99 protein-coding genes, 1 pseudogene and 1 riboswitch (1 of these 101 running past the window's edge) are annotated in these 97,136 nt (G+C 70.5%); of the genes and pseudogenes, 46 read left to right on the forward strand and 54 right to left on the reverse strand.

Features of this window, described 5'->3' with window-relative positions:
* Positions 1-1,146: the start of a PD-(D/E)XK nuclease family protein gene (locus WFH25_RS08965; RefSeq protein ID WP_336697452.1), read on the reverse strand. The gene continues 2,010 nt to the left of window position 1, outside the view; the window shows 1,146 of its 3,156 coding nt (coding positions 1-1,146); the start codon lies at positions 1,144-1,146; the stop codon falls past the left edge of the window.
* Positions 1,147-1,230: 84 nt separating this feature from the next.
* Between WFH25_RS08965 and WFH25_RS08970 the strand changes: the two genes are divergently transcribed.
* Positions 1,231-1,455, forward strand: coding sequence for a DUF3107 domain-containing protein (locus tag WFH25_RS08970; protein WP_070419176.1), 225 nt, complete (start codon positions 1,231-1,233; stop codon positions 1,453-1,455).
* A gap of 1 nt (position 1,456) precedes the next feature.
* Entirely contained in the window at positions 1,457-1,753 is a 297-nt protein-coding gene (locus WFH25_RS08975) for a hypothetical protein (RefSeq protein ID WP_070416685.1), read from the forward strand.
* 11 nt (positions 1,754-1,764) lie between these two features.
* Here WFH25_RS08975 and WFH25_RS08980 read toward each other — a convergent pair whose 3' ends face one another.
* Positions 1,765-2,481, reverse strand: a complete 717-nt coding sequence (locus tag WFH25_RS08980) for a ferritin-like fold-containing protein (RefSeq protein WP_070416686.1) — start codon at positions 2,479-2,481, stop codon at positions 1,765-1,767.
* A gap of 82 nt (positions 2,482-2,563) precedes the next feature.
* On the opposite strand from WFH25_RS08980, the gene WFH25_RS08985 reads away from it, so the two are divergent.
* Positions 2,564-4,078 carry a DEAD/DEAH box helicase gene (locus WFH25_RS08985; protein ID WP_071294990.1) on the forward strand — a complete coding sequence of 505 codons (1,515 nt, stop codon included), beginning with the start codon at positions 2,564-2,566 and terminating at the stop codon, positions 4,076-4,078.
* Between the two features lie 239 nt (positions 4,079-4,317).
* On the opposite strand, the gene WFH25_RS08990 is transcribed toward WFH25_RS08985, so the two are convergent.
* Positions 4,318-5,190: a PHP domain-containing protein gene (locus tag WFH25_RS08990; protein WP_083403228.1), complete on the reverse strand. Its 873-nt coding sequence runs from the start codon at positions 5,188-5,190 to the stop codon at positions 4,318-4,320.
* A 70-nt stretch (positions 5,191-5,260) separates the two neighbouring features.
* Between WFH25_RS08990 and WFH25_RS08995 the strand changes: the two genes are divergently transcribed.
* Positions 5,261-6,745, forward strand: coding sequence for an aminopeptidase P family protein (locus WFH25_RS08995; RefSeq protein WP_071302018.1), 1,485 nt, complete (start codon positions 5,261-5,263; stop codon positions 6,743-6,745).
* A 9-nt stretch (positions 6,746-6,754) separates the two neighbouring features.
* Entirely contained in the window at positions 6,755-7,243 is a 489-nt protein-coding gene (locus WFH25_RS09000) for a GNAT family N-acetyltransferase (protein ID WP_092384196.1), read from the forward strand.
* A gap of 294 nt (positions 7,244-7,537) precedes the next feature.
* Here the strand turns inward: WFH25_RS09000 and WFH25_RS09005 are convergent, their stop codons facing one another.
* The gene (locus WFH25_RS09005) at positions 7,538-8,506 is read right to left on the reverse strand and encodes a general stress protein (RefSeq protein WP_229085194.1); all 969 of its coding nucleotides are present in this window, start codon (positions 8,504-8,506) and stop codon (positions 7,538-7,540) included.
* A 104-nt stretch (positions 8,507-8,610) separates the two neighbouring features.
* Between WFH25_RS09005 and WFH25_RS09010 the strand changes: the two genes are divergently transcribed.
* The 5 genes from WFH25_RS09010 (at position 8,611) to WFH25_RS09030 (ending at position 13,945) form a co-directional block, all read left to right on the forward strand.
* The gene (locus WFH25_RS09010; protein WP_070416690.1) at positions 8,611-9,930 is read left to right on the forward strand and encodes a magnesium transporter MgtE N-terminal domain-containing protein; all 1,320 of its coding nucleotides are present in this window, start codon (positions 8,611-8,613) and stop codon (positions 9,928-9,930) included.
* Positions 9,914-10,480 (forward strand): DUF1003 domain-containing protein, encoded by a 567-nt coding sequence (locus WFH25_RS09015; protein WP_374115141.1) that lies wholly within the window; start codon positions 9,914-9,916, stop codon positions 10,478-10,480. Before WFH25_RS09010 ends, WFH25_RS09015 begins: the two co-directional genes overlap by 17 nt.
* Positions 10,473-11,633 carry an Mrp/NBP35 family ATP-binding protein gene (locus WFH25_RS09020; protein WP_336697453.1) on the forward strand — a complete coding sequence of 387 codons (1,161 nt, stop codon included), beginning with the start codon at positions 10,473-10,475 and terminating at the stop codon, positions 11,631-11,633. The genes WFH25_RS09015 and WFH25_RS09020 overlap by 8 nt, the downstream gene beginning before the upstream one ends.
* Before the next feature lie 10 nt (positions 11,634-11,643).
* Entirely contained in the window at positions 11,644-12,492 is an 849-nt protein-coding gene (locus tag WFH25_RS09025; protein WP_336697454.1) for a class I SAM-dependent methyltransferase, read from the forward strand.
* 160 nt (positions 12,493-12,652) lie between these two features.
* The gene (locus WFH25_RS09030; protein ID WP_336697455.1) at positions 12,653-13,945 is read left to right on the forward strand and encodes a carbohydrate-binding protein; all 1,293 of its coding nucleotides are present in this window, start codon (positions 12,653-12,655) and stop codon (positions 13,943-13,945) included.
* Between the two features lie 85 nt (positions 13,946-14,030).
* Here the strand turns inward: WFH25_RS09030 and WFH25_RS09035 are convergent, their stop codons facing one another.
* Positions 14,031-14,399, reverse strand: coding sequence for a Sec-independent protein translocase TatB (locus WFH25_RS09035; RefSeq protein WP_336697456.1), 369 nt, complete (start codon positions 14,397-14,399; stop codon positions 14,031-14,033).
* Positions 14,400-14,463: 64 nt separating this feature from the next.
* On the opposite strand from WFH25_RS09035, the gene WFH25_RS09040 reads away from it, so the two are divergent.
* A complete protein-coding gene (locus tag WFH25_RS09040; protein WP_071294984.1) occupies positions 14,464-15,096 on the forward strand; it encodes an O-methyltransferase in 633 nt (210 codons plus the stop codon).
* On the opposite strand, the gene WFH25_RS09045 is transcribed toward WFH25_RS09040, so the two are convergent.
* A complete protein-coding gene (locus tag WFH25_RS09045) occupies positions 15,093-15,851 on the reverse strand; it encodes an AAA family ATPase (protein WP_336697457.1) in 759 nt (252 codons plus the stop codon). The two genes, WFH25_RS09040 and WFH25_RS09045, sit on opposite strands and share 4 nt — an antisense overlap.
* A 118-nt stretch (positions 15,852-15,969) precedes the next feature.
* Entirely contained in the window at positions 15,970-16,140 is a 171-nt protein-coding gene (locus WFH25_RS09050) for a DUF3117 domain-containing protein (RefSeq protein WP_017887054.1), read from the reverse strand.
* A gap of 127 nt (positions 16,141-16,267) precedes the next feature.
* On the opposite strand from WFH25_RS09050, the gene WFH25_RS09055 reads away from it, so the two are divergent.
* Positions 16,268-17,416: an AI-2E family transporter gene (locus WFH25_RS09055; RefSeq protein WP_336697458.1), complete on the forward strand. Its 1,149-nt coding sequence runs from the start codon at positions 16,268-16,270 to the stop codon at positions 17,414-17,416.
* Here the strand turns inward: WFH25_RS09055 and WFH25_RS09060 are convergent.
* Together WFH25_RS09060 and dapE are read right to left on the reverse strand one after the other, a co-directional pair.
* Positions 17,395-18,639, reverse strand: coding sequence for a hypothetical protein (locus tag WFH25_RS09060; RefSeq protein ID WP_336697459.1), 1,245 nt, complete (start codon positions 18,637-18,639; stop codon positions 17,395-17,397). The genes WFH25_RS09055 and WFH25_RS09060 overlap by 22 nt on opposite strands.
* Positions 18,624-19,706 (reverse strand): succinyl-diaminopimelate desuccinylase, encoded by a 1,083-nt coding sequence (gene dapE / locus WFH25_RS09065; protein WP_261646315.1) that lies wholly within the window; start codon positions 19,704-19,706, stop codon positions 18,624-18,626. The genes WFH25_RS09060 and dapE overlap by 16 nt, the downstream gene beginning before the upstream one ends.
* An 89-nt stretch (positions 19,707-19,795) precedes the next feature.
* Here dapE and dapD point away from each other — a divergent pair, with 89 nt between their 5' ends.
* Together dapD and WFH25_RS09075 are read left to right on the forward strand one after the other, a co-directional pair.
* Positions 19,796-20,764 carry a 2,3,4,5-tetrahydropyridine-2,6-dicarboxylate N-succinyltransferase gene (dapD, locus tag WFH25_RS09070; RefSeq protein WP_336697460.1) on the forward strand — a complete coding sequence of 323 codons (969 nt, stop codon included), beginning with the start codon at positions 19,796-19,798 and terminating at the stop codon, positions 20,762-20,764.
* Positions 20,765-20,775: 11 nt separating this feature from the next.
* Positions 20,776-21,582: an alpha/beta hydrolase gene (locus WFH25_RS09075; protein WP_336697461.1), complete on the forward strand. Its 807-nt coding sequence runs from the start codon at positions 20,776-20,778 to the stop codon at positions 21,580-21,582.
* A 132-nt stretch (positions 21,583-21,714) separates the two neighbouring features.
* On the opposite strand, the gene WFH25_RS09080 is transcribed toward WFH25_RS09075, so the two are convergent.
* The 7 genes from WFH25_RS09080 to typA all read right to left on the reverse strand — a co-directional run bounded on the left by WFH25_RS09080 (position 21,715) and on the right by typA (position 29,786).
* Complete coding sequence (locus tag WFH25_RS09080) at positions 21,715-23,013, reverse strand: citrate synthase (RefSeq protein ID WP_083403225.1); 1,299 nt, start codon at positions 23,011-23,013, stop codon at positions 21,715-21,717.
* Between the two features lie 151 nt (positions 23,014-23,164).
* Complete coding sequence (gene dapC / locus WFH25_RS09085) at positions 23,165-24,283, reverse strand: succinyldiaminopimelate transaminase (protein ID WP_336697462.1); 1,119 nt, start codon at positions 24,281-24,283, stop codon at positions 23,165-23,167.
* Positions 24,284-24,297: 14 nt separating this feature from the next.
* Complete coding sequence (fdxA, locus tag WFH25_RS09090) at positions 24,298-24,615, reverse strand: ferredoxin (protein ID WP_058728223.1); 318 nt, start codon at positions 24,613-24,615, stop codon at positions 24,298-24,300.
* Between the two features lie 82 nt (positions 24,616-24,697).
* Positions 24,698-25,897 carry a PIG-L family deacetylase gene (locus tag WFH25_RS09095; protein WP_336697463.1) on the reverse strand — a complete coding sequence of 400 codons (1,200 nt, stop codon included), beginning with the start codon at positions 25,895-25,897 and terminating at the stop codon, positions 24,698-24,700.
* Between the two features lie 25 nt (positions 25,898-25,922).
* The gene (locus tag WFH25_RS09100; RefSeq protein ID WP_071294977.1) at positions 25,923-26,465 is read right to left on the reverse strand and encodes a hypothetical protein; all 543 of its coding nucleotides are present in this window, start codon (positions 26,463-26,465) and stop codon (positions 25,923-25,925) included.
* 111 nt (positions 26,466-26,576) lie between these two features.
* Positions 26,577-27,770: an amidohydrolase gene (locus WFH25_RS09105; protein ID WP_336697464.1), complete on the reverse strand. Its 1,194-nt coding sequence runs from the start codon at positions 27,768-27,770 to the stop codon at positions 26,577-26,579.
* Between the two features lie 93 nt (positions 27,771-27,863).
* Positions 27,864-29,786: a translational GTPase TypA gene (typA, locus tag WFH25_RS09110; RefSeq protein ID WP_070416707.1), complete on the reverse strand. Its 1,923-nt coding sequence runs from the start codon at positions 29,784-29,786 to the stop codon at positions 27,864-27,866.
* 138 nt (positions 29,787-29,924) lie between these two features.
* Between typA and WFH25_RS09115 the strand changes: the two genes are divergently transcribed.
* From WFH25_RS09115 to WFH25_RS09125, 3 genes are all read left to right on the forward strand, one after another.
* Positions 29,925-30,674: a CPBP family intramembrane glutamic endopeptidase gene (locus tag WFH25_RS09115; protein ID WP_071294976.1), complete on the forward strand. Its 750-nt coding sequence runs from the start codon at positions 29,925-29,927 to the stop codon at positions 30,672-30,674.
* Positions 30,675-30,856: 182 nt separating this feature from the next.
* Positions 30,857-31,336, forward strand: coding sequence for a peroxiredoxin (locus WFH25_RS09120; protein WP_070416709.1), 480 nt, complete (start codon positions 30,857-30,859; stop codon positions 31,334-31,336).
* Positions 31,337-31,596: 260 nt separating this feature from the next.
* Positions 31,597-32,145 carry a hypothetical protein gene (locus WFH25_RS09125; protein ID WP_070416710.1) on the forward strand — a complete coding sequence of 183 codons (549 nt, stop codon included), beginning with the start codon at positions 31,597-31,599 and terminating at the stop codon, positions 32,143-32,145.
* Positions 32,146-32,229: 84 nt separating this feature from the next.
* Here the strand turns inward: WFH25_RS09125 and WFH25_RS09130 are convergent, their stop codons facing one another.
* Positions 32,230-33,942: an ABC transporter family substrate-binding protein gene (locus WFH25_RS09130; RefSeq protein WP_336697465.1), complete on the reverse strand. Its 1,713-nt coding sequence runs from the start codon at positions 33,940-33,942 to the stop codon at positions 32,230-32,232.
* 262 nt (positions 33,943-34,204) lie between these two features.
* On the opposite strand from WFH25_RS09130, the gene WFH25_RS09135 reads away from it, so the two are divergent.
* From WFH25_RS09135 to WFH25_RS09145, 3 genes are read left to right on the forward strand one after another with little or no spacing between them, the layout of a single operon-like run.
* Entirely contained in the window at positions 34,205-35,185 is a 981-nt protein-coding gene (locus WFH25_RS09135; protein ID WP_070416712.1) for an ABC transporter permease, read from the forward strand.
* A 3-nt stretch (positions 35,186-35,188) separates the two neighbouring features.
* On the forward strand, positions 35,189-36,127 hold the full coding sequence (locus WFH25_RS09140; RefSeq protein ID WP_083295025.1) for an ABC transporter permease: 939 nt from the start codon (positions 35,189-35,191) through the stop codon (positions 36,125-36,127).
* Positions 36,120-38,264, forward strand: a complete 2,145-nt coding sequence (locus tag WFH25_RS09145) for a dipeptide ABC transporter ATP-binding protein (RefSeq protein WP_336697466.1) — start codon at positions 36,120-36,122, stop codon at positions 38,262-38,264. Before WFH25_RS09140 ends, WFH25_RS09145 begins: the two co-directional genes overlap by 8 nt.
* 83 nt (positions 38,265-38,347) lie before the next feature.
* Here WFH25_RS09145 and WFH25_RS09150 read toward each other — a convergent pair whose 3' ends face one another.
* The 8 genes from WFH25_RS09150 to gcvT form a co-directional block, all read right to left on the reverse strand.
* Positions 38,348-38,803, reverse strand: a complete 456-nt coding sequence (locus tag WFH25_RS09150) for a PH domain-containing protein (protein ID WP_156794744.1) — start codon at positions 38,801-38,803, stop codon at positions 38,348-38,350.
* Between the two features lie 98 nt (positions 38,804-38,901).
* Complete coding sequence (locus WFH25_RS09155) at positions 38,902-40,644, reverse strand: dipeptide ABC transporter ATP-binding protein (RefSeq protein ID WP_070416715.1); 1,743 nt, start codon at positions 40,642-40,644, stop codon at positions 38,902-38,904.
* Complete coding sequence (locus WFH25_RS09160; protein ID WP_336697467.1) at positions 40,641-41,591, reverse strand: ABC transporter permease; 951 nt, start codon at positions 41,589-41,591, stop codon at positions 40,641-40,643. The genes WFH25_RS09155 and WFH25_RS09160 overlap by 4 nt, the downstream gene beginning before the upstream one ends.
* Entirely contained in the window at positions 41,581-42,510 is a 930-nt protein-coding gene (locus tag WFH25_RS09165; RefSeq protein WP_336697468.1) for an ABC transporter permease, read from the reverse strand. Before WFH25_RS09165 ends, WFH25_RS09160 begins: the two co-directional genes overlap by 11 nt.
* A gap of 231 nt (positions 42,511-42,741) precedes the next feature.
* A complete protein-coding gene (locus WFH25_RS09170; RefSeq protein ID WP_070416718.1) occupies positions 42,742-44,370 on the reverse strand; it encodes a peptide ABC transporter substrate-binding protein in 1,629 nt (542 codons plus the stop codon).
* 314 nt (positions 44,371-44,684) lie between these two features.
* Positions 44,685-47,609, reverse strand: coding sequence for an aminomethyl-transferring glycine dehydrogenase (gene gcvP / locus WFH25_RS09175; RefSeq protein WP_336697469.1), 2,925 nt, complete (start codon positions 47,607-47,609; stop codon positions 44,685-44,687).
* The gene (gene gcvH, locus WFH25_RS09180; RefSeq protein WP_133518288.1) at positions 47,606-47,983 is read right to left on the reverse strand and encodes a glycine cleavage system protein GcvH; all 378 of its coding nucleotides are present in this window, start codon (positions 47,981-47,983) and stop codon (positions 47,606-47,608) included. The genes gcvP and gcvH overlap by 4 nt, the downstream gene beginning before the upstream one ends.
* A 4-nt stretch (positions 47,984-47,987) precedes the next feature.
* Positions 47,988-49,106: a glycine cleavage system aminomethyltransferase GcvT gene (gene gcvT / locus WFH25_RS09185; RefSeq protein ID WP_336697470.1), complete on the reverse strand. Its 1,119-nt coding sequence runs from the start codon at positions 49,104-49,106 to the stop codon at positions 47,988-47,990.
* Between the two features lie 170 nt (positions 49,107-49,276).
* Positions 49,277-49,379, reverse strand: a riboswitch (glycine riboswitch).
* A 93-nt stretch (positions 49,380-49,472) separates the two neighbouring features.
* On the opposite strand from gcvT, the gene WFH25_RS09190 reads away from it, so the two are divergent.
* Genes WFH25_RS09190 through WFH25_RS09205 form a run of 4 tightly spaced genes read left to right on the forward strand, consistent with a single transcriptional unit; the run spans position 49,473 to position 51,367 of the window.
* Entirely contained in the window at positions 49,473-49,847 is a 375-nt protein-coding gene (locus WFH25_RS09190) for a BlaI/MecI/CopY family transcriptional regulator (protein ID WP_070416722.1), read from the forward strand.
* A gap of 10 nt (positions 49,848-49,857) precedes the next feature.
* Positions 49,858-50,598 (forward strand): M56 family metallopeptidase, encoded by a 741-nt coding sequence (locus tag WFH25_RS09195; RefSeq protein ID WP_336697471.1) that lies wholly within the window; start codon positions 49,858-49,860, stop codon positions 50,596-50,598.
* 35 nt (positions 50,599-50,633) lie between these two features.
* The gene (locus WFH25_RS09200) at positions 50,634-51,116 is read left to right on the forward strand and encodes an FBP domain-containing protein (RefSeq protein ID WP_070416724.1); all 483 of its coding nucleotides are present in this window, start codon (positions 50,634-50,636) and stop codon (positions 51,114-51,116) included.
* The gene (locus tag WFH25_RS09205; RefSeq protein ID WP_070416725.1) at positions 51,113-51,367 is read left to right on the forward strand and encodes a hypothetical protein; all 255 of its coding nucleotides are present in this window, start codon (positions 51,113-51,115) and stop codon (positions 51,365-51,367) included. The genes WFH25_RS09200 and WFH25_RS09205 overlap by 4 nt, the downstream gene beginning before the upstream one ends.
* A gap of 19 nt (positions 51,368-51,386) precedes the next feature.
* Here the strand turns inward: WFH25_RS09205 and WFH25_RS09210 are convergent, their stop codons facing one another.
* Positions 51,387-52,274 (reverse strand): LysR substrate-binding domain-containing protein, encoded by an 888-nt coding sequence (locus WFH25_RS09210; protein ID WP_336697472.1) that lies wholly within the window; start codon positions 52,272-52,274, stop codon positions 51,387-51,389.
* A 69-nt stretch (positions 52,275-52,343) separates the two neighbouring features.
* On the opposite strand from WFH25_RS09210, the gene WFH25_RS09215 reads away from it, so the two are divergent.
* From WFH25_RS09215 to WFH25_RS09225, 3 genes are read left to right on the forward strand one after another with little or no spacing between them, the layout of a single operon-like run.
* Positions 52,344-52,841, forward strand: coding sequence for a GNAT family N-acetyltransferase (locus WFH25_RS09215; protein WP_071302033.1), 498 nt, complete (start codon positions 52,344-52,346; stop codon positions 52,839-52,841).
* A gap of 43 nt (positions 52,842-52,884) precedes the next feature.
* Positions 52,885-53,085 carry a hypothetical protein gene (locus tag WFH25_RS09220; RefSeq protein WP_071294532.1) on the forward strand — a complete coding sequence of 67 codons (201 nt, stop codon included), beginning with the start codon at positions 52,885-52,887 and terminating at the stop codon, positions 53,083-53,085.
* 58 nt (positions 53,086-53,143) lie between these two features.
* Entirely contained in the window at positions 53,144-53,929 is a 786-nt protein-coding gene (locus WFH25_RS09225) for a class I SAM-dependent methyltransferase (RefSeq protein ID WP_336697473.1), read from the forward strand.
* Between the two features lie 84 nt (positions 53,930-54,013).
* Here the strand turns inward: WFH25_RS09225 and WFH25_RS09230 are convergent, their stop codons facing one another.
* Positions 54,014-55,201, reverse strand: a complete 1,188-nt coding sequence (locus WFH25_RS09230) for a MalY/PatB family protein (RefSeq protein ID WP_254790694.1) — start codon at positions 55,199-55,201, stop codon at positions 54,014-54,016.
* Positions 55,202-55,383: 182 nt separating this feature from the next.
* The gene (locus tag WFH25_RS09235) at positions 55,384-56,265 is read right to left on the reverse strand and encodes an AraC family transcriptional regulator (protein WP_336697474.1); all 882 of its coding nucleotides are present in this window, start codon (positions 56,263-56,265) and stop codon (positions 55,384-55,386) included.
* Between the two features lie 97 nt (positions 56,266-56,362).
* Between WFH25_RS09235 and WFH25_RS09240 the strand changes: the two genes are divergently transcribed.
* The 3 genes from WFH25_RS09240 (at position 56,363) to WFH25_RS09250 (ending at position 58,369) form a co-directional block, all read left to right on the forward strand.
* The gene (locus WFH25_RS09240; RefSeq protein ID WP_336697475.1) at positions 56,363-57,139 is read left to right on the forward strand and encodes an isocitrate lyase/PEP mutase family protein; all 777 of its coding nucleotides are present in this window, start codon (positions 56,363-56,365) and stop codon (positions 57,137-57,139) included.
* A gap of 83 nt (positions 57,140-57,222) precedes the next feature.
* Complete coding sequence (locus tag WFH25_RS09245; protein ID WP_336697476.1) at positions 57,223-57,849, forward strand: HD domain-containing protein; 627 nt, start codon at positions 57,223-57,225, stop codon at positions 57,847-57,849.
* A 232-nt stretch (positions 57,850-58,081) separates the two neighbouring features.
* A complete protein-coding gene (locus WFH25_RS09250) occupies positions 58,082-58,369 on the forward strand; it encodes a hypothetical protein (RefSeq protein ID WP_071294526.1) in 288 nt (95 codons plus the stop codon).
* A 63-nt stretch (positions 58,370-58,432) separates the two neighbouring features.
* Here the strand turns inward: WFH25_RS09250 and WFH25_RS09255 are convergent, their stop codons facing one another.
* The 3 genes from WFH25_RS09255 to WFH25_RS09265 all read right to left on the reverse strand — a co-directional run bounded on the left by WFH25_RS09255 (position 58,433) and on the right by WFH25_RS09265 (position 60,074).
* On the reverse strand, positions 58,433-58,849 hold the full coding sequence (locus WFH25_RS09255) for a hypothetical protein (protein ID WP_092384254.1): 417 nt from the start codon (positions 58,847-58,849) through the stop codon (positions 58,433-58,435).
* An 80-nt stretch (positions 58,850-58,929) separates the two neighbouring features.
* The gene (locus tag WFH25_RS09260) at positions 58,930-59,427 is read right to left on the reverse strand and encodes a hypothetical protein (protein WP_336697477.1); all 498 of its coding nucleotides are present in this window, start codon (positions 59,425-59,427) and stop codon (positions 58,930-58,932) included.
* A gap of 182 nt (positions 59,428-59,609) precedes the next feature.
* Positions 59,610-60,074 carry a phage tail protein gene (locus tag WFH25_RS09265; protein WP_336697478.1) on the reverse strand — a complete coding sequence of 155 codons (465 nt, stop codon included), beginning with the start codon at positions 60,072-60,074 and terminating at the stop codon, positions 59,610-59,612.
* Positions 60,075-60,157: 83 nt separating this feature from the next.
* Between WFH25_RS09265 and WFH25_RS09270 the strand changes: the two genes are divergently transcribed.
* Positions 60,158-60,676, forward strand: a complete 519-nt coding sequence (locus WFH25_RS09270; protein WP_336697479.1) for a hypothetical protein — start codon at positions 60,158-60,160, stop codon at positions 60,674-60,676.
* Positions 60,677-60,796: 120 nt separating this feature from the next.
* Here WFH25_RS09270 and WFH25_RS09275 read toward each other — a convergent pair whose 3' ends face one another.
* Complete coding sequence (locus WFH25_RS09275; RefSeq protein ID WP_336697480.1) at positions 60,797-61,030, reverse strand: hypothetical protein; 234 nt, start codon at positions 61,028-61,030, stop codon at positions 60,797-60,799.
* A 203-nt stretch (positions 61,031-61,233) separates the two neighbouring features.
* On the opposite strand from WFH25_RS09275, the gene WFH25_RS09280 reads away from it, so the two are divergent.
* Entirely contained in the window at positions 61,234-61,491 is a 258-nt protein-coding gene (locus WFH25_RS09280) for a hypothetical protein (protein ID WP_336697481.1), read from the forward strand.
* An 83-nt stretch (positions 61,492-61,574) separates the two neighbouring features.
* Here WFH25_RS09280 and WFH25_RS09285 read toward each other — a convergent pair whose 3' ends face one another.
* Positions 61,575-62,417, reverse strand: coding sequence for a hypothetical protein (locus tag WFH25_RS09285; protein WP_336697482.1), 843 nt, complete (start codon positions 62,415-62,417; stop codon positions 61,575-61,577).
* Positions 62,418-62,655: 238 nt separating this feature from the next.
* The gene (locus WFH25_RS09290) at positions 62,656-63,498 is read right to left on the reverse strand and encodes a hypothetical protein (protein ID WP_336697483.1); all 843 of its coding nucleotides are present in this window, start codon (positions 63,496-63,498) and stop codon (positions 62,656-62,658) included.
* Positions 63,499-63,568: 70 nt separating this feature from the next.
* On the opposite strand from WFH25_RS09290, the gene WFH25_RS09295 reads away from it, so the two are divergent.
* The 4 genes from WFH25_RS09295 (at position 63,569) to WFH25_RS09310 (ending at position 65,443) form a co-directional block, all read left to right on the forward strand.
* The gene (locus WFH25_RS09295; RefSeq protein ID WP_336697484.1) at positions 63,569-63,859 is read left to right on the forward strand and encodes a hypothetical protein; all 291 of its coding nucleotides are present in this window, start codon (positions 63,569-63,571) and stop codon (positions 63,857-63,859) included.
* The gene (locus tag WFH25_RS09300) at positions 63,859-64,110 is read left to right on the forward strand and encodes a hypothetical protein (RefSeq protein ID WP_336697485.1); all 252 of its coding nucleotides are present in this window, start codon (positions 63,859-63,861) and stop codon (positions 64,108-64,110) included. Before WFH25_RS09295 ends, WFH25_RS09300 begins: the two co-directional genes overlap by 1 nt.
* Before the next feature lie 51 nt (positions 64,111-64,161).
* The gene (locus tag WFH25_RS09305) at positions 64,162-64,851 is read left to right on the forward strand and encodes a hypothetical protein (protein WP_336697486.1); all 690 of its coding nucleotides are present in this window, start codon (positions 64,162-64,164) and stop codon (positions 64,849-64,851) included.
* Positions 64,852-64,936: 85 nt separating this feature from the next.
* On the forward strand, positions 64,937-65,443 hold the full coding sequence (locus tag WFH25_RS09310; RefSeq protein ID WP_336697487.1) for an SHOCT domain-containing protein: 507 nt from the start codon (positions 64,937-64,939) through the stop codon (positions 65,441-65,443).
* A 1,402-nt stretch (positions 65,444-66,845) separates the two neighbouring features.
* Here WFH25_RS09310 and WFH25_RS09315 read toward each other — a convergent pair.
* The 5 genes and pseudogenes from WFH25_RS09315 to WFH25_RS09335 form a co-directional block, all read right to left on the reverse strand.
* Positions 66,846-67,586, reverse strand: a complete 741-nt coding sequence (locus WFH25_RS09315; RefSeq protein ID WP_336697488.1) for a hypothetical protein — start codon at positions 67,584-67,586, stop codon at positions 66,846-66,848.
* A gap of 244 nt (positions 67,587-67,830) precedes the next feature.
* Positions 67,831-68,433 carry a GNAT family N-acetyltransferase gene (locus tag WFH25_RS09320; protein ID WP_083403110.1) on the reverse strand — a complete coding sequence of 201 codons (603 nt, stop codon included), beginning with the start codon at positions 68,431-68,433 and terminating at the stop codon, positions 67,831-67,833.
* A gap of 26 nt (positions 68,434-68,459) precedes the next feature.
* Positions 68,460-69,324: pseudogene (locus WFH25_RS09325) on the reverse strand (IS5 family transposase).
* Between the two features lie 61 nt (positions 69,325-69,385).
* Positions 69,386-70,459 carry a redox-regulated ATPase YchF gene (gene ychF, locus WFH25_RS09330; RefSeq protein ID WP_070416738.1) on the reverse strand — a complete coding sequence of 358 codons (1,074 nt, stop codon included), beginning with the start codon at positions 70,457-70,459 and terminating at the stop codon, positions 69,386-69,388.
* Positions 70,460-70,470: 11 nt separating this feature from the next.
* Complete coding sequence (locus WFH25_RS09335; RefSeq protein WP_336697489.1) at positions 70,471-71,055, reverse strand: hypothetical protein; 585 nt, start codon at positions 71,053-71,055, stop codon at positions 70,471-70,473.
* 89 nt (positions 71,056-71,144) lie between these two features.
* Here WFH25_RS09335 and WFH25_RS09340 point away from each other — a divergent pair, with 89 nt between their 5' ends.
* Both WFH25_RS09340 and WFH25_RS09345 read left to right on the forward strand, forming a co-directional pair.
* Entirely contained in the window at positions 71,145-71,780 is a 636-nt protein-coding gene (locus tag WFH25_RS09340; RefSeq protein WP_083295392.1) for an exonuclease domain-containing protein, read from the forward strand.
* Positions 71,781-71,854: 74 nt separating this feature from the next.
* Positions 71,855-72,613, forward strand: a complete 759-nt coding sequence (locus WFH25_RS09345; RefSeq protein WP_336697490.1) for a GntR family transcriptional regulator — start codon at positions 71,855-71,857, stop codon at positions 72,611-72,613.
* Positions 72,614-72,622: 9 nt separating this feature from the next.
* On the opposite strand, the gene WFH25_RS09350 is transcribed toward WFH25_RS09345, so the two are convergent.
* The 11 genes from WFH25_RS09350 to iolC form a co-directional block, all read right to left on the reverse strand.
* Positions 72,623-73,030, reverse strand: coding sequence for a tautomerase family protein (locus tag WFH25_RS09350; RefSeq protein WP_070416741.1), 408 nt, complete (start codon positions 73,028-73,030; stop codon positions 72,623-72,625).
* A 205-nt stretch (positions 73,031-73,235) separates the two neighbouring features.
* Complete coding sequence (locus WFH25_RS09355; RefSeq protein WP_336697491.1) at positions 73,236-74,453, reverse strand: Gfo/Idh/MocA family protein; 1,218 nt, start codon at positions 74,451-74,453, stop codon at positions 73,236-73,238.
* Positions 74,450-75,562, reverse strand: a complete 1,113-nt coding sequence (locus tag WFH25_RS09360) for a transaldolase family protein (protein ID WP_336697492.1) — start codon at positions 75,560-75,562, stop codon at positions 74,450-74,452. Before WFH25_RS09360 ends, WFH25_RS09355 begins: the two co-directional genes overlap by 4 nt.
* Complete coding sequence (locus tag WFH25_RS09365) at positions 75,559-76,428, reverse strand: sugar phosphate isomerase/epimerase family protein (protein WP_336697493.1); 870 nt, start codon at positions 76,426-76,428, stop codon at positions 75,559-75,561. The genes WFH25_RS09360 and WFH25_RS09365 overlap by 4 nt, the downstream gene beginning before the upstream one ends.
* Before the next feature lie 3 nt (positions 76,429-76,431).
* The gene (locus WFH25_RS09370; RefSeq protein WP_336697494.1) at positions 76,432-77,463 is read right to left on the reverse strand and encodes a Gfo/Idh/MocA family protein; all 1,032 of its coding nucleotides are present in this window, start codon (positions 77,461-77,463) and stop codon (positions 76,432-76,434) included.
* A gap of 20 nt (positions 77,464-77,483) precedes the next feature.
* Positions 77,484-78,410 carry a sugar phosphate isomerase/epimerase family protein gene (locus WFH25_RS09375; RefSeq protein WP_336697495.1) on the reverse strand — a complete coding sequence of 309 codons (927 nt, stop codon included), beginning with the start codon at positions 78,408-78,410 and terminating at the stop codon, positions 77,484-77,486.
* A gap of 38 nt (positions 78,411-78,448) precedes the next feature.
* Positions 78,449-80,329: a 3D-(3,5/4)-trihydroxycyclohexane-1,2-dione acylhydrolase (decyclizing) gene (iolD, locus tag WFH25_RS09380; protein WP_336697503.1), complete on the reverse strand. Its 1,881-nt coding sequence runs from the start codon at positions 80,327-80,329 to the stop codon at positions 78,449-78,451.
* Between the two features lie 17 nt (positions 80,330-80,346).
* A complete protein-coding gene (gene iolB / locus WFH25_RS09385; protein ID WP_336697496.1) occupies positions 80,347-81,249 on the reverse strand; it encodes a 5-deoxy-glucuronate isomerase in 903 nt (300 codons plus the stop codon).
* Positions 81,250-81,255: 6 nt separating this feature from the next.
* Positions 81,256-82,767: a CoA-acylating methylmalonate-semialdehyde dehydrogenase gene (locus WFH25_RS09390; RefSeq protein WP_336697497.1), complete on the reverse strand. Its 1,512-nt coding sequence runs from the start codon at positions 82,765-82,767 to the stop codon at positions 81,256-81,258.
* Positions 82,764-83,753, reverse strand: a complete 990-nt coding sequence (locus WFH25_RS09395) for a class I fructose-bisphosphate aldolase (protein WP_070416749.1) — start codon at positions 83,751-83,753, stop codon at positions 82,764-82,766. Before WFH25_RS09395 ends, WFH25_RS09390 begins: the two co-directional genes overlap by 4 nt.
* Positions 83,746-84,738: a 5-dehydro-2-deoxygluconokinase gene (gene iolC / locus WFH25_RS09400; protein WP_071294514.1), complete on the reverse strand. Its 993-nt coding sequence runs from the start codon at positions 84,736-84,738 to the stop codon at positions 83,746-83,748. Before iolC ends, WFH25_RS09395 begins: the two co-directional genes overlap by 8 nt.
* Positions 84,739-84,872: 134 nt before the next feature.
* Between iolC and rmuC the strand changes: the two genes are divergently transcribed.
* A complete protein-coding gene (rmuC, locus tag WFH25_RS09405; RefSeq protein WP_070416751.1) occupies positions 84,873-86,135 on the forward strand; it encodes a DNA recombination protein RmuC in 1,263 nt (420 codons plus the stop codon).
* A 175-nt stretch (positions 86,136-86,310) separates the two neighbouring features.
* On the opposite strand, the gene glpX is transcribed toward rmuC, so the two are convergent.
* Positions 86,311-87,300: a class II fructose-bisphosphatase gene (gene glpX / locus WFH25_RS09410; RefSeq protein WP_079238384.1), complete on the reverse strand. Its 990-nt coding sequence runs from the start codon at positions 87,298-87,300 to the stop codon at positions 86,311-86,313.
* Positions 87,301-87,460: 160 nt separating this feature from the next.
* On the opposite strand from glpX, the gene fbaA reads away from it, so the two are divergent.
* Entirely contained in the window at positions 87,461-88,489 is a 1,029-nt protein-coding gene (gene fbaA, locus WFH25_RS09415) for a class II fructose-bisphosphate aldolase (protein WP_070416752.1), read from the forward strand.
* A 94-nt stretch (positions 88,490-88,583) separates the two neighbouring features.
* The gene (locus WFH25_RS09420) at positions 88,584-89,843 is read left to right on the forward strand and encodes a M18 family aminopeptidase (protein WP_336697498.1); all 1,260 of its coding nucleotides are present in this window, start codon (positions 88,584-88,586) and stop codon (positions 89,841-89,843) included.
* 23 nt (positions 89,844-89,866) lie between these two features.
* Here WFH25_RS09420 and WFH25_RS09425 read toward each other — a convergent pair whose 3' ends face one another.
* Together WFH25_RS09425 and WFH25_RS09430 are read right to left on the reverse strand one after the other, a co-directional pair.
* Positions 89,867-90,598 carry a DUF6264 family protein gene (locus WFH25_RS09425; protein ID WP_336697499.1) on the reverse strand — a complete coding sequence of 244 codons (732 nt, stop codon included), beginning with the start codon at positions 90,596-90,598 and terminating at the stop codon, positions 89,867-89,869.
* Entirely contained in the window at positions 90,595-91,659 is a 1,065-nt protein-coding gene (locus WFH25_RS09430; protein ID WP_083295030.1) for a 4-hydroxy-3-methylbut-2-enyl diphosphate reductase, read from the reverse strand. Before WFH25_RS09430 ends, WFH25_RS09425 begins: the two co-directional genes overlap by 4 nt.
* A 124-nt stretch (positions 91,660-91,783) precedes the next feature.
* On the opposite strand from WFH25_RS09430, the gene xseA reads away from it, so the two are divergent.
* Positions 91,784-93,019 carry an exodeoxyribonuclease VII large subunit gene (gene xseA, locus WFH25_RS09435; protein WP_070416755.1) on the forward strand — a complete coding sequence of 412 codons (1,236 nt, stop codon included), beginning with the start codon at positions 91,784-91,786 and terminating at the stop codon, positions 93,017-93,019.
* Positions 93,020-93,095: 76 nt separating this feature from the next.
* Here the strand turns inward: xseA and WFH25_RS09440 are convergent, their stop codons facing one another.
* Complete coding sequence (locus WFH25_RS09440) at positions 93,096-93,839, reverse strand: alpha/beta hydrolase (RefSeq protein ID WP_336697500.1); 744 nt, start codon at positions 93,837-93,839, stop codon at positions 93,096-93,098.
* Positions 93,840-93,924: 85 nt separating this feature from the next.
* On the opposite strand from WFH25_RS09440, the gene WFH25_RS09445 reads away from it, so the two are divergent.
* The 4 genes from WFH25_RS09445 to WFH25_RS09460 all read left to right on the forward strand — a co-directional run bounded on the left by WFH25_RS09445 (position 93,925) and on the right by WFH25_RS09460 (position 97,008).
* Positions 93,925-94,170 (forward strand): exodeoxyribonuclease VII small subunit, encoded by a 246-nt coding sequence (locus tag WFH25_RS09445; protein WP_336697501.1) that lies wholly within the window; start codon positions 93,925-93,927, stop codon positions 94,168-94,170.
* Positions 94,167-94,805: a DUF4245 domain-containing protein gene (locus WFH25_RS09450; RefSeq protein ID WP_309778862.1), complete on the forward strand. Its 639-nt coding sequence runs from the start codon at positions 94,167-94,169 to the stop codon at positions 94,803-94,805. The genes WFH25_RS09445 and WFH25_RS09450 overlap by 4 nt, the downstream gene beginning before the upstream one ends.
* A 68-nt stretch (positions 94,806-94,873) precedes the next feature.
* Positions 94,874-95,488 (forward strand): carbonic anhydrase, encoded by a 615-nt coding sequence (locus WFH25_RS09455; protein ID WP_070416758.1) that lies wholly within the window; start codon positions 94,874-94,876, stop codon positions 95,486-95,488.
* A 119-nt stretch (positions 95,489-95,607) separates the two neighbouring features.
* The gene (locus tag WFH25_RS09460) at positions 95,608-97,008 is read left to right on the forward strand and encodes a class II fumarate hydratase (protein WP_071294540.1); all 1,401 of its coding nucleotides are present in this window, start codon (positions 95,608-95,610) and stop codon (positions 97,006-97,008) included.
* Positions 97,009-97,136: the final 128 nt, after the last annotated feature.

The raw sequence follows: 97,136 nt of genomic DNA on the forward strand, positions 1-97,136 counted from the left end.
CCGGTGTTCGCGGAGCCGCCGGGCGATCGCGACGACGAGCGCGGCACGGCTCGCGCCCTCGAGGTGCACGACGGCATCGGGTCGGGCGTCCGCCGTGGTCGCCACGGCGGTGCGCTGCCGTCCGGCCGCGGCGGCACCGATGCGCGCCGTGATGCCGGAGACGAGCGCGCGGACGGGTGCCGCGTGCCGGTGCACCGTGCCGAGGACCAGCTCGTCGACGCGGTCCACACCGAGCCGGGAGGCCAGGCGGCCGAGCACGTCGGGCTCGGCCCCGCGGAACGCCGACGCGGCGATGTCGGGGTCACCGAAGGCGACGATCTGCACGCCGGAGCGGGCGAGCGCCCCGAGCAGCGCGATCTCCCCCTCGACGAGCTCCTGCGTGTCGTCGACCACGACGAGGCGCAGCGCGGCGACGCTCGCCGGGACCTGCCCCCGCAGGACGGCGGCCGTGGCGTAGGCGACGAGTTCGGCGGCGTCGAGGCTGGTGGCCCGGAACGAGGTCACGGCGGCGCGGTACTCGTCGACGAAGTCCCCGACGGCCCGCCACTCCGGACGCCCGGTGTCGTCCCCGAGTTCGCGCATGTCCTCGGGTTCCACGCCCGCGGCGACCGCCCGCATCATGACGTCGCGCAGGGCGGTGCGGAAGCCGGCGCGTTCGCGGACGACGGCGGTGATCGGTGCCGGCCAGTCCGGACCCGTGCCGTCGGTCTCGTGCCCGTCGAGCAGGTCGGCGATGATGCGGTCCTGCTCGCCGCCGGTCAGGAGGGTCGGGGCCTCGAGGCCCTGGACGGCGGCGGCGTGCGCGACGAGCTGGAAGGCCAACGAGTTCACCGTCCGTGCGAGTGCCCCCGGCATCACCCGGTCGACCGAGGCGGCGAGCCGGTCGCGGAGCGCGGTCGCGGCCGTGCGGGCGCTCGTCAGGGCGAGGACGGTGGCGTGACCGTCGGGCGAGATCGCGTCGTCGCGCGTGAGCCGTGCTGCCACCAGCCGCGACAGCGTGGTCGTCTTGCCGGTGCCCGGTGCGCCGATGACCGCGGCGTGCCGGCCGTCCGGCAACGCGAGCACCGCGGCCTGCGACGGGTCGGACGTCAACGCCCGCGCGACGCCCGTGGCCTCGGGTGCGGGCGTGAGCGTCGTCTGGGGCACCCTCGTACGGTAACCGCAGCGACCGACAGTGCGCCTGCGGCGAACGCCCGATGGCCGTCGGGGCCGCTCGGATACGCTGTGCTCGTGGACATCAAGATCGGCATCACCAACAGCCCGCGCGAGATCGCGTTCGAGACCGCCCAGACCGCCGACGAGATCGAGAAGGCCGTCGCGGCCGCGCTCGACGACAAGGCGACGCACCTCTCGCTGCAGGACGACAAGGGCCGTCGGTTCATCGTCCCCGTCGCGTCCCTCGCCTACGTCGAGGTCGGCGCGGAGGAGTCCCGTCGCATCGGTTTCGTCGCCTGACGTGGAGCTGCTCTTCGCGGTCCTCGGCGGGCTGATCCTCGGGGCCGTCGCGCACGTGGTCCTGCCGTGGCGGTCGAGCCGTGGCTCCCTGCTCGGCCCCGCGGTCGGCGGCATCGTCGCCGCGGTGCTGTGGGAGGCCCTGACCTGGGCCGGCTGGCAGTACGACGCGACCTGGATCTGGGTCGTCGCCCTGGTCGGTGCCGGCGTGGTCGCCCTCGTCGCGGAGTGGGTCCTCGGCAAGCGCCGTACGGCTGCCGACGCGGCGTACTACGAGCGCGTCAAGGCCTCCGGCGCCTGACCCGGGGGCCGTCAGGCCGTCAGGCCGAGCGCATCCATGCGCCGCGTGTGCGCGGCGATGAGCTCGGTCCAGACCGGCTCGAGCCGTTCCTGGTCCTCACGCGCGTGCGACGCGAGCGCCGACCGGGCCACGAGCAACGTGTCCCCGACGAGCCGCCGCCCCCACATCGCCAGTCGCGACCCGACCTGCGGGTCCTCGGCGATGCGTTCGGTGAGCTCCTCGACGACGGCGGCTTCCTCACGCGCGTCGAACACGGTCTTCAGGCGCTGCCGGACCTCGGCCGGGAGCGACCGGAGCAGCGAGCCGAACAGGTCGTTGAGGATCCCCGCGGTGACGTAGCCCGTGAGCATCGACTCGTACCAGTCCGCGCCGCTCGTGCGCTCGAGGAACAGGTCGATCGCCTCGCGGTGGGGGGCCATCAGCGCAGCCGGGTCACCGCCGGTCCGTTCGATCTCGGCGACGATGGCGCGGTGCCGCTCGAGCGCAGTCGTCGCGAGCACGCCCGTGACGAGCCGTCCGGACAGGGTCGGCGCACCGGCCCCGGCGCGGCCCATCGTCTCGTAGAGCGAGAGCTCGAGGTACGCCGCCTGGCCCAGGTAGACGTCCAGTTCGGGGCTGACGTCGTCCAGCTGCAGACGTTCCACGGGCGAGGCGTTCCGCGGGTTCCGCGACGCGAGCCACGCGGACGCGAGCTCCGCCGCGCGCTTCCGGTTCCACCACGACACCACGGCTCCAGCATAGGGGCCTGGAGAACCGAGCCCGACCCGCCGGTAGACTGGTCGGGACTTCCACCAGAACTAAGGTGATTCTTTGACTTTCGCAGACCTCTCCATCGAGCAGGACATCGTCGACGCGCTCGCGACGAAGGGCATCCTCGAGCCCTTCCCGATCCAGCAGCAGACGATCCCGCTCGCCCTCACCGGCCAGGACATCATCGGCCAGGCCAAGACGGGTACGGGCAAGACCTTCGGCTTCGGCCTCCCCCTCATCCAGCGCCTCGGAGCCGACCCGGCGCCCGGCGTCAAGGCCCTCGTCGTCGTGCCGACCCGCGAACTCGCGGTCCAGGTGACCGAGGACCTCGAGCTCGCCACCTCGAACCGCCCGACGACCATCGCGGCGATCTACGGCGGCAAGGCGTACGAGGGGCAGATCGAGCAGCTCAAGGCGGGCGCCCAGATCGTCGTCGGCACCCCCGGGCGCCTGATCGACCTGCAGCGCCAGCGCCTGCTCGACCTGTCGCACGTGCAGGAGGTCGTCCTCGACGAGGCCGACCGCATGCTCGACCTCGGGTTCCTGTCGGACATCGAGCGCATCTTCCAGGCCATCCCCGAGGTGCGGCACACGATGCTGTTCTCGGCGACGATGCCCGCGCCGATCGTGGCGCTCGCCCGCCGCTTCATGAGCCGCCCGGTGCACATCCGCGCGACCGACCCCGACGAGGGTCTGATGCAGGCGAACATCAAGCACCTCATCTACCGCGCGCACTCGCTCGACAAGGACGAGGTCATCGCCCGCATCCTGCAGGCCGAGGGGCGCGGCAAGACCGTGATCTTCACCCGCACGAAGCGCGCGGCCGCGAAGCTCGTCGAGGAGCTCAAGGACCGCGGGTTCAACGCCGCAGCGGTGCACGGCGACCTCAACCAGGAGCAGCGCGAGCGTGCCATGGCCGCCTTCAAGGCCGGCAAGCGCGACGTGCTGATCGCCACCGACGTCGCGGCCCGTGGCATCGACGTGGACGACGTCACGCACGTGATCAACCACACCATCCCGGACGACCCGGACACCTACCTGCACCGTGCCGGGCGCACCGGCCGTGCGGGCAAGACCGGCATCGCGGTCACGTTCGTCGACTGGGACGACCTGCACAAGTGGACGCTGATCGACAAGGCGCTCGAGTTCGGCATCCCCGAGCCCGTCGAGACCTACTCGTCGTCGCCGCACCTGTTCGAGGAACTCGACATCCCGGCCGGCACCAAGGGCCGTCTGCCCGGCGCTTCGGCGCACGCGGCATCGGCCGGCGGCCCCGCCGAGAAGCAGTCGGGCGACCGTCCGCGCAGCGGCTCGCGTCCGCCCCGCACCCGGACGCGGTCCGGCTCGGGTTCGGCATCCGGTTCCGGCAACGGCTCGGGAGGCGCGGCACGGTCCGCCTCGCAACCTGCGGACGCCGAGTCCCCGGCCCAGTCCGGTGGTGCCGAGGGCGCACCGGCCGACGGTTCGACGGACGGCGCCGCGAAGCGTCGTCGTCGGCGTCGCCGCCGCGGGAGCGGCAGCGGCTCGTCCGAGGCGACCGCCTCGGCGCCGCAGGGATCGTCGGACGGCGAGTAGCGCCTCCAGGCCGTCACACCGAAGGGTCCGTCGCCGACGCGACGGGCCCTTCGTCGTGTGCGGGCCGCGCCGGGCGGGGGCCGCGCCGGGCCGGAGTCGCCTGCCGCACAAGCGACAGACTCCCGCGAACGTTCCGCGTCATCCCGTCGCTTTGGCGGCCAGGTCGGAGCAACCAGCGCGAAGACTGTCGCTTTGACGTCGTTGACTTGACGTCGTTGACGCCCGGTCGGCCGCGCTGGTCAGGCCAGGCGGGAGCCGGCGCCGACGACGGGCGCGCTGCCGGTCGCCTCGGAGCGGATGGCGTCGAACGCCGCCAACGCCGTGCGGTGCTCGCCCAGCCGGTTCGGCTTGCCCGTGCCGTGGTAGTCGCTCGACCCGGTCACGAACAGGCCGTACCGCGTCGCCCAGTCGAGCAGGGTGCGCTTGCCGTGCGCGAGGTTCTCGCGGTGGTCGACCTCGAGCCCACCGAGCCCGGCCTCGACCAGTTCGCGGAGCATCGGCTCGTCGATCACGATCCCCCGCGACGACGCGGCGGGATGGGCGATGACGGGCACGCCGCCGGCCTGTCGGATGAGCTCGACGCCCCGGAGCGGGGACGGCGCCTCGTGCGGCTCGTAGTACCCGGAGGCCGGGTGCAGGATCCCCCGGAACGCCGCGCTGCGGTCGGCCTCGAGCCCGCGGGCGACGAGGGCGTCGGCGATGTGCGGGCGGCCGATCGTGGCCCCGTCGCGGGACTGCGCGAGCACGTCGTCCCAGGTGATCGGGTGGTCGCGGCCGATGCGGTCGACCATCCGGCGGGCCCGCGCGAGGCGTCCGTCGCGGATCCGCTCGGTCTCGGCGACGAGCGCCGGGTCGGCGGGGTCGACCAGGTAGCCGAGCACGTGCACGCTGCGGTAGCCGACGCGGGTGCTCAGTTCGAGGCCCGGGAGGAGCGTGACCGGCAGGTCGCGGACGGTCGCCGTGGCCTCGTCCCACCCCGCGGTCGTGTCGTGGTCCGTCAGCGCGACGGCGTCCAGTCCGGCGGCTGCTGCCGCCCGGACGAGGTCCGCGGGTCGCTCGGTGCCGTCGGAGACGCTCGAGTGCGCGTGCAGGTCGATGAACGGATCGGGCACGTCGACAATGCTATCCACAGGTGAGCGGGCGCACAGGCCGCGGAGCGACGGGCGGTGCGATGATGGGTGCATGTCCGACACCACGCCCCGCGCGACGAGCAACCGTTCCACCACCCCCGGATCCTCGACGTTCAAGGACTACATCGGCTCGCAGTGGGCCGATCGTGACCGTCCGCTGCCCGAGCCCCGCGAGCAGGCCGCCTTCGCTGCCGAGCGCCGCGCGAAGCTCTCCGAGCTGCACCCGGGCCGGACGATCGTCGTACCGGCCGGCCAGGCCAAGGTGCGATCGAACGACTGCGACTACCCGTTCCGCCCGCACTCCGCGTTCGCGCACCTGACCGGCTGGGGCACCGACACCGTCGTCGGCTCCGTGCTCGTCATGACGCCGAACGGCTCCGGGCACGACGCCACGCTGTACTTCCGCGCGACCGCCGGCCGCGACTCCGAGGAGTTCTACGCCAACCCCGAGATCGGGGAGTTCTGGGTCGGCCCGCGCCCCTCGCTGGACGAGGTCGCGGCGGACCTCGGTCTCGCGACGGCCGACCTCGGCGCGTTCGACGCCGTGCGCGCCGGACTCGACGCCTCGGCCCTCGTCGTGCGCGACGCCGACACCGACCTCACCCGTGGGCTCGACGACCGGATCGGCAGCGCCGTCGGTGGCGCGCCCGAGGCCGACGGCGTGCCCGCGACGGACGACGCCCTCGCCCGTGACCTCTCCGAGCTGCGCCTCGTGAAGGACGCGTACGAGGTCAACGAGCTCCGGAAGGCCGTGAACGCGACCAAGGCAGGGTTCGACGACGTCATCGCCGACTTCGACGCGGTCCTGGCGCACCCCCGCGGCGAGCGCATCGTCGAGGGCACGTTCAACCGCCGTGCCCGTGCCGACGGCAACACCGTGGGCTACGACACGATCGCCGCCTCCGGCCACCACGCCTGCATCCTGCACTGGACCCGCAACGACGGCGCCGTCGAGCCGGGCGACCTGATCCTCATCGACGCCGGGGTCGAGGTCGACTCGTTCTACACGGCCGACATCACCCGCACGCTCCCGGTCAGCGGCACGTTCACCGACGTGCAGCGCCTCGTGTACGAAGCCGTGCTCGAAGCGGCGGACGCGGCCTTCGCCATCGTGAAGCCCGGCATCACCTTCCGTCAGGTGCACGCCACCGCGATGGAGGTCATCGCCCGCAAGACCGCCGAATGGGGCTTCCTGCCCGGCAGCGCCGAGGAATCGCTCCAGCAGGACAACCAGTTCCACCGTCGCTACATGGTGCACGGCACGAGCCACCACCTCGGCCTCGACGTGCACGACTGCGCGAAGGCCCGGCGTGAGATGTACATCGACGGCACCGTGCAGGCCGGCATGGTCTTCACGATCGAGCCCGGCCTGTACTTCCAGCAGGACGACCTCACCGTGCCCGAGGAGTTCCGCGGCATCGGCGTCCGCATCGAGGACGACATCCTCGTGACCGAGGACGGCGCCGAGAACCTGTCCGTCGGCATCCCCCGGACCCCCTCGGAAGTGGAGGGGTGGATCGCCCGCTCCGGCCGCTAGCCTGAGCGGGTGACGACACCGGAGGTCTCCCCCAGCCCCAGCGAGAGCGCGTTCTCGATCGACGTCGAGCACTTCGACTCCCCCGACGCCCAGCGGCTCCGCGCCGCCCAGCGCCTGGAGATCGACCGTGCGTACGGCGGCGACACCGAACCCGGCGACAAGCCGACGGCGGACTCCATCGCGGTGTTCTTCCTCGCGCGGGACGACGACGGCACGCCGCTCGGCTGCGGCGGGCTGCGGGTCGTGCAGGACGGCATCACCGAGATCAAGCGGATGTACGTCCGGCCGGAGTCCCGGGGTGCCGGTGTCGCGGCGGCGCTGCTGCGTCGGTTGGAGGACGCTGCGCTCGACCTCGGTTCGCCGGCGCTCGTGCTGGAGACCGGGAACGAACAGAAGCGTGCGATCGGGTTCTACGAGCGCGAGGGGTTCACGCGCATCGCGAACTTCGGGCCGTACGTCGGGGTCCCGACCTCGATCTGCTACTCGAAGGTCCTCTAGCCCGGGCCCCGAGCGGGCGAAGTACGTCCCGCTCGCAGCACCTCGGCGGCCGTTCCCGCCCGCTCGACGACGTGCGCGCGGCGTGTCCCGCCCGCTCGACGATCCGCGAGCGGGACGGACGCCGCCGAGGTCGCGGAAACGGCCGCTCCCCGCGACGGGGAACGGCCGTTCGTGCGACCTCGGCGGACGTGAGCGGCGCGTCGTGCGACCTCGGCCCCGACCCCGGCGCCGACCCCGTCGTGCGACCTCGGCCCCGCCCCGACCGTTCCCTCTGGCTCGGCGGCCGCCAGCGACTCAACGCGACTCGTCGTCCTTCGGGGGCGCCGACTCCGCGGACTCGGCGGAGCTCGGCGCCGGCGGCGTCGCCCCGGTCACCCGCTCCCCGTAGCGCGGCGGCTCCTCCGCACGCGGCTGCTGTGCGGACGCGGGCGCTGCCGGCGCGGGAGCGGTCGCCGGGGTCTCCCCGTAGCGCGGCCCCTCGTTCGTGCCGTAGCGCGGCGTCCCCGTCTGCGCGCCGGATGGCGGCGTGCCGGGCTGCTGCGCGCCTCCTGGCTGGTGGTGCGGCGTGGCGTGCCCACCGTACGGCGATCCCTGCTGACCGGCGCCCCACCCGCCGCCGGACCCGGCCGACTGCCCGCCGGACCCGGGAGCACCGGAGCCAGACCCGGGACCCGGACGCCACGGCTGCTGCGGCGGCTGCCCCTGGAACCCGGCCCCTGGGCCGCTCTGCGGTCCCGGGGCACCCGGCGTACCGGGGTTCCAGTGTGTGGTGGGGGCGAGCCCGGCCTCACCGAGGATGCGACGAGCCTGGCCCACGAGCTGCGGCTCGACGACGATCTGGTAGTTCGTCGCGAGGACCTGGTGCACGCTCGTGAAGTCCCGCTGGCGCTTCGTGATCGCGAACGAGACGATGCCGTAGAGCATGCCGAACGCCGCACCGATGATGGCGGCGGCGAGGATGAGGCCGCCGGCACTCGGCGAGAAGAGCGTCAGCACGATGCCGAAGAAGATGCCGAGCCAGAGGCCGGACAGCGCGCCGGCGATCGCCGCACGGCCGTACGTCATCTTGCCGGTGACGCGCTCGACGGTCTTGAGGTCGTTGCCGACGATCGAGAGCTGGTTGACCGGGAAGTCGGCCTCGGCGAGCTTGGCCACCACGCGCTGGGCGTCGGGGTAGCTGTCGTAGGTGCCGAGGACGTCGCCCTTGGGCAGCGTCGGGAAGGCCTGGGCGGTCCGGCCGCCGAACGGGCTCTGATTGCTCACACAGCCATCATTCACCGCACACCTTGCAATCGCACGTGCACTCTCAGGGAAGCCGCCGACCGCCACGGCGGATCCGGCCAGACGCACCGACTACGCTGGGTCGGGTGAGCGCCACGAAGGTCTTCGTCGCCCGCCTCGCCGGGTGCTCCGTCTTCGACCCCGCGGGAGACCGCGTCGGCCGCGTCCGAGACGTCCTGGTGGTGTACCGCCGGGCCGATCCGCCGCACGTCGTCGGTCTGATCGTCGAGGTCCCGGGCAAGCGCCGGATCTTCGTGAGCATCGGCCGCATCACCTCGATCGGTGCCGGGCAGGTCATCACGACCGGCCTCGTGAACATGCGCCGCTTCGAGCAGCGCGGTGGCGAGGTCCGGGTGATCGCGGAGATGCTCGGCCGCAAGGTCCTCATCAAGAAGGAACGCATCCGCGCCACCATCGAGGACGTCGCGATCGAGGACCGCGGGCAGGGCGACTGGGAGGTGTCGCAGCTCTTCCTCCGCAAGCCGAAGACCACGCCGTCCCCGTTCGGCAAGGGCCCGACGACGTTCGCGACCTGGAACGAGGTCACCGAGGACGAGCTCCCCGGCGAGGCCCAGTCCGCCGAACACGTGATCGCCGCCTACTCCGACCTGCTGCCGGCCGACCTGGCGTCGACGCTGCTCGACCTGCCGGAGGAACGGCGGTTCGAGGTCGCCGAGGAACTCCCCGACGACCGGCTCGCCGACGTGCTCGAGGAGATGCCCGACCAGCAGCGGATCGAGATCCTCACCCGGCTCGTCGACTCCCGCGCGGCCGACGTGCTCGACCACATGCAGCCGGACGACGCGGCCGACGTCCTCGCGCAGTTCTCCGACGAGCGCAGCGAGGCCCTCCTCCAGCTCATGGAGCCGGAAGAGGCGCAGGACGTCCGCATGCTCCTCGAGTACGAGCCCGACACCGCCGGTGGTCTCATGACGACCGAACCGGTGATCGTCTCCGCCGACGCCACCGTCGCCGAGGGGCTCGCGCTCGTCCGCCGCCACGAACTCGCGCCGGTGCTCGGCGCCGCCGTCTGCGTGACGCTGCCGCCGTACGAGCCGCCGACCGGCCGGTTCCTCGGCCTCGTGCACTTCCAGCGGATGCTCCGCTACCCGCCGAACGAACGACTCGGCACGCTCATCGACCAGCAGACCGACCCGGTCCGCGTCGACGCGAGCGCGGCCGAGGTCACGCGCATCATGGCGACCTACAACCTGCTGTCCGTCCCCGTGGTCGACGATGCCCACCGTCTCGTCGGGGTGGTGACGATCGACGATGTCCTCGACCACGTCCTGCCGGACGACTGGCGAAGTCAGGGCGAGGGGGAACCCTCACCGCTTCCGCGCCAACGCCCACGCAGGACGCCCGTGACGACGGGAAGGAGGACCACCCGTGGCCCGAACGGATGACAACCGCCGCGATCGCGAGCGGACCGATGCTCGACTCGACTCCCCCAAGGGCATGCGCACCCGCGTCCTGCCGACCCGGCGCCGAGGTCGCGGTGACGCCTTCGGTCGCGCGACCGAGGGCATCGCGCGTGCGATGGGAACGCCCTGGTTCCTCGTCGGCCTGACCCTGTTCTGCGTCGTCTGGATGGGCTACAACACGCTCGCCCCGAAGCCCTGGCAGTTCGACTCCGCGGCGATCGGCTTCACGGCCCTGACGCTCGTGCTGTCCCTGCAGGCGTCGTACGCGGCACCGCTCATCCTGCTCGCCCAGAACCGGCAGGACGACCGCGACCGTGTGCAGTTCGAGCAGGACCGGCAGCGCGCCGAGCGGAACCTCGCCGACACCGAGTACCTCGCCCGCGAGGTCGTGGCGCTCCGCCTGGCGATGCGGGACATGGCGTCGAAGGACTTCATCCGCGCCGAGATCCGCTCGCTGCTCGAGGAACTCGACCGGCGCGACGCCGAGGACGCCGGCTTCGCCGACGAGTCCGGCACGACGGCCCGTGGCTGACGGCGGCCGGTCGGACGAGCAGCTGGGCAGCGCGGTCCTCGCCGCGCTCGGCCGCGTGATCGACCCCGAGATCCGCCGGCCCGTCACGGAGCTCGACATGATCCGTGGTGTCGACGTGCAGCCAGGAGGCGCGGTGCGCGTCGACCTGCAGCTCACGATCGTCGGGTGCCCGGCCGCCGACACCATCGAGCGCGACGTGCGTGCGGCCGCCGGTTCCGTCGACGGCGTCTCGAGCGTGGCGGTCGACGTGTCCGTGATGGCCCCGGCGACGCGTGCCGCGCTCACCGAACGCCTCCGCGCGGGGAGGCCCCGGGGCGTGCAGTTCACCCCGGACTCGCTCACCCGGGTGATCGCGGTGACGAGCGGCAAGGGCGGCGTCGGCAAGTCGATGGTCACCGTGAACCTCGCCGCCGCCCTCGCGGCCCGCGGGCAGCGCGTGTGCATCGTGGACGTCGACGTGCACGGCTTCAGCGTCCCCGGGCTGATGGGGCTCACCGACGCCGCGGGCGTGGCCCCTCGCCCGACCCGGGTCGACAGCATGATCCTGCCGCCGGTCGCGCACGACGTGAAGGTCGTCTCGATCGGCATGTTCGTGGACGACGTCTCGACCGCGGTGTCCTGGCGCGGTCCGATGCTGCACCGCACCGTCTCGCAGTTCCTCACCGACGTGTACTTCGGCGACCTCGACGTGCTCCTGCTCGACCTGCCGCCCGGTACCGGTGACGTGGCGATCTCGGTCGGCCAGCTGCTCCCCCACGCCGAGGTCCTGGTCGTCACCACGCCCCAGGCGGCCGCTGCCGACGTGGCCGAACGGAGCGGGATCGTCGCCCGGCAGACCGGGCAGCGGGTGATCGGCGTCGTCGAGAACATGGCGGGCCTCGTGCAGCCCGACGGGTCCGTGCTGCACCTCTTCGGCGAGGGCGGTGGCGCCGAGACCGCCCGCCGGCTCTCCCGCGACCAGGACACCGCCGTCCCGGTGCTCGGCAGCGTGCCGCTGTCCCTGCCGCTCCGCGAGGGCGGCGACGCCGGCGTCCCGGTGGTGCTCGGCGATCCCGAGGACCCGGCAGCGGTGGCGCTGGCGGCGATCGCGGACCGCATCGGCACGATGGGACGGGGGCTGTCCGGCCGGAAGCTCGGGCTGTCGCTGTCGTAGGGTCGGGTGCATGAGCACTGATCACGTCAGCGTCGACTGGGAGCAGGCCCGCGACACCAACCGCGCGAACTGGGACGACCGGGTGCCCATCCACGAGGGCGCCTACGAGATCGACGCCCTGACCGACCCGGACCACCGCTCGACCGTCGTCCGCGACGACCTGCCCGCACTGCGACCGTGGCTGCCGGACGGCACCATCGCCGGCCTCGACCTCTGCCACCTGCAGTGCCACATCGGCACGGACACGGTCTCGCTCGCGCGTGAGGGCGCCCGCGTCACCGGCGTCGACTTCTCGCCCGCGGCGCTCGCCTCGGCCGCCGGGCTGTCGGCACGCCTCGGCCTCGACGTGACCTGGGTCGAGACGGACGTCCTCGACGCCCGGGCCGCGGTGGTGGGCGACTTCGACGTCGTCTACACGAGCATCGGGACGATCTGCTGGCTCGACGACCTCGACCGCTGGGCCGCCCAGGTCGCGGCACTCCTGCGACCGGGCGGTGTGTTCTTCATCCGCGACGGCCACCCCGCGCTGTACGCGCTCGACGAGGACGCCGACGGGCTCGTCACCCGCTACCGGTACTTCGCGGACGGCTCCGCCCAGCAGTGGGACGACGCCGGCACCTACGCCGGCGACGGCACGGTGTCGAACACCCGCACCTACGAGTGGCCGCACCCGCTGTCGGAGATCGTGAACGCCCTGCTCGGCGCCGGGCTCCGGCTGCGCAGACTCGACGAGGGTCGGACACTGCCGTGGCGGTTCAGCCCCCGCATGGTCGACACCGGGGACGGCTCGTGGGAGTGGCCCGGCGAGGACCGCGACCGCCTCCCCACGACCTTCACGATCGTCGCGTCGAAGGACTGATCCGCCAGCCGATCGACGCTGCCTGTACGTCCTTTCATGGACAGGTCGTTCCACCGCGGAGCAATATGCAGGGGTATTCCACAATGCTCCTGCGGAATCGGGTCCGCAGGGGCTCCACCCGTGTCCGGCAACGCCGCCGGACCGAGGACAGGAGAACCGTGTGAACAGCAGGACCAGACTCAGGATCGGACTCGTCGCGGCCCTCGCGGCTGCGCTGGCGGGCGGGTCCGTCGCAGCAGCACCGGCCATGGCGGCCACACCGGCGTGCGCCACCGCGTGGAGCGCGGGCACCGCGTACAGCGGCGGCGCGACGGTGAGCGAGAGCGGCACGAACTACACCGCGAACTGGTGGACGCAGGGCGACGACCCCGCGACCCACTCCGGCGCGACCGGCAGCGGCCAGCCCTGGACTTCCACGGGAGCCTGCGCCGGCACCGGCACCGGCGGCGGTACGACCAACCCGGGCGGCGGCACCACCACCCCGGGCACCGGCGGCAGCGGCGGGACGGCGAAGGGCCTGGTCTTCAGCCCCTACAAGGACGTCACCGTGAACCTCGACTGGAACACGAACGTGATGAACACGGCCGTCACCGGCACGCGCATCCCGGTCGTCGGCTCGAGCAACAGCCTGGTGTCCACCCGGGAGCCGGGCCTCAAGGCGATCACCCTCGCCTTCGCCACCGGCACCTGCGGCAGCGAGAACTGGGGCGGCGTCGCCGCGGACGCCTTCGCGAGCGCCAACATCCCGAAGCTCGACGCCGCGGGCGTGAACTACATCGTGAGCACCGGCGGTGCGGCGGGCTCGTTCAAGTGCTCCGGCACCGCGCTGCAGAGCTTCATCGCCCGCTACGCCACCCCGCACATGATCGGCGTCGACTTCGACATCGAGAGCGGGCAGTCCGCTGCCGACGTGCAGAACCTCGTCAACGCCGCAGCGCTCGCGCAGTCGAAGTACCCGGGGATGCGGTTCTCGTTCACCCTCGCGACCCTGGCCGCCAGCGACGGGAGCTTCGGCGGCCTCAACAGCACCGGTGACGCCACGGTCAAGGCCATCAAGGCGTCGAGCCTGACGAACTACACGGTCAACCTCATGACGATGGACTTCGGCCGCGCGACGACCGCGAACTGCGTCCTGTCCGGATCGACCTGCGAGATGGGCAAGTCCTCGATCCAGGCCGTCACGAACCTCGAGCACACGTACGGCATCGCACCGTCGAAGATCGAGGTCACCCCGATGATCGGCGTGAACGACGCCTCCGACGAGGTCTTCACCCTCGCCGACGTCGACACGCTGTCCGCCTACGCGAAGGCGAACGGGCTCGCCGGGGTCCACTACTGGTCCCTCGACCGTGACACCCCGTGCTCCTCGACGACGGCGATGTCCACCTGCAGCTCGGTCCCGAGCGCGCCGGCCCTCGCGTGGACGGACCGCTTCCTGGCCGACCTGCAGTAGTCGCCACCGTCAACGGACTGGAGGCGCGGGGGGGCCCCCCCCCCCCCCCCGCCTCCAGTCCGTCATCGGCTCACGTGACGTCGTGTCAGGTCGCTTCGGCGTCGAACGGTGCGGCCTCGCCGGCGGCGAGCGGCACCACGGGTGCCGTCGCGCGCACCTTCGACGCGGTCACCTGCGCGGTCTGCACCGCAGCGGCGCTGCTGCCGGAGTCGAGCAGCGCATCACGGATGATCCGGCGGGGGTCGTACTGCCGCGGGTCGAGCTTCTGCCAGTCGACCTCGTCGAACTCGGGGCCCATCTCGTCGCGCATCCGGTCCTTCGCGGTGTCGGCGAAGCGACGGACGGCCTTGACGAACTCGGCGAGCTTCTGGGCGTACTGCGGGAGTCGCTGCGGACCGAGCAGGAGGACGCCGATGATCCCGATCACCAGGAACTTCTCGAAGCCGTCGAACACGGTACGAGCGTAACCCGTCCACACCCCGGAGCACCCGTAGAGTTGTCACCCGAACGGAGTGTGCGTGTCAGAGAAAGAGTCGAACTGGAAGTTCGCCGAGGACATCGTCTCGGAGTCCGAGGTGATCGCCCGAGCCAGGGAGCACTCCCTCGAACTCGGGGTCGAGGCGATCTCCCCCGCCATCGGCGCACAGATCGGGGTCGTCGCGGCCGCCTCGCGCGCCACGAGCATGATCGAGATCGGCACCGGCCTGGGGGTGTCCGGGCTGTACCTGCTCGGCGGCGCACCGTCCGCCACGCTCACCACGATCGACATCGAGGTCGACCACCAGCAGTACGCCCGTGACGCGTACATCGCCGCGGGCACCGCCCCCGCCCGGATCCGACTCATCCCGGGTCGGGCGAACCAGGTGCTGCCGCGCATGAACGAGGCCTCGTACGACGTCGTCCTCGTCGACGCCGACCCGGAGCACGTCATCGAGTACGTCGAGCACGGACTGCGGCTCGCTCGGCTCGGCGGGACCGTCCTCGTGCCGCACGCGCTCTGGCGGGGCCGGGTGGCCGACCCGGTGAAGCGGGACCGGGCGACGACCGACTTCCGGCTGCTGCTCACCGAGGTGTCGACGTCGGGAGCGGTCATCAGCGCGCTCTCCCCCGCCGGAGACGGACTGCTGCAGATGACGAAGGTGTCCGCTTAGTCGGTGTCGTCTCGGTAGGAGCCGTCGTGCCCGAGGTGGCGCACGTAGCGCTCCGGGGACTCGAGGAACGACCGCTGGTGCCGGACGAGGTCGAGGTCGGCCCACTCCGTGCGCCGCAGGCCCCACTCGCCGACCTCGTGGATCGTCGCGCCGGGGAAGGCCGCGAGCACCGGTGAGTGCGTCGACATGAGCACCTGCCCGACGCCGCTCTCGACGATCGACTGCAGCAGGCCGATGAGCGCCAGGCAGCCGGAGAACGACAGCGCGGACTCGGGTTCGTCGAGGATCCACAACCCGGGCCACCGCGCACGGTCGATCACGAAGTCGAGGAAGGACTCGCCGTGGCTGCGCTCGTGGAAGACCGGCTCGGGCCGGGACAGGTTCGGGTGTTCCTCGAGGTAGGTGAAGAACCCGTGCATGGTCTCCGCCCGCAGGAAGAACCCGCCGCGCGGCGCCCCGAAGTCGCGGCGGATGGCGATGTGTTCGCACAGGTCGGACTCGGAGGCGCGGGTCGAGTGCTGCGATCCGGTGCCGCCGCCCTCCGGCCCCATGCCGAACTGCAGCGCGATGGCCTCGACGATGGTGGACTTGCCGACGCCGTTCTCCCCGACGAACACCGTCACGGGGTCGAGGTCGAGCCCCTCGTCGAGGAGCTGCCGGACGGGGGCGAGGGTGGCGGGCCAGACGTCGCGGGGCATCGGGTCGGGGTCGCAGTACTCCTCGACGCGGCGGATCGGCAGGTGGGTCCTCGGCACGGAGCCCATCCTGCCGTGCCACGCCGACATCGGCGCCGGGCGGTGCGGACGGAGGGCGGGCGGACGGAGGGCCCGGAGCGTACGCGCTCCGGGCCCTCCGTTCTGGTGCGTCGACGTACTAGGCCGAGACGACCTCGGCGAGTGCGTCGTGGAGTTCCTTGGCCTCGGCATCGTTGACCGAGACGACCAGGCGGCCTCCACCTTCGAGCGGAACCCGCACGATGATGAGTCGACCCTCCTTAACAGCCTCCATCGGCCCGTCACCGGTCCTCGGCTTCATGGCTGCCATCAGATGTCCCCTTTCGTGCAGTACATGCGCCCCCATTATCTCGTATCGATGGGGGAACTGCGAAACCGCCCAGGTTGGGGGTCGTGGATCGCGACGTTCTCGCGGTTCAGAGTGGTCACCTTGGCGTGTGCCGTACATCCGCTCCAAGCGCCGTCAACCGCTCGACCCCGCCGTCGAGGCCGTCCCCGCCGGCATGCGCGTCGCCGGGGCGTTCTCGTGGCGGATGCTCGTCGTCGTCGCCGCCCTCGCCGTCGTCGTCGCGCTCGTGGTCCTGCTGCAGGACATCGTCGTGCCGTTCCTGATCGGCCTCATCGTGTGCGCCCTGCTCGCGCCGTTCTCGCTGTTCCTGCAGCGCCACCGCTGGCCGAAGTGGCTCGCGGTGCTGTCGTGCTTCCTCGCCGTCGTGATCGTCATCGGCGTCCTCGCGCTGGTCGTCACGGCGCAGATCCGGTACGACCTGCCGTCGCTCGAGCACCGTCTCGACCACAACGTGCAGTCGCTGCAGAGCCTGTTGGCCACCGAGCCGTTCGGCATCACGGCGTCGCAGGTCACGAAGTGGCTGTCCGACGGCACGAAGTTCCTGCAGACCCACGCGTCGTCGATCGCCTCGGGTGCGGCCGAGGCCGGGAGCGGGCTCGTGCACCTGCTCGAGGGCCTCTTCATCGTGGTGTTCACGACGATCTTCGTGCTCGTCGACGGCCCGCGCATATGGTCGTGGGTGGTGCGGCTCTTCCCCCGCCGAGCGCGCGCTCGCATCGACGTCGCCGGGCACGCCGGCTGGAAGACGCTGACGAGCTTCATCCGCGTCCAGCTCGTCGTCGCGGTGACGGACGCGCTCGGCATCGTGATCGGCGCCCTCGCGCTGCAGGTGCCGCTCGCGATCCCGATCGGCGTCATCGTGTTCTTCGGCGCCTTCGTGCCGGTGGTCGGCGCGATCGTCGCGGGCGTCGTCGCGGTGCTCGTCGCGCTCGTGTTCAACGGCTGGGTGCCCGCGCTGGTCATGCTCGGCATCGTGATCGCCGTGCAGCAGCTCGAGAGCCACGTCCTGCACCCGTTCCTCACCGGCTCGGCCGTGCGCGTGCACCCGCTCGGCGTCGTGCTCGGCGTCACCGCGGGCACGACGATCGCCGGCGTCGTCGGGGCGTTCTTCGCGGTGCCGTTCATCGCGACCGCGAACGCGATGATCCACGCGGCGGCGTCAGCCGACCCCGAGGCGGTGGCGCGGGGCGCCGAGGACCGCGAGGCCGACGTCGATCACGGCGGGGTCCAGTCGTAGCCGTCGATCCACCAGCAGTAGTACATCCACACCCACTGCAGCGCGATGCAGACCACCACGACCGCCACCCGGTACACCCGTGACCGCGGCAGCGCGACGATCCCGAGCAGCGGGGCGATCGGCAGCAGGATGCGCCAGGTGCTCGACTGCGGGAAGAACACGGCCAGCAGGTACACCAGGTAGGCGACGCCCCAGAGCCGCAGCTCGAGCCCGATCCGCCGCGCGGCCGGCAGGGCCACGAACGCGGCGAACCCGACCACCACGACGGCGAGCAGGATCGCGCCGGCCGGCTGCCCGAACCACCACCCGAAGCCCTGCACCCACGGCGCGAACAGGACGAGTTCCCGCCACCCGATGTACGACGACCGCCACGCCAGTTCGGTGTCCGTGTACGCCCGGGGCACCCCGGTCACCGCCCAGGCGATCGCCGGCCACGCCAGCCCGACGATCCCGGACACGACCGCGACCACCGCGGGTGGGACGAACCGCTGCACGGTGAGCGGCGACGACGCGCGGACCCACGACGGGCGGACGAACCACGCGGCGAGGAACAGCACGATCAGCAGCGCGAAGGCCAGCCCGGTGGGCCGGGTCATCCCGAGCAGCAGGACGACCGGGAGCATCGACCACCAGCGGCGGTCCACCATCAGCAGCAGCGCGACGAGGAGCAGGAACAGGCCCATCGACTCGGCGTACGCGACCTGGAACATCGCCGAGACGGGTGCGACGCAGAACAGCACGGTCGCGAAGGTCGCCCGCGCCGGGTCGAGGAACCGACCCATCAGCCGCCGGAACACGAGCGCCGCTCCCCAGCCGAACAGGAGCGACACGGAGACGGCGACGAACTCGAAGGACGCGCCCGTCAGCGCCATCAGGCCCCGCACCAGGAAGGGGTAGGCGGGCATGAACGCCCACGCGTTCTCGGTCACGTGTCCCGTGGCGTCGATCGGCAGCGTCGAGGGGTACCCGGACGCGGCGATCACCCGGTACCAGGCACCGTCCCAGATCGACGAGAACGACAGCAGGCCGGGGTGCTGCACCGTGAAGGAGTTCGCCGCCTGCACGCTCGCGAACGCGGCGAGCATCGTGCCCGTGACGATCCGCGCGAGCACGTACACGACCGTGATCCGCAGCCACCACGGCACGACCCGGTAGCGGGCGTGCCACCGGGCGCGGGCAGGGCTCAGCCGGGTGGACCCGGCCGTGGTCAGGCCGTCAGCCACCGACGCAGACCGTGCTCGACCGCGGTGATCTGGTCGACGGGGACCTGCTCGTCGTCGTGGTGGGCGAAGACCGGCTCGCCGGGCCCGTAGTTGACCGCGGGGACGCCGAGCGCCGAGAAGCGTGCGACGTCGGTCCACCCGTACTTCGGGCGGGGCGCGGGACCGCCGACCGCGGCGACGAAGTCCTGCGCCAGCGGGGCGTCGAGTCCGGGTCGGGCACCGGCGGCGAGGTCGACGATCTGCACGTCGTAGCCGTCGAAGAGCTCGCGGATGTGGGCGACGGCCTCGTCCGCGCTGCGCGACGGGGCGAAGCGGTAGTTGACGTGCACCATCACCTCGTCGGGGATGACGTTGCCGGCGATGCCGCCCGTGATGCCGACGGCGTTGAGGCCTTCGCGGTAGTCGAGTCCGTCGACCGTGACCGTGCGCGGCTCGTAGGCGGCGAGCGTGGCCAGGATCGGCGCGGCCTTGTGGATCGCGTTGTCGCCGATCCAGCTCCGGGCGCTGTGCGAGCGCTCGCCGTACGCGCGGACCTCGGCCCGGAGGTTGCCGTTGCAGCCGCCCTCGATCTGCGCACCGGAGGGCTCGCCGAGGATCGCGAAGTCGCCCGCGAGGAGCTCGGGACGCGTCCGCGCCAGGCGTCCGAGGCCGTTCAGCGCGTCGCTCACCTCTTCGTGGTCGTAGAAGACCCAGGTGACGTCGACGTTCGGCTCGGCGAGGTCGTACGCGAGCTTGAGCTGGACCGCGCAACCTGCCTTCATGTCCACCGTGCCGCGGCCCCAGAGGATCTCGGTGCCGTCCTCGGCCGTCCGGAACTCGGTCGGCAGGTTGCCGTTGAGCGGCACGGTGTCGATGTGCCCCGCGATGACCACGCGGCGGTCACGACCGAGGTTCGTCCGTGCCACGATCGCGTCGCCGTCGCGGATCACCTCGAGGTGGGGCAGCGGCGTCAGGGCGGCCTCGATCGCGTCGGCGAGCGGCCCTTCGTCACCGGACACCGACTCGATGTCGCAGATGGCACGGGTGATGTCGATGGACGAGGCGGTGAGGTCGAGCGGCTCCGGCATGCGGGAAGCCTACCGGCCGACCCTTGCAGCCCGGCGGAGCCGTCCGGACGGACGGGTGGCCCCCTCCCCTCGCTGGGTACCCTGGTCCGGTGACCGACACGACCGCTGCCACCGCCCGCCCGACCCACGCCTGGGGCCACGGCCTCGCGACGATCGCCGCCGACGGCACGACGCTCGACACCTGGTACCCGGAGACGTTCGTCGGCACGCTGCCCGCCGACGCCGTGTTCCCCGCCGACCTGCGCGCACACGTCGGCGACGACCCGCGCCGCGGTGTCACGATCGAGGCGGTCACGACCGAGGTCACGATCGACGCCGCACCCGCGAGCACGCCGGACGCGTACCTCCGCCTGCACCTCCTCAGCCACCTGCACGTGGCGCCGAACGAGGTCAACCTCGACGGTGTCTTCGCGCACCTGCCGATCGTCGCGTGGACGAACGCGGGCCCGGTGCACCCCGACGACCTGATCCGCCTGCGCCCCGGCCTGCAGCGCGCCGGGATCGCCGTGCACGCGATCGACAAGTTCCCCCGGCTGGTGGACTACGTCGTGCCGGACCGCGTGCGCATCGCCGACGCGAACCGGGTCCGGCTCGGCGCCCACCTCGCTCCCGGCACGACGGTGATGCACGAGGGCTTCGTGAACTTCAACGCCGGCACCCTCGGCGACGCGATGATCGAGGGCCGTGTCTCGCAGGGCGTCGTCGTCGGGAACGGCACGGACATCGGCGGCGGTGCCTCCATCATGGGCACGCTGTCCGGTGGCGGCACCCACCGCGTCTCCCTCGGGGAGCGCGCGCTGCTCGGTGCGAACGCCGGTCTCGGGATCTCGCTCGGCGACGACTCGGTGGTCGAGGCCGGGCTGTACGTGACGGCCGGCACGAAGGTCGTCCTCGTCGGCGCGGCCCCGAACCCGGACGGCACCCCGAAGACGGTCAAGGCGGCCGAGCTCTCCGGGACGCCCAACATCCTGTTCCGCCGCAACTCGGTCTCCGGCGCGGTGGAGGCACTGCAGCGCCAGGGGCAGGGCATCCAGCTCAACACCGCGCTGCACGCGTAGGCGGTCCGTCCGTGGGGGGAACGGTCGACGGACCGCACGGCCCGGTGCCGGTCCGCCGGTACGCCGCGCGTCGGGGCACGACGTCGGCCACGACGCTCGTGTGGTTGCACGGGGGTGGGTTCTTCCGCGGCAGCCTCGACCTGCCGGAGGCGCACGTCGTCGCCGGCACCCTCGCCGACCGCGGGCTCGACGTCGTCACGGTCGGGTACCGCCTCGCTCCCCTGCCCGGGTTGCCCGTCGTCGGACGCCGAGGAACCCGGGGGCGACGCCGTCACCCGGTGCCGAACGACGAGGTCCGCGCCGTGCTCGAGGTCGTCCGCGGCGAGGCCGACGGTCCGGTCCTCCTCGGCGGGGCGAGTGCCGGCGCGTGCCTCGCAGCAGCCGTGACCCGGACGCTGCCGGACGCCGCACGGCCGGACGGGCTCGTCCTCGCGTACGGGTTCTTCCACGCCCGCACCCCGCGCGACGCGGCAGTCCTCCGATCGGTCCGCGGGCACCGGCGGCTCACGCACCACCCGGCACTGCTCGACCGGGCGAACCGGAACCACGTCGGCCGCGCGGGCGACACCGCCACCGCGTTCCCCGGCGGCGAGGACCTCTCCGGCTTCCCCCGCACGCTCATGGTGGACGCCGAGCACGACACGATGCGGGCCTCGGGCGACCGGTTCGCCGACGAGCTGCGCGGCGCCGGGGTCGCGGTCGAACGGCACGTGCTCCCGGCAGCGCGCCACGCCTTCCTCAACCGGCCGGGGTCGCCGGACTCGGACCGGGCGCTCGACCTCGTCACCGCCTGGTCGGCGCGCTCGTCCGGCGCCTGAGCGGCGCGGGCGGGCACGCGGCGGAGCCGGCCGTGCGACGGACGGGAGGCACGGTGCCGGCCCGCACCGTGCCTCCCGTCCGTCGATCCGTCCCGTCCACCGCCCCGCGACCGCGCGTGGCTGCGCGCCGCGTCAGCGTGCGGGCAGGTCGCGCTCCGGGTGCCCGACGTAGAGCTGCTGCGGGCGCCCGATCTTGTTCAGCGGGTCGTTGTTGAGCTCGCGCCACTGCGCGATCCACCCGGGCAGACGCCCGATGGCGAACAGGACCGTGAACATCCGCGGCGGGAAGCCCATCGCCTTGTAGATGATGCCCGTGTAGAAGTCGACGTTCGGGTAGAGCTTCCGGCTGACGAAGTACTCGTCCTCGAGCGCGATGCCCTCGAGCTCCATGGCGATGTCGAGCAGGTCGTCCTGCACGCCCAGCGCCTCGAGCACCTCGTGCGCGGACTCCTTCACGAGCTTCGCCCGCGGGTCGTAGTTCTTGTAGACGCGGTGCCCGAAGCCCATGAGCTTCACGCCGCGCTCCTTGTTCTTCACCCGCTCGACGAAGCGCGTCACGGGCTCGCCCGAGTCCTTGATCTGCTGGAGCATCTCGAGCACGGCCTCGTTCGCGCCGCCGTGCAGCGGACCGTACAGCGCGTTGATGCCGGCGGAGATCGACGCGAACATGTTCGCCTTCGTCGACCCGACCATCCGGACCGTGGCGGTGGAGGCGTTCTGCTCGTGGTCCTCGTGCAGGATCAGGAGCCGCTCGAGCGCCTTCGACAGCACCGGGTTCGGCTGGTAGGTCTCGGCCATGGTGCCGAAGTTCAGGCGCAGGAAGTTGTCGACGAACGACAGCGAGTTGTCCGGGTAGAGGAACGCCTGCCCGATGGACTTCTTGTGCGCGTACGCGGCGATCACCGGCAGCTTCGCGAGGAGCCGGACGGTCTGGAGCTCGACCTTCTCGGGGTCGTCGACGTCCATGTCGTCCTCGTAGTAGGTCGACAGGGCGCTGACGGCGCTGGAGAGGACGGACATCGGGTGCGCCGAGTGCGGCAGGGCGTCGAACAGACGACGGAGGTCCTCGTGCAGCAGCGTGTGGCGGCGAATCCGGGCGTCGAAGGACTCGAGCTCGGCGGGCGTCGGCAGCTCGCCGTAGATGAGGAGCCAGGCGACCTCGAGGAAGGTCAGGTTCGACGCGACCTGGTCGATCGGGTAGCCGCGGTACCGCAGGATGCCCTGGTCACCGTCGATGTAGGTGATGGCGCTCTTCGTCGACCCGGTGTTCACGAACCCGTAGTCGAGCGTGTTCATCCCGGTCTGCTTCTTGAACGTCGAGATGTCGATGGTGGACGCACCGTCGACGCTCGGCAGGATCGGGAACTCCGCCGTGCCGCCCGGGTACGTCAGCGTCGCGGTCGCCGCGGTCTGCTCGGCGGCGGGACTCACGGGGACGGGCGTGGTGGGCGGTGTGGCCGTCTTCTGAGCGTCATTGGCAGTGTCAGTCACGGTGACAGCCTAATCGCGCCCACTGTCGGTCGTGCACACATCGAGCCTCAGGACTTGGTGGGAACCACGGATTGCGCCGAGCGCGGAAGGCTCAGGCGGACGCCAGACGACGCCCGCTCGCCAGTCGCTGCGCGGCTGCGGCGATGCGCTCGTCGGTCGCCGTGAGCGCCACGCGCACGTGCTCGGCACCCGCTGCGCCGTAGAAGGTCCCCGGTGCGACGAGGATCCCGCGCTCGGCCAGCCAGGCGACGGTGTCGAGCGCGGGCTCGCCGCGGGTGGCCCAGAGGTAGAGGCCCGCCTCGCTGTGGTCGACCCGGAAGCCGGCGCCTTCGAGTGCCCGTCGGAGCATGTTCCGTCGGGCGCGGTACAACGCCTTCTGCGCCTGCACGTGGGACTCGTCGGCGAGGGCGACGATCATCGCTTCCTGCACCGGGAGCGGCGGCATCATGCCCGTGTGCTTGCGGACCGCGAGCACCTCGGCGAGGACCCGCGCGTCACCGGCGACGAAGGCCGCCCGGTAGCCCGCGAGGTTCGACTGCTTCGAGAGCGAGTACACGCTGAGCACCCCGTCCACCGAGTCGCCCACGACCCGGGGATCGAGGATCGTCGGGGTCGGTGCGGTGTCGTACGGCGGTTCCCACCCGAGTTCGGCGTAGCACTCGTCGCCGACGATGACGGCGCCGAGCTCCCGCGCCCGCTCGACCGCGGCGCGCAGCTCGTCGATCGACAGGACGCGGCCGTCGGGGTTGCCCGGGGAGTTCAGCCAGACGAGCTTCGTGGTGGACGGCCAGGCGGCCGGGTCATCCGACGCGAGGGCGTCGGCGCCGACCAGGGCCGCACCGAGCTCGTACGTCGGGTACGCCGCGGCCGGGAACACCACCGTGTCGCCGCGGCCGATGCCGAGCCAGAGCGCGAGCCCGGCGATGAACTCCTTCGACCCGATGGTCGGGAGCACCTGGTCCGGCGTGAGGGTCACGCCCTGGCGCCGGCCGTACCAGTCCGCGATCGCCTCGCGCAGGGCCGGGGTGCCGGCGACCTGCGGGTAGGCGTGCGCGTCGGTCGCCTCGGCCAGCGCCGTGCGGACGACGGCGGGCGTCGGGTCGACGGGCGAGCCGACGCTGAGGTCGACGATGCCGCCCTCGACCGCCGCGGCCTGCTGCTTGAACGGGACGAGCTGGTCCCAGGGGAAGTCGGGGAGGTCGAGCGCCACGGGTCGGATCCGGCTCAGCCGCGGGGCGGTTCGGCCATGACGACCGGGTGGTCCTTGTGGATCACACCGACCTTCGCGGCACCGCCGGGGGAACCGACCTCTTCGAAGAACTCGACGTTGGCCTTGTAGTAGTCGGCCCACTCGTCGGGGAGGTCGTCCTCGTAGTAGATCGCCTCGACCGGGCACACCGGCTCGCACGCACCGCAGTCGACGCACTCGTCGGGGTGGATGTACAGCGACCGGTCACCCTCGTAGATGCAGTCGACCGGGCATTCGTCGATGCAGGCGCGGTCCTTGACGTCGACACAGGGCTGGGCGATCACGTACGTCACGGTTGGGGTGCTCCCTTCGGACTGAGCAGATCGAGTCTACCCGCGCGACCCGGCCGCACCTGACCGCCCGGCGGACGGGCCCTCAGCCCCGGTCGGCCGTCCCCGAACGCCCGGCGGCCGACGCCCGGATGCCGGACAGGTCGGGCCACGCGAGCACGAGCGCCGTGACGGCCGCCGGACCGAACGTCCACACGTAGCCCGCGACGTTGGCGAGCACGAGCGGGGAGCTCTGCCCGCCCACCGACGACAGCACCTGCGTCGCGGCGATGATCCCGATGCCGACCGCCGCGACCATCGCCCGCGACCGGTACAGCAGCCGGATGCCGACCGTGAGCCCGATCACGATCAGCGAGGTGAGCACGATGCCGACCGGGAAGCCTCCGAGGGTCTGCTGGTGCGTGACGGTGCCGAGTCCCCCGGCGACGAGTCCGAGCACGAGGGCGACCACGACGGCGGTGACCTTCCCCTGCCGCGAGAACTCGGCGAACGTCTGCGGCGCCTGCGGGACCCGGTCGGCGTCGTGACGGAACGCCTCGACCGCCGGCGCCTGGTGCCGGGCACCGTGCGGCATCACCCACGACAGCGCGGTCGGGTCACGGGGATCGACCGGGTCGACCGTCACCTGGGACCGGTACTGCTCGACGGCCGCCCGGACCTTCGCCCGCACCGGCACGACGTCGACGGTCAGGTCGGCCTGCCCGGAGTCGGGGTCCACGATCATCGAGAACGGGAGTTCCTCGGCACGGGCGGCGTACCGCGCGGCGTGGTGGACCCGCACGTGGTCGGGGTGGCCGTAGCCGCCGTCGTCAGCGTAGCTCACCACCGCGTCCGCGCCGGTGGACCGGATCGCGGCGCGGATGTCGTCGACGACCTCGCCGAGGTCCGCCGCGGTCAGCGAGTCCGCCGGGGCGTCCCCGGCGGCGACGGCGCGTCCGTCGGGGCCCCACTGCATGCCGGAGTCGGTGTAGCGGCGCTCGGGCAGGTCCGTCGGACGCGCACCCGGCCCGCCGAGCCAGAGGTGCGCCGGCCCGCCGAGTGCGGCGAGGGCGGCGGCGATCTCGGTCTCGCGGTGCGCGGCGACCCGCGGCCCGTCGCCGAAGAGCGGCGCGAGCTCCGGCGTCAGCATCTCGCCGCGCTCGCCCCGGGTGGCGGTGAGCACGGTCACCTCGGCGCCGAGCTCGAGCAGGGTGGCGATCGTCCCGCCCGACGAGAGCGTCTCGTCGTCGGGGTGGGCGTGCACGAACAGGACGCGCTCGGGGCGGGTTGCGGGGGCCTTCGACATCGGGTCCAAGCGTACCCAGCGGTGGCTAGCGGGGCGTCACGATGTAGGTCGCGGTGACGCCGTCGCTGCCGTCGGAGAAGGTCAGGACCACCCGGTAGCCGTCGCTCCGGAACATCCCGAAGGCGCTGGACGAGTCCGCGCGCTTCGCCGACTCGGTGAACCCGGCGTCGGTGAGCTGCTGCGCGGCGGCCTCGAAGTCGTCGACCGAGGCGGCACGGACCTGTGCCACCCACCCGGATCCGTTCGGCCCGCTCCCGCCGCCGAGCACGGTGCCGTCGACGAGCGGGACGTCCTTCGTCGGGAAGCCGTCGGGGACCTTGCCGTCCGAGGTCACGTTCGCGCCCTTGAGCGCGGTGTCGAGTGCGCCGTCGATGCCGCCGGCGACCGAGGCCATGCCGTCCTGGACGGCCTTGCCGTCGATGCCCTGCACACCCTCGGCGACGCTCGACGCGACCGACGAGCCGAGGTCGGTGGCCTGCTTCACGGCGTCGGACGAGCAGCCGGCCAGTCCGGCGAGGGCGATGCCGGCGGCGACGGCGGCGATCAGGGTGCGGGTCGGGGTGCGCATGCCCAGCACCCTAGGGGGCGAGACGGGAGGCGCGGCGTGAGTCCCCTGGGAACGTCACGTGCGTGGCGGGGTCGCGCCGCGCCTCCTGGCTCGTCCTGCGGGACCGCCGCGTCAGGCGACGTACGCGCGCGTCGCCGCGACGAGGGCGTCGACGCCCACCGGGATCGCCGTCTCGGCCTGCGGCGCGTAGAAGGGCGAGTGGTTGCTCGGGATGTCCTCGCCGCGACGGAACAGCTCCGGGTCGGTGATGCCCGTGAACCAGTACACGAGCGGCGCCCCCGCCGCGGTGGCGAGCTGACCGACGTCCTCGGATGCCATCGCCAGGCCGATCTCGAGGTCGCGGGCTCCGGGGACCTCGGCGCGGATCGCGTCGAGCACGGTCTGGGCGGCCTCGGCGTCGTTCACGGTGACCTCGGCACCCGGCGACCGCACGATCGTCGCCTCGGGCAGCCCGCCGGCCTCGCTCTCGGCGCGGACGATGCGCTCGATCGAGGCGATGATCCGCTCGCGGGTCTCCTCGTTGCGGGCCCGCGTGGAGATCTCGATGACGGCCTGGTCGGGGATGATGTTCGCGCGGGTGCCGGCGTGGAAGCTGCCCACCGTGACGACCCCGGCGTCGCTCGGCGAGACCTCGCGCGAGACCACGGTCTGCAGGCGCACGACGGCCGATGCGGCGGTGACGACCGGGTCGAGCGAGGCCTGCGGGGCGGAACCGTGCGCGCCGCGGCCGTTGAACGTGACCGTCAGCCGGTCGCTCGACGCCATCACGGGGCCGCTGCCGACCGCGACGATGCCGACCGGCGCCGGCGCGGAGTGCTGCCCGAGGACGACGTCGGGCGTCGGGAAGCGCTCGACGAGCCCGTCCTCGACCATGGCGCGGGCGCCGGAGATGACCTCTTCCGCCGGCTGGAAGACACCGACGACCGTGCCGTGCCAGTCGCCCGTGGTGGCGGCGAGGCGCTCGAGGGTCCCGAGCAGCCACGTCACGTGGATGTCGTGGCCGCAGGCGTGCATCGTCGGGACGTCGTTGCCGTCCTCGTCGGTGCCGTGGTGCTCGCTGGCGTAGGGCAGGCCGGTGCGCTCCTGGACCGGCAGCCCGTCCATGTCGGCGCGGAGCCAGACGACGGGCCCCTCGCCGTTCGACAGGACGCCCACGACACCGGTGCCGCCGACGCCCGTGGTGACCTCGATCCCGCCGATCTCCGCGAGCCGGTCGGCGACGATGCCCGCCGTGCGGTGCTCCTGGAAGCCGAGCTCGGGGTGGGCGTGGAGGTCCTGGTACAGCGAGAGGAGGTCGAGAGTCACGCGCACCACGGTACATCCGACGACGGCCCGGCCACCTCGAACGAGGTGACCGGGCCGTCGGAGGGAGGCCGTGCCTCCTGGATGGACCGCTGCTTACGCGTCCTGACGCTTCAGGCGGGCGTAGGCACGCTGGCGGGCCTGCGCGTCGAGCTCGACCTTGCGGATGCGCACGGCGTCGGGGGTGACCTCGACGCACTCGTCCTCACGCGCGAACTCGAGGCACTCCTCGAGCGACAGCTGGCGCGACGGCGTCATCGACTCGAAGGTGTCAGCGTTCGCCGAACGCATGTTCGTGAGCTTCTTCTCCTTCGTGATGTTGACGTCCATGTCGTCGGCGCGCGAGTTCTCGCCGATGACCATGCCCTCGTAGACCTCTTCGGTGGGGTTGACGAAGAACGTCATCCGCTCCTGGAGGTTCGTGATGGCGAACGGCGTGACGACGCCCGAGCGGTCGGACACGATCGACCCGTTGATGCGGGTCTGGATCGGGCCGGCCCACTCGTCGTAGCCGTGCGAGATCGCGTTGGCGATGCCGGTGCCGCGGGTCTCGGTGAGGAACGACGTGCGGAAGCCGATCAGGCCACGCGACGGGACGATGAACTCCATGCGCACCCAGCCGGTGCCGTGGTTCGTCATGTTCTCCATGCGGCCCTTGCGAGCGGCCATGAGCTGCGTGATCGCGCCGAGGTACTCCTCCGGCGTGTCGATCGTCATGTGCTCGTACGGCTCCTGCAGCTTGCCGTTCTCGTCACGCTTGGTGACGACCTGCGGCTTGCCGACCGTGAGCTCGAAGCCCTCGCGACGCATCTGCTCGACGAGGATGGCCAGCGCGAGCTCGCCGCGGCCCTGGACCTCCCACGCGTCCGGGCGACCGATGTCGAGGACCTTGAGCGAGACGTTGCCGATGAGCTCGCGGTCGAGGCGCTCCTTGACCATGCGGGCGGTGAGCTTGTGGCCCTTGACCTTGCCGACGAGCGGGCTGGTGTTCGTGCCGATCGTCATCGAGATCGCCGGGTCGTCGACCGTGATGGTCGGCAGCGGACGGACGTCCTCGGGGTCGGTCAGGGTCTCACCGATGGTGATCGTGTCGAAGCCGGCGACGGCGACGATGTCACCGGGGCCCGCCGACTCGGCCGGGTAGCGCTCGAGCGCCTTGGTGACGAGGAGCTCGGTGATGCGGGCGTTGACGACGCTGCCGTCGTGCTTGACCCACGCGACCGTCTGGCCCTTCTTCATGGTGCCGTGGAAGATGCGCAGGAGCGCGAGGCGACCGAGGAACGGCGACGCGTCGAGGTTCGTGACGTGCGCCTGCAGCGGGTGCTCGTCGTCGTACTTCGGGGCGGGGACGTGCTGGAGGATCGCCTCGAAGAGGGGCTCGAGGTCGTCGTTGTCCGGCAGCGAACCGTCGGCCGGCTTGTTGCGGCTGGCGGCACCCGCACGACCCGAGGCGTAGACCACGGGGACGTCGAGGATCGCGTCGAGGTCGAGGTCGTCGACCTCGTCCGACAGGTCGGAGGCGAGCCCGAGCAGGAGGTCCTGCGACTCGGACACGACCTCGTCGATGCGGGAGTCCGGGCGGTCCGTCTTGTTGACGAGCAGGATCACCGGGAGCTTCGCGGCGAGCGCCTTGCGGAGCACGAAGCGGGTCTGGGGCAGCGGACCCTCTGATGCGTCGACGAGGAGCACGACGCCGTCGACCATGGAGAGGCCGCGCTCGACCTCACCACCGAAGTCGGCGTGACCCGGGGTGTCGATGACGTTGATCGTGATGGGGCCGTCCGCGCCGAACTCGGTCGCGTGCTTGCCGTTGTAGAGCACCGACGTGTTCTTCGCGAGGATCGTGATGCCCTTCTCGCGCTCGAGGTCGTTCGAGTCCATCATGCGGTCTTCGCCCTCGAAGTGGGCGTCGAACGAGTTGGTCTGCGTGAGCATCGCGTCGACGAGGGTGGTCTTGCCGTGGTCGACGTGTGCCACGATGGCGACGTTGCGCAGGTCGGACCGGGTGGCGAGCGCCATACAGGACATCCTTTGGTGTTCGGAAGAAGATCGGGCGGCCGACTGTGGCGCTCGCGCCGCGGTGGCACTGCCCGGAGGTGGGCAGAACGCCCGACACGCCAGTCTACCGGTAGTTCGCAACCGAGAGGAGTACCCCCGATGAGCCGTCGGCGAACGTGGATCGAGATCACGATCGTGCTGATGCTCTCGCTCGGCGGCAGCGCGCTGTACTCGGTGCTGCAGATCATCGACGACCTGTCGCAGACGACGCCGCTCGGGCAGCAGTCCACGGCGCTCAACACCTCGACCACGACCGTGCAGTACGTCGACCTCGCCCGGCAGCTCGTGGGCATCGCGGTCGACCTCGCGCCGGTCGCGCTCGTCTGCTTCCTGCTCTGGAGCACCACCCGCCCGCACCTCGGTCGACTCGGCATCGACCGGTTCCGCGTGCGGCCCGACCTCGGTGGCGCGGCGCTCATCGCCCTCGGCATCGGGATCCCCGGGCTCGCGCTGTACTTCACCGGGCGGGCGCTCGGGTTCACCGTGAACGTGAACCCGGCGGCGCTCGACTCGTACTGGTGGACGATCCCCGTGCTGCTGCTCTCGGCGATCCGCTCCGGGCTGCAGGAGGAGGTGATCGTCGTCGGGTACCTCTACGAACGGCTGGGCGGCCTCGGGTGGGGGCGCTGGCAGGTCATCCTGTCCACCGCGGTCCTGCGCGGGAGCTACCACCTCTACCAGGGGTTCGGCGCGTTCGTCGGGAACGCCGTGATGGGCATCGTGTTCGGCTGGATCTACACGAGGTGGGGCCGGCTCCTCCCCCTCGTCATCACGCACTGCCTGCTCGACGCCGCGGTGTTCGTCGGGTACCCGTGGGTCGCGCACGCGTTCCCGCAGCTCTTCCGCTGACGCTGGTCGCCCGCGGCACGGCCGGCGACCGGTCCCGGGCGTCCGCCGCGCCGACCGCGCGGCATCCCCCCGTTCGGGCGTCGGCGATGCGGCGGACCCGTCCGACCCCGGCCCGGCGGACCCACAGCGAACCCACAGCGCGGCGCCGCACCGGACCGTGGTCCCGCACCTACCGTGGCCGCATGAGCATCCCCGAGGTCGGCGATCCCGCACCCGGATTCACCCTGCCCGGCATGATCGTGCGCGACGGCACCCGCACCGACGACGAGTACGCCCTGTCGGCCGAGATCGGCCGGACGCTCGTGCTCGCCTTCTACCCGGGCGACGCCACCCCGGTCTGCACGGCACAGCTCTGCAGCTACCAAGAGGAACTCGACGACTTCGGCGACCTCGGCGCCGTGGTGTGGGGCGTCAGCCCGCAGGCGCTCGACTCGCACGAGGCGTTCGCCCGCGGGTCCTCGCTCACCTTCCCCCTGCTGAGCGACACCGCGGGGGACGTCATCCGCGCGTACGGCGTGCAGGCACCGGGGATCGGGCTCCGGCGGTCCGTGTTCGTGATCGGGCCGGACGGCGTGGTCCGCTGGCGGCACGTGGGGCTCGTCGGGCTCCGGTTCCCCAAGGCGGACGCGATCCGGGCGCAGATCGAGCTCCTCGTGGCGTGACACGGCGTGTCGGTCCCCCGAAGATGCGACGGTCTGGGGTATTGACACCCGAACGGGGGCCGAGGACGATTGACGCCACGAGAGGTCCACACAGGATCTGCCTCCCCGGGGAATCGGGTCGTCCGGAGATACGCGCTGGTGTGTCACACCCGCTCCCCGGGCGTTCCCGGGGAGGCATCTCGTAACCTCTTGGCTCCCCGGGCGTTGCGTGTCACCAAGGGTCGGCATCTCGTAGCCTCTTCGCTTGTAACCTCTTCGGCGTGACCACGATCCTCGCCCCCGGCATGCGTCTGCTCGCCGTCGTCCTGTGGGTCGCGGCCGCCGCGCTCGTCCCCCTCGCCCTCCTGAGCGGCGGCACCGCCTGGCTCGCCCCGGTCCCGAGCATCTGCATCGCCTTCATCGCGTGGGCGGTCCTCTGGCGCCCGCGGTTCGAACTGACCGACGAGCACCTCCGCATCGTCGACGTCCGCCGCACCAGCACCTACACCTGGCGCCGCGTCACCGAGGTCCGCACCAAGTACGGCATCGAGATCGTCACGAGCGAGGGCGTCCGCCGCACGTGGCTCGCCACCCGCAGGTCGGCCCGGCTCGCCGCCGTGGTCGACGGTCGTCCAGGAGGCGCGGATCGCCTCGACGTCGACGCTGCGGCCGAGCGCATCCGGGCGTTCGTGCCCGAGCCGCCCGCGCAGGACGGCCCGCCTCCGGCGACCGTGACGGCTGCGCCGATCACGCACCGTGTGCACGGGTGGACGATCCTCGCGATCGTGGTGCTCGCGTTCGTCGCGACCCTGGCGGCCGCGCAGCTCTGACCGCCGCGATCCCTCCGACGAAGAACGACATCCCCGACGTCGTGCGACGTCGGGGATGTCGTTTCCGTTCTCCAGCGGTGCGGACTACTCCTTGTAGCCCACGTCCTGCCACTTCACGGAGGACTGCTGGAACTGCGCCGGACCGTAGTTCACGAGGTCCTTGCGCACGCCCCAGGCGTAGGGCTCCGGGAACAGCGGGATCGTGCCCGCGACCTTGACGATCTTCTTGTCGATCGCGTCCGCGTCCTCGATGCGCTTGTCGGCGTCGAGTTCGGCGTTCGCCTTGTCCCAGGCGGCACCGAGCGAGTCGTCGGTCACGCCGGTGTAGTTCTGCCCCGCGTCGGCCGGGTAGTAGATCGACTTCAGCGACGACACCGGGAACGGCGTGCCCTGCCAGGCGAAGTACGTGGCGTCGAAGTCACGGCCGTCGGTGGTGACGTACTTCGTGAAGAAGTCGTCGGTCGGGACGGTGTCGATGGTCACCTTGAAGCCGGCGAGCTTCGTCTGCTGCTGCACGAGCTGCGCGACGTTTGCCGAGTTCTGGTTGTCCGACGGGATGACGAAGCGGACGTCGAGCGTCTTGCCGCCCTTGGTCGCGTAGCCGTCCGAGCCGATCGTGTAGCCGGCGTCCTCGAGCTTCTTCTTCGCCTTGTCGGTGCTGTAGCCGTAGACCGAGGAGACGTTGTCCTGGTAGCCCTTCTGGCCGGGCAGGTAGACGAGGTTGTTGAGGACCTGCACCGGGCTCTTCACCGGCGAGAGGATCGCCTGCGCGACGACCTGGCGGTTGATCGCCTGGGCGAACGCCTGGCGGACCTCCTCGTCCTTGAAGACGTCCGACGTGCCGTTCAGGGTGATCTGACGCTGGGTCGTGCCGAGCGAGCGCTCGATCTTCGAGTCCGAGCGGCTGTTCGCGGTCTTGAAGTTGTCCGCGCTGCCGTTCAGGTTGAAGGCGTCGAACTCCTTGTTCGCGTAGGCCTGGGCGACACCGTCGCGGGACACGGTCTTGAAGACGATCGTGTCGAGCTTCGGCGCGTCACCCCACCACTTCGAGTTCTTCTCGAAGGTCACGACGCCGCCGTTGGCGTCGAAGGTCTTGAGGATGTACGGGCCGGCGGAGACGTACGTCTTGCCGTCCGCGGCGAACGGACCCTTCGCCCACGAGTTGTTGAAGTGGTCGGGGGTGTCCACGGCCCAGTAGGGGTAGATCGCGGTGAAGACGCTCGGCCAGTCGGCGTTCGTCTTCGAGAACGTGACGATGACGTCGCGCTCGTCCGAACCCTGCGTGACGGAGTCGACGTCTTCCCAGACGTTGGTGGCGAGCGGGGCGAAGGCCTTGTTCGTGCCGTTCAGCGCCTTCCAGTTCGCCTCGACGTCCTTCTCGGTGATCGGGGTGCCGTCGGACCAGACCGCCTTGGGGTTGATCTTGATCTCGACGGTCTGGGGCGAGTCCTTCGTCAGCTCGATCGAGTCGACGTAGTCCTTGTTCGCCTCCCACTCGCCGTTGGCCTTGAACTGGATGAACCCGGGCAGGTAGGTGCCCGCGATCGTGTTGTCGTCGACCGTCCCGGAGTCGAGGTTCGACAGCTGCCAGTTCGCCGGTGCGGAGTCGATCGGCAGGGTGAGCGAGCCGCCGTCCTTGATCGTGTCGCGGTCGGCGACCGTCCAACCCGTCGACTTCAGCGACGACGTGGCGACGGCCGAGCTGCTCTGTCCGGCGGACCCGCCGCCGGAGCAGCCCGCGAGCACGAGTGCCGCGGCGGCTGCTGTGGCGAGCACGGCCGTCGTCTTGATCCTCATTCGCATGGCGAGGATTCCCTTTCGTTGTGGTTCGCGCCGGAGCGCCGGGACGCGACGGCCCCCGCCGCCACGCCTGTTGGTTGAGAACCCTAGTCACATCCGAAGGTCGCACAAGGGCTGCTGTACCGAATCGAAACATGCTCGTAACGAATGTTGCATAGCGTCAACAGGGATCACCCACCCCGGCTCGGAAGCGGCTAGCCTGTCGCCACCGAACAACGCCGTCCGGACGGACGGCCGCACCCCACTGAGGTCCCAGTACATGCTTGCTTTCCTCGCGAAGCGGATCGTCAACTACGTGATCCTGACGATCGTCGCGACGACGCTCGGCTACATCCTCGCCAGCGCGACGCTCAACCCGACGTCCCGGTACCTCGGCAAGAACCCGCCGGTCCCGCAGAGTTCGATCGACGCCGCGCTCCAGAAGCTCGGCGCCGACCCGAACACCCCGCTCCTGGTCCGCACGTGGAACTGGTGGGTGAACCTGGTCACGCACGGCTCGCTCGGCATCAGCGCCCGCGGCACCGAGGTCACGGCCGACATCGTCGCCCGCTCCGGCACGAGCCTGCGGCTGCTGGTGATCGGCACCCTGCTCGGTGCGATCCTCGGTGTCCTGCTCGGCGTCTGGAACGCCGTCAAGCAGTACAAGACGTCCGACCAGGTGTCGACCTACCTGTCGTTCGCGGTGCTCGCGACGCCGCCCTTCGTCATCGCGGTGGTGCTGATGATCCTGGCGACGACCCTCAACGGGGCGGTCGGGACGCAGCTGATCTCGTTCACCGGTGAGTACACCCCGGGGGTGACCGGGTTCTTCCCGGTGCTCGGCGACCGGCTGGTGCACCTGCTCTTACCGACGATCTCGCTGACGGTCGGCGCCGTCGCCTCGTACTCGCGCTACCAGCGCTCGGCGATGCTCGACGTGCTGTCGAACGACTTCATCCGGACGGCGCGCTCGAAGGGCCGGACGCGTGGATCGGCCATCATGCGGCACGGTGTCCGCGTCGCCCTCATCCCGATGTCGACGTTCTTCGCGTACTCGTTCGGCCTCATCCTGACCGGTGCGAGCATCACCGAACTGGTCTTCAGCTGGCACGGCATGGGCGAGTACTTCGTCCAGAGCATCAGCAACAACGACATCAACGCGGCAGCGGGCACGATCCTCTTCACGGCGATCCTCGTGCTCATCGCAGGCACCCTCGCGGACCTGCTCTACGCCGCGCTCGACCCGCGAGTGAGGGTGTGACCCGTGTCTGTTCTCGACCCCACGACCACGACCACCGCCGGCGACCCCGGTGACGGCAACGCCGGGCAGCCGGCGCACGTCGTCGAGGTGAAGGGTGGCCGCACCCCGCTCTGGCGCAAGGTGCTCGGCACCTGGCGTGCCCGCATCGGTGGCGGTGCACTCCTCCTCATCCTGCTCTGGGCCTTCGTCGGTCCGTACCTGTACCACTGGAACGCCGTCGACTCCGACGGGCTCGCCTTCGGCATGCCGCCGAGCGCCTCGCACTGGTTCGGCACGAACGACATCGGCCAGGACATCTACGCCCAGACCCTGGTGGGCCTGCAGAAGTCCCTGCTCATCGGGCTCATCGCCGGTCCCGCCGCGACCCTCATCGCGGGCATCGTCGGTGCGATCGCCGGGTACTTCGGCGGGTTCGTCGACCGGGCGCTCGTGTGGGGCATCGACCTGCTCCTGGTCATCCCGTCGTTCTACGCGCTCGTGCTCCTCAGCCCGCTGTTCAAGAACCTCAGCTGGCTGGCGCTCATCGTCGGCCTGGCGATCTTCGGGTGGATGATCATGGCCCGCGTGATCCGCGGACAGACGATGTCCCTCCGGGAGCGCGACTACGTCAAGGCCGCACGGTTCATGGGCGTCCCGTCGTTCACGATCATCCGGCGGCACATCCTGCCGAACGTGGCCTCGCTGCTCATCATCGACGCCACGCTCGGCGTCGGCGCGATGATCCTCTCCGAGAGCGCCCTGAGCTTCTTCGGCTTCGGCATCCAGGTGCCGGACGTGTCGCTCGGCACCCTGCTCGCCGCCGGCAGCCAGTCCGCGGTCACCCGACCGTGGCTGTTCGTCCTGCCGGCTGCGACGCTCGTCGCCACGGTCCTCTCCACCAGCCTGCTCGGCGACGCCCTGCGCGACGCCATCGACCCCACCTCGGGAGCCAACCGTGACTGAGCCGCTGCTCACCGTCTCCGACCTCGCCGTCACGTTCAACCCGGGCTCCAAGCCCGTGTACGCCGTGCGCGGCGTGGACTACTCCGTCAACCAGGGCGAGTTCCTCGGCATCGTCGGCGAGTCCGGATCGGGCAAGTCGGTGTCCTCGATGGCCGTGATGGGACTGCTGCCGTCGTCGGCCAAGGTCGAGGGCAGCATCCGGTTCGACGGCCGCGAGCTGCTCGGCCTGAACGACCGCGAGATGTCGAAGCTCCGTGGCGGCGACATCGCGATGGTCTTCCAGGACCCGCTCTCCGCCCTGACGCCCGTGTACACGATCGGTCAGCAGATCGTCGAGGGGCTGCGGCTGCACGACCGGAACCTCACCGCGCACGCCGCCCGGGCCCGCGCCGAGGAACTCCTGCGCGTCGTCGGCATCCCGAACCCCTCGCGGCGGCTCGACGCCTTCCCGCACGAGTTCTCCGGCGGCATGCGGCAGCGCGCCATGATCGCGATCGCCATCGCGAACGACCCGAAGCTGATCATCGCCGACGAGCCGACCACGGCGCTCGACGTGACGATCCAGGCACAGATCCTCGACGTGCTGCAGACCGCCAAGGACATGACCGGTGCCGCCGTCGTCCTCATCACGCACGACCTCGGCGTCGTCGCGGGCAACGCGGACCGGGTCGCCGTGATGTACGCCGGCCGGATCGTCGAGACGGCACCGGTCGAACCCCTCTTCCGCGAGCCGGTCATGCCGTACACGATCGGTCTGCTCCGCTCGATGCCGAACATGGCCTCGGCACGCTCGGAGCGCCTCGTCCCGCTCGACGGCCGTCCGCCGCTGCTCACCCAGAAGCCGACCGGCTGCCCGTTCGCCGACCGCTGCCCCGCGGTCCTCGACGCCTGCCGCGAGGGCGAGCCGGCCCTGATCGCCCCGTCGGTGGCACCGAGCGACGACAACCCGGTCCTGACCGGTGCGACGCCGACCATCACGAACGGCGCCTTCGACGACGAGCACACCGCCGCGTGCATCCGCCGCGACGAGATCGCCGACGGCACGCTCGCCCGCTCCGAGATCTTCCCGCGCCCCGAGGACGTCCCCGAGTCCGAGATCGACCACGGCGACGACGTGGTGCTGCAGCTCGACGACGTCGTGAAGACCTTCCCGCTGACGAAGGGCGCCCTGTTCCGCCGGCGCATCGGCGAGGTGCACGCGGTCGACGGGATCTCGCTCACGCTGAAGCGCGGACAGGTCCTCGGGCTCGTCGGCGAGTCCGGCTGCGGCAAGACCACGACGATCATGGAGATCCTCGAGCTCGCCGGCGCGCAGCAGGGCACCATCACGGTCAACGGCGTCGACACCGGCACCCTGTCGAAGTCCGACCGCCGTGCGCTCCGGAGCGACATCCAGGTCGTCTTCCAGGACCCGATGGCCTCCATCGACCCCCGACTCGACATCGGGTCCGTGATCGGCGAGCCGCTCACGGTGCAGGGCGTGCCGAAGGACGAGATCCGCCGACGCGTGCGGGACTCGCTCGAGCTCGTCGGTCTCGAGCCGAGCTACATCGACCGGTACCCCCACGAGTTCTCCGGCGGCCAGCGACAGCGCATCGGCATCGCCCGCGCGCTCATCGTCGAGCCGAAGATCCTCGTGCTCGACGAGCCGGTGTCGGCGCTGGACGTGTCCGTGCAGGCCGGTGTCATCAACCTGCTCGAGGATCTCAAGCACCGCCTGGGCCTGTCCTACCTGTTCGTCGCGCACGACCTCTCGGTCGTCCGGCACATCGCCGACGACGTCGCGGTCATGTACCTCGGCCGGATCGTCGAGTACGGCGACGGCGACCGCGTGTTCGACGACCCGCAGCACCCCTACACCAGGGCCCTGCTGTCCGCGGTCCCGGTGCCGGACCCGTTCGCCGAGGCCGCCCGCGGACGCATCCTGCTCGACGGCGACCTCCCCTCCCCCACGGAACGGATCGACGGGTGCCGGTTCCGCACCCGTTGCCCGCTGTACCAGCTCCTCGACGAGGACCGGCAGCAGCAGTGCCGTTCGGTGGATCCGCGCCTGCAGGACGTGCACGGACGCGGCGTGGCCTGCATCCAGACCGACCAGAACCACCTGCTCACCGAGCGGGTGTCGGCGACGGTGTGACCGACTGGCGTTCCGTGTGACGGACGGGAGGCGGGGGGGGGGCCCGCGCCCCCCGCGCCTCCCGTCCCTCCTGTCGGGACGTCTCAGACGACGATCGCGACGACGCAGAGGGCGAACACGGCGATGCCGGACGCGACGGCCGGCACGTCCCAGCCCCGGACGACGGGGGCGTCGGGCGTGCGCCCGTGCCGTTCCGACCAGCGGTCGCGGACCGCGACGAACTCGTCCGGCTGCCGCAGCACGCGGGGCTCCCCGCGTCGGGTCGGCTTCGGCCGCGGCAGCGACGGACCACCCCAGCAGGTGACCCGGCGGCCGTCGGCGAGGTCGAGCACGATCTGCCAGCGCATCCGGACGTCCTCGACGGCGCCCCACGGGACCGTCGTCGACCGGAGCGGGTTCACCACCGTGATCGCGTCGTCGGTGATCCGTACGTGCGGGCGGAAGGTGAGCACCCAGAGCACCCAGACGAGCGCGGCGAGGGGACCGACGGCGTGCAGGACGACGTCCCAGCTCCCCCGCACCGCGGCGTCGCCGAGCATGAACAGCGCCAGGAACGCGACGAGGCCGGACGCGACCGCGCCTCCGCGGCCAGCGCGGAGGACGACGGTGCGTCCGGCCTCGTTCGTGTCCAGCGGGATCAGCGTCCGAACTCGAACCCGGCGCCGGGGATGGCGTCCAGCAGGTCCTTCGTGTACTGCTCACGCGGGTTGGCGAAGACCTCGTCGGTGGTCGCCTTCTCGACGATCTGTCCCTTGCGCATGACGCAGACGTTGTCCGCCACGAGGCGGACGACGGCCAGGTCGTGCGTGATGAACAGGTAGGTCAGGCCCAGCTCGGACTGCAGCTCGGTGAGCAGGTCGAGGATCTGGCCCTGCACGAGCACGTCGAGCGCGGAGACCGCCTCGTCGAGCACGATGACCTCGGGCTTGAGCGCGAGGGCCCGCGCCACGGCGATGCGCTGACGCTGCCCGCCCGAGAGCTCGTTCGGGTAGCGGTTGACCATCGACTTCGGCAGCGCGACCTGGTCGAGCAGCTCCAGCACGCGGGCCCGGCGGGACGCCTTGTCGCCCACCTTGTGCGTGTGCAGCGGCTCGGCGATCGTGTTCCCGACGTTGTACATCGGGTCCAGCGAGCCGTACGGGTCCTGGAAGACCGGCTGCACGCGGCGGCGGAAGTCGAAGAGGTCCTTGCCCTTCAGCGCGCCGATGTCGATGCCGTCGAACTGGACCGTGCCGCTCGTGATGGCCTCGAGCTGCAGGACGAGCTTCGCGACGGTCGACTTGCCCGAACCGGACTCGCCGACGAGCGCCGTGGTGGTGCCCTTCGGGATCGAGAACGAGACGTCGTCGACGGCCTTCAGCTCGCGGGAGGCGAGGTTCTTGCCGCGCAGCTTGTAGACCTTCTCGAGGTTCTTCACCACGATGAGGTCCTTCGCCGGTGCCTGCTCGCGCTCCTGGGCGCGGGCGAGGAGCTCGGCGTCGTCGCTGCCGACGTCCGCGATGTCCACGCGCTGGTGCTGCACCTTGGACTGGATGCGACGGCTCGCGAGCGACGGTGCCGCGGCGACGAGGCGCTGCGTGTACGGGTGCCGCGGGTTCGCCAGGATCTCCTTCGAGGGCCCGGCCTCGACGACCTGGCCCTTGTACATCACGACGAGCTTCTCGGCGCGCTCGGCGGCGAGGCCGAGGTCGTGCGTGATGAACAGGACGGAGGTGCCGAAGTCGCGGGTGAGGGTCTCGAGGTGGTCGAGGATCACGCGCTGCACGGTGACGTCGAGCGCGCTCGTCGGCTCGTCGGCGATGAGCAGCTTCGGGCGGCTCGACAGACCGATGCCGATGAGCACGCGCTGCCGCATGCCGCCGGAGAACTCGTGCGGGTACTGCTTCAGGCGGGTCGAGGCATCGCCGAGGCCGGCCTCCTGCAGGACCTCGACCGCACGGGCACGGATGGCGTGCTTGCCGGTCGCGATGCCGTTGGCCTTGATGGCCTCTTCGACCTGGAAGCCGATCGACCACAGCGGGTTGAGGTTCGACATCGGGTCCTGCGGGACGTAGCCGATCTCCTTCCCACGGATCTCCGACATCTCCTTGTCGCTCAGGCCGACGAGCTCGCGCCCGTTGAACTTGATCGATCCGCCGGTGACCTGGCCGGTCCCGGGCAGGAGCTTGATGATCGCCTGGGCGCTCGTCGACTTGCCGGAGCCGGACTCGCCGACGATCGCGAGCCGCTCACCCTGCTCGAGGGTGAAGCTGGCACCGCGGACCGCCTGGACGAAGCCGTTCTGCGTCTTGAAGCCGACCTCGAGGTCGGTGATCTCGAGCAGGGGCGCACCGGAGCCGCCGGTACGGCTGGCGTTCGGCTGGGTCAGTGTCTCGCTCATCGGCGGGCCCTCGCCTTCGGGTCGAGTGCGTCGCGGACCACGTCACCGAGGAGGAGGAACGCGAGCACGGTGATGGACAGGGCGGCGGACGGCCAGAAGATGGTCGACGGCGCGGTGCGGATCGACGCCTGGGCGTTGCCGATGTCGACACCCCAGCTGAGCGCCGACTGCGGCAGTCCGATACCGAGGAAGGACAGCGTGGCCTCGGCGACGATGAACGTGCCGAGGGACACCGTCGCGACGACGATGACCGGTGCGAGCGAGTTCGGGACGACGTGGCGGACCAGCGTGGTGAAGCGGCTGACACCGAGCGCGGCCGAGGCCGTCACGTAGTCGGACTGCTTCGCGCTGAGCACGGCGCCGCGCATGATGCGGGCGATCTGCGGCCACGCGAACACGGCCAGCACGAGCGACACCGTCAGGGCGTTCCGCGCGGGGATCACGGACATGATCACGATCGCGCCGAGGACCGTCGGGATCGAGAAGAAGATGTCACCGATGCGGGACACGATCGTGTCGAGCCACCCGCCGAAGAAGCCGGCGAGGGCACCGATCACGATGCCGACGATCGACACGAGGACGGTCGCGACGACACCGACGATGAGCGAGTTGCGCGTGCCCCAGATGGTGCGGGCGTAGACGTCGTTGCCCTGGCGGTTGAAGCCCAGGATGTGGCCGGCCTCGGGTCCCTCGTTGCTCTTCGCCAGGTCCGCCGCACGCGGGTCGACGAGGGCGAAGAGCCCCGGGAAGAGCGCCACGAGGACGATCAGCAGGATGAGGACCGACGACACCCAGAACATCGGACGGGTCCGCATCGAGTCCCAGGCGTCGCTCCAGGTCGAACGGGTCTTCTCGTCCTCGTTGACCTGGTCGACCGCCTGGAGCGGGGTCTCCTCGATCGGGGCGACGTAGTGCGTCGCCGAGCGGGGTGCGGCGTTACTTGGCATAGCGGATCCTCGGGTCCAGGACGGCGTAGAGCAGGTCGACCAGGAGGTTGGCGAGCATGAAGATGATGACCATCACGGCGACGAACGACACGACGGTCGGACCCTCGCCGAGCTTGACGGCCTGGAACACCGTGCCACCCACACCGTGGATGTTGAAGATGCCCTCGGTGACGACCGCGCCGACCATCAGGTTGCCGATGTCGACACCCAGGTAGGTGACCACCGGGATGAGCGAGTTGCGGAAGATGTGCACGCCCACCACGCGACGGCGCGGGAGCCCCTTGGCGGTCGCGGTGCGGACGAAGTCGGCCGACACGTTCTCGGCGACGCTCGCACGGGTGAGGCGGACGATGTACGCGAACGACACCGAGGCCAGCACGATCGCGGGCAGGACGAGCTCGGACCACGGCGCCTGACCCGACACCGTGACCCGGAACAGGCCGAGGTTGATGCCGAGGACGTACTGCAGCAGGAAGCCGACCACGAACGTCGGGACCGAGATGAGCAGGAGGCTCACGACCAGGGCGGTCGCGTCGAAGAGCTTGCCCTTGCGGAGACCGGCGATGACGCCGACGACGATGCCGGCGATCGACTCGAACACCAGGGCGAGGATCGCGAGGCGAGCCGTGATCGGGAAGGCCTGCGCGAGCTGCGAGCTCACGGGCAGACCCGAGTAGGTCAGCCCGAGGTCACCGCGGAACACGCCGCCGATCCAGAGCAGGTACTGGATGATGAACGGCTTGTCGAGGTTGTACTGCTGGCGCAGCTGCTCGATGACCTGCGGCGACGGCTGACGGTCGCCGAACAGGGCAGCGATCGGGTCACCCGGCAGGGAGAACACCATGAAGTAGATGAGGAACGTGGCCCCGAAGAACACGGGGATGAGTTGCAGGAGGCGCTTGCCGAGGTACCAGGCCATCAGATCCCTGCCTGGTTCGGGACGCGCATGTCGTTCAGGTTCATGTCGTGAGGGGTGGACGGTCCGCGGGTCGGCACGGGAGTCCGGTGCGGGCGGCGGCGCCCGCTGTGGTGGGGGAAGGTGTTGCCGCCGAGGTACGGGGGCTCGGGAGCCTGGTGGGCTCCCGAACCCCCGTCCGGTGGTCGCGGAGCAGGATACCCGTCCGCGATGTGTCTCACGAGGAGACTGAGGTTACTTCTTGACCTCGACGTCGTAGTACAGCGGCACCGAGTTCCAGCCGAACTTCACGTTCGACACGGTGTCCGCGTTCCACACGCCGGTGACGTTGGAGTACCACAGCGGGATCTCCGGGAGGTCCTTGAACAGGAGCTCCTGCGCCTGGTCGAAGAACTTGTTGCCCTCTTCGACGGTCGCGGCCGAACGGCCCTTCTGGAGGAGCTCGTTGTACTCGGCCGAGTCGTAGCGCGAGTAGTTGCTCGACGAGCCGTCACCCATGGTCGGGCCGAGGAAGTTGTACAGCGACGGGTAGTCCGCCTGCCAACCGGTACGGCTGCCGCCCGTGAGCTTGTCGTCCGTCTGGACCGCGAGGGCCTCGGCGAACGTCGGGTACGCCTTGCCCTCGGCCTTGATGCCGAGCGTGCTCGAGATCGAGTTCGTGACCGCGGTCACCCACGCCTCGTGCCCGCCGTCGGCGTTGTACGAGATGGTGAGGGTGTCGTTGTACTTCGAGATCTTGTCGGCCTCGGCCCACAGCTCCTTGGCCTTCGACTTGTCGTAGGTCAGGACGTCCGAACCGTCGAGGTCGTCGTTCCAGCCGGCGATCACCGGGGAGGTGAAGTCCTTGGCCGGGGTGCGGGTGCCGTCGAAGATCTTGTCGGTGATCTGCTTGCGGTTGATCGCCATCGAGATCGCCTCGCGGCGGAGCTTGCCCTCTTCACCCTTCCAGTGGTCGAGGTAGTAGGGCAGGTAGATCGCCTGGAAGATCGCGGCGGCCTGGTTGACGTTCGAGTCCGGGAAGTCGGACTTGTAGGTCGCGAAGGCGCTGTCCGGCACGGCGTCGAGGACGTCGAGGTTGCCGCCCTGCGCGTCGGAGTACGCGGTGTCCTGCGAGGTGTAGAACGTGACCGTCAGGCCGCCGTTCTTCGGCTTGCGCTTGCCCTCGTAGTCCTTGTTGGTGACGAGCTTGATCGACTGGTTGTGCGTCCACGCACCCTTGCCGTCGAGCTTGTACGGGCCGTTGCCGATCGGGTTCTCACCGAAGGCCTTGGTGTCCTTGTAGAACTCCGAGGGCAGCGGCACGAACGCCGAGTAGCCGAGCGACAGCGGGAAGTCCGACTGCGCCGACTTGAGCGTCACGGTGAACTCGTCGTCGCTGACGACCTTGAGGCCGGTGAGCTCGGAGTCCTTCGTGGCGTCGTAGCCCTCGATGTTCTCGAAGAAGTAGCTCGCGCCCTGCTTGTTCGAGAACTGGGCGGCCCAGTTCCACGCCTTCGTGAACGACTCGGCCGTGACCTTCTCGCCGTTGGTGAAGGTGTAGTCCGTGTTGAGCTTGATGTCGAACGTCTTCGAGTCATCGGTGTCGATGCTCTTCGCGACCTCGTTCACCGGCTTGCCCTTGGCGTCGTAGGACACCAGGCCTTCGAAGATCGAGTCGATGATCTTGCCGCCGCCGACCTCGGTGGTGTTCGAGGGGATGAGCGGGTTCTGGGGCTCGTTGCCGTTGGTGGTGACGATGCCGGACGCGTTCGTCGAGCCCGCCTTGTCACCTCCACTGCTGCTGTTGCTGGAGCAGCCGGCCAGGGCGATTGCTGTGGCCCCGAGCACGGCGAGGGCTGCGAGCCCAGCGCGCTTCTTGATCAAGATTCCTCCTGGTGCATGGGACGCGGCGGGCGCACGGGTGCCTGCTCGCCACGTTTGACCTTTGCACTGTAGGCAGTGTGGGGAGTGCTCACCAAGCCCAGGGGAGATCGGTTACAAATCGGAAACCAAGTTGCACGATCCTTGCGAGAGGATGCAAGATTCGGGCGGATCACGGACGCCGGGGCGAGATTGTTGCAACCGCATCGAGATGCTTGCGTCCGTGCACAACTCTGTGCAAGCCGATTGCCTGGCTGCGCACAGCAGTGTGCCCCGCCCGGGACACCGGACGGGGCACACGTTACGCGAGCTCGGGATCAGGCGAACGCCTCGACCGGCGGGCAGGCGCACACGAGGTTGCGGTCGCCGTACGCCTGGTCGATCCGGCGCACCGGCGGCCAGTACTTCCGGGCGCTGATGCCCGGCAGCGGATAGACCGCCTGCTCGCGGGTGTAGGCGTGCGTCCACTCCCCCGAGATCACCGACGACGCGGTGTGCGGGGCGTGCACGAGCGGGTTGTCGTCCGCCGGCCACTCCCCGCGCTCGACCGCCGAGGCCTCGGCACGGATGGCGAGCATCGCGTCGACGAAGCGGTCGAGCTCGGCGAGGTCCTCGCTCTCGGTCGGCTCGACCATGAGCGTGCCCGCGACCGGGAACGACATCGTCGGGGCGTGGAACCCGTAGTCGACGAGGCGCTTCGCGACGTCGTCCACCGTGATGCCCGTCGTGTCCCGGAGCGGGCGGAGGTCGAGGATGCACTCGTGCGCGACGAGACCCGACTCCCCCGTGTAGAGCACCGGGAACGCGTCGCGCAGGCGTGCGGCGATGTAGTTCGCCCCGAGCACCGCGGCCTCGGTCGCACGGGTGAGCCCCTCGAGCCCCATCATCCGGACGTACGTCCACGTGATCGGCAGGATGCTCGGGCTGCCGTACGGCGCTGCACTGACCGGGCCACCGGCGTGCGCGTCGCGGTCGGAGCCCTCGGCGCGCACGGATCCGGTGCGACGGTCGGCGTCCTGCGCGAACGGGTGGCCCGGCAGGAACGGTGCGAGGTGCGACTTCGCCGCGACCGGTCCGACCCCGGGCCCGCCGCCGCCGTGCGGGATGCAGAACGTCTTGTGCAGGTTGAGGTGCGAGACGTCCCCGCCGAAGTCGCCGAACCGGGCGTGGCCGAGCAGGGCGTTGAGGTTCGCGCCGTCGACGTAGACCTGGCCACCGGCGTCGTGCACGGCGGCGCAGATCTCGCGGATGTCGTGCTCGTAGACGCCGTGCGTGGACGGGTACGTGATCATGAGCGCGGCGAGCTGGTCGCCGTGCTGCTCGGTCTTCACGCGGAGGTCGTCGAGGTCGACGTTGCCGTTCTCGTCGCAGGCGACCACGACGACCTGCATGCCGGCGAGGACGGCCGACGCGGCGTTCGTGCCGTGCGCGCTCGACGGGATGAGGCAGACCGTGCGGGACTCGTCGCCGCGGGACCGGTGGTACCCGCGGATCGCCAGGAGTCCGGCGAGTTCGCCCTGACTGCCGGCGTTCGGCTGCAGGGAGACCGTGTCGTACCCGGTGACCTCGGCCAGCCAGGACTCGAGGTCGCCGATCATGTCGAGGTAGCCCTCGACGTCGTCTCGCGGCGCGAACGGGTGGATGTTCGCGAACTCCGGCCACGTCACGGCCGCCATCTCGGTCGCCGCGTTGAGCTTCATCGTGCAGCTGCCGAGCGGGATCATGCCGCGGTCGAGCGCGTAGTCCTTGTCGGCGAGGTGCTTGAGGTAGCGCATCATGCGGGTCTCGCTGCGATGGGCGCTGAAGACCGGGTGCGTCAGGTACTCGCTGCTCCGCAGCAGGTCGGACGGGAGGCACGTGGCCGCGTCCCGCACGGCGGTCTCCGTCGCCGGGACCGTCGCGTCGACCGCGCCGAACACGACGGCGAGGGCCGTCACGTCCTCGGGCGTCGTCGTCTCGTCGACGGACAGCTGGAAGGTGTCGGCGTCGACGAGGTGCAGCAGGCGGTCCGCGTCACGGGCCGCGGCGACGAGTGCCTCGGCGCGTCCGGGGGCGCGGAGGGTGAGCGTGTCGAAGAACGCGTCGTGCACGACCTCGAGCCCGGCGTCACGGGCGGCCCCGGCGAGCGCCGATGTCGTCCGGGCGACGCGGTCCGCGATGAAGCGGAGCCCCTCGGGACCGTGGTACACGGCGTACATCGAGGCCATCACGGCGAGCAGGACCTGCGCGGTGCAGATGTTGCTCGTCGCCTTCTCGCGGCGGATGTGCTGCTCGCGGGTCTGCAGGCTGAGGCGGTAGGCCATCTGCCCGTCGGCGTCGAAGGACACCCCGACGAGGCGGCCGGGCAGCTGGCGCTCGAGGCCGGCACGGACGGCGAGGTACCCGGCGTGCGGGCCACCGAAGCCGAGCGGGACGCCGAAGCGCTGGCTCGTGCCCACGGCGACGTCGGCGCCGAGGTCGCCGGGGCTGGCGAGGAGCGTCATCGCGAGGAGGTCCGCCGCGACGACCGCGATGCCCCCACCGGCGTGCACGCGCTCGATGACCGACGACGGGTCGACGATCCGACCGGAGGCACCGGGGTACTGCACGATGACGCCGAAGGCACCGTCGAGCTGCTCGTCGGTCGGTCCGGCCACGGCGTCGAATCCGCGCAGGACGATGCCGACGGCCTCGGCACGGTGGTCGAGCAGCGCACGGGTCTGCGGCAGCAGGTCGGCGTCGACGAGGAACGCGTCGCCCGTGACCTTGGACGCCCGGCGGGCGAGGAGCATGCCCTCGACCACGGCCGTGCCCTCGTCGAGCATCGAGGCGCCGGCGGTCGCCATGCCCGTCAGGTCCGAGACCATGGTCTGGAAGTTGATGAGCGCCTCGAGCCGGCCCTGCGAGATCTCCGGCTGGTACGGCGTGTAGGCCGTGTACCAGCTGGGGTTCTCGAGCACGTTCCGCTGGATCACCGCGGGGGTGTGGGTGCCGTGGTACCCGAGCCCGATCATGGCGCGACGGACGGTGTTGCGGGCGGCCTTGGCGCGGAGTTCGGCGAGCGCCTCGGTCTCGCCGATCGCCGCGGGGATGCCCGAGTGGACGGTCGGCGCCGCGTGGATCGCCTCGGGGATCGCGGCGCGGACGAGGGCGTCGAGGGACGGCTGGCCGACGGCGTCGAGCATCGTCCGCTGGTCGGCCGGGGTGGTGCCGATGTGGCGGTCGGCGAAGGACGTCTGGAGGTTCTGGAGGTCGCTGGTCATGCGATGGACGCCCGGTACGCGTCGTGGTCCATGAGGTCCTCGGGGAAGGAGGTGCCGTCCACCTTGATCTTGACGAGCCAGCCGGTGCCGAACGGGTCCTGGTTGACGGTGTCGGGGGCGTCGACGACCGCGTCGTTGATCGCCACGACCTCGCCCTCGATCGGGGCGAAGAGCTCGCCGACGCTCTTGGTCGACTCGATCTCGCCGATCTGCTCGCCCGCGGTGGTGGCGGTGCCGACGGCGGGGAGCTCGACGTAGACGACGTCACCGAGCTGTTCGGCGGCGTGGTCGGTGATGCCGACGGTGACGGTGTCGCCCTCGACGAGCAGCCACTCGTGGTCGGCCGTGTACTGGAGTGCGGTCTGGTCGGTCATTGCATCAGCCTTTCGAGGCGCGGCGGTAGAAGGGGAACGCGGTGACGGTGCTGGGGATGGCCGTTCCGCGGACGTCGATGTGGAGGAGCTGTCCCTCGGTGGCGAGCGCCGGGTCGACGAACGCCATCGCGACGGGGTGGCCGAGGGTCGGCGAGAGCGCACCGGAGGTGACGGTGCCGACGACGACGCCGTCCTGCACGACGTCGTACCCGGCACGCGGGGCCCGGCGGCCCTCGGTGACCAGGCCGACGAGCACGCGGGCGTCGTCCGTCGGGGTGACGCCGGTGGCGCCGACGAAGTCGCCGTCCTTGGCCACGACCCGGCCGAGGCCGGCCTGGGCGGGACGGACGTCGGTGCCGAGCTCGTGCCCGTAGAGCGGCATGCCCGCCTCGAGCCGGAGGGTGTCGCGGGCGGCGAGACCGGCGGGGACGACCCCGCGGTCGGCGCCGGCCTCGAGCAGGGCGTCCCAGAGCGCTCCGGCGACGGACGGGTCGCTGTAGACCTCGAAGCCGTCCTCGCCGGTGTAGCCGGTGCGGGCGACGAGGACCTCGGCGCCGTCGAACACCGCGTGCAGCGCCCGGTAGTACCCGAGCTCGTCGAGGGGGCTCTCCGGCTGGAGCCGGTCGGCGACGACGAGCGCGTCGAGCGTCCCGGCAGCGGCCGGGCCCTGGATCGCGACCAGTGCGGTGGTGTCCGAGTCGTCCGACACCTCGACGTCGAAGCCGTCGGCCCGTGCCGTCAGGGCGTCCACCGCGACCTGCCGGTTCGACGCGTTCGCGACGACGAGGAAGACGTCCTCTTCGGTGCGGTAGACGACGAGGTCGTCGAGGATGCCGCCGTCCTCGGCGAGGAGGAGTGAGTACTTCGCCCGTCCGACCGGCATCGCGCCGAACGACCCGGCGAGTGCGTGGTCGAGGAAGGCCACGGCCTGCGGACCGGTGACGCCGACCTCGGCCATGTGCGAGAGGTCGAAGACACCGGCGGCCCGACGCACGGCGTGGTGCTCGGCGAGGTCGGACGAGTACCGGACGGGCATCCGGTACCCGGCGAAGTCGGTGAAGGTGGCGCCGGCGGCTTCGTGGGCGGGCTCCAGCGGCGACGAGCGCAGTGGGGACGTTGGCATGGGCGGAGTTCTCCTGGCATCGGCAGGACCCGACGACCGTCGTCGGGCGGAACTCCCCCTCTGTCATGGGCCTGAGAGTTTCACCGCGGCCCGTGAGGTCCGGCGGCTTTCACCGTGGGCGAGCCACGGACCGACCCGGTGGGGGCATCGTGGCTGCTTTTCAGAGTGGCCTGTCCGCTGCGGTGTGGGACCTGAGAGATTGTCGGGGGGATTGCTCCTTCGGTGCCGTGCTGGGTGCCCAGGGCACCGCACGACGTCTCCCGCGACGGATGAACGGCCGGTCTTCAGTTGTCGGGCCGATCATACCGACCCCGCGTTTCGGGCATGTGACGGACCCGGTGGTTCGACATCTCGTAGAATGCGGGGATGGCAGGTCAGCGATCACGCCCCCGGGGGCAGCTCGAGCAGGCGGTGCTCGACGCGCTCTGGTCGGCGGACGGCGGGCTCAGCGCGCGCCAGGTGCTCGACGCCTTCCCGGAACCCCGGCCCGCACTGACGACCGTGCTCACCGTGCTCGACCGCCTCGGTCGCAAGGGCCGGGTGGAGCGGCAGCAGCACGATGACGCACCGCTCACCTTCCGTGCGACGAACAGCAGGGAGGAGCAGACCGCCTCCCTCATGTCGAACGCGCTCGCCGCCGCGACCGACCGCGAAGCCGCCCTGCTGCAGTTCACCGGGTCGCTCGCCTCCGACGACCTCGACGTCATCCGCCGCGCCCTCGACGCCCGAGCCCGTTCCTGACGGATCCGCCGTGGTCGTCACCGGAGTCGTCCTCATCGCGCTCGCCCTGGCGGTCGTGGTCCTCGCGCCCCGGATCCTGACCCGCTCCGCGTGGACGATCGACCGGCCGCGAACCGCGCTGGTGTGCTGGTCGGTGGCGGTGCTGCTCGGCGTGGTCGGCTTCGTCGCGGGCATCACGCTCCTCGTCGTGGCGAACCGCCCGATCACCGACCCGATGGGCTTCGGCGGCTCCCCCACGCACGGCCTCAACGTCGGGGTCGCCCTGCTCGCCGTGCTCGCGTTCGTGATCGCGGTCCGGGTCCGCCCCGGCCCCGAGCACGAGGCCGTGCGCGAGGCGATGCGCTCCGGCGCGGCACCGCACCGCGAGATCGACGGCACGCCGGTGTCCGTCCTCGAGGCGGACCACGCACTCGCCTGCGCCGTCCCCGGCAGGTCCGGTGGCGTGCTCGTGAGCACCGGGCTCGCGGACCGTCTGCGCACCGACGAACTGGAGGCCGTGGTCGCCCACGAACGCGCGCACCTGACCCAGCGCCACGCGGTCGCGGTCGGGATCGCCGAGTCGATCGAGCGTGCGGTCCCGTGGATCCCCGGCGCGCGCGCCATGGCGCGCTCGACGCGCGTCCTCGTGGAGTTCGCCGCCGACGACGCGGCCGCCCGACGTGTCGGACGCGACGCACTGCGGCGAGCCGTCCTGGTGGCGGACGGGACGAGCGCGCTCGGGGCGATCCGCGCCTCCCGTCTGGGGTCCTGACGCGTGTCGGCGGTGGGGCATATGGTGATGGCACCGTGAAGCCACTGACCGAAGCAGACATCCGTTCGTCGTTCGTCAACGCCACCCCGGACGAACTCGCCCAGCTGCCCATCCCCGGCCTGCACGAGACGCTGTGGGACGAGCGCGAGTTCCTCGGGTGGCGCGACCCGCAGGCCGCCCGCCGCGGCTACATCGTGTCGTGGATCGACGACCGCCCGGTCGGGATCGTCGTGCGCTCCGCCGGTGGGTCCCTCCGCCCCGGGATCGCGGCGATGTGCTCGTTCTGCCACTCCCCGCAGCCGGCGACGCAGGTCCGCCTGTTCTCGGCCGCGCGTGCCGGAGAATCGGGGCGGAACGGCAACACCATCGGCTCCTACATCTGCGAGGACCTCGGGTGCCCGATGCTGATCCGCACCGCGCCGCCGCACCTCAACCCGCCGGCGACGATCGCGATGCGCGGCGAAGCACTCCTGCAGCGGGTGCGGAATTTCACCGAGGACGTGGCGAAGACCGCGTGAGCCGGTTCAGCACCGCCCGGTGGGCCGTCGTCGAGGAACTCGGGGACGGCCGGTGGCGCCTGACCCTTCACGACGAGGCGGACGACGAGCTCGGCGCGTTCGGGCTCGGCGTCGAGGGGCCGTGGGACCCGGACGTCGAACCGCACGTGGGCTTCGTGCTCGCGCAGCTCGGCCTGACGCTGCGCGGCACTCGACCCTGGCGGGTGGACGAGCTCGGGGACCAGCGGGCACCGGTGCTGCCGCTGGCGTGAGGGGCCCGGCGCTGCGGACTCACTCCGTCGCGGCGATGAAGTTCCGCAGGATCTCGCGGTCGTCGTCGGCGCGGGCGGCCCAGACCAGCTCGCTCCGGTGGTCGTCCGCCTCGAGCGGCAGCAGCACGACCGTGTCCGGAGCGGCCAGCGTGGCGCTCTCCGGCGCGACCGTCACCCCGAGGCCGGCGCCGACCAGGTGCAGCACCGTGGCCCAGGTGGTGGCCTCCTGCACGACCACGGGTCGCCGGGCGCCGGACACCACCGGGGCGAGGTTGCGTTCGGTCGCGACCGATCCGGCCTCCGCCGGGAAGAACACGAACGGATCGTCGAGCAGCTCCGGTCCCCGGATCGATGCCCGCGCCGCGAGCCGGTGCGCACGCGGGACCGCTGCCACGAACCGCTCGCTGCGGAACGGCAGGAAGCGCACGGCCGGGTCGGGATCGGGGTCTCGGACGATCGCCAGGTCGAGCTCCCCGCGGACGATCCGAGCCAGCAGGGTCGACGAGTAGCCCTCGGTGAGTTCCACGCGGACGAGCGGGAAGCGCTCCCGGAACACCTGCACGCGTTCGATCGGACCGAGCGGCAGCGCGGAGACGACGAACCCGACGTCGAGCCGACCCGCTTCGCCCTGGCCCACCCGCACGGTCTCGTCGAGGTCCCGGCGCGCCTGCTGCAGGAGCGATCGTGCCCGGCCCTGCAGCACCCGTCCGGCCGGGGTGAGCGCGACGCTGCGGCTCGTCCGCACGAAGAGGTCGACGCCGAGCGCCCGTTCCGTCCGCCGGATCTGCTGCGACAGTGCCGGCTGCGCGATCCGGAGCGCCTCGGCTGCACGTCCGAAGTGCAGTTCGTCGGCCACGGCGAGGAACGCCCGGAGCTGCCGGAGGTCGACGTCGAATTCGCGATCCATGCACTCAGCGTATCGATCCGCACGAACGAGTATTGGACGGCACTCGGCCCGGCGTCCGAGGATGGGTGCATGCCCGATGCGACCACCACCGACGCCGTCCTCATCACCGACATCGCCTCCGCTGCCGACGCCGAGGCGTTCCGCGTCCTCAACGAAGCGTGGATCAGCCGGTTCTTCACGCTCGAGGACGAGGACCGGAAGCTCCTCGGCGACCCGCTCGGCCAGATCGTCGAGCCCGGCGGCGCCGCCTTCGTCGCACGGCTCGGATCGGACGGGCCGGTCATCGGCTGCGTCGGCATCGCGCCCGTCGGGCCCGGGGTGTTCGAGCTGGTCAAGATGGCCGTCTCGACCGAGCACCAGGGGCACGGCACAGGCCGCAAGCTCATCGCCGCAGCGCTCGAACGTGCCCGGGCGATCGGTGCGCACCGGGTGGTGCTGGAGAGCAACGCGCAGCTGGCCAGCGCCGTGCACCTGTACGAGGCGTTCGGGTTCCGCCACCTCGGCCACGACGAGGTCGCGCCCAGCCCCTACGCCCGCGCGGACGTCCACATGACACTCGACCTCTGAGCGGAGCCGCCAGGGAGCGGTACCGACCCGGTACGCTCGCGGCATGGCGACACACGAGGTGCAGGCCGTCCGCGAACGCGGCGCGTGGCAGGTGTTCATCGACGGGTTCCTGGTGACCGAGGTCACCCGCTGGCCCTCCGTCGGGTTCGTCGCCCGCGAGTGGATCGGGCTCACCGAAGAGGTGCCCGCGCGCGAGGTCGACCTGACGATCCGCGTCGTCGGACGCAACCAGTACGTGGCCTGACGCTCCCCGTCAGCGAGCAGCTGCGACGAGCTGGCGCCCTCGACGGGGAGACGCCACCATGGACCGCGTGAGCACCACCACATTCGACGACCTGATCGCGATCGGCGAAGCCGCCGACGTCAGCGGCTGGGACTTCTCGTGGCTCGACGGCCGCGCCACCGAGGAGCGCCCGCCGTGGGGCTACGCGAAGCTGCTCGGCGAGCGACTCGGCCGCCTCGCCGAGGTCCCCGGTTCCGCCAGCCTCGACGTGCAGACCGGCGGTGGTGAGGTCCTCGCCGAGGCCACGGCGTTCCCGGCCACCGCGGTCGCGACGGAGTCCTGGGCGCCGAACGTCGCCGCCGCCACTGGGCTCCTGCACCCGCGCGGAGTGGTCGTCGTCGCTGACCCGGACGAACCACCGCTGCCCTTCGCCGACGGCGCCTTCGACCTCGTGACGAGCCGGCACCCCGCCGCGATCCACTGGGACGAGATCGCCCGGGTACTCGCCCCCGGAGGCACGTACTTCGCCCAGCACGTCGGCCCGGCGAGCGTGTTCGAGCTCATCGAGTTCTTCCTCGGCCCGAAGCCGATCGAGCGTCGGGGGCGACACCACGACGACGAGGCCGACGCCGCGCGAGCCGCCGGCCTCGAGGTCGTGGACCTCCGGACCGCTCGCACCCGCATCGAGATCCACGACGTCGCGGCGGTGGTCTACCTGCTGCGGAAGGTGATCTGGTGGGTGCCGGACTTCAGCGTCGAGCGGTACCGCGACCGTCTGCGCGACCTGCACGAGCTGATCCAGCGGGACGGACCGCTCGTGGCGTCCTCAGCCCGTCACCTCGTCGAGGCGCGCCGACCCGAGTAGCCGACCCGCGCCTCCAGGCCGACGGCAACAGCCGACAGCCGACAGCCGACAGCCAGCAGCTGACGGCCCACACCAGCCCGCCCCTCACGCGACGTGCCAGACCAGCCCCTCCTGCGCACTCGACGGGTAGGCCGCCGCGATCCGCAGCACCGCCTCGCGCAGCGTGTCCGGCGAGCACGCCAGGTTGAGCCGCGCGAACCCGCGGCCCTGCGAGCCGAACCCGAGGCCGGAGTTCAACGCGACGTAGGCGTGCTCCCGGAGCGGCACGGCCGGATCGTCCCCGAGGCCGATGCCGCGGAAGTCGAGCCACGCCAGGTAGCCGGCGCGGGGCCGGGTGTACACCACGCCGGGCAGGTGCTCCGCGAGGAGGGAGCCGAGCAGCCGTTCGTTCGCGACGATCCGGGCGACCACGTCGTCGAGCCAGTCCGTCGCCAGGCTGAACGCCGCCAGGTTCGCGTGCAACCCGAGGATGCTCGTGCGGCAGGCGACCTCCTCCCAGAGTGTGTCGAGGAGCGCTGCCGTCCGTGCGTCCCCGGCGACGATGATCGAGCACTTCACCCCGGCGAGGTTCCAGCCCTTGCTCGCACTCGTGACGCAGATGCTCCGCGCCCCGGCGGGCTCGGCGACCGCGGCGAACGGAGTGAAGCGGACGCCGGGGTGCGTCAGCGGTGCGTGGATCTCGTCGCTGATGACGAGGACGTCGTACCGTGCGGCCAGTTCGGCGAGCGCCACGAGGTCGTCGTGGTCGTGCACGAGGCCGACGGGGTTGTGCGGGTTGCAGAGCAGGAAGACGCGGACGCCGTCGGCGAAGGCGCGCTCGAGGCCCTCGAGGTCGAGCCGGTAGACGCCCCACTGCTCGAGCAGCGGGACCTCTTCCACCTGACATCGGGCCTCTTCGACGAGCTCGAAGAACGGCGGGTACACCGGCGGCGTGATGGCGACCCGGCCGCCGTCCGGCAGCGCGAGGCGGAGCGACTCGACGATCCCGACGCTGACGTCCGTGGCGAGGGAGACCCGGGCGGGGTCGACGTCCCAGTCCCAGCGGTCCTTCGCGAACGCGGCGAACGCCGGTGCGAGCGGCCCGGGCCCGTCGAGGTACCCGAGGTCGGACTGCTGCACCCGCTCGATGAGCGCCTGCCGGATCGCCGGCGCGACCTCGTGGTCCATCTCGGCGACGAACAGGGGCAGCACGTCGGGCGCGTACCGCGTCCACTTGATGCTCGTGCGGACCCCTCGCAGGGTGCCGACCGGGTCCTCCTCGTCGTGCGCCATGCGTCCCAGCATGCATCGGACTGGAGGCGCGGCGCGAGTCCGGCCGTCATCCTGCGTCGTGCGCGGGCCGGCCCGGGGCCGCGGGCCGGCCCGGGGCCGCGCCGGGGCCGCGGATCGCATCGTGAGCAGAAATGGTCGGGTTGCCTGCGCCGACCCGACCATTGCTGCTCAGCAGATGCGCGTCACGCCCCCGGCTCGGGCTCGACCGCGAGCCAGAGCTCGGCCTCCGCGGTACGACCGCCGGGTGCGAGCCGGACACGAGCGATCTCCGGCGCCGCCACGAGACGGTACGGGTTGGCGGGCAACCACTCCCCGAACGCCTGCGGCCACAGCGCCTGGATCGCTTCGGGCACCGGTCCCGAGCCGGAGAACACGACCCACGTCGCAGCCGGCACCTCGATGACGTCGAGGCCCGGTGCGCTCTCGACCGAGGTGGCGGCGACCACCGAGTAACGGAGGAGACTGCCGTCCGCGCGGCCCTCGGCGAACGCATCGGAGACGGACAGCACGCCCGAGGGCTCCTGGTTGGACAGTCCGGCGATGCGCTCCCGGTCCTCGGGGGTGATGCTGCGTTCGAACGCCTGGATCGCGTCGTTCGGCCCCTCGTACACGAGCGGGACACGGGTCGAGCGTCCGATGAGACGGAAGGCGGGTTTCTGGACGAGGCGGTACTGCACGGGAGTGCTCCCTTCGACGGTGAGACGGAAGGACAGCCGACCCTGCGACCGGAACACTGCGCCGGGCTCGCGCGCCTCCTGCGGCCCGATGCCGTGCACGGCGCGGAACGCCCGCCCGAAGGCATCGGCCGAGCCGTACCCGAAGCGTGCGGCGACGTCCGAGACGGTCGTCGTCCCCGAGGCGATGACGGCCGCGGCGAGCGTCATCCGCCGACGTCGGACGTACTCGGAGAGCGGCATCCCGGCGAGCGCGGAGAACACGCGCCGGAAGTGGTACTCGCTCGTCCCGGTGATGCGCGCGAGCTCGTCCACGTCGAGCACGGTGTCGTCCGGGCCGCCGTCGAGGTGTTCCTCGACCGCGGCGATCGCCTCGTTCCAACGCTCCATGTCGGTGTCCTTCCTGGTGGTGTCCTCGACGCTACGGTGACGTCGCGCGACGGACACGATGATCCCTGCCCGGGCTGGTCGGCCTACTGTCTGCGTCATGAGCACGAGCACCGCCGACAAGGCGACCACCCTCAAGCAGCTGCACGAAGCACCGGAGATCCTCCGCGTCGTCAACGTCTGGGACGCGATCAGCGCGAAGGTCGTCAGCGACCTTCCGGAGACGAAGGCGATCGCCACCGCCGGGCACTCCATCGCCGCGTCGCACGGGTACGACGACGGCGGGATGCCGCTCGACCTGGCACTGTCGGGCGCCGCGACCATCGCCGCCGCCACGGACCTGCCCGTCACGGCGGACCTCGACGACGGCTACGAGGACCCGGCCGAGACGATCCGCCGCGCGATCGCTGCGGGGATCGTGGGCGCGAACGTCGAGGACCGCCTCCGCCCGTTCGACGAGGCCGTCGCCCGGGTCGCCGCCATCACCGCCGCCGCCCAGGCCGAGGGCATCGACTTCCAGCTCAACGCCCGCACCGACGCCATCGCCCGCGGCGGGGACCGCCCGATCGAGGAGAGCATCGCCGACGCGATCGCCCGCGGCAAGGCGTTCCTCGACAACGGCGCCGCACTGGTGTTCGTGCCGGGAGCCATCCAGCGTGACGTCGTGGAGCAGCTCGTCGCGGGCCTCGGTCGCGGCAAGCTGTCCGTGATCGGGCTGCCGGGCGCCCTGCCCGCCGCCGAGTACGAGGCCCTCGGGGTCGCCCGCATCTCGTACGGCCCGCTCACGCAGCGCGTCGCGCTCCGCGCGCTGCGCGACCTGGCGACCGACCTGTACGGCGGTGGCGTCGTGCCGGAGGACACCCCGACCCTGAACTGAACCAACAGGCGGCCTGGAGGCGCGGTGCCCGCGGGCACCGCGCCTCCCGTCCGTCGGTCGGTCGCCTCCGATACCTTCTTGCCATGACCCTGGACGTCGACGCACTGCTCGCACCGCCCTCCCCCGTGGCCGCGCGGGCGCTCGATGTCGTGCGCGCGTGGTCCCCGCCGGCGCTGGTGAACCACTGCCTGCGCTCGTGGGCGTGGGCGTCGCTCCTCGCACCGACCATCGAGCTCGAACCGGACCGTGAGCTGCTGTTCGTCGCCACGATGCTGCACGACCTCGGCGTGACGCCGTCCTTCGATGCCCACGCCGTGCCGTTCGAGGACGCCGGCGGTGCGGTCGGCAGCGTGTTCGCCCTCGGTGCCGGGTGGGACGCCGCCCGTGCCCGTCGGGTCGGTGAGGTGATCGAGCGTCACATGTGGACGTCGGTCGACCCCGCGCTCGACGTCGAGGGACACCTGCTCGAGGTCGCGACCTCGCTCGACGTCTCCGGGGCCGGGTTCGCCCGGTGGAAGACGTCAGACCTGCTCGCCGTCACCGCGGCAGTCCCCCGCCTCGACTTCTCCGAGGCGTTCGACGGGTTGATCCACGAGCAGGCCGGTCGCAAGCCGTCGTCCTCCGCCGCCCGACTCGACGGCTCGGGCAACGTCGCTGCCGGTGGGAGCCGCTGGACATCGTTCCTGGACAATCCGGGGTTCGTCGAGTAGAGTGTTCTTTTGGTGCACTGCAGCGAACCCATCTGACTCGCGCACACCGAACCGTCTCGAAGCCGACTCACCCGAGTCGCATTCCCACGAGACCACCGCTCGATCCGAACGGACGAGCTGCACGTCGAAGCTCGACGTGCGCGCCCCGCACTCGATGCGTCGCGCCGGACTCAGCCGTCCGCCGACACCGAGTCGCCCTGGGCGCCGAACGACCAGGAAGTACCGCAACACCATGACCAGCAACGAACGAATCACCATCACCGGCACCGCCCTCGCGGCGCCGACCGTCTCCCCCGACCGCATCGCCGAGTTCGGTGTGCGCGACGAGCGCTCGCAGCGCGAGTACCTCGTCCGCATCCCGGCCGACGACCTCGGTCTCTTCATCACCCGTGGCGCCCGCGTCGACATCGACGGCGAGGCCGGCTGGACCGTGCCCGGTCGCTCGTGGCGCGGCGAGGCGAGCCGCACGCTCGTGCAGGCGCAGTCCGTCCGCGTGGGCGAGCTGGCACTCGCAGCCTGAGCCCCAGCACGCCACACACGAAGGCCGCCGAGCACTGCTCGGCGGCCTTCGTCGTGTGTAGGGTCAGTCGGTCTTGTCCGCGGCCGCCGTGTCCGCCGCGGCCGTGTCCGCGGTCGCCGTATCCGCGGCCGCCGTGTCCGCGTCCGCCGTGTTCGCTTCGTCGGCGTCGGCGAAGCGGTGGCCGCCGTCGACGTCCACCGGCCGTTCGGTCCCCGCTCGCTCCGCAGCGTCTCGCAGCCGCCGAATGAACGCGTGGTCCTCGGGCTCGAGTTCGTCATCGGGCGCCGCGCTCACGGTCAGCTCGCTCGCGGGGCCGATCAGCACCGTCGTCCGGGTCACCGAGCCGTCGTCGGCCACCGCGGGGATCGCAACGGTGTCGGTCCTGCCGTTGGCACCGAGGATCGCCGCGTAGTCCGCGACCGCATCGGCGATCGCGTCCCCCGTGAGGATCTGGCTGCCGTCGTAGTGGATGTACTTCACGTTGCCTCCTAGCCTCTCGACGGTAGGTGGGCGTGATGCGCGTGGGCCGAGCAAGCGCGTTCTGTGGCCAAACCGGCGGATCAGGCGCGCCGGCGTGCGGCAGCGACGAGCTGTGACGCCGCGGCCAGGACTCCGGGCACGATCGCGATCAGGCCTGCGGCCGTCGACCCCACGGAGATCAGGACGACGGCGCCCGCGAGCGCACCGACCGTCAGCACTTGCGCACCGATGACACCGATCACCACTGCTGCGGACTCCGCGCGGCTCACGCGCTCGATGGCGTCCGCCGCGACGGCTTCGGAACGGAGGTGGCAGTCGATCAGCTGCCGAGCTGACCCCCCGACCACGAGCTCGTAGTCGCGGAGCGCTCGCGGGGAGGCAATGGGGCCGCTGAACAGTTCGGCAGCGGCTACCGCGAAGACGTCGTTCTCTCCGTCTTCGCGGTAGCCCGGCCGAGCGCCGCTCTCCGCTGCTCCGTCAAGATCGTCCGCATCGCTCGTAGCCTGGTGGTGTCGCCCGACAGCCCGACACTCGCTCCGTGCAGGAGCGCACTCATGATCTTCATCGGCATCGTGCAAGTCCCGTCCTCTCCATCGCAGTCACTCGATGCTTGCGCAGACGCCTCGACGGCCGCGAACATTCGGAATGCACGGGCGGATCGGCTGCCCACCCCGATGGTGGTGATCTGGAGGTGCCCCGATGCTCGTCGAACGCAGCGCCGCCCTCATCGCTGAGGCGGTGCCCCTCTGAGCCGGACGGATCAGTACTCGCCCTTGACGACGAAGTACGAACCGCGGATCGTCCCCGCCAGCTTCGACTTCTGCCGCGCGAACTTGAACTTGTCCGCCAGCTCCTCCGGCACCTCCATGCCGTCCGAGAGCTTGAACCCGACCGCGCGCTTGCCGCCCGGCGCCAGCGTGTAGAGGACGTTGACCGCGAGTCCTGACTCGTAGAAGACGTGGGTCCAGCGGATCCCGTCGACGAAGGCCTCGGTGGCTTCGAGCGGCTTCGAGGCGATGACCAGCCCCCGCTCCTCCTGGAGGACCTTCGTGACGTAGTCGACCAGGTCGGGCACGTCCTCGGCGGGGTGAGTGGTGAAGACGTGGTCGTACTTGTTCTTGAAGTAGCGGGCCTCGTTCGCCCGGAGCCCAGCGAGGGCGTCGGCGACCGGCGAGGACTCCAACCCGACGGTGGATACGTGCTCGAAGTCGACGACGTACGACATGGGGCCTCCTCGGCGATGGACTCAGCGCAAATCTAGTCGGTTCGCAATTCGCGTTGCTGTCCGCAAGCGCGGCGATGCGGACCGTGTGGCTGACGCTCGCGCTCACCGTGCCGATAGCGTCCGTGATGCAAGCTTCTTCGGTATGGCGTCGGATCGCCTCCAATCCGTTCCTTCGATGGGTGAACACGTTTCTCCTCGGTGCGCTCCTCATCCCCCTCACGATCGGTGCGGTCAACCAGCAGAACGCCAACGACGAAGCAAACCGAGCCCGCATGATCGAGACTTACGACGCGGTCATCACGACGTCGACGGCTTACATGGCCGCGCGGAGCTCACCAACATCAGATGGTCCACACCTCGAACAGGTCCAGGCGGACTTCGACGCCGCCTACTTCACTGCCCTGATGTATGCAAGCAGCAACTCGACCGAGGAGAACGTCCGGGTCTTCGCCGCGCTGAACAAGCTCATGTCCGAAGTCCACGATGAACGCGATCTCGATCAGAAGCGGTTCTACACACGGCTCCTGAACCTCGTGATCGCGACCTGCTCGGTACACAACAGTCCGAGCAAATGCTCCGATCGGGCACTCTTGACCGAGTGACCAGCCCCCTTGGACCTGAGCGGCGCGGCCCAGACGACGCGGTCCGATGGCGATTCTGCCCCTTGCACGTGCACCACGAATTGTGGAACGGAACTCCCCCACGTTTCGCCGTGCACGACGTCAACGCCTGAGGACCTCGAGCAGTGCGGTCACGACCATGACGAGACCGAATACACCGAGCACAGCACCCAGCATGCGAATCCAAGCGGTTCCCCATCTCGCCTGCGGATTCCACGCGAGGCCAGCTTTCTCCGCTGCCAACGCCAGCTTGATGATCATCTGCGGGAAGACCACCACGAAAGCGCCCCACAGCAGCACCACGGCCCCGACGATCAATTGGAATCCCGTCCCCATGCGAACGACGGTACTGGTCGGGACTGCAGCGGGGGCAACTCGCTCAGTTGTTGAAGCGGAACTAGCAAGCACACGTTGCCCGTAGTTCCTGGTGGTTGTGATGCGCGGATTTACGCGGATGCGTTGGTTGGGAAGGTTTGCGCGGAGTACCCAACGACTGCACGTTCTGCGGACTCGCTGCGGACTCGGACTAGCGTGCGCGCATGGGCTTCATCCAGTACGACGGCCGTCAGTACGAGATCGAGGACATCTACGCCGAGGCGCTGATGAACGTCGCCGACGCGGCCCAGCGCCTTGGCCGCGTCGAGTGGCTGCCTGTCGTCGAGCGGGCAGAGGGTGGTCAAAAGGTGGTCACCTATCTGCTCATCGCTCCGGGCGTGCCGGTGTCCGTGCAGGTCGACTACGCCGGCGATCACACGACCGTCCTGCAGAGGCTCTTCGAGCGGTACACACAGGGCTGACGCAGTTCCGTTTTTTCGGCCGGGGAGAGATCGGCGCTATACCTGTGGGGCTGCCGTGACCTCGGGGGCGGGGTATGCCCCCCTTAATTGTTGGGTGGCAGCGCGTCAACTCCGGCCATCGCCGCGTCGAGCTGGGCTCTGAGTCTCCCGACGGCGCGCTTCTGTGCTGGCTCGAGCACGTCGAGGGCTTCTGTTGCTACGGCGGCAACGCTTGCGAGCCGAATCAGGAGGTCACGTCGCTCAAGCAAGTTGCCTGCTCGCTCGACACCAATCCACTCCCTCAGCTTGTCGAGGTACGGCTTCTGTCGCTGCTCGAATCGCACCCGCGCGTCATCCGGAGAGAGAACGTGATCCTTGCCCTCAAAGTCAGTGAGCGTCACACCCTGAAGGAGTTCCAGGTTCGCTTCTCGTTCTTCCTGCTCAATCCGGCTGAGCAGCGCGTGTGGGTGCCGAGCGGCAACCGCACGCCCGATTCGCTCCGTCATAGGCCAGGACACGTGGAGCTCCCGGTCATGCATGAACGCAGGTGGTCCCCGTAGTTCGTCTTGGCTGAGGGCCGTCAGCTCTGCGAGGGCGGGGACGTCATGAACGATCGATGTGCCGGCGCTGTCCGCATTGAACTCGGCGACTTCGAGCGGGACGAGCTTGATGAAGACGTGCTCGGCAGTGCGGCGATCGAGGCGCGACGGGCTCCAGGCGGATACCGCCCGGATCTTACGGTCAATCTCGATGTACCCATGCCGGTCGTCCCAGAGCACTTCGAGTCGAGCGGGCGACACCCAGCGCCGCTCGCCCTGCCATTCGTCGTCTACGAGCTCAATTCGAACGCGTGGCGGCCTCTTCTCTCCCACCTTCAAAACGACGGCTTCGCGGAATACGCCCGTCGCAGCCGAGGACCGATACGCCCAACGCTGCCCCGGTTCCATATGCAGTCGGTTCAGGAAGCTAGCGGAACTTCCGGCCCCTGAAAGTACCGAGAGTGAGTGTTCATGACCTGCTCTAGTGATGCACCGTTCAGAGAGACGATTTCGATGTCTAGGTCCACGCGCTCACGTTCCAGCTCAAGTCGGCGTCGTAGCGCGGCATTCGCCCCGCCAGCGCCCGTGAAGCTCTCGACTCGACGTGCACCCGAACGACGGTTGTACTCGATCACGAACCCTGGCATTACACCTGCTCCTTAGCGTGCTGCATCAAGTCAAATAATTTTCTCATGCGTTCCATCGCCTCCATCAGTTGCCGCTCCGAGTTTCGCGAAGATTGGTGTCTTTTTCGGACAGTCGCCTGATTTTGCACCGTACTCGTGGGCACGATCCCACGGCGCGCGTCGTCGTCCGCTAGCCGAAGCCGCTGCAGCCGCTGGCGCACGAGCTCCATCCGAGCCACGTTTTGGGTGGACAGATCGATAAGGTCCTGGACAATTTGTTGCGCTTCGGGGTCAGCCGCCGGCTCGTCGTACCTGATCTGCCGCCCGAAAACATCCGCTGCCCGCTCGAAGAGGTTGGCCCACTGGCCCTGCAGGTGAGTGCGGACTTGCACTTCAGCTCGTCCTGATCCTTCGAATCGAAGCCAGACGTGAACCGCACGGTAACCACTGTGTGGATCAAGCCGGAGATCATGGATCGACTCGGGCCCGTGACCGAATCGAGCCGCGATCGCTTCCGCCACCGCGTCCTGCTCATCCAGGGACATCTCAGCCTCGAAGCGAACGCCAGCGATGTCCTGAACAGTCGCCAGCTGCATGTCAGGTGTCCGGACCAGCTTCTGCTGCAGAGTGTCGATGGTCTTCGGCCTCGAGACCAGTAACGGCTGCGCATCCCCAAGCAGGGGCGACCAGTCCATGTTCTCAATCTGCCGCTGAACCCAAGTTGCTATGTCGTTGTACCACGCCATAACGTCGTCGTAGGGAGGAAGCGTCTCCGCGGCCACCGGCCGCCCGCGGAGCGACTTGCCCAGGTTGGCCAGCTGCCGACGGCTCCAAGGCCGCGCCGGGGGCTGAGCATCTTCCATACCTCGCGAGAGTAGCCGCCCTCGCTGGCCGCCCGCCATCTTTGTCGGATGCTTCTTTGAGGATGACAGCATGCCCGACCACAAGTGGGCTCCCCCGGAGCATCCCGACGTCACCCTGCACCAGCCACTCGGCTTCAGCGTTGAGCTCGCCGGCCCGCTGGCCACGATCGATCCGCCGCAGCCGGTCTACGCGGACATCGCCTTCAAGACGCTCCCCAACTTGCTGCACCTGCCGTGCTTCGCGATCGCCCCGCCCGACGTCGCCGTGCTCGTGCAAACGTCCTGGCAGGGACGCCGGCAGGAAGTTCTTGTCGACCGAGATCACGTCTTCCACCGCACCATCCGGCCGCGGAACCATTGATGGCGAAGCGACGTCGCGACCGGTGGGCGCTTAGGCAGGACTACTCGCTCCCGGAAGCAGCACGGGGCGGACCCGATTACGACGTCTCTCCCCCGGACCCGGTCTTGTGCTGGCTGCAGTACCCGGACCGCATCCTCGAGGTGGAGGCGCGGGTGATCGCGTACACGGAGCGTGCGGTGCTGGTCGAGTGGGGCTTCGGGCAGGCGGCCGACTGTGCGTGGGTGTGGCGGGACGCGGTGGTCCCTCACTGAGGACAGGACCAGGCAGTAGCGGGCCGAGACATTCCCGGGCAGGATCGTGCCGTGAAGGAGAAGACCCATGACGCCACCCCACTCGATCTGATCGAACAGTGGGACTTCATGCAGACATCAATGGCCGCATTCGACCATGGACGTGAGCATGAGGCGAAGAGGATTGCGGTCGCCATCAGGGTCCTGCTGTACGAGCACGGCGGAACCAGCGTGCTGAAGCAAATCGGCGTGAAAGATAGCATCCAGTACCTCAGCTCGGGCAGCGTCGACCCATCTACGTTCTTCTCATCCCCGGCTTTGACTTCCTACGGCCCGAGCCCCGACCCTGCAGGCGGCCTCGCCTACTTCCCGAAGACGAGGGACGCCATTGAGAGCCGGTCGCACCGGTGGGTGACCTTTGAGACGTGGTGGAACGAGCCGGTCATCAAGGTCCAGGACGACGTCCTATTCTCGCGACAGGATCTCGTGCTGATGCTTGCGAACCGAGCGGGCGGCGCGCACGTCGGGCGACTGTCGAACGCAGAGCGAAAACTGGCCGATGGTTCGGAGTCAGGGTGGGAGGTGTTCACCGAAAACGGCTCGGTTCCCTTCGACGCGAACGTGGTGCCACCGTCGATGCGCACGATCGCGACCGAGCTGGATATCACTTTCGATAAGCAACGGGTCGCACTCAAACTTCCTTCCGTCGTCGCCTATTTCATGAAAACACCGACCAATCACCTGCCGCAAAGTGCTGGCTAACGTCCGAGCGCGGAGGCAGATGCGACCCGCCCTGGCCCTTCTAGAGGGGTCAGGACGAGGGACGGAAGTGACGTACGCTCGCGACATGGAAAGCGACGTCCTGTACAGCTTCGTGTCTCACACCTCGGGCAAGAACGCTCGGGTGAGCATCTTCCGCGATCGCATCGAGTGGGAGAGAAAGCGGGGTGTCTCTGGCGGCAAGATGACGGCCGCGGCTCTTACCGGCGGACTCAGCCTCGCGGTCACGGGGGTCCGGAACGGCAAGGCGGGCTCGGAGATGATTCCAGTGAAGAACATCACGTCGGTGCTTACGAAGCGCGACGGGATGCTCAACACGATCGTCTCCGTCGTGACTTCGGGCAGCTCGATTGACTTCCGGGTCTCACACGCCGAGGCGAAGCAGATCCGCGAGGTCCTAAACGGGCTCATGCTCGGTGGTCCTGCCTCGACTTCTGCGGTGACGGATGCAACTGTCTCTCCGCGCGAGGACATTGCTGGCGCGCTCCAACAGCTCGCCGCGCTCCACGCTGCTGGCGTACTTACTGATGAAGAGTTCGCCGCCAAGAAGGCCGCACTCCTGGCCCGCCTGTGACAGACTTCTGGTCGTGGCCGGGCTGGGCCGGCGTTCAGGGAATTGCATCGCTGATCGGGGTAGCAGCGGTAGGCACCGCCGTGGTCGACTTTCTCGCTTCCCAGCAGGCCCGACTCCCTGAGGTCGCTCGGCTGCGAATCGACCAGTCAAGGGCCCTTGAGGACCACAGCCAGCAGAAGGTTCGAGTCACCGTCCGCGTCACAGGCCCCCAGCCCCTCTACGAAGCTCGTTGGCAAGTCTGGGGCCGTGATTGGACCTTCCCTGACCTGCCGCCCGTCATAACACCGGGGCAGTCCGTCGAGCCGATTGAGTTCCTTGTCAGCAGGAAGGACCGCTCGCGAGTGAAGATCGGAGTCGTGTACCTGGTACCTCGGCGGTGGAGCCCTCACGTAAGGGGGCTCCGTCAAGCGATCAATTCGGATATCACTCCAGAGGTCTACCGCAACCGGTGGTGGCCGTGGTGGCCGCACGAGCGTGCCGGACGATGGATCACACCTCGCGACAGGACGCGATACCAGCGGCGCTTCCTATGGGTGCCATCCGACGAATGAGGCGTGGGCAACGGCGCGGATTCCGGCGCGGGGAGATCGAGAGCGGCGCGGACTAGGCAAGTGCGCTCAGTCGGGCTCGATTACTCGCACTAGCGTGGCTGCATGGACTGGTGGGGCTACCTGACGAGCAGTGTCGGCGTTGTCGGCGGCGCGTACGGCGCGTGGACGTCCTGGAAGACGGAACGCCGACTGAAGCCCTCGCTGGTTCCCTGGACGGTACGGCACCATCAAGGCGCCGCGTTCGAGATCCGGTCGAACCTTCCAACTACTGTGTACGACGAGCAGACGTTCTGGGCCATGCTGTCCTCAAGTCGATGGAGGGCGACAGCACCCGAGTGCCACCCGGCTCCTTCGTGATCGCGCGCATCACTGCCCGGCTCACCGCACCGGCGAACATCTTGCTCCTGGAATGGAGACAAGGCGCTCTTCGCCGGCGGCGGACTGCACAGCTCCTGATACCGCCAATCGGTTAGGACTCCTTGGCCCCACTCAGTCGCGCAGCTGCCGATAGTAATCGCAGTACGCAACTGACAGAAGGAGATGCGTCATGGTCGAAGAACGCGGGCACGAACTCGAGCGGGAGTACCTGTTCGGGATGCACACCGGAGACAGGCGGTGCCGCCGCTGCGGCGATTCATGGGCACCGGACGATCCGGACCGCCGCGGGACCTGCCCTGGCTGGTGATTGGAGAGCTCGGCGGAGTCATCGGGACGTCGAGCCGTGCACCCCCGAGCGAGAGCTGTCGCGCACGGTGAATGTGTAGGAGAAGAGCCCGGGGCAGGAGAAACCCCGGGCTCTTCGCTTGCCAGGGAGTCAGGCAGGAGGGACCTGTCTCGACCTGGGGTCTGGGCTACGCGTATTGGGCTCGTTCGCGGCGTTCGACAGCCATCGCTGTCGCCTCCGCGGACGTTGCCTCGTAGATGTTGTAGGTACGGTCGCCTGCAGCGGCACTTTGCGGCTGGCCGAGCAGGTCGAGCCCCGCGAACTGCCGTGGCATGCGTGCGGTCGGGACGGACATGTCCAACGTCAGGGATCTCGCCGTGGGGACTGCTACCAGCGCCGCGGTCGCGTCCGCGAGGTCATTGACCTTGCTGTAAATGCCACGCTCGAGACCGGCACCGACCATCTGCCCGACCTCACGGTCGAACACACGTGACGGTGAGTGGATACCAAGGTGCCCCTTGATGGACTTCACCATGGACGCTGCGATCTTCGACATCTGCAGGTCGATTTGAGCCTGCTGCGACTGCAGGCCCTTCACGAGCCCCTTCGCCGCGTTGACACCCGCGCCGTACAGGTCGTTCGCCGCGGTTGACGCGAACGAGTTCGACGCCTTCGACAACTGCCCCTGCAACGACGCGACCTGCTTCACCTTCGACGCGCCACCCGCGAGCAGGTTCTTCGCTTGCGGCAACGCGTCGACACCGGCAGCAATGAACTGCTGATAGGTGGTCGAGTCGAGCCCCATCTTCCGAAGCTGAGACATGACCGACGTGAACTGCTTCGTGCTCGCAACACGCTTCGTCAGCGCGCTGATGAGTGACGTGGGCGTCCGGTACGCGGTGGTGTCGAACTTCGCGAGGTTCGACACAACGCTGGACTTGTAGTCATCTCGCGTTTTCGTCGCAGGGCGCTCGGACACCGTTCCGCGTCCGTCACGCTGAACACGTACAGCCATCTGTGGCCGAACGCCGACGACCGTACGCGGACAGCGACTGCGGGCCTCATGCGGCAGGTATCCGGAGATTCTCATGCGGCAGGTATCCGGAGATTCTGCGGACTCCTCGCGGACTGAAACCGCCGAAACCCGCTAGATCCCCGCCGTTCCGGGCCTGCTAGGGCGTGTTGCTAAATGTCCTGCTCGACCAGTCGCGGGCCAGTGCCGACATGATGACCTCGTCATGGAAGCGGCCGTCGTGGAAGGTTGCCTCGCGGCGCACGCCTTCGACTTGATATCCGGTCTTGGCGTAAACGGCGCGTGCTCGGTCGTTGAATGCGTGTACCTGAATTTCGATGCGGTTCAGTCCCATCTCGCGGAAGCCGTAGTCCGTGAGGAGGCGGACAGCGTCTGTGCCGTATCCGTGTCCGACGTGCTCGCTGCCGATCATGACTGCCAGGGTCGCGGCACGAACCGGTAGCTTCGCGCCGAACAGCGTCATATGGCCCACAAGCGTGTCCGAAGTGCGGTCGACAACGCTGAAGCCCACATCACCGCTTCGTTCGCTCTTGCTCCAGTTACGGAACATCTCGATGACCGAATCCGCTGGGCGTGGACGGACGATGATCTGCTGCAGCACGGCCCACTCAGGATCGCGCCACCAGCGCACCAAGTCGGGGAGGTCGGCATCGTCCAAAGCACGGAGCCGCACGAGGTCCCCTTCGAGCAGTGTTGCCCCATACCCCTGAGCAGCGTCTGCTCCGTCCCACTCCATCGTCATGAGGCGACTCTCTCATGGAGTCTGTCTCAGTGATCTTTCGCCCAGAGCAGTGTTGCCGCGAGGCAGAGCGCTGCGTGGTAGTTCCGTGCCGTTTTGTCGGAGCGCATCGCGATGCCGCGCCACTGCTTGAGCCGGTTGAAGCACCGCTCGACGACGTTGCGGCCCTTGTAGTCGTCCGGATCGAACACGATGGGCCGACCAGGACGTTTCCGACGGTGGGCAATCTGGTCGTCACGTTCTGGGATCGTCGTCTTCACGTCCCGTTCCCGCAGCCAAGCCCTGTTCGCTCTCGACGGGTATCCCTTGTCCGCGCGCAGCCTGTCCGGCCGACGGCGCGGGCGTCCCGCAGTGGGAACGCGGATCTGCTCCATTGTCGCCGGCAGCATGATCGTGTCCGCCACCTGTCCGCCTGTGAGGGCAAACCCGAGCGGCCGCCCCTTGCCGTCGCAGACGAGAGGCGTCTTCGTCGTCAACCCACCACGCGACCGGCCGATCGCATGATCCGACGGTTCAGGGCTGGTCTTGTTGTAGTTCGACGTGCCCCTTTTTGACTCGGGGCAGGATCGCGCCGTGCTGGTGCACCCGGGAGATCGTGGAATCGATCGACGCCGCCCAGTCGATGTCGCCACGGCGTTCCGCTGCGCCTTGAACGTGTTCGAGCAGGCGCGACCAGACACCGTCTTCCGCCCACCGGTCAAAGTTGCGGTAGATCGTGTTCCAGTTCCCAAAACGCTCCGGCAGGTCCCTCCACGGAGCCCCTGTTCGGAACCGCCACGCCACCGCTTCAACCACAACTCGACGATCTACCGGTGGGCGCCCTCTCGGCTTCGCCCGCGGGAAGAGCGGACCGATCACCGCCCACGTCTCATCGGAGATCACGTCACGCGACACACCTCAAGCGACACACCTCAAGGGTGACGACTACTGCCGCCCAAGCGTTTAGCAACACGCCCTAGTTGTTGAAGCGGAACTCCACCACGTCGCCGTCCTGCATGACGTAGTCCTTGCCCTCGATCCGGGCCTTGCCGTGCGCACGGGCCTCGGCGATGGAGCCGGCAGCCATGAGGTCCTCGAACGAGATGACCTCGGCCTTGATGAAGCCCTTCTCGAAGTCGGTGTGGATCACGCCGGCAGCCTGGGGTGCCTTCCACCCCTTGCCGATCGTCCACGCGCGGGCTTCCTTCGGACCGGCCGTCAGGTAGGTCTGCAGCCCGAGGGTGTCGAAGCCGATGCGGGCCAGCTGGTCGAGGCCGGACTCGGTCTGCCCGGTCGATTCGAGGAGCTCGGCGGCGTCGGCCGGGTCGAGCTCGATCAGCTCGGACTCGACCTGCGCGTCGAGGAACACGGCCTGGGCGGGCGCGACGAGCGCGGCCAGTTCGGCCTTGCGGGACTCGTCGGTGAGGATCGCCTCGTCGACGTTGAAGACGAAGATGAACGGCTTGGCCGACAGGAGCCCGAGCTCGGCGATCGGAGCGAGGTCGATCGAGGTGGCGGACAGGAGCGTGCCCTGCTCGAGCGCTGCCTTGGCCTCACGAGCGGTCTCGAGCACGATCGGCTCGGCCTGCTTCAGCTTCACGGTCTTCTCGTACCGCGGCAGCGCCTTCTCGATGGTCTCGAGGTCGGCGAGGATCAGCTCGGTGTTGATGACCTCGAGGTCGTCCTTCGGCGACACCTTGTTCGCGACGTGCACGACGTCGTCGTCGGTGAAGCCGCGGACGACCTGCGCGATGGCGTCGGCCTCGCGGATGTTGGCGAGGAACTTGTTGCCGAGCCCCTCGCCCTCGCTCGCACCCTTGACGATGCCGGCGATGTCGACGAACGACACGGGGGCCGGCACGGTCTTCTCGGAGTTGAAGAGCGTCGCGAGCTGGTCCAGCCGCGGGTCAGGGAGGTTCACCACGCCGACGTTCGGCTCGATCGTCGCGAACGGGTAGTTCGCGGCGAGGACCTGGTTCTTGGTCAGGGCGTTGAACAGGGTCGACTTGCCGACGTTCGGGAGACCGACGATTCCGATGGTGAGTGCCACGGGAGGACAGCCTACCGGCGGCCGCCCGCCGGGGCCGACCCGCGCCTCCAGTCCGACGCCTCGATCAGACGCGCGATCGCGCGCTCGACGACGTCGAGGACGTCGGCCTGCAGCCGCTGCGAGTGCCGCCAGCCGCTCACCTGGAGCGCGTGGTCGGCGCCGTCGACGGTCTGGAGGCGCGCAGCCGTCCCCCGCGCCCGCTCGGGCCGCCACATGGCGTCGGCTCCACCCCCGATCGCGACGTGCGCGTCGCTCGCGTCCGCGAGCCCCCGGGCGACGGCGTCGTGCGTGAGCACGGGCGTGAGCCAGATGCCGGCGACCTCGTTCCGGACCGCCCACGGCAGGGCGAAGCACCCGAAGGACTTCGCGACGACGAGGTCGGGCGACCGGTCGCCGAGCGCGTCGGCGACGGCGGCCTCGACGAACCCGACGGGATCGGCCGCAGCACGCTCGTCGACGTCCCAGCCGGGGGCGACGACCTCGCACCCGGCCGCGGTGGCGATCTCGCGGGACCACCACAGCAGCGGCGCCTGCTGCCCGTAGCCGGACCCGGCGAGCACGAGGACGAGCGGCGGTCGGTCAGTGCGGTTTCCCATCCGCACACCGTACGGCCGCGACGGCCGGCCCGGCCGCAACGCCGAGGGGCTCTGCGGCGATGTCGGCGCCGCGTGCGACGATCGGGACCGTGCCGTTGAACTTCACCGCGATCGACTTCGAGACCGCGAACAGCTCGCCCGCCAGCGCCTGCTCGGTCGGACTCGTCAAGGTCCGCGCGGGCAGGGTCGTCGAGCGGGCGTCGTGGTTCATCCGGCCGCCGCTCGGGCACGACGCCTTCCTCGAGTGGAACACCCGCATCCACGGCATCGTCGCGTCGGACGTCGTCGGGGCGAAGTCGTGGGAGCAGCAGTACCCGGACATCGTGGCGTTCGCCGACGGGGACGTGCTCGTCGCGCACAACGCCCGCTTCGACATGGGCGTGATCGCCGGCGGGTGCTCGGCGACGGGGATCGACCTCGCGGAACACCACTCGCTGTGCTCGCTGCAGGTCGCCCGCAAGACCTACACGCTCGACTCCTACCGCCTGCCGATGGCGGCGCGGGCCGCCGGGTACGAGGGCTTCCAGCACCACGACGCGGCCGCCGATGCCGAGGCGTGTGCGGCGATCGTGGTGCACGCGGCCGGGCACCACGGGACGGACACGGTCGAGGCGCTCGGCGCGGCCGTCCGGGTCGCCATCGCTCCGGTGCGGGCCCGCGCAGAGAAGCCGCGGACGGCTGCGCAGCCCCGGCTGTCGAACCGCCCGATGATCTTCGCCGACTGACAGCGGCCGCGCTTGCCGGTCCGCCGCGGGCCCGGTGGTATTGTCACGACAATCCCTACTGCTGAAGGACCGCGATGACCAACGAAGGCCAGCTGCCGTCCGACCTGTTCATGGACCTGGACCGGTCGGGTCCGATGCCCCTGTACTTCCAGGTCGCCTCGCGCATCGAGGAGTCGATCCGCTCCGGCGCGATGCCCCCGGGTGCCCGCCTCGAGAACGAGATCGCCCTCGGCGAGCGGCTCGGGCTGTCCCGGCCGACGATCCGCCGGGCGATCCAGGACCTCGTCGACAAGGGCCTGCTCGTGCGCCGGCGCGGGATCGGCACCCAGGTCGTGCACGGCCCGGTGACCCGCAAGGTCGAGCTGACCAGCCTCTACGACGACCTCGCACAGGGGTCTCAGGTGCCGGCGACGAAGCTCCTCGAACGCAACGACGTACCCGCCCCGGACGCCGTCGCCGAGGCGCTCGGCATCGCACCGGGCACCACGGTCGCCCACATCCGTCGCGTGCGCTTCGCCGAGGACGTCCCGATGGCGATCCTCGAGAACTACCTGCCGCCGGAGTTCCTCGAGATCACCGACGACGACCTGCAGACCCACGGCCTGTACCAGCTCCTGCGCGGCCGCGGCGTGACCATGCGGGTCGCGAAGCAGCGCATCGGCGCCCGTGCGGTCACCGACGAGGAGGCCGGTCTGCTCGAGATCGAGGACGGTGACCCGGTGCTCACGATGAGCCGCACCGCGTACGACGCCTCGGGCCGCGCGGTCGAGTACGGCGTGCACTGCTACCGCCCGGACCGCTACTCGTTCGAGGTCACGCTCGTCGACAAGTAGGCGGCCCGCTCAGGCGAACGAGGGGACCCCGAGTTCGCCGGTCACGTACTGCGCCCGGCCGAAGCCGAAGGACCAGTCCTCCGGCCCGTTCTCGACGTACCCGATGAAGACGTCCTCGGACGCGACACCGACCCCGGCAAGGCCGTCGTGGATCGCGCGGTAGAGCTCCTGCTTCGCGGCCTGGTCGCGCCCGCGCTGCGTGAAGACCTGGATCATCACGACGCCGTCGGTGCGCTCGAACCCGAGTCCGGCGTCCTCGGCGATGATCTGCTGCGCCGGGTGCTCCGTGACGATCTGGAACCGGTCGCGTGCGGGGATGCCGTACACGTCGACGATGGCGGTGTGGATCGCGTCGGCGACGGCACGCACGGCCTCGGGCGTGCGGCCGGTGGCGAGGTCGATACGGACGAGCGGCATGGTGCCTCCTGCAGGTCGATACTTTGTCCTGACAAACTAACATGGATTGCGACCGCGGGACAGAGCAGACGGGAGGCGCGGGGGCCCCAGGGCCCCCCCCGCCCCCCCCGCGGGGGGGGGGGGGGGGGGACCGGGGGGGGCCCCCCGGGGGGGGGGGGGGGGGGGGCCCCGGCCCCCCCCGCCTCCCGTCCGTCGGGTCGTGCGTCTAGAGCACGGGGGTCGCCGCCGCGTAGGTGAGCGGTCCGTCGACGCGCGCCACCTCGTGCCACGCCCAATCGGCGAGCGACGCCTCCGCCGCTTCCACGATCGACGCAGCCGCCAGGCCGTCGGCGACCGACGGCGCGAGCTGCTCCCCGCGCCGGACGCTCGCGATGAACTGCGCGGCCTCGACGGTCTTCAGGTCGTCGTACCCCATGGCGGTGCCGGCGCCCGGCTGGAAGCGGGCGAACTCGCCGTCCCCCGCGGCCACGTAGTGGGTGGCGTAGCCGTCGACCTCTTGCCCGTCGAGGTAGACCTCGAGCTCGTTGAGGCGCTGGAAGTCCCACCGCACCGAGCCCTTCGTGCCGTACACCTCGAGCGTGTACTCGGCGTGCGGCCCTCGCATGACGCGGCTGGAGTCCATCGTGCCGACGGCGCCGTCCTCGAAGCGGAAGAGCAGGGCCGCGTAGTCCTCGTTCTCGACCGGCTTCCGCTCCCCCGTCGCGGCGGCGCTGCGGTCGACGATGCCAGCGCCGGGGAGTGGGCGGTCGACGATGAAGGTCTCCGCGAGCGCCGTCACGGACGAGATCCGGCCGACGACGTACTGCGCCAGGTCGAGCCCGTGCGAGAGCAGGTCGCCGAGGACGCCCGAGCCGGCACGCTCCCGCTCGAAGCGCCAGGTCAGCGGCGCCGCGGGGTCGGACGAGTAGTCGGCGAGGAGCGACCCGCGGACGTTCGTGATCCGGCCGAGGCGCCCGCTGCGGACGAGTTCGCGCGCCCGTTCGATCGCCGGGGCGTGCCGGTAGTTGAAGCCGACGCTCGTGATGACACCGGCGCGCTGCACGGCCTCGTGGATCTGTCGGGAGTCGCTGGCGTACCGGCCCATCGGCTTCTCGATCCAGAACGGCTTGCCCGCTTCGGCAGCGGCGACCGCCATCTCGCGGTGCAGGAAGTTCGGCGAGCAGATCGAGACGACGTCGACCTCGGGATCGGCGAGGACCTCGTGGTAGTCGGCGACGGCCCGCTCGTAGCCCAGGCGGGTCACCGCTTGGTCGCGCGCGGCCTCGATCGGGTCGGCGGCGACGACGAGCCGGGGGTGCACGCCGAGCTCCGGGAAGTGGTCGGGCAGGGCGCGGTAGGCACGGGAGTGCAACCGGCCCATCCAGCCGACCGAGATGAGGCCGACACCGATGGTGGCGACGTCGGCGGACGCGGCTGCGCTCATGCTGCCGGCACGATGATGTCGCGGACCAGGGCGTCGAGCTTCGCGTCGGCGTCGAGGAACTGGCGCAGCGTGGTCACCGTGGCCCCGAAGCGGTCGAACTCCTCGATCGTCATGCCGTCGACGTCGTAGCCCCGGGCGAACTCCGGCGTGGCCGCACGCAGCGCGTCGATGACGTGCGCGGGGACCTCGTCGTGGATGGCGTCCGGACGGAACGGGAACGCGTTGTCGTTGATGTCCTTCGACCACTGGAACGGCGGGGACACGACGAGGTCACCACCCTGGAACTCCGACCACTGCATCGCGTTCCGGAAGGCGGCGACGAGTACGCGCGACCGGAAGCCGCGCTCTTGGAAGACCCGGTACGCGTGCTTCACCGCAGCGACACCGGCCCACTCGAGGATGCCGGGGTCGACCATCACGTGGTCCCGCTTGACGACGGTCTTCAGCCAGTCGTCGAAGCGGCCGGCCATCAGCGTGACGACGTGGCCGAACTCGTGCTCGGGCAGACCCTCGGCGGCACGGCGGTCGAGGGCGCGCTCGATGGCCTCGCCCACGGCGACGACCTGCGGCACGGTGAACGACACGGTCGCGTTGATCGAGACACCGCGGTACGCGGCCTCCTCGATGGCGGCGATGCCGACCTTGGTGGCGGGGATCTTCACGATGATGTTCGGCGCGAGCTGCGAGAACCGCACGGCCTGTTCGACGAGGGCGTCCCGGTCGCGGTGGAGACGCGGGTCGGTCTGCATGCTCAGCCGGCCGTTGCGGCCACCCGACGCCTCGAAGGCGGGCAACAGCTGCGCGGCCGCGGCGATCGAGAGCTCCTCGACGGCCTTCCAGCCGATCCAGGACTCCCCCGCGGTCGGGTGCTCGGCGGCGATCTCGCGGATGCGCGGGACCCAGGTGTCGGGGTCCTGCTGGATGCAGGTGTACGCGATCACCGGGTTGCAGGTCGCCCCGACCGCACCGTACTCGTGGATCGCCGTGGACAGCTCGCGCGGATCGGCGGAGTCGTTCCACAGGGCGGTCACGGTCTGCGACGCAGCCTGCAGGGTGACGGGTCGGACGTCGGTGCCGGTGGGCGTCGGGGTCTCGATGGTGGTCGTCATCGGTTCAGTCCCTTCGTGATCGTGTCGAGCTGGAAGCGGGAGACCTCGTCGGCGTTCTCGTCCTCGGCGAAGACGCTCGACACCGCGACGGTGTCCTCGCGCGCCGTGAAGCCGACTCGGTCGAGGGCGGCCCAGAAGGCGTCGAAGTCGACGTCCGCCTGCCCGACGGGGAGGTGCTGGTGCACGCGCACGGGGTTGCCCGGCGGGTTCGTGATGTAGCGGAGGCCGTGCGACCGTCGGTGGTCGTAGGCGTCGGCGACGTGGATCAGCTGCAGCGAGTCGCCCGCGGCGTCGATGATCTCGTCCATGTTGCCGCCGTAGTGGAAGGTGTGGCAGGCGACGTAGACGAACCCGACGTGCTTCGAGTTGAGGCCGCGGATGACCCGGAGGGCCTCGAGGCCGTCCTCGACGAAGTCGTCCGGGTGCGGGTCGATGAGCACGCGGAGTCCGGCGTCCTCGATGATCGGCAGGAGCTCCTCCATCGAGCGGTAGAAGGCGTCCTCGGACTCCTCGGGGAGTTCGGGGCGGCCGGAGAACTCGGTGTTGATCGTGTCGACGCCGAGGCGCTTCGTGATCTCGATGACCCGCTTCCACTTCGTCACCGCGGCCTCGCGGGCGTCACGGTCGGGCCCGGACCACCGGAGGACCGGCAGGACGGACGCGACCTCGACCCCGGCCTTCCGGCACGCGGCCGCGAACGCAACGACGAGGTCGTCGTCGGCCTTGGGGTGTCGGTAGAAGGGGATGAAGTCCTGGTGCGGGGTGAGCTGCAGGTACTCGTAGCCGAGGTCCGCGACCTTCTGCGGGAACTCCAGCAGCGACAGGTCGTGGTGGAACGGCGTCGGGTCGAGTGCGATCTTCGGCATCGATCAGGCCGTCTCGTAGAACGCCGGCTTCGCGGTGGCGTAGGCGACCTGCTCCAGCGCACCGGTCTGCTGCGCACGCACCGCCACCTCGGCGACGACGGACGCCGTGTAGCCGTCCCAGGCGCTCGGCCCGTCGATGCCGCCGGTCTTGGCGGCGTCGACCCAGCGCTGGACCTCTTCGTCGTAGGCGGCGCCGAAGCGCTCCACGAACGACGGGGTCACGCCCTGGCCGGACACGCCCTGCGACACGAGGTTCAGCGAGGTCTCGCGGCCGATGTAGGCGACACCCGACTCGAACACCGCGTCGGTCGTGACCTGGTAGCCGAACTGGGCGTTGACGTTGATCTCGACGATCGCCATCGTGCCCGACTCGGTGGTGAACAGGACGAACTGCGGCTCGGGCAGGTCGGCCGGTGCGAGGGAGTTCTTGCGCGGCTTCTTCACCTCGACGGCGACGATCGGCTCCCCCGTGATGAACGGGATGATGTCGATCTCGTGGATCACCGAGTCGTGGATCAGCATCGACTCGCTGAAGTTCGGCGGGGTCGTCGGGTTGCGGTGCGCGTGGTGCAGCGCGAGCAGGGCACCGTTCGAGCCGGACTCCCGCAGCGCACGGAGCTCCTGGTAGCCCTTGTCGAACCGGCGCATGAAGCCGACCTGGATCTTCGGGCGCTCGGACGTCGCCTGCTCGAGCTCGACGATCCGCAGGGAGTCCGCGGCCGACGTCGTGAGCGGCTTCTCGCAGAGGACGGCGAGGCCACGCTCGATCGCGGGCACGAGGACGGGCTCGTGCAGGAAGCCCGGGGTCGCGACGATGACGGCGTCGATCGGGGTGGCGTCGAGTGCGTCCTCGAACGACGACGCGGTGATCGCACCCGGGGCCTTCGCCGCGGCCGCGGTGGCCCGGGCGGTGTCGGGGTCGACGATCGCGACGACGTCGGCGCCGGCGATGGTCGACGTGATGCGACGCACGTGGTCGCTGCCCATCGCGCCCGCTCCGACGACGGCGACGCGGAGGTTCTCGGTGGTGCTCATGCTGGGTTCTCCTGGGGGTGTCAGAGGGCGCGGGCGGCGGCGGTCGAGCCGAAGATGTGCTGGAACGTGCGCTCGGCGATCGGGCCGGGAGCGTCGACGGAGCAGCCGTACATGTCCTGCTCGACGATGCCGAAGATGTCCGGGTTGATCTTCGCGACGGCCTCGATGATGGGCGCGAGCTCCGGCGTGCCGTGCGGCGGCTCGGCCATGATCCCCTGCGCCACCGCGGTGGCGAACGGGACGTCGTTCTTCAGGACGTCGGGGAGCAGGTCGGTGTCGACCTGCTTGAGGTGCAGGTAGCCGACGCGCTCGGGGTGCTCGGCGATGAGCTTCAGGTTGTCGCCGCCGTAGTACGCGAAGTGACCGGTGTCGAGGCAGAGGTTCGTGTACGCCGGGTCCGTCTCGGACAGGAAGCGCACGGTCTCCGTGTAGGTGCCGACGTGGCTGTCCGCGTGCGTGTGGAACTGCTGGTGCACGCCGAACTCCTCGAACAGCGCCTTGCCGAGCTGGTCGTGGCCCTTGCCGAGGCGCTCCCACTGCTCGTCCGTCAGCGTGCGCGACTCGAGCACCTCTTCCGTGGCGTCCGAGCGCCAGAGGTCCGGGATGGTCACGAGGTGCTCGGCGCCGAGCGCGGCGGCGAGACCGGCGATCTTGACGGCCTGGTCCCAGGCGCGCTGGAACTGGTCGTCGCCCTTGTGGAACCCGGTGAAGACGGTGCCGGCTGACAGCTGGAGCCCGCGGGACTCCAGTTCGTCGCGCAGCTGCGAGGGGTCGGTGGGCAGGTACCCGTACGGCCCGAGCTCGATCCACTTGTAGCCGGCCGCGGTCGCCTCGTCGAGGAAGCGCTGCCACGGGACCTGCTTCGGGTCGTCGGGGAACCAGACGCCCCACGAGTCGGGGGCGGTGCCGATCCGGATGGCGTCGGTGGCGGTGGCGGTGTCGGTCATGACGTCGTCGTCTGCTTTCTGCGTGTGGTCGGAGGTGTTCAGCCGAGCAGGGGACGCTGCGCGGCGACCTGCTGCTCGTACGCGGCGCGGGCCTGCTGGGTGCTCGGCAGCGTGGAGGTCTGGGCGACCGGGACGTCCCACCAGCCGTCACCATCGGGGGCGTAGACGAGCGGGTCCGAGTGGACGTGCACGAGCGTGGTGTGGTCGTTCGCCTTCGCCTGACGCACCGCGGACGTGAGGTCCTCGATCGCGTTCGGCCCGGGCTGCACCTCGATGACGTCGACGCCGTACGAGCGTGCGTTGGCGGCGAGGTCGACGGGCAGCACGTCGTCGCCCTCGAACGAGCCGGTCTCGTCGAGGTAGCGGTACTTCGTGCCGTACCGCTCGGACCCGACCGTCTCGGACAGGTGCCCGATGGACGCGTACCCGTTGTTCTGGATGAGGACCACCACGATCTTGATGCCCTCGGCCACGGCCGTGACGAGCTCGGTGTGCAGCATGAGGTAGCTGCCGTCGCCGACCATGACGATCGCGTCGCGGTCCGGCGCGGCACGACGGACGCCGATGCCCCCGGCGATCTCGTAGCCCATGCACGAGAACGCGTACTCGACGTGGTACCCGAGCGCGTCCCGCACCCGCCAGAGCTTGTGCAGGTCGCCCGGCAGCGATCCGGCCGCCTGGATGACGACGTCCCGCGGATCGGTGGCGGACTGCACGGCGCCGATGATCTCGGACTGACCGGGCACGGCCAGGCCGGACGGTGCGAAGGCCTGGTCGACCACGGCGTCCCACTCGTGCTTCCGCTGCGCGATCTCGGCCGCGTACCCGGCGTCCACCGAGAACGCGGCGAGGTGCTCGGCGAGCGCGACGAGTGTCTCGCGCGCATCCGCGACGATCGGCAACTGCGACCCGTGCTTGTAGGCGTCGAACGCGGCGACGTTGACGTTGACGAACGTGACGTCCGGGTCCTGGAAGGCGGTGCGCGACGCCGTCGTGAAGTCGCTGTACCGCGTGCCGATCCCGATGACGACGTCGGCCTGCGCGGCGATCGCGTTCGCCGCGGCGGTACCGGTCGCGCCGATGCCACCGAGGTACTGCGGGTGGTCCCAGACGAGCGACCCGCCGCCGGCCTGCGACGTGCCGACCGGGATGCCGGTGGCCTCGACGAACGCCGCGAGTTCCTGCTCCGCACCGGAGTACAGCACGCCACCGCCGGCGACGATGACGGGACGCTTCGCCGCCCGGATCGCCGCGACCGCACGCGCCAGCGGCCCGTGCTCGGGCAGCGGCCGGCGGATGTGCCACTCACGCGGCTGCAGGAAGGCGACGGGGACGTCGAGCTGCTCGGCCTGGACGTCCTCGGGCAGGGCGATGGTGACGGCGCCAGTCTCGGCCGGGTCGGTGAGCACCCGCATCGCCGCGAGCGCGATCGAGAACAGCTGCTCCGGACGCTCGACGCGGTCGAAGTACCGGGACAGCGGACGGAACGCGTCGGTCACCTGCAGCGAGGTGTCGTGAGGCAGCTCGATCTGCTGGAGCACCGGGTCGGTGGTGCGCGTGGCGAAGGTGTCCGACGGCAGCAGGAGTGCGGGCAACCGGTTGGTCGTCGCGAGCGCCGCGGCGGTGAGCATGTTCGCGGCACCCGGGCCGACCGACGCCGTCGCGGCGAAGGTGGCACGGCGGCGGTGCATGCGGGCGAAGCCGACGGCCTCGTGCACCATCGCCTGCTCGTTGCGGGCCTGGTGGTACGGCAGCAGGCCGGGCTGCTCGACGTGGAGCTGCTTGATGGCCTGGCCGACGCCGGCGACGTTGCCGTGCCCGAAGATGCCGAAGATCCCCGGGATGGTGCGTTCGCGGACGTCACCGTCGACGGTCCACTGGTTGGCCAGGAACTCGACGAGTGCCTGGCCGACGGTCATCCTCCGCGTGTTGGTGGTCACGCGAGCTTCCTTTCGTAGGGCAGGCGCGGGTCGATCGACTCGGATTCCCACACCTGGCGGACCCAGCCGTGCGCCGGGTCGTCGGTGATGTTCCAGACGCGTTCCGGGTCGGGCCCGGCCATCACGTTGAGGTAGTACATGTCGTAGCCCGGCGCCGCGACGGCGGGACCGTGCCAGCCGTACGGCACGAGGGCGATGTCGCCGGTCCGCACCTGCCGGAACTCGTCGATCGCGCGGTCGTCGGACGCGTAGGTCCGGTGCAGTGCGAACGGGTCGGCGGTGCTTGGTGCGGAGACCCCGCGCGCGACGGCGGACTCGTAGTAGTAGATCTCCTCGAGGTTCGACTCCTCGCCGGGCACGGACGTGTCGTGCTTGTGCGGCGGGTACGACGACCAGTTGCCGGCCGGCGTGATCACCTCGCACACGATGAACTTGTCCGCGTCGAGCGCCGCCGGGGTGCCGAAGTTGTGCACCTGCCGGCTGGACTGCCCGGCACCGCGGAGCTCGACCGGCACGTCCTGCCGGGCCACGTAGGTCGTCGGCTTGACGGTGTCGGTGGGTGCCTCGGCGACCGCGAGCCGACCGGTGCCGGTGATCCGCGCCTCCGTTCCCGAACCGAGGTACAGGACGTCGGTCGGTCCGTCGAACACGCTCGAACGCCCGTCGAGGGCCTGGTCGCCGTTCCCGGCGGCGCCCGCGTACGTGACGTGGAACGATCCGGCGAGCGGCACGACGATGCGCTCCACGGCGTCGGCCTGGAGGCGCAGCTCGCCCCCGTCGGTCAGCGCGCCGGTCCGCAGACCGGTGTGCGCCCACCCCGCGACACGGGCGTCGATCACGTCCGTCCAGCCCGCCTCGGGGCGGGAGCCGGCGGGGTTGAACCAGTTGTCGGTTGTCACGAGCGCTCAGCCGTTCGGCGGGAAGCCGAGGTTGATGCCGCCGTGCGACGGGTCGAGCCAGCGGCTCGTGATCGCCTTCTGGCGGGTGAAGAAGCTCACGCCGTCGGCGCCGTACGCCTTGTGGTCGCCGAACAGCGAGTTCTTCCAGCCACCGAACGAGTAGTACGCGACCGGGACGGGGATCGGCACGTTGATGCCGATCATGCCGACCTGCACGTCGCGCTGGAAGCGACGAGCAGCGCCGCCGTCGTTGGTGAAGATGGCGGTGCCGTTGCCGAACGCCCCGCTGTTGATGAGCTCGAGGCCCTCCTCGTAGGAGGCGACGCGGACGACGCTGAGCACCGGGCCGAATATCTCCTCGGTGTAGACGCGGCTCGTGGTGGGGACCCGGTCGATGAGCGTCGGGCCCAGCCAGAAGCCGTTCTCGTCGCCGTCGGGTCGGACGGTGCGGCCGTCCACCACAACCACCGCACCGTCCTGCTCTGCGACCTCGATGTACGAGGCGACCTTGTCACGGTGCTGCTTCGTGACGAGCGGGCCCATGTCGCACCCGCGACGACCGTCGCCGATGCGCAGGGTCGCCGCGCGCTCCGTGATCTTCTCGATGAGCTCGTCGGCCACCGGCTCGACGGCGACGACGACCGAGATCGCCATGCAGCGCTCACCGGCGGAGCCGAAGCCCGCGTTGATGGCGTTGTCCGCGACGAGGTCGAGGTCCGCGTCCGGCAGCACGAGCATGTGGTTCTTCGCGCCGCCGAGGGCCTGCACGCGCTTGCCGTGCTTCGTGCCGGTCTCGTAGACGTACTGCGCGATCGGGGTGGACCCGACGAAGGAGATCGACTCGACGTCGGGGCTGGTGAGGAGCCCGTCGACGCTCAGCTTGTCGCCGTTCAGGACGGTGAAGACACCGTCGGGCAGTCCGGCCTCCTTGAACTTCTCGGCGAGCCAGATCGCGGCGCTCGGGTCCTTCTCGCTCGGCTTCAGCACGACGGTGTTGCCCGCGGCGATCGCGATCGGCAGGAACCACAGCGGCACCATGGCGGGGAAGTTGAACGGGCTGATGATGCCGACCACACCGAGCGGCTGACGGATCGAGTACACGTCGATGCCGGTCGACACCTGGTCGCTGAACTCACCCTTGAGCAGGCTCGGGATGTTCGTCGCCAGCTCGACGACCTCTTGCCCGCGGGCGATCTCGCCGAGGGCGTCGTCGATGACCTTGCCGTGCTCGCTCGTGATGATCTCGGCGAGCTCCGCCTTGTCGCGGTTGAGGACCTCGCGGAAGGAGAACAGGATCTGCTGGCGCTTCGACAGCGACAGGTTGCTCCACGCCGGGAACGCCGCTTTCGCGCTCGCGATCGCCGCCTGGATCTCCTCCTCGTTCGCGAGGGCGACCTGCTTCGTCGCGACCCCGAGCGCCGGGTCGTACACCGGGGCCGTGTTGCCGGAGGTCGACGCGACGCGTGCCCCGTCGATCCAGTGCCCGATGGTCGTGGTGGCGGTCTCGGTGGTGGTCATGCGTTGCTTCCTTCCGGGATGGACGAGTCCATGGTGGTGGCGCCCGCGAGCCGAGCGGCTGGGTCGTGGGATTCTGTGGAGAACCCGGCCCGGGCCTCCTGGGTGTGGACGAGCCCGGCGGCCACGTCCACGGCTGCGGCGACGTCGCCGTCCGGCGGGTAGAGCAGCGTGCGGCCGACGACCAGGCCGCGCACCCCGGGGAGTGCCAGCGCGTCGGCCCACTTGGCGTAGGTCTCGAGCGGACGGGTCGACGGGTCCCCGCCGAGCAGCAGGGTCGGCAGCGTCGTCGCGGCCATCACCCGTTCCATGTCGTCCACGACCGGGATCTTGAGCCAGCTGTACGCGCTCGACTCCCCCAGTCCCGCGGCGATCGCCATCGAGGTGATCACGGCGTCGGCGGTCAGGTCGTTGACCACCCGGCCGTCCTGCCACGCCGACATGAACGGTTCGAGCATGATCGGCAGCCGGAGCGCCGCGGCCTCGCTGACCGCCCGGGCCGTGGCCTCGAGCGTCGGGGCCGTTCCCGAGTCCTCCAGGGCGATGCGCACCAGGAGCTTGGCGAAGTCCAGCCCGGAGTCCTTGATGGCCTGCGCCGAGTACGCCGTGTAGCGGTCGTCCATCTCGAACGTCGCGCCCCGGAGGCCACCGCGGTTCATCGAGCCGACCACGACCTTGTCGTCGAGGGCGCCCAGGAGCGCGAGGTCCTCGAGGATGTCCGGCGTGCCGAGCACCCCGTCCACCCCGGGGCGTCCGAGCGCCGTGACGAGCCGCTCGAGCAGGTCGTACCGGTCGGCCATGGCGGACTCGTCGTTCCGGACGGCCAGGGCTCCTCGCGCCGGGTGGTCCGCGGCCACGATGAAGAGCTTGCCGTCGTCGGCGAGCAGGGAGCGCTTGCGTCGGGCGTCGAGCGCGGCCCGCACGAGCTCGGGCTGCCCGGCGCGGACGTCCCGCAGCCGCGCGAAGTCGGCGGTGCTGATCTCAGGCATTGACGGCCTCCTCCGTGGGGTTGTCCTGCAGGAACTGCTCGATCTCGTCGCTCGTCGGCATCGCGGTGGAGCACTCGAACCGGGTCGCGACGATCGCGCCGGCGGCGTTGCAGAACGCGAGGGTCCGCTCGAGCCCCCAGCCCTGCAGCAGTCCGTGGGTGAGTGCCCCGCCGAAGCCGTCGCCCGACCCGAGGCCGTTGACGACGTCGATGTGGTGCGGGCGGAACTCGACGAACTCGTCGCGGGTCTTGGCGAGGACGCCCTTCGGCCCCTGCTTGACGATGGCGATCTCGACCCCGCGCTCGAGCAGGGCGTCGGCGGCGCGGACGGGGTCGGTCTCACCGACGGCGACCTCGCACTCCTCGCGGTTGCCGACGGCCACGGTCGCGTGCTCGAGGGCGACGGCGACCTCGCGCGTCGCGGCCTCGGGCGACGACCAGAACATGGACCGGTAGTCGAGGTCGAGCACGGTGTGCATCCCTCGGGCAAGCGTCGCTTCGCTCCGCGCCCTCAATGCCACGTGGTGGGCCTGGCGGCTCGGCTCCTCGCTGAGGCCGGTGACCGTCGTCCAGAAGATCTTCGCCCGCTCGATCTCGTGCAGCGGCAGGGACTTCGCCGTGATCATGAGGTCCGGGGCCTTGGGCGCCCGGTAGAAGTACAGCGGGAAGTCGTCCGGCGGGAAGATCTCGCAGAACGCGACGGGGGTGTTCAGCCCCTCGACCGTCTCGACGAAGGCGTTCGCGACACCGAACTCCGGCAGGGTCCTGGCGATGTAGCGGCCGAACGGATCGTTGCCCGTGCGGGTGATGACCGCCGCGTCGGCTCCGTGCCGGGCTGCTGCGATCGCGACGTTCGTGGCGCTGCCGCCGACGGACTTCGAGAACGTCGACACGTCTTCGAGCGGCCCCGTCTGCTGCGGGTAGATGTCGACGCTCACACGTCCCATCGTGATCACGTCGTACGCGTGGGGAGCTGGGTTCGTCATGCGACGCGGGGGACCTTCCGTGCGGCTTCATCGGCGGACGATCACGACTGTACACCTTGTTTGCCCTAATGTCATGACATGGATTCGGGCGGCCCAGGAGGCGCGGTGTCGGTGGGTCCTGCCAAGGTCGCGACATGCAGATCCTCGCCCTGGTCATCGGTCTCGTGATCGGCGTCGCCGTCGGTGCGGTCGTCGCCTGGTCGCTCGCGCGGTCCCGCGCCGGCGTGGACGCGGCCACGTCCCGCGCCAGCGCCGAGGCGCTCCGGTCGCGCCTCGACGAGGTCCGTCGCGACGCCGAGGAACGGCTCGACGCGCAGGACGCGCAGTACCGGCGGCAGGTCGACTCGCTCGAACGCCGGGCCGCCGAACTCGAACACCTCGTCCAGCGCATGCACGGCGCCGACGCCGCCCGGACCCAGGGCGAGTCGAAGGTGCTCTCCGCGCTCAGCCCGGTCGCCCAGACGCTCGACGTCATGCGCGCCAAGATCGCCGAGCTCGAACAGTCCCGCAGCGAGCAGTACGGGGCCCTCTCCGCACAGCTGCGCTCCGCTGCCGAGTCCGAGGAACGCCTGCGCGCCACCGCCGACACGCTGGCCAGCGCCCTGTCGTCGAACAGCACGCGCGGCGTCTGGGGCGAGACCCAGCTGCGCAACGTGGTCGAGGCCGCGGGGCTCCTCGAGCGCGTCGACTTCGACGTGCAGTCCTCCGTCACCACGACCGCCGGCACCGCGCGCCCCGACATGGTCGTGCACCTGCCGGGTGGCAAGACCATCGCCGTCGACGCCAAGGTCCCGTTCAGCGCCTACCTGCAGGCCGCCGAGATCCCGGCGACCGCGACCGGCGCCGAGGGAGCCCGGCGCGATGCGCTCATCGGGCAGCACGTCAAGGCACTGCGGGCCCACGTCGACGCCCTCGCCGCGCGGGAGTACTGGACCGGCTACGACGCATCGCCGGAGCTCACCGTGGCGTTCATACCGTCGGAGTCGCTCATCTCGAGCGCCCTCGCCGCCGACCCCGGGCTGCTCGACCACGCGTTCCGCAAGCGCATCGCACTCGCGTCGCCGGTGACGCTGTGGTCGGTGCTGAAGACCGTGGCGTTCTCGTGGCAGCAGGACGTCGTCTCACAAGAAGCCCACGAGCTCTTCCGCGTCTCCCGCGAGCTCTACGGCCGCCTGGCCACCATGGCCGGACACGTCGACAAGCTCGGGCGGTCGATCCGGGGCTCCGTGGTCGACTACAACCGGTTCGTGGGGTCGCTCGAACGCCAGGTCCTGCCGAGTGCCCGGCGGCTGTCACTCCTCGACGAGTCGAAGGTCATCGCGGACCCGGCGACGATCACCGACGAGCCGCGGCTGCTCACCGCGCCGGAGCTCGTCGGTGCCCTCGACGACGACTGACGCCCGCGCCGGCGCGCTGGCGCCGCCCTGGCGCCGCGCCGCCCCGCCCCGCACAACGAAAGTCCGTCCGAACCACGCGGGAACGTGGTTCGGACGGACTTCGGTTGTGCGAACGCGATGTGCGCCGCGCCGCCGCGCAGCGCCGGCCGCGCGGCCGCGCCGCGGCGTCAGCGGATCAGAACCACTTCTCGGCGCGGTGGTCCGCCTGGATGCGGCGGATCGTGTTCGAGCGGGACCGCAGCACGAGCGAGTCCGTGTGGATGACGCCGCGCGACCGGCGGACACCGTCCACGAGCACACCGTCGGTGACACCGGTGGCGACGAAGAACGTGTTGTCGCCCGTGACCAGGTCGTCCTGGTCGAGGACCTTGTCGAGGTCGTGTCCGGCGGCGATCGCCTTCTCGCGCTCCTCGTCGTCCTTCGGCTGGAGCTTGCCGAGGATCACACCACCGAGCGCCTTGATCGCGCACGCCGTGATGATGCCCTCCGGGGTGCCGCCGACACCGACGCACATGTCGATCGTCGACCCGGGCAGCGCCGCCGCGATGCCACCGGCGACGTCACCGTCGAGCAGCAGCCGGGTGCCGGCACCGGTCGCACGGATCGCACGGATGAGTTCGTCGTGGCGGGGACGGTCGAGGACGGCGATCTGCATGTCCTCGAGGTCCTTGCCCTTCGCCTTCGCGAGCGCACGGATGTTGTCACCGATGGGCTTCTCGAGGTCGAGGACGCCGCGACCCTCAGGGCCGGCGGCGATCTTGTCCATGTAGAACACGGCGGACGGGTCGTACATCGAGCCGCGGTCCGAGACGGCCATCACCGAGATCGCGTTCTGGCGGCCCGCGGCGGTCAGCGAGGTGCCGTCGATCGGGTCCACGGCGATGTCGCAGGCCGGACCGTGCCCGTTGCCGACGTGCTCGCCGTTGTAGAGCATCGGGGCGTTGTCCTTCTCGCCCTCGCCGATGACGACCACGCCGTCGAAGTTCACCGTGCCGAGGAACTTCCGCATCGCGTCGACGGCGGCACCGTCCGCGAGGTTCTTCTCACCACGCCCGACCCACGGCTGCGCACGGATCGCCGCGGCCTCCGTCGCACGCACGAGCTCGAGCGCCAGGTTGCGGTCGGGCTGGAGGAACAGGGAGCCGGTTTCCGTCGTGGGAGTCACGACCGCCAGCCTACCGACCGGCAGCCGACCGACGGTCCGGACAACGGGCCCGTGGACGCATGTGCACGCCGGGCGCGGGCCGACCGCGTAACCCGCACCGCGCCTCCAGTCCGGCTGACTACGATCGGCGAGGACACCACCGAAGTCGAAGGAGATCCACGTGCCCATCGCAACGCCGGAACAGTACGCCGAGATGATCGAACGAGCGAAGGCCGGCAAGTTCGCGTACCCCGCCGTCAACGTGTCGTCGTCACAGACGATCAACGCGGTCCTCCAGGGCCTCGCCGAGGCGGGCTCGGACGGCATCCTCCAGGTGACCACGGGTGGCGCCGACTACTTCGCCGGCCACACCGTCAAGAACCGCGCAGCCGGTGCCCTCGCGATGGCGAAGTTCGCCCACGAGGTCGCGAAGAACTACGACATCACCGTCGCGCTGCACACCGACCACTGCCCGAAGGACGCCCTCGACGGCTTCGTCCTGCCGCTCATCGCAGCGAGCGAGGAAGAGGTCCGCGCCGGCCGCAACCCGATCTTCCAGTCGCACATGTGGGACGGCTCGGCCGTGCCGCTCGACGAGAACATCGAGATCGCCAAGACGATGATCGAGAAGACGCGGAACATCAACGCGATCCTCGAGGTCGAGATCGGCGTCGTCGGCGGCGAAGAGGACGGCGTCGAGCACGAGGGCACGAACGACGCCCTGTACACGACCCCGAACGACGTCGAGAAGGTGGTCGACGCACTCGGCCTGGGCGACAAGGGCCGCTGGATCGCCGCGCTCACGTTCGGCAACGTGCACGGTGTCTACAAGCCGGGCAACGTCAAGCTCCGCCCCGAGCTCCTCGGCGAGATCCAGGCCTCGGTCGCTGCCAAGCACGGCACGGGCGAGAACCCGCTCGACCTCGTCTTCCACGGTGGCTCCGGCTCGACCGACGACGAGATCCACGAGGCCGTCCGCAACGGCGTCATCAAGATGAACATCGACACGGACACGCAGTACGCGTTCACGCGCTCGATCGCCGACTCGATGTTCCGGAACTACGAGGGCGTCCTGAAGATCGACGGCGAGGTCGGCAACAAGAAGCAGTACGACCCGCGCGCCTGGGGCAAGGTCGCCGAGACCGCCATGGCGGCTCGCGTGGGCGAGGCCGCGAAGGTGCTCGGCTCGGCCGGCCACACCAAGGGCTGACACCCCGAGCAACAGCCTGGAGGAACGGGGCGCGTCCGACGGACGCGCCCCGTTCCGCGTCCGGTCACCTCCACCGCCGTGCCACGATGGTCGGGTGACCGCCGACGCCATCGCCTCCGACTTCGCCCAGTTCGTCACCGAGTCCCCCACCGCGTTCCACGCGGCAGCGGCCGCCCGGGACCGCCTCGTCGCCGCGGGGTTCGAGGAGCTCGAGGAGCTCGGTGCCTGGCCGACGACGCCCGGCGCCTACGTGGTGGTCCGGGACGGTGCCGTCATCGCCTGGCGTCTGCCGTCCGGGGCCACGCCGACCACCCCGTTCCGGATCCTCGGCGCCCACACCGACTCCCCCGGGTTCCGCATCAAGCCGAACCCCGGCGTGCGCACCGGCGGCTGGGAGCAGCTGAACGTCGAGGTCTACGGCGGCGCGCTCCTCTCCACGTGGTTCGACCGCGACCTCCGCATCGCCGGCCGGGTCGTCGACGCGGACGGGACGGCCCGCCTGGTGTCCACCGACGCCGTCGCCCGCATCCCGAACCTCGCGATCCACCTCGACCGCGGCGTGAACGACGGCAAGGAGATCGACCGCCAGCGGCACACCCTGCCGATCGTCGGGGTCGACGGCGACACGGGTGGGACGGACGTGGTGTCGTGGCTGCGCGCCCGGCTCGGTGACGGTGCCGTGTCGTGGGACCTCTTCCTCGCCGACACCCAGGCGCCGGCCCGGATCGGCATCGACCGCGAGTTCCTCGCCTCGGGCCGGATGGACAACCTGACGAGCGTGCACGCCGGACTCCGCGGCATCGTCGAGGCCCCGGCCGACGGCGACCACATCCCCGTGTTCGCGGCGTTCGACCACGAGGAGATCGGGTCCTCGACGCCGTCCGGTGCCGGCGGTCCCTTCCTCGAGGACGTCCTCGGCCGTGTGCAGGAGGGCCTCGGCGCCACCCGTTCCGAAGCCGCGCGAGCGTTCCGTGCCTCGTGGCTGCTGTCGAGCGACGCCGGGCACCTCGTGCACCCGAACCAGCCGGAGAAGCACGACCCCACGAACCGCCCGCGTCCGGGAGCGGGCCCGCTCCTGAAGATCAGCGCGAACCAGCGCTACATGACCGAGGCGAAGGGCGAGGCCGTCTGGGCCACCGCGTGTGCTGCCGCGGGCGTGCCGTGGCAGCCGTTCGTCAACGTGAACACGATCCCGGGCGGCTCGACCATCGGCCCGATCGCGGCGACCCGGCTCGGGATCCCGACGATCGACATCGGCGTCGGGCTGCTGTCGATGCACTCGATCCGCGAGCTCGTGCACGTCGACGACCTCGCGTCCCTGCACGGCGCCGTCGCCGCGTTCCTGGCCGGCTGACGCAGGAGCGCCCGGCGGGCGGGTCAGCCGCCGGCGGCCATCCGCTGCACGTACGCCGTGAACGCCGGGTCCTGGAAGAGCACGACCATCACCGGCACGATGCCGAGCACCGACGCGACGACACCGCCCACGAGCGGGACCCAGAACGTCCAGCGCCGGGCACGGAGCCGTCGGATCGACCACCAGGCCACGAGCACGAACACCACGACGAGCACGACCGCCCGCACGAGCACGGCGGTCGACAGCGCCGCCGGGTCGGACAGCTCGGTGTACTGGCGCTCCACGAGGGTCCGGATGGTCGAGGCGGTGGTGCCGACGGCGAGGGACTCGACGACCGACCAGAGCCCGATCACGAGCAGCCCGACCGTCAGGACGAAGTCGATCGGGGTGCGGCCGAAGCGTCCGGCGAGGGGTGTCGGGCGAGCCGTCCCGCCGTCGGTCGCCGGGCCGGGCCGCTGGGCGCCGGCACGGGGATCGCGGTCGCGAGCGGGGCGGTCACGGGTCTCGCGTTCGCCAGCCGCTCGGGAGCGCTCCTCGTGCTCGAGGCGCTCCTGTTCGACGAGCACCGGGTTCACCCAACCGTCGGGCGCGTACTCGCCGTACTGCGGTGCCGGACGGCCGTGGACGCGACCGTGCGCGTCACCGTCGGCCGACGTTGCAGGGGTGCGCCGCGCCTCCTGGCCGAGGGAGGGATCGACGACCTGACCCGGCTCGCGGGCGGGCACCGCGGACCAGCCGTCCGTGCCCCCGCTCACCGTCGACGCCCGCCGAGTGCGCGCGTGGGGTTGCCCGACGCGTCCGTGCGGAGCTCCTTCGGCAGCGAGAACATGAGGTCCTCGTGTGCCGTGACGACCTCTTCCACCGTGGCGTAGCCGGCGTCCGCGAGCTGGTCGAGGACCTCGGTGACGAGCTCTTCCGGCACGCTGGCGCCGCTCGTGACGCCGACGGTGCCGACTCCGGTGAGCCAGTCCTGCTGGATCTCGGCGGCGTAGTCGACGCGGTGTGCGGCCTTCGCGCCGTGCTCCAGCGCGACCTCGACCAGGCGGACGCTGTTCGAGGAGTTCGCCGAGCCGACCACGATCACGAGGTCGGCTCCGGGGGCGACCTTCTTGATCGCGACCTGGCGGTTCTGGGTGGCGTAGCAGATGTCGTCGGAGGGCGGGTCCTCGATCGCGGGGAACTTCTCGCGCAGGAGCCGGACGGTCTCCATCGTCTCGTCGACGCTCAGCGTGGTCTGCGAGAGCCAGACGAGGTTCTCGGGGTCGGGGACCTCGAGCGCGGCGACGTCGTCCGGTCCGTTGACCAGGATCGTGCGGTCGGGTGCGTGGCCCATGGTGCCCTCGACCTCTTCGTGGCCGGCGTGCCCGATGAGGATGATGGTGCGGTCGGCCTTCGCGAAGCGCGTCGCCTCCCTGTGGACCTTCGTGACGAGCGGGCACGTGGCGTCGATGGCGTGCAGGTCGCGGTCGGCGGCGCCGGCCACCACGGCCGGTGAGACGCCGTGCGCGCTGAAGACCACGTGCGAACCGCGCGGGACCTCGGCGACGTCGTCGACGAAGACCGCTCCGCGCTGCTCGAGCGTCGACACGACGTGGACGTTGTGGACGATCTGCTTGCGGACGTACACGGGCTCGCCGTACTGCTCGAGCGCCTTCTCGACCGCGACGACGGCGCGGTCGACGCCCGCGCAGTACCCGCGGGGGGCGGCGAGCAGGACCTTCTTCGTGCCGGCGACCGGTTCGTCCCGCAGGCGGCCGCGCGCCGCGAGGACCCGCGGCGGGGCGAGCGGGACCGTGTGGCCGTTGGTGATCGTCACGTCCCCGATGATAGGTGAGCGGGACGCGCGCGGGCTGAGCGCGCACGGACCTGTGGACAACCCGTCCGGAGCGCGCTGTCACCGGTCTCGGGCAGCATGGACGTCCCGCGTGGAAGGAACGACATTGGCGATCGAACAGGGTCCCCCGACGGCTGACGACCCGTGGCCCGTCGCGCTGCTCGGCGCGAAGCTCCGCGACTGGATCGACCGGCTCGGCACCGCCTGGGTCGAGGGTGAGATCACCCAGTGGAACGTCGCGGGCGGCAACGTCTACGGCAAGCTCAAGGACGTCGACGTCGACGCCACGGTGTCGTTCTCGATCTGGTCGAGCGTGCGCTCCCGGGTCCCCGCGGACATCAAGCAGGGCGACCGGGTCGTCGCGGCCGTCAAGCCGAACTACTGGGTCAAGGGCGGCTCGCTGACGATGCAGGTCGTCGAGATGAAGCACGTCGGACTCGGTGACCTCCTCGAGCGCCTCGAACGCCTGCGCCGCACCCTCGCCGAGGAAGGGTTGTTCGACCCGTCCCGGAAGAAGCGCCTGCCCTTCCTGCCGCACCGGATCGGGCTGATCACCGGCAAGGACTCCGACGCCGAGAAGGACGTCAAGCGCAACGCCCAGCTCCGGTGGCCGCAGGTCGAGTTCCGGACGGTCCACACGGCCGTGCAGGGCGAGCGCGCTGTGAGCGAGGTCACCGCGGCGATCCTCGAGCTCGACGCCGACCCGACCGTCGACGTCATCATCGTGGCCCGCGGCGGCGGCGACTTCCAGAACCTGCTCGGCTTCAGCGACGAGGGACTGGTCCGTGCCGCGGCCGCTGCGAGCACCCCGATCGTCTCGGCGATCGGGCACGAGGCCGACCGGCCGATCCTCGACGAGGTCGCCGACCTCCGCGCCTCCACCCCGACCGACGCGGCCAAGCGCGTGGTCCCCGACGTCGCCGAGGAACTCGCCAACGTCCGGCAGGCGCGGGCACGACTCGGGCTCCGGTTGTCGCACACCCTCTCGGTCGAGGCGGACCGGATCGCGGCCCTGCGCTCCCGTCCCGCCCTGGCGTCCACCGCCTGGCTCGTCGACACCCGCGCGGAAGAGGTGGCGCGCGACCTCTCCCGCGCCCGTGAACTCCTCGACCGTCGGCTCGAACGCTCCCACTCCGAGGTCGGGCACCTCACCGCCCGGCTCCGGGCGCTGTCCCCGCGGGACACCCTGCGGCGCGGCTACGCGATCGTGCAGACGGCCGACGGCGGCGTGGTGCGGGGCTCGGAGGACCTCAGCGGTGCGACGCCCGTGCACGTGACGCTCGGCGCGGGCACCGCCACCGGGACGCTCGAGCCGGACGGTCCCGGTCCGGACGGGGCCTGACCCCGGCCGACGTCGCGGCGGGCGTCGCGGCGGGCGTCGCGGCGGGTGTCGCGGCGGGCGTCGCGGCGTCGAGTGGTCACCACCCGCGATCGCGCAGCCAGGCCTCGGCGACGTCCGGCCACGCGGCAGCGGTCCCGGTGCCCTCGGCGAGCCCGATCCCGTGCGCGCCACGCTCGAAGACGTGCAGTTCGAACGGCACCGCCCGACGCGCGAGTGCCTGCCCGTAGCGCAGCGAGTGCGTGACGTGGACAGCCGGGTCCTCGGCGGTGTGCCAGAGGAACGTCGGCGGGGTCGCGCCGTCGACCATGAGCTCCGTGTCGAGCGCCCCCAGCGCCCACACCGTCGCCCCCGTGCCGAGCAGGTTGTCCGCGCTCCCCCGGTGCTGGTGGTCGGTCATCGAGACCACCGGGTAGCAGAGCAGCGCGAGGTCGGGTCGGTCGTCCACGTCCGACACGGCGCGTTCGTCGGGCGTCGGCGCGTTCGAGACGAGGGCAGCGAGGTGGCCACCCGCGGACGAGCCGACCAGCAGGACGCGTGGAGCGGACGGGAGGCCCGGGTACCGTCCGGCGCGCAGGTCCCGCACGAGCGTCCTGGTCGCCACCACGGCGTCGGGGTGCCGGTGCGGCGCGACCGGGTACGCGAAGACCACGGCGGAGATGCCGATCGTGTTGAGCCACCGGGCGTAGCCCTCGCCCTCGTGGGCGGCGTGGCCGTGGTACCCGCCGCCGGGCAGGACGAGGGCGACGGCGGGTCGCGCGTCCGCGGGGTCCGGGGCGGTCGGGGCCGGGTACCAGGTCGCGCCGTCGGGGAGGTCCGTCATGCCCCCAGACCCTACGCGGCCGGGAGTTGTCCACGGGTTCGTCCCCGCGGGCGGCACGTCGGTGGGCGCTCGGTAGGATCGAGGGGTGTCATCCCAGCAGGAACCCGAGCAGTCCGACGTCCGGTCGCTGAGCTACGAAGCGGCGCGCGACGAACTCGTGCGCGTCGTCGCCGAGCTCGAACAGGGATCGGCCACGCTCGAACGCTCGCTGTCCCTCTGGGAACGGGGCGAGTCCCTGGCCGCCCGGTGCGAAGAGTGGCTCGTCGGCGCCCGGGCCCGGCTCGACGCCGCACGCGCCGCGTCCGAGTCCGAGGACGGCGCAGCGCGATGACCGACGCCGACGGCCGCCCGATCGTCGCCGAGCTGGGCCGCCCCGAGACACCGGAGGAGACCTGGGCGCGCAAGGACGCCGCCCGCACCGCCCGGCGGCAGCACCAGACCGCGTTCAACCTCGTGCTCGCACTCATCGCGTCGCTCGGCATCGTGCTGTTCCTCGTCGCGGTCGTCGTGCGTCCGGACACCACGATCGGCGACCGGACGGTCGACTACCGCCAGGTGGCCTCGCAGGCCCAGGTGCCGGGCGTCACGCTCGCCGCGCCCGCGTTGCCGGGGGACTTCTCGTCCAACCGTGCCGACTACCAGGACAAGACGTCCGACGGAGTGAGCGTCTGGACCGTCGGCCTGCTCACGCCGGACAAGCAGTACATCGGCCTGCAGCAGGGCATCGACGCGAACGCGACCTGGGTGTCGAACAAGCTCGACCAGCACGCCGCCACGGGCACCCGCACGATCGCCGGGACGAAGTGGACCGTGTACGACCGCCGGGCCGAGGGCGACGACGCGGGCAACCAGGCGTACTCGCTCGTGTCGACGTTCGACCAGGGCACCGTCGTCCTGTCCGGCACCGCCGACGACACCTCCTTCCGGACCGTCGCGACCGCCGTCAGCAAGCAGTTCGCGAACTGACGAGCCAACACCCGCCGCAGCAGCAGCACGACCACGACCCGAACCACCCGAAGCACCCGAGGAGCCCCATGCCCGACCGCGCCGCCTCCACCCCGTCCGACGCCCTCCGACTCCTCGTCGAGGGCAACGCCCGCTTCGCCGCCGACAAGCGCCGCACCGGCCGGATCGACCCGGACCGCCGCTCGGAGCTCGCCGGGTCGCAGGCACCGTTCGCCACCGTCCTCGGCTGCTCGGACTCCCGCGTGCCGTTCGAGCACGTGTTCGACGCCGGCATCGGTGACCTCTTCGCCATCCGCAACGCCGGCCAGATCGTCGACGACGTCGTGCTCGGATCGATCGAGTTCGCCGTCGTCGCGCTCGGCACGCCGCTCGTGGTCGTCCTCCGGCACACCAAGTGCGGCGCCGTCGCGGCCGCCCGCTCCGGCGAGCCCGTCCCCGCCCCGCACCTGCAGGCCCTCGTCGACGCCATCGCCCCGAGCGTCGAGCGCGTCCGCACCACCGACGCCGACGTCCCCCAGGAATCCGTCGGCGCCGCCCACCTCGAAGCCACGCTCCGTCAGGTGATCGAGCGCTCCGGCGCCGTCTCGGACGCGATCGCCGAGGGTAGATTGGCCGTCGTCGGCGCGACCTACGACCTCACCACGGGCGAGGTCGCCGTCGACACCGTCGTGGGCCAGGCCTGACCGACCGCCACGACGACCCGTCCCGGACACCATCGGGACACCCACCAGCCGGCGCGACCGCGGCCGGCGAGCACCCCAGGAAGGACCACGACGACGTGACCGACACCACCCCGACCACCGTGACCGACAGCTCCGGCGAGTTCCGCATCGAGCACGACACCATGGGCGAGGTCCGGGTGCCGGTGTCCGCGCTCTACCGGGCGCAGACGCAGCGTGCGGTGGAGAACTTCCCGATCTCCGGGAGCGGGCTCGAGTCGGCCCAGATCGTCGCCCTCGCCCGGATCAAGCGGGCCGCCGCGATCGTCAACGGTGAGCTCGGCATCGTCGACCCGACCCTGGCCGCTGCCGTGGTCGAGGCGGCGGACACCATCATCGGTGGCGCCCACCACGACCAGTTCCCCGTCGACGTCTACCAGACCGGCAGCGGGACCTCGTCGAACATGAACATGAACGAGGTCCTCGCGACCCTCGCGTCCGAGGTCGCCGGTGCCCCGGTGCACCCGAACGACCACGTGAACGCCTCGCAGTCCTCGAACGACGTGTTCCCGACGTCGGTGCACGTCGCCGTGACCGAGGCCCTCATCCGCACCCTCGTCCCGGCGCTCGAGCACCTCGCCGAGTCGCTCGAGGCGAAGGCCACGCTCTGGGCCGACGCGGTGAAGTCCGGCCGCACGCACCTCATGGACGCCACGCCCGTCACCCTCGGGCAGGAGTTCGGCGGCTACGCGCGCCAGGTCCGTCTCGGCATCGAGCGGGTGAACGCGACGCTCCCCCGCGTGGCCGAGGTCCCGCTCGGGGGCACGGCCGTCGGCACCGGGATCAACACCCCGAAGGGCTTCCCGCAGCGGGTCATCGCCCAGCTCGCGAGCGACACCGGGCTGCCCGTCACCGAAGCGCTCGACCACTTCGAGGCGCAGGGCGCCCGGGACGCCCTGGTCGAGGCGTCCGGTGCGCTCAAGGTCATCGCGGTCAGCCTGACGAAGATCAACAACGACCTCCGGTGGATGGGCTCGGGGCCGAACACCGGCCTCGGCGAACTGCACATCCCGGACCTCCAGCCCGGCTCGTCGATCATGCCGGGCAAGGTCAACCCCGTCATCCCCGAAGCCACGCTCATGGTCGCCGCACGCGTGATCGGCAACGACGCCACCATCGCGTGGGCGGGTGCCTCCGGTGCGTTCGAGCTGAACGTCGCGATCCCCGTGATGGGCACCGCGCTGCTCGAGTCGATCCGCCTGCTCGCCAACAGCTCGCGGGTGCTCGCCGACAAGACGATCGACGGGCTCGAGGCGAACCTCGACCGCGCCCGCGCGTTCGCCGAGTCCTCGCCGTCCATCGTCACCCCGCTCAACCGCGTGATCGGGTACGAGGCGGCGGCGAAGGTCGCGAAGTTCGCGGTGCAGGAAGGCGTCACCGTGCGCGAGGCCGTGATCGCCCTCGGCCACGTCGAGCGGGGCGAGGTCACCGAGGAGCAGCTCGACAGCGCCCTCGACGTGCTCAGCATGACGCACCCGAACTGACGCACCCCGTCACGGACAGGAGGCGCGGGGGCCGCAGGGGCCCCGCCCCCAGGGCGGCCGTGCGGGGGGGGCGGCACCCCACACGCCCCGCCGGGGGGCCAGTTGGGGGGGGGGAGGGCCCGCAACGG

Origin of the sequence: Curtobacterium sp. USHLN213 (genome assembly GCF_037144815.1) — a bacterium.
In the GTDB taxonomy this organism is placed as follows: domain Bacteria; phylum Actinomycetota; class Actinomycetes; order Actinomycetales; family Microbacteriaceae; genus Curtobacterium.

Excerpts from the sequence above, each read along its gene's own strand:
- WFH25_RS09355 (WP_336697491.1), bottom strand. The coding sequence starts at position 74,453 with ATGAGCGCAGCCGCGTCCGCCGACGTCGCCACCATCGGTGTCGGCCTC.
- WFH25_RS09130 (WP_336697465.1), bottom strand. The coding sequence starts at position 33,942 with ATGAGGATCAAGACGACGGCCGTGCTCGCCACAGCAGCCGCCGCGGCA.
- WFH25_RS09440 (WP_336697500.1), bottom strand. The coding sequence starts at position 93,839 with ATGACGGACCTCCCCGACGGCGCGACCTGGTACCCGGCCCCGACCGCC.
- WFH25_RS09285 (WP_336697482.1), bottom strand. The coding sequence starts at position 62,417 with ATGGAACCGGGGCAGCGTTGGGCGTATCGGTCCTCGGCTGCGACGGGC.
- WFH25_RS09320 (WP_083403110.1), bottom strand. The coding sequence starts at position 68,433 with ATGACGATGGAGTGGGACGGAGCAGACGCTGCTCAGGGGTATGGGGCA.
- WFH25_RS09100 (WP_071294977.1), bottom strand. The coding sequence starts at position 26,465 with ATGCGCACCCCGACCCGCACCCTGATCGCCGCCGTCGCCGCCGGCATC.
- WFH25_RS09290 (WP_336697483.1), bottom strand. The coding sequence starts at position 63,498 with ATGGAAGATGCTCAGCCCCCGGCGCGGCCTTGGAGCCGTCGGCAGCTG.
- WFH25_RS09370 (WP_336697494.1), bottom strand. The coding sequence starts at position 77,463 with ATGAGCACCACCGAGAACCTCCGCGTCGCCGTCGTCGGAGCGGGCGCG.
- gcvH (WP_133518288.1), bottom strand. The coding sequence starts at position 47,983 with ATGACCGACCAGACCGCACTCCAGTACACGGCCGACCACGAGTGGCTG.
- WFH25_RS09295 (WP_336697484.1), top strand. The coding sequence starts at position 63,569 with ATGCCCGACCACAAGTGGGCTCCCCCGGAGCATCCCGACGTCACCCTG.
- WFH25_RS09360 (WP_336697492.1), bottom strand. The coding sequence starts at position 75,562 with ATGACGACCACCATCGAGACCCCGACGCCCACCGGCACCGACGTCCGA.
- WFH25_RS09300 (WP_336697485.1), top strand. The coding sequence starts at position 63,859 with ATGGCGAAGCGACGTCGCGACCGGTGGGCGCTTAGGCAGGACTACTCG.
- WFH25_RS09395 (WP_070416749.1), bottom strand. The coding sequence starts at position 83,753 with ATGCCTGAGATCAGCACCGCCGACTTCGCGCGGCTGCGGGACGTCCGC.
- WFH25_RS09230 (WP_254790694.1), bottom strand. The coding sequence starts at position 55,201 with ATGGCGCACGACGAGGAGGACCCGGTCGGCACCCTGCGAGGGGTCCGC.
- WFH25_RS09350 (WP_070416741.1), bottom strand. The coding sequence starts at position 73,030 with ATGCCGCTCGTCCGTATCGACCTCGCCACCGGCCGCACGCCCGAGGCC.
- WFH25_RS09050 (WP_017887054.1), bottom strand. The coding sequence starts at position 16,140 with ATGGCAGCCATGAAGCCGAGGACCGGTGACGGGCCGATGGAGGCTGTT.
- WFH25_RS09455 (WP_070416758.1), top strand. The coding sequence starts at position 94,874 with ATGCCCGACCGCGCCGCCTCCACCCCGTCCGACGCCCTCCGACTCCTC.
- WFH25_RS09165 (WP_336697468.1), bottom strand. The coding sequence starts at position 42,510 with ATGGCCTGGTACCTCGGCAAGCGCCTCCTGCAACTCATCCCCGTGTTC.
- WFH25_RS09220 (WP_071294532.1), top strand. The coding sequence starts at position 52,885 with ATGGCGACACACGAGGTGCAGGCCGTCCGCGAACGCGGCGCGTGGCAG.
- gcvT (WP_336697470.1), bottom strand. The coding sequence starts at position 49,106 with ATGCCAACGTCCCCACTGCGCTCGTCGCCGCTGGAGCCCGCCCACGAA.
- WFH25_RS09280 (WP_336697481.1), top strand. The coding sequence starts at position 61,234 with ATGGGCTTCATCCAGTACGACGGCCGTCAGTACGAGATCGAGGACATC.
- iolD (WP_336697503.1), bottom strand. The coding sequence starts at position 80,329 with ATGACCGTCGGCCAGGCACTCGTCGAGTTCCTGGCCAACCAGTGGACC.
- WFH25_RS09235 (WP_336697474.1), bottom strand. The coding sequence starts at position 56,265 with ATGGAGCGTTGGAACGAGGCGATCGCCGCGGTCGAGGAACACCTCGAC.
- WFH25_RS09135 (WP_070416712.1), top strand. The coding sequence starts at position 34,205 with ATGCTTGCTTTCCTCGCGAAGCGGATCGTCAACTACGTGATCCTGACG.
- WFH25_RS09095 (WP_336697463.1), bottom strand. The coding sequence starts at position 25,897 with ATGTCGAAGGCCCCCGCAACCCGCCCCGAGCGCGTCCTGTTCGTGCAC.
- WFH25_RS09310 (WP_336697487.1), top strand. The coding sequence starts at position 64,937 with ATGGAAAGCGACGTCCTGTACAGCTTCGTGTCTCACACCTCGGGCAAG.
- WFH25_RS09275 (WP_336697480.1), bottom strand. The coding sequence starts at position 61,030 with ATGGGGACGGGATTCCAATTGATCGTCGGGGCCGTGGTGCTGCTGTGG.
- WFH25_RS09225 (WP_336697473.1), top strand. The coding sequence starts at position 53,144 with ATGGACCGCGTGAGCACCACCACATTCGACGACCTGATCGCGATCGGC.
- gcvP (WP_336697469.1), bottom strand. The coding sequence starts at position 47,609 with ATGACCAGCGACCTCCAGAACCTCCAGACGTCCTTCGCCGACCGCCAC.
- WFH25_RS09335 (WP_336697489.1), bottom strand. The coding sequence starts at position 71,055 with ATGGGAAACCGCACTGACCGACCGCCGCTCGTCCTCGTGCTCGCCGGG.
- typA (WP_070416707.1), bottom strand. The coding sequence starts at position 29,786 with ATGGCGCTCGCCACCCGGTCCGACCTGCGCAACGTCGCCATCGTGGCA.
- WFH25_RS09245 (WP_336697476.1), top strand. The coding sequence starts at position 57,223 with ATGACCCTGGACGTCGACGCACTGCTCGCACCGCCCTCCCCCGTGGCC.
- WFH25_RS09120 (WP_070416709.1), top strand. The coding sequence starts at position 30,857 with ATGAGCATCCCCGAGGTCGGCGATCCCGCACCCGGATTCACCCTGCCC.
- WFH25_RS09375 (WP_336697495.1), bottom strand. The coding sequence starts at position 78,410 with ATGACCGACACCGCCACCGCCACCGACGCCATCCGGATCGGCACCGCC.
- dapE (WP_261646315.1), bottom strand. The coding sequence starts at position 19,706 with ATGCCGGAGCCGCTCGACCTCACCGCCTCGTCCATCGACATCACCCGT.
- WFH25_RS09190 (WP_070416722.1), top strand. The coding sequence starts at position 49,473 with ATGGCAGGTCAGCGATCACGCCCCCGGGGGCAGCTCGAGCAGGCGGTG.
- WFH25_RS09160 (WP_336697467.1), bottom strand. The coding sequence starts at position 41,591 with ATGCCAAGTAACGCCGCACCCCGCTCGGCGACGCACTACGTCGCCCCG.
- WFH25_RS09365 (WP_336697493.1), bottom strand. The coding sequence starts at position 76,428 with ATGCCGAAGATCGCACTCGACCCGACGCCGTTCCACCACGACCTGTCG.
- WFH25_RS09345 (WP_336697490.1), top strand. The coding sequence starts at position 71,855 with ATGACCAACGAAGGCCAGCTGCCGTCCGACCTGTTCATGGACCTGGAC.
- WFH25_RS09155 (WP_070416715.1), bottom strand. The coding sequence starts at position 40,644 with ATGAGCGAGACACTGACCCAGCCGAACGCCAGCCGTACCGGCGGCTCC.
- WFH25_RS09240 (WP_336697475.1), top strand. The coding sequence starts at position 56,363 with ATGAGCACGAGCACCGCCGACAAGGCGACCACCCTCAAGCAGCTGCAC.
- WFH25_RS09115 (WP_071294976.1), top strand. The coding sequence starts at position 29,925 with ATGAGCCGTCGGCGAACGTGGATCGAGATCACGATCGTGCTGATGCTC.
- iolC (WP_071294514.1), bottom strand. The coding sequence starts at position 84,738 with ATGACGAACCCAGCTCCCCACGCGTACGACGTGATCACGATGGGACGT.
- WFH25_RS09250 (WP_071294526.1), top strand. The coding sequence starts at position 58,082 with ATGACCAGCAACGAACGAATCACCATCACCGGCACCGCCCTCGCGGCG.
- WFH25_RS09390 (WP_336697497.1), bottom strand. The coding sequence starts at position 82,767 with ATGACCACCACCGAGACCGCCACCACGACCATCGGGCACTGGATCGAC.
- WFH25_RS09150 (WP_156794744.1), bottom strand. The coding sequence starts at position 38,803 with ATGCTCGGCGACGCCGCGGTGCGGGGGAGCTGGGACGTCGTCCTGCAC.
- WFH25_RS09215 (WP_071302033.1), top strand. The coding sequence starts at position 52,344 with ATGCCCGATGCGACCACCACCGACGCCGTCCTCATCACCGACATCGCC.
- rmuC (WP_070416751.1), top strand. The coding sequence starts at position 84,873 with ATGCAGATCCTCGCCCTGGTCATCGGTCTCGTGATCGGCGTCGCCGTC.
- WFH25_RS09025 (WP_336697454.1), top strand. The coding sequence starts at position 11,644 with ATGAGCACTGATCACGTCAGCGTCGACTGGGAGCAGGCCCGCGACACC.
- WFH25_RS09450 (WP_309778862.1), top strand. The coding sequence starts at position 94,167 with ATGACCGACGCCGACGGCCGCCCGATCGTCGCCGAGCTGGGCCGCCCC.
- WFH25_RS08995 (WP_071302018.1), top strand. The coding sequence starts at position 5,261 with ATGTCCGACACCACGCCCCGCGCGACGAGCAACCGTTCCACCACCCCC.
- WFH25_RS09265 (WP_336697478.1), bottom strand. The coding sequence starts at position 60,074 with ATGTCGTACGTCGTCGACTTCGAGCACGTATCCACCGTCGGGTTGGAG.
- WFH25_RS09210 (WP_336697472.1), bottom strand. The coding sequence starts at position 52,274 with ATGGATCGCGAATTCGACGTCGACCTCCGGCAGCTCCGGGCGTTCCTC.